Genomic DNA, 113143 nt, shown 5'->3' with positions numbered 1-113143 from the left:
GATGGCCTTTTCGGCTGGTTTTCCGCCGTCTTTGCCGCGCTCGGTCCCCTCGCCCGTGGCGTTCTGCTCTACAACATCCCGTCTGTCACCACGGTGCGGCTCTCGCTTGACCTGATCGGCCGGTTGCGGACCGCTTTTCCGGACGTGGTCGCGGGGGTCAAGGATTCCGGCGGGGACTGGGACTACAGCGAGGCGCTGCTCGGCGCCCATGGCGATCTGGTGATCCTGATCGGTGACGAGCGGCATCTGGCACGGGCGGTGCGAATTGGTGCTCAAGGCGCAATCTCCGGCATGGCCAATTTCGTTACCGGCGAAATCCGCGCCATGGCCGAAGACGGGCGCGACGATACAAGCGTCGAGCGTTTCGTGCTCGAATTGCTCAAATATCCGGTCACGCCGGCGGTGAAGGTCATGGTGGCGCGCAAGACTGGCGACGACCGCTGGCTGGCGGTTCGCCCGCCGCTGGAGCCGATCGCTTCGCAGGGGCGCCAACAGCTTGCCGAAGCCTATGACAGGTTGTTTGCCAGGGAATCAGCCTGACCGGCAAAGGGATACGCGCTGAAATGGAAGACGGCAGCGAACCGACCACCCTTAGGGAAAAAGCCTATGCCAGCTTCACGCGGCATTTGCTGGCCCGGGATCTGCTGCCCGGCCAGTTCGTATCACAGCGGGAGCTGGTAGCCTTCACCGGCCTGCCGCTCGGCGCCATTCGCGAAATCGTGCCGCGTCTCGAGGCCGAAGGGCTTCTGACGACGATCCCGCAGCGCGGCATGCAGATCGCCCACATCGACATCAGCCTGATCCGCGAGGCTTTTCAGTTCCGCCTGTTCATGGAGCGCGAAGCGGTAGCGCTGTTCACCGCCAGCGCTTCCGATGACGAACTGGCCCGCCTGCGGCGCGAACACGAGGAGATGCTGGCGCAAGCCCTTTCACAGGCGCCGACGCCGGAAATGGAAGCCAGGGCGCAGAGCATCGACTGGGCGATGCACGACACCTTCATCGATGCGCTGGGCAACGAGATCATCGCCAAGGCCTATCTGGTCAATTCGGTGAAGATCCGGCTGATCCATCAGGAGCGCTTCCGCATCGACGGGCGCGTCGTGCCGGTCATGCGTGAGCATCTTGCGGTCATCGAAGCCATGGAAAGCCGCGACCCGCAGAAGGCGGTCGAGGCGATCAGCCTGCACATCGACAAGGCGCGCCGGCTGGCGCTGCAAATCTGAGGAAGCATGAGCCGCGCCGCGGTCGCGGCGCAATCGACAACGACAGCAACCGGGAGGAAGAAATGTCGTCCAATCTGCTTAACCCAACCAGGAGGCAACTCCTCCAGGGAACCGCGGCACTTGCCGCCGCCGGCCTTGCGGGCGTTCGCCCGGGCTTTGCCGCCGGCGTCGACTGGAAGCGCTTTGCCGGCACGATGCTCGACGTCAATCTGGTCAAAAGCCCGCGCAGCGACACCCTCATAAAATACCTCGCCGAGTTCGGGGAACTGACCGGGATCAAGGTCAATGCCGAGGCGACGCCCGAGCAGCAGCAGCGCCAGAAGACGGTGATCGAACTGAGCTCCGGCAAGCCGAGCTTCGACGTCGTGCATCTGAGCTACCATGTGCAGAAGCGGCAGTTCGAAAAAGGCGGCTGGCTGGCCGACATATCAGGCTATCTCGCCGACCCAACCCTTACCGATCCGGGGCTGGTCGAAAGCGATTTCGCCGATGCCGGCATGCTGTTCGCCAAGGACGGCCAGGGTGTGCTGCGCTCGCTGCCCTTCTCGGTCGACTACTGGATCGTCTACTGGAACAAGGAGCTGTTCGAGGCCAAGGGCCTCAAATATCCCGAAACCTTCGAGCAGCTGGTGGCCGCGGCCGAGGCGCTGACCGACCCGTCGACCAACACCTACGGTTTCGTCGCCCGCGGCATCAAGAACGCCAACACGCCGGTGTGGACATCGCTCATGCTCGGCTACGACATGACGCCACTCGATGGTCAGGGAAAGCTGCGCACGACGTCGCCCGAGGCGATCGAAGCCGCCAGCCTCTACCAGCGGCTGATGACCAAATCCGCGCCTCCAGGGGTTACCGGCTTCAACTGGGCCGAAGCGCAGTCCGCCTTCCTGCAAGGCAAGATCGGCATGTGGTTCGATGGCGTCGGCTTTGCCCCGCCGATGGAAAATCCGGAAAAATCGCGGGTGGTCGGCAAGGTCGGCTATGGCGTCATGCCCAAGGGTCCCAAGGCGCACGCCGCGGGCACCTTCGGCGACGGCATCGGCGTGACGGCCGCCAGCGAGAAGAAGGAAGCCGCCTATCTGTTCTGTCAGTGGGCGGTGTCGCCGGCCATGGGCGCGCGCCTGCTGCAGGCAGGCGCCGGCGTACCGTTCCGCAAATCGGTGCTTGAAGATCCGAAGGTGCGCGAAGGCGTCACCATGCCGGCGAGCTGGCTCGATGCGGTGGTCGGTTCCGGCAATGTCAGCCGGCTGTCGCTGCCGGTCATCATCCCGGTCACCGAGTTCCGAGACATCTATGGCGTGGCGTTGACCAATTTGATCGCCGGCGCCGATCCGGCCGAGGAGCTGAAGAAGGCCACCGAGCAATTCCAGCCGGTCCTCGACAGGAGCGAGCAAGGCTGATGTCCGCCACCACCCCAGAACGCACCGGGGTGACGACGCAAGCCATCGAAGGGAGTCAGACCATCCGGCTGGCTCCCAACTACTGGCCTTTCGTCGTTCCGGCGCTCGTCGTCGTCGGCGCCGTGATCGTCTTTCCCTGGGCCTTCACGCTGTGGATGAGCGTCAACCGCTGGACGCTTGGCCAGTCGCGAAGCTTTGCCGGGATGGAGAATTACCTGCGGCTGGCTTACGACCAACGCTTCTGGGAATCGCTTCTCCATACGTTGAGCTACACCTTCCTCTCGGTCGCCGCGCCGATGCTGCTCGGCACCATCGCCGCCCTGATCTTCGACGCCAGGTTTCCGCTGCGTGGCCTGCTGCGCGGCGTCTTCGTGATGCCGATGATGGCAACGCCCGTCGCGGTGGCGCTGGTCTGGACCATGATGTTCCATCCACAACTCGGCGTGCTCAACTATCTTCTGTCGCTGGTCGGCATCCCGGCACAGGAATGGATCTTCAACGCCAACGCGGTCATCCCGTCGCTGGTTGCGGTCGAGACCTGGCAGTGGACACCGTTGGTGATGCTGATCGTGCTCGGCGGCCTGGCGTCCGTACCGCGCGAGCCGTTCGAAAGCGCCGAGATCGATGGCGCCAATGCCTGGCAGCAATTCCGCTACCTCACTTTGCCGATGATCGCGCCGTTCCTGATGATCGCGGTGATCATCCGCACCATCGACGCGCTGAAGAGTTTCGACATCATCTACGCGATGACCCAGGGCGGGCCAGGCACGGCCTCGGAAACCATCAACATCTATCTCTACAACACCGCCTTCTCCTACTACGATATCGGCTATGGCTCGGCCATGGCCGTGGTGTTCTTCATCGTCATCGTCGCCCTGTCCTTCATCCTCCTGATGTTGCGCCAGCGCTCCCAGTGGATCGGCGTGGAGGGCAAATAGATGAGTTCACGGCTGCTCAACCAGATCGGGCTGTTTTTCGCGGCTCTGGTCTTCGTCTCGCCGGCGATCCTGTTCTTCCTCTGGATGATCTCGCTGTCGTTGAAATTCGAGATCGACAACGGCGCCTACCCGCCGATCCTGATCCCTGAACATCTCGCCTGGTCGAACTATGCAAAAGTGTTCGAGGAGAACAATTTCCTGCTCTATCTCTGGAATTCGGTTCTGGTGACCGGCACGGCGACGCTGCTGGCGCTGCTGATCGGCGTGCCGGCCGGCTATGGCATCGCGCGGCTCAAGGCCGAGCGATCGGCGGTCGTCATCATGATCGCCCGCATGACGCCGGGGCTTTCCTATCTCATCCCGCTGTTCCTGCTGTTCCAATGGGTCGGCATTCTCGGCACGCTGTGGCCGCAGATCATCATCCATCTGGTGGTGACCGTGCCGATCGTGGTCTGGGTGATGATCGGCTATTTCGAGACCACGCCGATGGAACTGGAAGAGGCCGCCAACATCGACGGCGCCAGCTCCTGGCAAGTGTTCCGGCTGGTCGCTTTGCCCATCGCCAAGCCGGGCATCGTGGTCGCCTTCATCCTGTCGGTCATCTTCTCATGGAACAATTTCGTCTTCGGCGTGGTGCTCGCCAGCCGGGAAACGCGCACGCTGCCGGTCGCCGTCTACAACATGCTCTCCTACGAGCAGGTAAGTTGGGGGCCGCTCGCCGCCGCCGCCCTTGTGGTGACATTGCCGGTGCTGGTCCTGACCATGTTCGCGCAAAGGCAGATCGTTGCCGGATTGACCGCAGGCGCCGTCAAGGGCGGCTGAGAGAGCGCAGTCCGACATCACACTTTTTTCGAGGAAAACCCAATGGCATCGGTCACAATCAACAACGTGCAGAAGGCTTTCGGAACAGCCAAGATCATCCACGATGTCAGCGTCGATATCGCCGATGGCGAGTTCGTCATCCTGGTCGGCCCATCGGGCTGCGGAAAGTCGACGCTGCTGCGGATGATTGCCGGACTTGAAACGATCTCGGGCGGCAGGATCGCCATTGGCGATCGCACCGTCAACAATCTGCGGGCGCGCGACCGCAACATCGCCATGGTGTTCCAGAACTACGCGCTCTATCCGCATATGACGGTGGCCGACAATATGGGCTTTGCCTTGAAGATCAAGAAAGCCGATCCGGCCGACACCGCCAGCCGCGTCGGCAGGGCCGCCAGCATCCTGGGTCTCGACAAGCTGCTCGACCGCTATCCGCGCCAGCTCTCCGGCGGCCAGCGCCAGCGCGTCGCCATGGGCCGCGCTATCGTGCGCGACCCGCAAGTCTTCCTGTTCGACGAGCCGCTGTCCAATCTCGACGCCAAATTGCGCGTCCAGATGCGCGGCGAGATCAAGGCACTGCACCAGCGGCTGGGCACCACCACCATCTATGTCACGCATGATCAGATCGAGGCCATGACCATGGCCGACAAGATCGTCGTGCTGCATGACGGCCTCGTCGAGCAGATCGGCGCCCCGCTCGATCTTTACGACCGCCCGGCCAATCTCTTCGTTGCCGGTTTCATCGGCTCGCCGGCAATGAACTTCATTGCCGGCCACGTTGAGGAAGGCGTCTTCCGCAGCGCCGGCGGGCTGACCCTGCCGCTGCCGGAAGGCATCAACCTGGCAAAAATTCCCGCAGGCGAACTTACCTATGGCATTCGTCCCGAACATATCCGAGCAACGACTTCTCAGGGTATTGCCGGCACGATCGCGCTTCTGGAAGCCACGGGTTCGGAAATCTTCGCCAAGGTCGACTGCGCCGGCGAGGAAATCTCCTGCCTATTCCGGGAGCGGCTTGCGCTGAAGCAAGGCGCACAGATGCGGATCGAGATCGACCGCGCATGCGCTCATCTGTTCGACGCCAAGACCGGTCGGCGATTGTAGCGCAAAGGTCTGATATCCCGGCGCAAAGGTCCCAAGCGGCGGTTCGCCCTTGCCACGTGCGTTCCTTGGCAGCAATCTCGGCCCAAGGAGCCGCTATCGGTTGGATGTCGGCGTCCCAGGATTTTGCCATGACTCGCGATCAGATGCTCGCCCACCTTCGGTCCGCCGACGCCGTCGCGCGCGAGGCGACGGCACATGGGCATCATCCGTTCGGTTGCGTGCTGATCGGGCCGGACGATCGGGTGCTGATGCGGCAGGGCAATCTCGACACGGTGCGCCATGCCGAGACCGAGATCGCCCGGCGCGGCGCGGCTGCCTACGCGCCGGAGTTCCTGTGGCAATGCACGCTGGTCTCGACCTTCGAGCCATGCGCGATGTGCGCCGGCACGATGTATTGGGCCAATATCGGGCGGCTGGTCTACGGGTGCGATGAGACCAAGCTCCTGGCGCTCACCGGGGATCACGCGGAGAATCCGACGATGAGCCTCTCTTCGCGCACCGTACTCGGCTCTGGCCAGAAAAAGATCGAGGTCTTTGGCCCCTTCCCCGAGATCGCGGACGAGCTGCTCGCACCGCACCGCGATTTCTGGAAGCGCTGATGGCTTCGTGCCGGTTGGAATTTCTTATAAGCGCGATGGGATTCGAATCCATCATCCACTGACTGAAAATTCGTCAGCAACTTAACAAAATCAAGGGCTTATAGAATCAACGGTCCGAAGTCGTACGATCTTGTCGCATCGTTGCCCATGGTGAGATTTTTAGAAAGTCGCACGGACCGCGAAAAGTCGCACAGTTGATGCCTTGTTCAAGGCTAAAAAAGCTCTAAGTGGCTGATATTTAACGTTAAAGCTGTGGTGAGCGCGATGGGATTCGAACCCATGACCTACTGATTAAAAGTCAGTTGCTCTACCGGCTGAGCTACGCGCTCCCGCGGGCGCGAAAGGCTACCCTCGAAATTGCGCGGAACATAGGGAGAGTGCCTCGACCGGTCAACCGGAAAAAGAGGGTTCGCAAACACGGGCGGCTTGGCCCCTGTCGCGACACTCGCCCGCCGTGGCGTCGGTGGGAAAATAGCCAAGGAGCGCTGCCATTTCTGCCCAACAGCGGCATGCAGTCTGGGGAACAATTGTATGCGCCGCTCGTTTTTTCAGCACAGGGACGTCCGCCAAACCATCGAGGAGAAGACCAATGAACAGAATCACAACGAGCCTGCTGGCGGCCACTCTTTCGGCCACATTCGTTGCGGCGGAGACGGTGCCGGTTAACGCCCAACCGAACTATATGCCGCAATCCCAGGTCGCGGTGCCGGATGTGCAAACAGTCCAGTATCAGGAGTGGCGCAAGAACCGCTACAATCGCACCTTTTCGCGTGACCGCAATTTTTCTCGCAATCGTGGCGCCTATTGGAACGGTCATCGCGGCTATCGTGAATATCATCGCGGCTACCGCCGTCACGGCGATTATTGGTTCCCGCTTGCAGCCTTTGCCACCGGTGCGCTGATCACCGGCGCGATCATCAACAACGAAAACAACCGTGTCTATGAAGGCAACTCGCACGTTCAGTGGTGCTATGACCACTATCGCAGCTACCGTGCTTCGGACAACACGTTCCAGCCGAATTACGGCCCCCGCAGGGAGTGCCGCTCGCCTTACTGATTTGGGTGCGTGGAAGTAGTTGATAGTGCTGCATTGAAGGCCCATGCCAGAAGTGGCACGGGCCTTTCTTTTCGGTCACTCCGCCCAACTGATGCTCTTGATGATGTAGTAACGCGCATCGCCCTTCCGCGCTCGGTGAGCGATATGCTCCAAGGGCGTCGCAAATTCGAACTGCCACAGCGCTCAGTTCCCAACCAAGCACTTCCAGGTCATCGTCCGCATCCCGAGCATAAGACTGGGCCAGTTCATCGATGCTGTTCGTCTCGCCGAAGGATCGAACCAGCTTTGCGTCGATCATGACATCGTCGGGCCAGTTTGAATTTGCCCAAGCCCAGAGCCAACTTTGTGACTTGGCGCTCGTGGAACCGGCGATCTGGACCTCTGCGGTCACTTTGACGTTCCCGTCTTTGGCAAACAGAAGTCTTCTGGTCGCTATGTCATAGTCGTAGCGAGACCAGTGACCGAGGCGGAAGTCTTTCTCCAAGCGGTCATTCTTGACCTTCAGTTGTTTGATGGCTTCTTCGCGCCAAGCTGGATACCAATCGGGCTTCATTTCTCTCGTCCCAAGACCCTGATGGCTAGTTATTGCACGCTCAGCGTCCGTCGCACAGCATCGCGCCAACCCGCGAGCTTGGCTACGCGTACGGAGCCATCCATATCCGGTTGAAACCTCCGCTCCAGCGCCCAGCTTTTCGCAAACTTCTTGGCATCCGGCCACGCGCCCGCTTTAGAGCCGGCCAGCCATGCGGCACCGAGCGCGGTCGTCTCCAGAATGGTCGGACGGTCAACTGGGGCATCGAGAATGTCGGCCAGCCGCTGCATGGTCCAGTCCGACGCCACCATGCCACCGTCGACCCTGAGCACGGTCTTGGCCGACGCGCCCTTCCAGTCCTTGCGCATGGCGTCGAGCAGGTCGCGCGTTTGGTATGCGACGGATTCCAGGGCGGCGCGGGCAAACTCGGCCGGACCGGAATTGCGCGTCAGTCCAAAAATGGCGCCTCGTGCTTCGGCATCCCAGTGCGGTGCGCCGAGCCCGACGAAGGCCGGCACCAGATAGACGTTTTGCGTCGGATCAGCCTCCGCTGCCAGTTTGCCACTGTGCTCGGCCTTGCCGATCACCTTGATGCCATCGCGCAGCCATTGCACGGCCGCCCCAGCAATGAAGATCGAGCCTTCCAGCGCATAGGTGGTCTTGCCGTTCATTCTGTAGGCAATGGTGGTCAAAAGCCGGTTCTTCGAGCGCACCAGGTCGCTGCCGGTGTTGAGCAGCGCAAAGCAGCCTGTGCCGTAGGTAGACTTCATCATGCCCGGCTCAAAGCAGGCCTGGCCGATGGTCGCCGCGTGCTGGTCGCCGGCAACGCCGAGGATTCTTATCTCGGCGCCGAAGAGGTTTTTCTCCGTGATTCCATAGTCATCGGCGCAGTCTTTTACCTCGGGAAGGATTTTTGCCGGGATGTTCAGTATCGACAGCAGTTCGTCGTCCCAGGCATTTTTCTCGATGTTGTAGACCAGCGTGCGCGAAGCGTTGGTGGCATCCGTGGCGTGAACCTTGCCGCCGGTCAGACGCCAGATCAGAAAGCTGTCGATGGTGCCGGCGAGCAACTCGCCCTTCTCGGCACGACGCCGCGCCCCTTTTACCTTGTCCAGCATCCAGGCGATCTTGGTGCCGGAAAAATAAGGATCGAGCAGCAGGCCCGTCTTTTTGGTGAATGTCTTCTCGAGCCCCTGCTTCTTCAATTTCTGGCACAGAGTCGCGGTGCGCCGGTCCTGCCAGACAATGGCATTGTGGATCGGTTTGCCGGTAGCCCTGTCCCAGATGACGACGGTTTCGCGCTGGTTGGTTATGCCGAGCGCGGCCACTTCGGATGCGTTCCGGCCGGCCTTTTTCAGCGCCGCCTTCACGGTCGTCACCACGCTCGCCCAGATATCCTCGGGATCGTGCTCGACCCAGCCAGAGGCAGGATAGTGCTGGGTGAATTCCTTCTGCCCGCCGCCGGCAACCTTCATATCGCCGTCGAACAGGATCGCCCTGGTCGAAGTCGTGCCCTGGTCGATGGCAAGGATGTATCCGGTCATTCTGCCTCCCCGCTTAGTCTTTTACACAAACAAGGGAGACGGCAAGATGCCGCCTCCCCCTATTCTCATGATGCGGGCGCGAACGCCAACACCAGGTTATTTCTGCCAGCTCTTCACCAGTTCGTCGTAGTTGATGGTGATCGGCTTTTCCTTCTCGTTCTCGATCTTCAGCTGAGGAGCGAGATTGCCTTTCTTGACCGCGTCGGCGTTCCAGTAGGCGAGATCATGCTCTTCGGCCATCTTCGGGCCGATATCGCCCTGGACGCCCGACTTCTCGATGCGGCTCATGACCTTTTCCTGCTCGCCGCAGAGCGAGTCCATCGCTTCCTGCGCCGTCTTGGCACCCGACGACGCATCGCCGATCGCCTGCCACCAGAGCTGTGCCAGCTTCGGATAGTCAGGCACGTTGGTGCCGGTCGGCGACCACTGGACGCGGGCCGGCGAGCGATAGAACTCGATCAGGCCGCCGAGCTTCGGAGCCCGCTCGGTGAAGCTCTTGTCGTGGATCGTGCTTTCGCGGATGAAGGTCAGGCCGACATGGCTTTTCTTCACGTCGACGGTCTTCGAGGTGACGAACTGCGCGTAGAGCCAGGCGGCCTTGGCGCGGTCGGTCGGCGTCGACTTCATCAGCGTCCAGGAACCGACGTCCTGATAGCCGAGCTTCATGCCGTCCTTCCAGTAGACGCCATGCGGCGACGGCGCCATGCGCCATTTCGGCGTGCCATCGTCGTTCAGCACCGCCTTGGCGCCGGCATCGACCATCGAAGCGGTGAAGGCGGTGTACCAGAAGATCTGCTGGGCAACCGCACCCTGTGCCGGAACCGGGCCGGATTCGGAGAAGGTCATGCCCTGCGCTTCCGCCGGTGCATAGGCCTTCAGCCAGTCGAGATACTTCTGGATCGAGTACACGGCGGCCGGGCCGTTGGTGTCGCCGCCGCGCGCCGTGCAGGAGCCGACCGGACGCGAATTCTCGTCGACCTTGATGCCCCATTCGTCGACCGGCAGGCCGTTCGGGATGCCCTTGTCGCCATTGCCGGCCATCGACAGCCAGGCGTCGGTGAACCGCCAGCCAAGCGACGGGTCCTTCTTGCCGTAGTCCATGTGGCCATAGACCTTCTTGCCGTCGATCTCGCGGCCGGTGAAGAATTCGGCGATATCCTCATAGGCCGACCAGTTGACCGGCACGCCAAGGTCGTAGCCGTACTTGGCCTTGAAGTCCGCCTTGTTCTTCTCGTCGTTGAACCAGTCGTAACGGAACCAGTAGAGGTTCGCGAACTGCTGGTCGGGAAGCTGGTAGAGCTTCTTGTCGGGCGCGGTCGTGAACGAGGTGCCGATAAAGTCCTTCAGGTCGAGATTCGGATTGGTGACGTCCTTGCCCTCGCCCGCCATCCAGTCGGTCAGGTTGCGCACCTGCTGGTAGCGCCAGTGGGTGCCGATCAGGTCGGAATCGTTGACCCAGCCGTCATAAAGATTCTGACCGGTCTGCATCTGGGTCTGGATCTTCTCGACGACGTCGCCTTCCTGGATGACGTCATGCGTGATCTTGATGCCGGTGATGGCGGTAAAGGCCGGCGCCAGCACCTGCGATTCGTACTGGTGGGTGGCGATGGTTTCCGAAACGACCTTGATGTCCATGCCGGCGAAAGGCTTCGCGGCGTCGATGAACCATTGCATTTCGGCTTCCTGGCCGGCGCGGTCGAGCGTCGAAAGCGGACCGATTTCCTTGTCCAGGAAAGCCTTTGCCTCGTCCATCCCGGCATAGGCATTGCCTGCCCCGAGCAACAGGACAAGGGCAGTCGTTGATGTTAAAAATTGCCGTCGCATGTGTTTCCTCCACAGTTTTAAGGTTTCAAGCGCGATCTGGAGCGGCCGCCGGCACGCGGTCGCTCCAACAGTTTCCCCCTCTATACGTAGCGGAACACGCCGACGGCGTAGACCACGGAGAGAGCGAGAGCCCACCACAGGTTGGATCCGACAAGACCCAACCAAGCGAGATGGATAAAGGCGCTGCCAAGCAGCGACAGGAAAAGACGGTCGCCGCGCGTCGTCTCGAAGCGCAGCACGCCGACGCGCGGATTGCCGCCCGGCGAGGCGTATTCCCACGCCGCCATGCCGCACAGCAGCAGAAGAATGGTCCCGAAAAAGGCCGCCGTCGGCCATGTCCACGCCATCCAGGTAAGGTCGAAATTCATCGTCATACCCTCCCCAGGGCAAAGCCCTTGGCGATGTAGTTGCGGACAAACCAGATGACGAGCGCCCCTGGGATCAGCGTCAGCACGCCGGCGGCGGCCAGCAGACCCCAATCCATGCCGGCTGCCGAAACGGTGCGGGTCATGGTGGCGGCGATCGGCTTGGCGTCGGTTGTGGTCAGCGTGCGAGCGATAAGCAGTTCCACCCACGAGAACATGAAGCAGAAGAAGCAGGCGACGCCGATACCGCTGGCGATCAGCGGCATGAAGATCCTGACGAAAAAGCGCGGGAAGGAATAGCCGTCGATATAGGCGGTCTCGTCGATTTCCTTCGGCACGCCCGACATGAAGCCTTCGAGGATCCACACGGCCAGCGGCACGTTGAACAGACAGTGCGCCAACGCGACCGCAATGTGGGTGTCGATCAGACCGAAGGCCGAGTAGAGCTGGAAGAACGGCAGAGCGAACACTGCCGGCGGCGCCATGCGGTTGGTCAGCAGCCAGAAAAACAGGTGCTTGTCGCCGAGGAAGCGGTAGCGCGAGAAAGCATAGGCCGCCGGTAGCGCGGCGGCCACCGAGATCACCATGTTCATCACCACATAGGTGATCGAGTTGATGTAGCCCGAGTACCAGGACGCATCGGTGAAGATGGTGACGTAATTGGCGATCGTCGGCTGATGCGGATAGAGCGTCAGCGAGGAGACGATCTCGGCATTGGTCTTGAAGCTCATGTTGATGAGCCAGTAGATCGGCAGCAAAAGCACGATGATGTAGAGCGTCGGTACGATCCACCACCAGCGCGATTCCTCGCCGCGACGGCGCATCAGCCGCGCGATCTGGTCCTGCGACATTGCGCTGGCAAGTCCTTCGGAAGCCGTCGTTTCGCTCACTCTGTCCTGCCTCGTCGTTCTTTCGTTGGCGCCACTCATCTCAGCGCTCCGCGTCGTAGTTGGTCATCACGGTGTAAAACACCCATGACAGCAGAAGGACGATGAGGAAGTAGACCAGCGACATGGCCGCGGCCGGACCGAGGTCGAACTGGCCGAGCGCCGTCTTGACGAGGTCGATCGACAGGAACGTCGTCGAGTTGCCGGGGCCGCCGCCAGTGACGACGAAGGGCTCGGTGTAGATCATGAAGCTGTCCATGAAGCGCAGCAGCACGGCGATCAGCAGCACGCGGTTCATCTTCGGCAACTGGATGTAGCGGAACACCGCCCAGCGTGAGGCGCCGTCGATCTTGGCCGCCTGGTAGAAGGCGTCAGGTATCGAAACCAGGCCGGCATAACAGAGCAGCACGACGAGGCTGGTCCAGTGCCAGACATCCATGACGATGACGGTGACCCAGGCGTCGAAAGGATCCTGCACGTAATTGTAGTCGAAGCCGAGCGCGTTGACGTAGTAGCCGAGCAGGCCGATGTCGTTGCGCCCAAAGACCTGCCAGATGGTGCCGACGACGTTCCACGGGATCAACAGCGGCAGCGCCATCAGAACCAGGCAGACCGGCACGCCCCAGCCCTTTTTCGGCATGTTGAGCGCGATGAAGATGCCAAGCGGCACTTCGATGGCGAGGATGATGAAGGAGAAGATCAGGTTGCGGACCATCGCCTCCCAGAAGCGGCTGGAAGACAGCAGTTCCTCGAACCATTCGGTGCCGGCCCAGAAGAAGACGTTGTTGCCGAAAGTGTCCTGCACCGAATAGTTGACGACGGTCATCAGCGGGATGACAGCCGAGAACGCCACCAGCACAAGCACCGGCAGCACCAGGAACCAGGCCTTGTTGTTCCAGGTCTTTTCCATCTATGCCCCCATCTCGACGCGCCAGGAATCGGCATAGATGTTGATGCCGGCCGGGTCGAACCGCACCTTCGGTTCTGCGGGCACGGTCTCGTCCTCGCCGATGACGGCCGCAATCTCGCGGCCTTCGAGCTTGGCGCGCACCACTTTGTGGCGGCCGAGATCCTCGACCTTGCTGACCTGCACGGCCATGCCGTCGCGGCCAAGTCGGACATATTCGGGACGGATGCCAAGCTCGATGGCGCCGCCGCCTGCTTTTGGTGCACCCGGCAGTTCGATGCGCTGCGAGCCGAGCGTCGCCGTCTTGCCGTCGATGGCCACCGGCATGACGTTCATGCCGGGCGAGCCGATGAAATAGCCGACAAAGGTGTGGCGCGGCCGTTCGAACAGTTCGGCCGGCGAGCCAATCTGGACGATGCCGCCATCATACATGACCACAACCTGGTCGGCGAAGGTCAGAGCCTCGGTCTGGTCGTGTGTGACATAGACCATGGTGTAGCCGAAGCGGCGGTGGAGCTGCTTCAGCTGCGAGCGCAGCACCCACTTCATATGCGGGTCGATGACGGTCAGCGGCTCGTCGAACAGAATGGCGTTGACGTCGGAGCGCACCAGCCCGCGGCCGAGCGAAATCTTCTGCTTCTGGTCGGCGGTCAGGCCCCTCGCCTTCTTCTTCGCCCAGGACGCCAGGTCGATCATCTCCAGCGTCTCGCGCACCTTGCGGTCGACATCGGCTTCCGGCACGCCGCGGTTGCGCAGCGGGAAGGCCAGATTGTCGTAGACGGTCATGGTGTCGTAGATAACCGGGAACTGGAACACCTGTGCGATGTTGCGCTCCTGCGTCGACAGGGTGGTCACGTCCTTGCCGTTGAACAGCAACTGGCCGTGCGAGGGGTGCAGCAATCCCGAAATGATGTTGAGCAGCGTGGTCTTGCCGCAGCCGGACGGGCCGAGCAGCGCATAGGCGCCGCCGTCCTCGAAGGTGTGGTGCACTTCCCTGAGCGCAAAATCGGCATCCTTCTGCGGGTTCGGCAGGTAGGAATGCCTGACATGGTTGACGTCGATGCGTGCCATCTCTTTTCCCTCAAGCCGCCAGCTTCGGCGCGGCCATGGCGCGGCCGTGTTCGTCGAAGACCATGATGTGGCGCGGATCGATGAACACCTCGACCTCGGCGTCAGGCTCGAAGTCGCGGATGCCGTGGGTCAGCATCACCCAGCGCGCGTCGGCGAAATCGAGATGGATAAAGCTTTCCGAGCCGGTGATCTCGGTGATCGTCACCTTGGCGCGCACCGGCACCGCGGCGGCGTCGGGCCGGTCGAGCGACAGATGATGCGGCTGAAAACCGATCGTGTAGTTCGCGTCGGCAATGCCGGCGAGACCGGCCGGCACCGGCAGGTTCACGCCGCCCTCGAGCAGGAAGTCCCGGCCCTTCTTGGCGAGCACGATGGTGTTGAGCGGTGGATCGGAAAACGTCCTGGCCGTCACCAGGTCGGCCGGCTTGCGGAAGACGTCGATGGTCGGTCCGAACTGGGTGATGCGTCCTTCGGAAAGTGTCGCCGTGTTGCCGCCGAGCAGCAGCGCCTCGTGCGGCTCGGTCGTGGCATAGACGAAGATTGTGCCGGCAGCGGCGAAAATCCTCGGCAGTTCGGCGCGCAATTCCTCGCGCAATTTGTAGTCGAGATTGGCGAGCGGCTCGTCGAGCAGCACCAGGCTGGCATTCTTGACGATGGCGCGGGCCAATGCGGTGCGCTGCTGCTGGCCGCCGGACAGGCTGAGCGGCGTGCGGTCGAGATAGGGGGTCAGCTTGAGAAGTGCCGCGGCATTGCGCACTTCCTTGTCGATCTTCGCCTGGTCGGTTCCCGCCACCCTGAGCGGCGAGGCGATGTTCTCATAGACGGTCATCGCCGGATAGTTGATGAACTGTTGGTAGACCATGGCGATCTTGCGCTTCTGCACCGGCACGCCGGTGACATTCTGGCCGTCGAACCAGATCGAACCGGAGGTCGGCACATCGAGGCCGGCCATCAGCCGCATCAGGCTGGTCTTGCCGGACAGCGTCGGTCCAAGCAGCACGTTGAGCGAGCCATGCTGGAGTGTCAGCGACACGTCGCTTATATGCTCGGCCGCGCCGACCGTCTTGGTGACGTTTCTCAGTTCCAGCATGACGCCTCCTCCCAGGCCTTGCGCATCAGCTCAAACCCCTCTTCATTCGGCAGCCGCGACATGCCGCCGGCTTATGCCGCGCATGAATTCGTCAAGCGATGCCACTTGCTCGCGGCTGAGATGCAGACCGCGCTTGGTCCGGCGCCACAATACATCTTCGGCGGTGACAGCCCATTCGTTTTGAACGAGATAGCGCACCTCGGCCTCAAAAAGATCGGCGCCGAAGTTACGGCCCAGATCGGCATTCGACTTGGCCAGCCCCAACAGCATCCTTGCGCGAGTGCCGTAGAGCCGGGTTAGCCGGCGGGCCAGGCGCGCATCGAGGAACGGATAGGCGGTTTTCAGTTTCGCCACTTCGGCATCGAAACCGGTGGCCGGGAAATCGCCGCCCGGCAGCGGTGCGTTTACCGTCCACGGCTTGCCGCGCTTGCCTAGAAAACCTTCGATCTTTTCCAGCATCGATTCCGACAGCCGGCGATAGGTGGTGATCTTGCCGCCAAAGGCGTTGACGATCGGAGCAGCGCCCTCGCCGCCATCGGCCTTGAGCACATAGTCGCGTGTCGCTTCCTGCGCCTTCGAGGCGCCGTCATCATAGAGCGGGCGGACGGCCGAATAGGTCCAGACGATGTCCGAACGCTTGACCGGTTGCGCAAAATATTCGCTTGCGGCGGCGCAGAGGTAATCGATCTCGGTGTCGCTGATCTTCACGTCATGCGGATCGCCGGGATAATCCCGGTCGGTGGTGCCGATCAGCGTGAACTCATCCTCGTAGGGAATGGCGAAGATGATGCGGCCATCCTTGTTCTGGAAGAAATAGGCGCGCGGATCGTCGAACTTCTTGGCGATGACGATGTGGCTGCCCTGCACGAGGCGGACATTGTGCACGTCGTTGAGGCCGACAACGCCAGAAAGCACATGATCGACCCAGGGTCCGGCGGCATTGACCAGCAGCCGCGCCTTGACCTCCTCGGTCTCGCCAGTCTGCAGGTCCTCGATCTGGATTGTCCACAAACCGTCTTCGCGGCGCGCGCCGACCACTTTCGTGCGGGTGCGGATCGTCGCGCCGCGATCGGCGGCATCACGCGCGTTCAGCGCCACCAGCCGCGCATCGTTGACCCAGCCATCCGAGTATTCGAAGGCCTTTTTGAACAGCGGTTTCAAAGGTTTGCCGGCCGGATCCCTAGCCATGTCCAGCGTCCGGGTCGCGGGCAGCAATTTGCGGCCGCCAATGTGGTCGTAGAGGAAGAGACCGAGCCTGATCAGCCAGGCCGGACGCAGGCCCTTGGCGTAGGGCAGCACGAACCGCATCGGCCAGATGATGTGCGGTGCGTTCTTCCACAGAACCTCGCGCTCCATCAGCGCCTCGCGCACAAGGCGGAATTCATAGAATTCGAGGTAACGCAGGCCGCCATGGATCAATTTGGTCGAGCCCGAGGAGGTTCCGCTGGCAAGGTCGTTCATCTCAGCGAGAAAGACGGAAAAACCACGCCCGACCGCATCACGGGCGATACCGCAGCCATTGATGCCGCCACCTATGACGAAAATGTCACGGATCGGAGATGCGTCCACAAATTCCTCCAGCGATTTCGCATTGCACCATTTTTGGGCTTTTACGAAACCGTGTCGGAATTATTTCGAAATGATAACGAATGTCAAACGAAATATCACGACGGCGTGATACCGGTCCAAAACTGCTTAGGTAAGCGACGTCTCGATCAGTTGAACCTCGGCTTCCTGGCAGATCTTGCGGACCGACGGGATGTCGCAACGGTCGGTGATGAAGGTGTTGACCTGCGACAGATGACCGATGCGCACCGGTGCGGTTCGCTCGAATTTGGTCCGGTCGGAAACCAGGATGACATGCCTTGCATTGGCGATGATCGCCTGCGCCACCTTGACCTCGCGAAAATCGAAGTCAAGCAAGGCGCCGTCATGGTCGATGGCGGATGCGCCGATCACTGCATAATCGACCTTGAACTGCCTGATGAAGTCGACCGCCGCCTCGCCGACCACACCGCCATCGGAACCGCGCACGACCCCGCCAGCGATCACCACCTCGATCGACGGATATATCCGCATCCTATTGGCAACATTGATGTTATTGGTGATGACCATGAGTCCGTTGTGATCGAGCAGCGCCTTGCTGACCGACTCGGTCGTGGTGCCTATGTTGATGAACAGCGAGGCATTGTCGGGGATCAGCCTGGCGGCCGCCCGGCCGATCGCCTCCTTCTCGTCGGCGGCGATCTTGCGCCTTGCCTCGTACTCCATGTTCTCGATGCCGGACGGGAACAATGCGCCGCCATGGATGCGCGAAAGCAGACGTTGATCACAGAGGTCGTTGAGGTCCTTGCGTATGGTCTGTGGTGTCACATTGAAATGCGTGGCCAGATCCTCGACCAGCACGCGACCATGATCCTTGGCCATCTGGACAATTTCGGCATGGCGTGGCGACAGATACATAAGCAACCTCCCGTTTTCGTTTTTCTTGTCTATAGTCGAAAACGAAACCGATGGAAAGGCATAAGCCGGCTAATGAAATCAGCGGCCCAAGCCACGTGCGATTTCAGTAATGACGACGAAGGCCATATCGACATCGGCGGCGGTCGCCTCGAACTGGCCGACCTGGAAACGGATTGCTATCAGTCCATCGACCCTGGTCTGTGTCAGGTAGATTCGGCCATCATCGTTGATCGTATTGACCAGCCGCAGATTGTGCGCGTCCGCATCGATGCCAGACGCGGCCTCGTGCCGGAACGAGAACAGCGACAGCATCGGTTCGCTGACGATCTCGAAATCCGGTTCCTTTGCCAGCCGCGCGGCAAGCCCTTCGCTCCACGCGACATGGTTGCGGATCATCGTGCGCAGGCTTTCCAGGCCGTGAGCGCGCAGCAGGAACCACAATTTCAGCGCGCGGAACCGCCGGCCGAGCGGTACCGACCATTCGGAATAATTGATGATCCCGTCATGACCGTGTGTCTTCAGATAATCCGGCTTGATGGCCAGCGTCCTGACATGGCTTTCGGGGTCGCGTAGGAATTGGATCGAGCAGTCGAACTGGGCGCCCAGCCATTTGTGCGGATTGAAGACGACCGAATCGGCACCTTCAACGCCTGCCCAGAAATGCCGATACTCCGGACAGATCATCGCCGATCCTGCCCAGGCCGCGTCGACATGAAGATAGAGGCCATGCCGCCGCGCCACCTCGGCAACCGCCGCGATGTCGTCGGTGCCGCCGGTGCTGGTGCCGCCGACGCAAGCGATGATGCCGGCTGGCAGCATGCCGGCTTCCCGGTCGGAGACGATTGCCGCTTCGAGCGCTGCCGTATCCATCGTGCGAAAGCGGCCGCCGACAGGAATGCGCACGAGATTGTCCTCGCCGATGCCCGACACCCAGATCGCCCGGTCGATCGACGTGTGAACCTGATCGGAGGAATAGATGCGCAGCCGCGCCTGCCCTGCCAGGCCCTGTTTGTTACCTTGCCAGTCGAGCGCGCGTTCGCGCATGGTCAGCACCGCGGCAAGCGTCGCCGACGAGGCTGAATCCTGGATCACCCCGGAAAACCCTTCGGGCAGGCCGAGCGCCTGTCGCATCCAGTCAACCGTGCGCGTCTCGAGTTCGGTCGCCGCCGGCGAGGTCTGCCAAAGCATGCACTGCGCGGCCATCGCCGAAACCAGATATTCCGCCACCACCGAAACCGGCGCCGCATTGGCCGGGAAGTAGGCGAAGAAGCGCGGATGCTGCCAATGCGTCATTCCAGGCAGGATCTTCTCTTCGAAGTCGGCGAAGATCCTATCCATCGGTTCGGCGTCTTCGGGCGGCGAAGCCTCTATGCTTCTAGAAATGTCGCCCGGCTCGACCAGTGGCCGAACCGGCCGCTCGCGTAGCGTGTTGCGATAGTCGGCGCCCCAGTCGGCGGCGCGCCGCGACCATTGCCGGAAATCGTCGTTGTTCATCGTGTCCTCCCGACATGATTTCTCGCCGTCGTTCGTCACGGCTGGTCTTCAAGGTTCGATATTATTTAACATGTGAAATACATGCAACCGCCACCTAGCGAATGCAGCATGCCTTAGCCAGGAAAATCCGGCAGGCTGGCAAAAGCCGTCTTCAGCGCATTCGACCAGCCGTCCGAAATCGTGCGGTAATACTGGTCGTCCTGGGCGATCCGCTTCTTCAATCCGACCTTGAAGGCGTCCTTCTCCAGGAAGAGCAGGTCGAGCGGCAAGCCGACAGACAGGTTCGACTTCAATGTCGAATCGAACGACACCAAAAGCAGCTTCACCGTCTCGGCAAGGCTCATCGTCTTTTCGTAGGCGCGGATGATGATCGGCTTGCCGTATTTGGTCTCGCCAATCTGGAAGAACGGCGTGTCGTCGGTCGATTCGATGAAATTGCCTTCGGGATAGATCATGAACAGCCGCGGCTCGCTGCCCTTGATCTGACCGCCGAGGATGAACGAGGCATTGAAATAGGAATCTGCCTTCTCGCCAGCGGGTGACGAACTGGCGATGACCTCCTTGACCGTATCGCCGACCATCCGCACCGTCTGATACATCGACGGCGTCTCCAGAAGCGTGGCGTGACGGTCGGCAATTGCCTTGGTTCGTTCATCAAGCAGGCTGACCACGGCCTGCGTCGTCGCTAAATTGCCCGCCGACATCAAAACGATGACGCGTTCGCCCGGCTGCTCCCAGACATGCATCTTGCGGAAGGTGGAAATGGAATCCATGCCGGCATTGGTGCGCGTGTCCGACATGAACACGAGCCCGCGATCGATCTTCAGGCCGACGCAATAGGTCATGGAATCTCTTCTGGCAGCAATCTTGCGAGGATTACTGCTCCACCGTGACGGTGACCGCAAGCTGTTCTTCCGCCTGTCCCAGCCGAATTCCCGACACAGGCGTGGCGTCGCGATAGTCACGGCCCGTTGCCACCTTTACATAGCGCTCGTCGGGCGAGATGCCGTTGGCGGCATCGAAGGCAACCCAGCCGAGACCCGAAACATGCGCCTCTGCCCAGGCATGGCTTGCGGCCTGCTCAACCGTTGCATCCAGCATCAGATAGCCGCTGACATAGCGGGCTGGAAAACCCATGGCCCGCGCTGCGGCGGCAAAGATATGCGTATGATCCTGGCAGACACCGGTTTTCAGCGCCAAGGCTTCCTCGGCAGGCGTCGTCGCACTGGTGGTGCCAGGCGTGTAGATGACGCGCTCGCCGATGACAGCCATCAGCCGGTGCAGCCTTTCGATATCGGTGCCGTTGCCGACCGATGCAGCGAGTTCGCGCACACCGCTGCCGATCGCCGTCAACGGTGTTTCATGGCTGTACAGCCAGAGCGGCGTAAAACCCTGGTGCGGTCCCGAGACGCCGGCAGTGTCGCGCGTCACCACCTCGCCTGACGCTTCCACCGTGATGAAGTTGCGCTCGCCCTCGACACTCAACAGCCTTGTGTCGTTGCCGAAATGGTCGACAAAGCGAACCTCTTCGCGCGCGCCTTCGATGGCCAGCGCCCAGGACAGAACGGTCTGCGTCGATCCGCTGACCGGAAGCAGCCGCAGCCGCTGCAACAGATAGTGCACCGGCGTATCGTAACGGTATTCGGTCCGGTGGGTGATCTTCAGCCGCATGCTTCTATTCCGTTTGTGAGCATGATCTCCGGACAAACGGTTTCCGTTTGTCTGAGAAAACCGGCTCCCACTTTTCGGGACCATGCTCAATTGAACCGGTAATCTTGTGCGATTTCGTCGCCGAGCTTGGTGTTGTCGCGAATAAAATTGGCCAGGAATTCATGCAGGCCGGCGTCGAATATGTCCTTGATCGATCCGGCTCTCAACATGGCCTGCGTCTTGTCGGCCGTCGCATGGCAGGCATGGCGTTCGCCGTAATCGTCGCCGAGGAATTTTAGGTGCTCCGACAGGAAGCGATAGCAGAAAGTCAGCGAACGCGGCATGCGGACATTAAGGATCAGATAGTCGGCAATATTGGTCGGCTTGTAGTCGGCGTCGTAGACCCAGCGATAAGAGCGATGCGCCGACACTGAACGCAGGATCGATTCCCACTGGTAGTTATCGAGTGTCGAGCCGACCCAGGAGATCGACGGCAAAAGCACGTAGTATTTCACGTCGAGGATGCGCGCCGTGTTGTCGGCGCGCTCGACATAGGTGCCGAGCTGCGAGAAATCGAAGATCTCGTTGCGCAGCATGGTGCCGTAGAACGAGCCCCGGATCAGCGCCGTCTCGCGCTTGATCGCGTCGAGCACGCTGGGCAGGTCGCGCTCGTCGATCGGCCTGGACAGCATCCGCTTCAGCGACATCCAGGCTTCGTTGATGCTTTCCCAGGTCTCGCGCGTCAGCGCCGTGCGCACCATGCGGGCATTGTTGCGGGCGGTTTCGATCGACGACATCGTGCTCGACGGGTTCGACGTGTCGCGCAACAGGAAGTCGGCGACGTTCGCGGCGGTATAGTCAGAATATTTCTGGCTGAAGGTGACATCGGAACCTGCGCTAAGCAGCACCGAATTCCACTCCTCCGAAGCGCTCTGGGTGCGGGTCAGCGCCATGCGCAAGCCGGCATCGACCAGCCGAGCCATATTCTCGGCCCGTTCGATGTAGCGGTTCATCCAGTAGAGCCCATTGGCGGTGCGGCCTAGAAGCATGGGAAGGCCCTTCGGGCTAGCGAGTAGGGAATAGTAAGTAGGGAATAGTAAGCAATTGAATCTCAATGAAATATGGCATTTCCTGTCCCTCTATTTCCGCTACTGACTACTGACTATTCCCTACTCACTCGTCTCAGTCATCCAGCACCCACGTATCCTTCGTCCCGCCACCCTGCGAGGAATTGACCACCAGCGAACCCTCCTTGAGCGCGACGCGGGTCAGCCCGCCGGGCACGATCTGGATACGGTCGGAGACCAGTACGTAGGGCCTGAGATCGACATGGCGCGGCGCCAGCCCCTTTTCCGTCAGGATCGGGCATGTCGACAGGGCCAGCGTCGGCTGGGCGATGTAATTCGAGGGCTTGGCCGCCAGTTTCTTGGCAAAGGTCTCGCATTCCTTCTTGGTCGCCGCCGGCCCGACCAGCATGCCGTAGCCGCCGGAACCGTGCACTTCCTTGATCACCAGCTCGTCGATGTGTTCGAGCACGTATTTCAGGCTGTCCGGCTCCGAGCAGCGCCAGGTCGGGATGTTGCCCAGGATCGCCTTGCGGCCGGTGTAGAATTCGATGATCTCGGGCATGTAGGAATAGATCGCCTTGTCGTCGGCGATGCCGGTGCCCGGCGCATTGGCAATAGTGATATTGCCGGCGCGGTAAACATCCATGATGCCGGGTATGCCAAGTGCCGAATCTGGCCGGAACGTCAGCGGGTCGAGAAAGGAATCGTCGACGCGGCGGTAGAGCACATCGATCTGCTTGTAACCTTCGGTCGTGCGCATCGCGACATGGCCGTCGACAACGCGCAAATCCTGGCCTTCGACCAGTTGCACGCCCATCTGGTCGGCGAGGAAGGCGTGTTCGAAATAGGCGGAGTTGAAACTGCCGGGCGTCAGCACGGCAATGGTCGGTGCGCCCTTGGTGCTTTGCGGCCGCACCGCCGCCAGCGACTGGCGCAGAAGCTGCGGATAGTTTTCCACCGGCCGCACCTTGATCTTCTGGAACAGCTCGGGGAACAGCTGCATCATCGTCTCGCGGTTCTCCAGCATGTAGGAGACACCCGACGGCGTGCGTGCATTGTCCTCCAGCACGTAGAATTCGTCCTCCGAGATGCGGACGATATCGACACCGATGATGTGGGTATAGACGCCGGCGGGCGGCCTGACTCCGATCATTTCGGGCAGGAATGCTTCGTTCCTGGCGATCAGCTCCCGGGGAACGCGACCCGCGCGCAGGATTTCCTGGCGATGGTAGATGTCGTCAAGGAAGGCGTTCAGCGCCTGTACGCGCTGCTCGATGCCTTGCGTGAGGCGCCGCCATTCATTGCCTGAAATGATCCGGGGAACGATATCGAACGGAATCAGCCGCTCGGAAGCTTCCTGCTCGCCATAGACGGCGAAGGTGATGCCGGTCTTGCGGAAGACGCGTTCGGCGTCCTGCATCTTCTCGGTCAACCTGGCCGGATCCTGCTCCTTCAGCCAGCGATCATAAGCCGAATATGGTCTTCTCAATCCGGAGACTTCCGGAAGCATTTCATCGAACGCTGCCAATCGCATACTCCCCTGTGACGCCATTTCACTGGCGTCGCTGGAGAAAATCAAGCGCAATCGGTGATTTATCGGGTGCGGACGATCAGTATCTCGCGCCTGCCTAAAATTGAGGCAGCCGAAATATGACCTTGATCAGGCTTTGCCTCGTGCCCGGGCAAATGCGTCTCCTGGCTAGAAAGCGCGAAACGTGACGACGGTGAACGTGTCCTTGATGCCGGGGAGAATCTGCACCTTCTCGTTGACGAAATGGCCGACGTCTTCCTCGTCGTCGACATAGAATTTGGCGAGCAGGTCGTAATTGCCGGCGGTGGAATAGATTTCCGAGGCGATCTCGGCATCGGCAAGCGCACTGGCAACCTCATAGGATTTGCCGAGTTCGCATTTGATCTGCACGAAAAACGCCTTCATGGCTTCGTCCCGCTAAACGTCCAAGTCCTGCGGCCCTTCTGGCAGACTGGAGGCGGGCTTTCAAGCGCTGGAATCCGTACTCAGCCGGCCCGAGCCCGGGCTACGGCCTCGCGCAGCTCTGTAACCGGCATGCAGCCTGCCGTCCGATCGCTGGCGAATATTGGCAATCGCTGAAACCGCGATGCGCTGCCAAGCGTATGTTATGATGCGTCTTCACACAGCGCTATTTTTCGAGGGACGATATTTCGAGGGACTACGGAGACAGGCCATGCGCCGCGCTTTTTTCGCATTCGCAGTCGTTCCACTCATCTTCATGTCGTCGGCCTTTGCCGGCGATGCCGAAATCAAGGCAGGACAGTCTGTCATTGACGGTCAGCTGAAGGCACTCATCGCCAATGACGGCGCCAAGGCCTATAGCTTCGCCGCTCCGAATGTGAAACGAATCTTCCCGACCGTCGATGCCTTCATGAACATGGTGACCAACGGCTACCCGCCGGTGCGCAAGCCACGGACCTATTCCTTCGGCAAGGTCGAGGAGATGGCGCCGGGGTCGATCGTCCAGCAGGTGCTGATCGTCGGCCCCGACGGCAAGGACTACGAGGCTGTCTACACGCTCCAGCAACAGCCCGACGGCACGTTCCAGATCACCGGCTGCAGCCTGCGTGCGTCGAATTCGCTCAGCACCTGATAGAGAACGCTTAATAGCGCGCCCTGCCGCCCGACATATCGAACACCGCTCCAGTGTTGAACGCGCTGGCATCGGAGCATAGCCAAAGTACCAATGCCGCGACTTCATCCACAGAGCCGAGGCGCCTGAGCGGACTGGCGTTGATCATATCGTCGACGACATCGTTGCCAAGGCGCCTGATGAGCTCGGTATCGATCGGCCCCGGTGCGACGCAATTGACGCGGATATCAGTGTCGCTGACCTCGCGCGACAATGCTTTCGTGAAGGCAATGACACCCGCACTTGCCGCGGAATAGGCAGCGAGGTTCGGCAGTCCTTCCTTGCCCGCCAGCGAACCCATATTGACGATACGACCACTCCCGGCCTTGCGCATGATCGGTAGAACCTGGTGAGTGACTTCGAAAACACCCATCAGGTTGACGCCGATGATGCGTTGCCACTCTATCGGATCGAAGGCTTCGAACCCGCGATAACTGCCAAGGTAGCCTGCATTGTTGATGACGATATCGATCCGCCTGTCATTGGCTATGATCCCAGCCAAGGCGTCCTTTATCTGGTGTGCCTTGGTCACATCGACAGTCTGGCAATGGGCACCATCGAGAGGCAAGGGATCTGCATCCCATATCCAGACATCGGCACCTGACCGTATCAACTGTGTGGCAACGGCTTTGCCGATACCCCTTGAGCCGCCGGTCACGATCGCGGTCTTGCCGCCAAAGTCATACGTCACGGTCATGGCTTAACCCCCGACCGGACTCTGCGCCCGGACAATCGACCGGTCAATCGTTGTCAGGCAGACGCACACTCGTTCAAAGGGCGGGAATATCATCCCTCGCCCAGCCCTCCGTGATCTCAGCGCCGCGCGTCTCGAAGGTTCCGGTCTCGATCGCGGCGCGGATGTCCTGCATCAGCTTCTGGTAGTAGGAAAGATTGTTCCAGGTCAAAAGCATCGCACCGAGCGCCTCTTGCGAGCGCACCAGATGGTGCAGATAGGCGCGTGAATAGTCCCGCGCTGCCGGGCAGTCGCTTTCCTCGTCCAAAGGACGCGGATCGTCGGCATGGCGGGCGTTGCGCAGATTGACCTTGCCACGCCTGGTGTAGGCAAGGCCGTGCCGTCCGGCCCGTGTCGGCATCACGCAATCGAACATGTCGATGCCGCGCGCCACTGATTTCAGGATATCGTCGGGCGTGCCGACGCCCATGAGATAGCGCGGTTTGTCCTGAGGCAGTTCCGGACAGGTGATTTCGAGCATTTCGAGCATCACCGCTTGCGGTTCGCCGACGGCAAGGCCGCCGACAGCGTAGCCCTTCAGCCCCATCGCGCTCAGTGCCTGTGCCGAACGCACCCTGAGCGCTGCATTGTCGCCGCCTTGCACGATGCCGAACATCGCCTTGCCCGGCTGGTCGCCGAACGCCATCTTGCAGCGTTCGGCCCAGCGCAGCGACAACTCCATGGCACGCTCGATTTCCTTCATCTCGGCCGGCAGCGCCGTGCATTCGTCGAGCTGCATCTGGATGTCGGAATCGAGCAGTCCTTGAATCTCGATCGAGCGCTCCGGCGACATCTCGTAGGCGGCGCCGTCGATATGCGAGCGGAAGGTGACGCCCTTTTCGGTCAGCTTCCTCAGCTTCGACAGCGACATCACCTGGAAACCGCCGCTGTCGGTCAGGATCGGATACGGCCAGCGGGCGAATTCATGCAAGCCGCCGAGCCGCGCCACGCGCTCGGCGCCCGGACGCAGCATCAGATGATAGGTGTTGCCCAGGATGATGTCGGCGCCAACGCCGCGCACCTGGTCCATATACATGGTCTTGACCGTGCCGCCGGTACCGACTGGCATGAAGGCCGGGGTGCGGATTTCACCGCGCGGCATGTCGATCACACCGCGCCGCGCCTTGCCGTCAATCGCCAGAACCTTGAAGCTGAACGGCTTAGCCATTGAATTCCTTGTCGTGCACCGGGGCGTCCGGTGCCTGCTTGTCGAGCGACTGGCGATAGTGGATGCAGCCGCGCATGAACTTTGGCCAAGGCGGCACGGCGATCGACGGCTCGGTCTTCTCCGGCAGAAGGTCCCACAGATCGGGGTGATGCCAGCAAAGGTCGTGGCCAGTCGCATCGCGATGCTGGCGAATGCCGGCGCGCAGTTTTTTCACCTCCGCGATCAGCGCGTCGCGGTCAAAGGTTTGCAGATCATCGTCCATCGCTCGTCTCCGCTCGGAAAAGCAGGCTTGCGTCGCCATAGGAGTAGAATCTGTAGCGGTTCTCGATGGCGTGCGCATAGGCCGCACGCATCATATCGAGGCCGCTGAAGGCCGAAACCAGCATGAACAAGGTCGAGCGCGGCAGATGGAAGTTGGTCATCAGCATGTCGGCGGTGCGAAAACGGTAGCCGGGCGTGATAAAGATGTCGGTCGGGCCGGACCACGCAGCCAGAGTGCCGTCTTCGCGCGCTGCGCTCTCCAGCAGACGCAGCGATGTCGTGCCGACGGCGACGATGCGCCCGCCCCTCGCCTTGGCCGCATTGAGCGCGTCCGCTGTTTCCGCGCTGACCGAACCGGTCTCGGCATGCATCTTGTGGTCGGCTGTGTCATCCGCCTTCACCGGCAGGAACGTGCCGGCGCCGACATGCAAGGTGACGAAATGGCGTTCGATGCCCTTGGCATCAAGCGCTGCAAAAAGCTCCGGCGTGAAATGCAGGCCTGCCGTCGGGGCCGCGACGGCGCCTTCCTCGCGGGCATAGATGGTCTGGTAGTCGGCCCGGTCGCGTTCGTCGTCGTCACGCTTCGAGGCGATATAGGGCGGCAGCGGAATGTGGCCGACCGCATGCAGCGCCTCGTCGAGGAAAGGTCCCGACAGGTCGAAGCCAAGCAGTGCTTCGCCGCCCTCGCCTTTCTCGATCACCGTGGCGTCAAGCTGGCCGAGGAAACAGGAATTGCCGTCATGGCCGAAATGGATGCGGTCGCCGGCGGCAATGCGCTTGCCCGGCCGCATGAAGGCCAGCCAGCGGTCCGGCGCCGTGCGCATGTGCAGCGTGGCTTCGACCTGCGCCTGTGCCTCGCCGCGCCGCCTGATGCCTTTGAGCTGCGCCGGAATGACCTTGGTGTCGTTGAACACCAGCACGTCGCCAGCCTTGAGCAAGGACGGCAGGTCGCCAACCCTGCGGTCATCCAACGCTTCGCCGGGCCTGACCACGAGCATCCTGGCGCTGTCGCGCGGCTCCGCGGGGCGAAGCGCGATGCGCTCCTCCGGCAAATCGAAGTCAAAGAGATCGACGCGCATCAGTAGAGCCGGACGAGCAGCGCCCCGACCAAGAGCAGCATCGCGCCGGCGACGCGCCCGAGCGAGATTTCACGCACCGCGACGCCGAGGAAGCCGACGCGGTCGATGAGCATGCCGGCCAGCAACTGGCCGGCCACCAGAAACGCCATCAGCGCGGCGGCGCCGATGCGTGGCGTCAGGATGGTCGACAGCGTGACATAGAAGCCGCCGAGCATGCCGCCGGCGATGAACAGCCAGGGCGCCGGCGCCTTCCAGTCGAGTGAGATGCCCTGCAGCTTCACCACCGCGACGGAGATGACGCCGAGCACGATCGCCCCCGACAGGAACGAAAAAGCAGCCGCCGCGACCGGGAGACCGAGGTCGCGCGCGAGCTGGGAGTTGATCGGCGCCTGAATGGCAATGAAGGCGCCGGACAGGATGCCGAGAAGCGACCAGACGACGCCCATCATTGTCGTTGACCCTTACTTTACGTCGGCCGCGACCTTCAGCGACACGATCTTGTCGGGATCCTGCACCGGCTCGCCGCGCTTGATCTTGTCGACATTGTCCATGCCTTCGATGACCTGGCCCCAGACCGTGTACTGGCGGTTGAGGAAGGCGGCGTCGTCGAAGCAGATGAAGAACTGCGAGTTGGCCGAGTTCGGATTCTGCGAACGGGCCATCGAGCAGGTGCCGCGGCCATGGTTGGCGTTGGAGAATTCAGCCTTCAGGTCAGGCTTTTCCGAACCGCCCATGCCCGCGCGGGAGGGCGCGAAGGAAGGCTTGCTGGAATTGCCGAACTTGACGTCGCCGGTCTGCGCCATGAAGCCCTCAATGACGCGGTGGAAAACCACGCCGTCATAGGCGCCTTCGCGAGCCAGTTCCTTGATGCGGGCGACATGGCCGGGCGCAAGGTCGGGGAAAAGTTCGATGACGACCTTGCCCTTGGTCGTTTCCATGATGAGCGCGTTTTCGCGGTCCTTGATTTCGGCCATGTCAGATATCCTTTTGAGAAAACAGAGTTATTCGACAATTTTACTTGTCGGCGGCGATGCGCACCTTGATCATCTGGTCGGGGTCGGTGACCGTGCCATTGTCCGCTTCGTCGCCCTTCTTAATCTGGTCCACCAGTTCCATGCCGCTGACGACGTTGCCAACGATGGTGTACTGGCCATCGAGCGGCGGCGCCGGCGCGAACATGATGAAGAACTGCGAATTGGCGGAGTTGGGGTCCTGCGAGCGGGCCATTCCGACCACGCCGCGCGTGTAGCGCTCGGTCTGCGAGAATTCGGCCGGCAGGTCGGGCAGATCGGAACCGCCGGTGCCGACGGCCTGGGCGCTAAAACCCTTCTTGATGTTGCCGAACTTGACGTCGCCGGTCTGCGCCATGAAGCCGTCGATGACGCGGTGGAAGGCGACATTGTCATAGGCGCCCTGGCGCACCAGCTTCTTGATCTGCGCGACGTTCTTGGGCGCGAGGTCGGGCCTCAGCGCAATGGTGACGTCGCCATCCTTGAGAGTGATGATCATGGTGTTTTCCGGGTCGGCGGCGAAAGCCGAGACCGATGCGGTCACAAGACCGGCAAGCACAACGAGGAACGAGGCGAGCTTTTTCAGCTGCATATCTGTCTCCGAAGATTTTTGTGTTCATGCATGTCGTTGCCCCAAAACCGGGTTCCACTTTTGGGCGGCATGCATCATTTCTTGAATTTGGCGGTGAGCGCGCCAACGACAGCCGCCGGCACGAAGGGGCGGATGTCGCCTCCCATCGAGGCAATCTGGCGGACAAGTGTGGCGGTAATTGTGCGCACGGAAGGGCTGGCGGGCAGAAAAACCGTCTGCAGTTCAGGCGCCATGGTCTCGTTCATGCCGGCCATCTGCATCTCATAGTCGAGGTCGGTGCCGTCGCGCAGGCCGCGGATCATGATCGAGGCGCCCTGCTTCCTGGCCGCGTCGATCACCAGTCCGTCGAAAGCGACGACCTTGATGCGGGCTCCATCACGGCCGAATTCCGCCTTGGTGGCGGTCTCGATCAATTGCACCCGTTCCTCGAAGGAAAACAACGGCTGCTTGCCCGGATGGATGCCGATCGCCGCATAAACGATGTCGGCCACCGCCAGCGACGCCTTCAGCACGTCGAGATGGCCGTTGGTCAGCGGGTCGAAGGAGCCAGCATAGAGGGCGATGCGTTCAGTCATGGCTGGTGCTTCTAGCGAGCCTCTCTCGCAAAGGCAAATCCGATTGGTGCGCCGGCCGTGAACCTTTTCCGACGCATGAACGACAGATGAACACGCTGATCACGAAGCCTTCACGCAGCGTTCACTAGGTTGCACCTTAATAAGATGAAACCAAAGTCCCATCTATCCGTTGTAAGGCGCAGGAGAACACGCACATGCTGATCTACATGCTCGCCACCGCAATGACCGTCGCCATGCTGATCGCCACCGTATTTGGGCTGCATCAGGAGGCACAGCGCGTCCGTATCAAGGCAAACACCAAGCGCTTCGAGGGCTTCGGCCCGCGCAAGCCGTACCGTCACTACTAAATCAGCCTGAATTTGCTGCCGCGCCGGCCGATGAGCCGGCGTTGCCATGTCAAAAACGTGGGCTGGACTTGACCGGCTTGAGCCTATCCGCGATCAGGACGTTCGGCGGAATCCCTTCGCTTTCAAAAGATATCAATTCTGCCGGCGCGATAGTTTGTCACGAGGTCATCCAGTATTGTCGCCGTCGGAAGCGTCAGGTGCAGTTCGCAATTCTTGACGACGAGACGCTCCAGCGTCTCCAGGCGAGACCGGGCAACAGCCTCACCCTTCGCCTTGAGCGATTGAAGGATATCGCCCGGGAGATGGGCCATGATCCACGCCTGATGAGCCTCCGCCGTCCGCACGACATCTCCTCGCGAATAGGCTTCGTTCCACTCATAGCAATATGGTCGCCCTTGCGCACATGTGCCGGCCATCGCGACCGCTGCAAAAACGATAGGTGCTGTTGCTCGCATTTGCCGACTTCTACCAGACGAACAGCCTGGTTGACGTGACAATGCCCGCACCCGCGGATCTGAGCAATAATCTGAGCATCGTCCTGCGGCGAGGGATGCGGACCCCGCTGCTCATCAAGGTACTCCCATGGGGGTCCGAAACGCGCCGAGAATGGTTCCAACCGCCGCGGCCGACAGGACGAGATGCAGGAGGTTGAATGGCAGGATAAGTCCGAAATGCATCAGCACGAGGTTCGGGAAGGAAGGCGCGCCGTCCGCCGGAATCAGGAGCAGGCCGCCGGCCAGAACAACCACATATTCGAGTATGGCGACGATCGCGAAGACGATGAACATGATGGCGACGAAACGCACGCGGTTGCCGTCGAGCGCCCGCCAGCACCCGACCGGATCGAACGATCCCGTCCGGACGAAGTCGCCGACAAGGAGATAGACCCAGGCAAGGAAGAAACCGCGCCACAAGGCGTTGAAAACCCCCATCGCCGAAGTCCAGGGGGCGACATCCTCCGGTCTGAGCGGCAGGTCATGCGTAGCGAGCAGGCCGGCGACAAGCAGTTTGTGCTCGCCGGCGACCGCGAAGCCACAAAGAAGCTGGATGGCCGCCAGAAGCATCGTGACCATGAGAATCCGCCGGCTGATCTCGAAGCGCACGCCGGGAATACTGAAGCGTCTGACGCTTTCGATGCCGCGCTGCACAACGATACGGCCGTGCTCGGGCGCGCCTGCCATGCGGTCCAGAACGAACGCGAAGACCATCGCCGAGAAAGGTGCTGCAATGATCGCGGAGAGCCAGGTTTGCGGGTCGAAGCCACGCGACAGAAGCCATGTGGGCACCTGCCATGGGTCGGCGAAGAGAACTAGAGCCAACACCACCAGGCAGAGCGTCATTAGAAGGCAGGGAAACCAGGCGGCCACGAAGAGCGGCCAGGCGTTCGCACGGCAATAGTCGAACACCTTCGCAACGGCCTTTCCGATGCGCAAGACACGGCGTTTCGGCACTACGGCAGGCAACTCGTCCAGCGTTGAAATCGGCGTCAATCCCGCAGGCGACAAGACGGCATGACAATGCACCGTAAGCAACTGCCACACAAGCTCATCGCGATATGGGCGTTAGCGACGAGACAATGTGGCGCGAGACGCTCTCAGGTCGGTTCCGGGCCGAGCACGCTACAGCCTTACTCGGCACCATCCGGGTCGGCATCCGCGGTCGATGCGGACTCAGCGCCGCCCTCGACACCGTCTTCGGTTTCTTCGTCCGATTGCGGTTCCGAGATTCGTTCGACCGAAACCACCTTTTCACCTTCAGCCGTGTTGAAGATGGTCACGCCCTTGGTGGCGCGGCTGGCGAAACGGATGCCGTTGACCGGCACCCGGATGACGGTGCCGCCATCCGACACCAGCATGATCTGGTCGTCATTGCCGACCGGGAACGTCGCCACCAGCCTGCCGATCTCGGCTACCTTCGACACGTCGGTGGCACGGATGCCCTTGCCGCCGCGCCCGGTCACCCGGAAATCATAGGAAGACGAGCGCTTGCCGTAGCCATATTCGGTCACCGTCAGCACATACTGCTCGTGCGCCTTCAGCTTCTCGTAGGTCTCGTCGGAAAGCTCCGTCTCCTCGCCGACCTCTTCATTGGTCAGCGAGATGTCTTCCTCTTCACCGGCCGCAATGCCGGCGGCGAGGCGCCGTTCGGCCGCCGCGCGCTTAAGATAGGCGGCGCGCACGGCCGGCGACGCATCGACACTCTCGATCACCGACATCGAGATGATGCGGTCGGTCTCAGCCATGGTTATGCCGCGCACGCCGACAGAATTGCGGCTCTGAAAGACGCGCACGTCGCCAACCGAAAAGCGGATGCACTGGCCCGAGCTGGCGGTCAGCAGCACGTCGTCATTGTCGGTGCAGGTCTCGACGCCGAGGATCTCGTCGCCCTCCTCCTCCAGCTTCATGGCGATCTTGCCGTTGCGGTTGACCTGGACAAAGTCGGAGAGCTTGTTGCGGCGCACGGTGCCGCGCGTGGTGGCGAACATCACGTCGAGCTCGCCCCAGCTGGTCTCGTCCTCGGGCAGAGGCATGATGGTGGTGATGCGCTCGCCCTGCTCCAGCGGCAGCATGTTGATCAGCGCCTTGCCACGCGACTGCGGATTGCCGATCGGCAGCCGCCAGACCTTTTCCTTGTAGACGATGCCGCGCGAGGAGAAGAACAGCACCGGCGTGTGCGTGTTCGCCACGAACAGCCGGGTGACGAAATCCTCTTCCTTGGTCGACATGCCGGAGCGGCCCTTGCCGCCGCGGCGTTGCGCCCGGTAGAGCGACAGCGGCACGCGCTTGATGTAGCCGGAATGGCTCACCGTCACGACCATGTCTTCGCGCTGGATCAGGTCCTCGTCTTCCATGTCCGAACCGCCTTCGGAAAGCTCGGTGCGGCGCGGCGTGCCGAACTCGTCGCGCGCGGCGGCAAGCTCGTCCTTGACGATCTGCTGGACGCGCGCGCGGGACGACAAAATGTCCAGGTAATCAATGATCTCGGCGCCGATCGTGTTCAACTCGTCGGCGATCTCGTCGCGGCCGAGCGCGGTCAGGCGCTGCAGACGCAGTTCGAGGATGGCGCGCGCCTGTTCCTCGGACAGATTGTAGGTGCCGTCCTCGTTGATCCGGTGGCGCGGATCGTCGATCAACAGGATCAGCGACTCAACGTCGCCGGACGGCCAGCGCCGCTCCATCAACTGCTCGCGCGCCGTCTGCGGATCCGGCGCGGTACGGATCAGCTTGATGATTTCGTCGATGTTGGCGACGGCGATGGCGAGACCGACCAGCACATGGGCGCGGTCGCGCGCTTTGCGCAGCAGGAATTTCGTCCGCCTTGTGATCACTTCCTCGCGGAAGGCGACGAACGCCTTCAGCATATCGGTCAGGTTCATCACTTCCGGCTTGCCGCCGTTCAGTGCCACCATATTGGCGCCGAATGAGGTCTGCAGTGGCGTGAAACGATAAAGCTGGTTGAGGATGACGTCGGCAACGGCGTCGCGCTTCAGCTCGATGACGACCCGGTAGCCCTGGCGGTCGCTCTCGTCGCGAATGTCGGAAATGCCCTCGATGCGCTTGTCGCGCACCAGTTCGGCCATTTTCTCGATCATCGACGATTTGTTCACCTGATAGGGGACTTCGGTGATGATGATCGACTCGCGGTCGTTGCCGCGCTGTTCGATGTTGACCTTGCCGCGCATGACGATGGAGCCGCGGCCGGTCGAATAGGCGCTGTAGATGCCGGAACGGCCAAGCACGATGCCGCCGGTCGGGAAATCCGGTCCCGGAATGATCTCCATCAGCGCCGGCAGGTCGATCGCCGGATTGTCGATGATGGCGATCGCGCCGTTGCAGACTTCGCTGAGATTGTGCGGCGGAATGTTGGTCGCCATGCCGACGGCGATGCCGCCCGAGCCGTTGACCAGAAGATTGGGAAACCGCGCCGGCAGAACCTTCGGTTCGCTGCCGGAGGCATCATACGTGTCCTGGAAATCGACGGTGTCCTTGTCGATGTCTTCCAGAAGCTCGTGCGCCACCTTGGTCAGCCGCGCTTCCGTGTAGCGCATTGCCGCCGGCGGATCGCCGTCGATAGAGCCAAAATTACCCTGTCCGTCGATCAGCGGCACGCGCAGCGACCAGTCCTGCGCCATGCGCACCAAGGCGTCATAGATGGAAGCGTCGCCATGCGGATGGTATTTACCCATCACGTCTGCGACCGGACGCGCCGACTTCACATATTTGCGGTTCCAGTGGTAGCCGCTCTCATGGGCGGCGAAGAGAATGCGGCGATGCACCGGCTTCAGGCCGTCGCGCACATCGGGCAGCGCACGGCTGACGATCACGCTCATGGCGTAATCGAGATAGGAACGCTGCATCTCCTCGACGATGGATATCGGCTCGATGCCGGTGGGTCCGCCGTCGGCGCCGCGCGGTGTCTTCTGGTCGGTCAAATCGGATCACAATCTAATCAGGAATCACTTGGTGCTTATATAGGAAGCAAGGCTGAAACTCCAACCTTCGCTGTAGTTTTCCAGTGTCATTTTTGGTGGTAATTTCAAATGGATACCACTGATTGCGACGATATGGCCAAGGCGGTTTTCGCTGTCGCTGAGGCAAAAGCCCGCGTGGCCGCCTTTGCGAGCGCTGGGCCGATTCACAAGGCCGGAACGGCCAGTGCGCCATGGCGGGCACGATAATGACCCGGCGTCTCACCCATCACACGCCGAAACCGGCGATTGAACGTCGACAGATCGTTGAAGCCGGCCTCGAAGGCGATCGCCGAGACCGCATCGTCCGACAGGCGCAGCCGCACCGCGGCCCTGTGCAGGCGGGTCTTGAGCAGGAACTGATAGGGCGTCATGCCCGCCACCTGCCGGAAGATGCGCAGGAAATGATAAGGGCTGGTCGCCGTCTCGTCGGCGAGCGCTGAAAGCGAGACCGGTCCATCGGCGTCCAGTTCGATCCGCCGCACTGCTTCGGCAACCCGCTTCTGATCGCGGCGGCTCGGCGCGCGCCTGACATGCGTAGCTCCGGTCGCGGCAGCTAGAGCTGCACCCGCGATGCGCAGTCCAAGTTCCTCGAAGGCCTCGATGTCGACCTTCTCACGCGCGATTTCCGCCTCGGCGAGCAGTGGCGCGAGGACCGGCAAAGGCGGCAGCCGCGGCGCCTCGAAGGCCAGTTTCCTGGCGCCGGGCACGCCAGCCACGATCCGTTCCATGTAGGCCGGCCCAAAATGGAACGAGAGGCAACGGTCGCCGCTGCCATGCTCGTGCCCGCATTCGTAACATGTGCCGGGATTGCCGAGCAGGAGCGCGCCGGGTGCCAGCATCGCCGTGCCTTGTTGGGCGCGGTAGCGGAACGTGCCGCTGGTGACCGCGGCCACACAGAAATCCTGATGCGCTTCCTCGAACGGCCGGTCGCCGGCGCCGGCCGTGCAGATCACGTCCGTCAGGTGCCAACCGGCTCCGGATGCGAGACTATGCGTGGTTGTCGTCATGGTCGAAATATAGCAATTTTTCCCAAGCCCAGAACCCCGTCACCGCGTACTCTTCCCGGTCTCCTGACAAAAAGAGACCGCAGCCATGTTCGACCAATCTTCGTTTGCCGAAGCCCTGCACAGCCCCGGACCAACAGAAAGGCCTGCCGAAAAGCTGAACCTTTACGGGCGCTTCGTCGGCGCCTGGACATTCGACGCCTCGCGCCATCTCGAGGACGGCACGGTGCTGACCGGGCGTGGCGAGGTGCATTTCGGCTGGGTGCTGGAGGGCCGCGCGATCCAGGACGTCTGGATCCTGCCTGCCCGTGACGCCGGCCCCTCGCCTTCCCTGGGCACATGGACTTTTTACGGCACGACGCTGCGCGTCTATGATCCCGGGGCGGATGCCTGGCACATCTTCTGGAGCGATCCGCGCAACCAGTATTTTAGCCGCCAGCTCGGCCGTGCCGAGGGCGATACGATCGTGCAAGTGGGCGCCGACGGCACCGGCTCATCGGTGCGCTGGAGCTTTTCCCGGATCACTGAAAACTCCTTCCGCTGGCTCGGCGAGCGCTCGCACGACAATGGCGCGACATGGCGGCTGGAAGTCGAGTTCCTGGCACGCCGAATGGCAGGAACCTGATCTCACAAGATATTCTAACAATGGAGAAAAACATGTTCGACCATGTCTCGATCGGTGTCCGCGACACCGCCGCCTCCAAGCGCTTCTATGATGCCGCACTGAAGCCGCTCGGCTACAGCTGCCTCAGCCAGTCGCCGGGCTCGCTTGGTTATGGCGTCCAAGGCGTCGCGCTGTGGCTCAATGAAGCGGCGCGGCCTGTGCCGGCAGACGACAAATCCGGTCTGCATTTCTGCTTTGCCGCACCGACGCGGGCCAGCGTCGACGCCTTCCATGCTGGCGCCCTGGGCACTGGCGGCAGTGACAATGGCGCGCCGGGCCTGCGCCCCGACTATGGCGATAACTACTACGCCGCCTTTGTCGTCGACCCGGACGGCTATCGCCTCGAGGCTTATTGCGGCGCTACCGGCTGACCGGCGAAGCTCCGCAGTTTCGCAGGCACGACAGTTCCCACCGACCGGGCTTTGCTCTACCAATATGATGGTACGGGCTCGGCCCGGCGGGAGGGGTCAGAGATGCCGAGTTTCGACAGCCTGTTCAACGCTTTCGTCACCATTCTCGTGACCATCGACCCACCCGGCCTGGCGCCGCTGTTTCTTGCCGTGACGCGCGGCATGAACCGCGAGGAGCGCCAGCAGGTCTCCGTCCGCGCATCGATCATCGGCTTCCTGGTGATGGCGCTGTTTGCGGTTGCCGGCGCCTCGATCCTGTCGGTGTTCGGCATCACGCTGCCGGCTTTCCGTGTCGCCGGCGGCTTCCTGCTGTTCTTCATCGCCTTCGAAATGGTGTTCGAGCGCCGGCAGGACCGCAAGGAAAAGATCGGCGACGTCGCCATCACCAAGGACATGATCCACAACATCGCCGCCTTCCCGCTGGCGATCCCGCTGATCGCCGGCCCTGGCGCGATCTCGGCGACTGTGCTGCTCTCCGGCTCGTTTCAGGGATTTGCCGCGCAGGCGGCGCTGGTCGGCATCATTTTCGTCTGCCTCGCCATCACCTATCTGGTGTTCGTGCTGTCGGAACGCATCGACCGCATCCTCGGCCAGACCGGCCGCTCGATCCTGACCCGGCTGCTCGGCGTCATCCTGGCGGCACTGGCGGTGCAGTTCGTCGCCGACGGGATCAAGGCGCTGGTGGCGGGCTGAACGACAATCCCTACTGCCTACTGCCTACTGCCTACTGCCTACTGCCTACTGCCTACTTCGTCGCCGTATCGACCACTTCAAAATCGTGCGTAATCGTGGCGGTCTTGGCCAGCATCGCAGAGGCCGAGCAATATTTTTCGATCGAAAGCTCGATTGCCCGTTTGACCTTGTCGGGCGACAGCGCCCTGCCCTTGACGACGAAATGCATATGGATGCGGGTGAACACTTTTGGCTCGGTTTCCGCCCGATCGGCGTCGAGCTCGACGACACAGTCCTCGACCGCTTCGCGCCCCTTTTCCAGGATATGGACGACATCATAGGCCGAACAGCCGCCGGTGCCGATCAGCACCAACTCCATCGGGCTCGGCCCCGGCGTCTTGCCATCCGGTCCGTGCGCGGTTCCGAGCACGACCTTGTGACCGCTGCCGGATTCGCCAACGAAGGTGCGCTCCTCGACCCACTTTACACGTGCTTTCACTGGATGCGCCTTTCGCTAACCCCACAAGCAGCCTGTACAATAGCCTGAATGACGGCGACTGCCCGCAGTGAGCGCCCATCGCCTCAACAATGGGAGAATGCACTAGTCACACGACTTCGGCAGCAGGCAGAAGCCCAACCTCCGCAAGTAGTTTCGTAGCCTCTTCCAATCGCCCATTGTCGTTCTTCGAACCCTTGCGGCGGCGTATCTCGGCCTTCCAGTCATCGACCTTTTCGAATTCAGCTAGCCAATGAGCCGTCGCGGCGAGTTCGAGCACCGTCACGTTTTCTGTTGCTAGCCGTTTCGTGACATCCCGCAAACGATCATCCTTCAAACAGAAAAACTCTTTCCCCTCGGCACGATGCACGAACACGCTGTAGCGCGCGCCATCGGACTTTCTGTATCCGTACTCCTCGCTCACAAGTCCGAAAGCCTCCGCGTCCAGTATTGCGCTGTCGAGATCACGGGAATACGGCCCGTAGTGATGATATGAGTAGTCGAACCCGCTCTCCGCTCCAAGCTGGTCTAGAAGATAGGCGATCTTCTGCAAACGAATGCGACTGACCAAACGCCCGCCCGCCGCGCCAAGGATGTCGGCGACATAGTGCTCAGGTTCGTGCTTCATGGCGATCTCCTTCATTTGCGCGCTGCGTCGCGTTCGGTTGCATCGGCAAAATACAATCTCGTGAATTGCTTTTTCGTTTCAAGTGCTTCGATCAGCGAAGAAAGTTTGCTGATTTCGACCGGGTTGTCGCCGTCTAGAATGTGCAGTTTCTTGTGCATGCGTTCCTCGTCGCCGCCGATCTCGGCATAGATGCCGATTGCAGCTTTGTCATCCAGCATCACCGTTTCCGCCTCAATCTTGTCCGCGAACTTCTCCCTAATGCGGCGCAGACGACCGCGCTGCTTGCCGGGGTCTTCCCCAAACTCAGCCATGTCGAGCGTTTTGTACAGTTTTCGCTCTCGTAGCCGAGTCGCGATCTCCGCGACACCCGCATCTTCAGCCCGCGACATCGCATCGAGCGCGCCAAAGACAAGAGCGTCGTCGAGAGCGAGATAATTTTCAACTGTTTCGCCGCCTCTGGTAAAGAAACGAATTAGCGGGTGCGCTTCGGGCAGTCCGCTCTTCTTGATATCGGCTTTCTTGCCAGCAGCCAGTCGCGCCACCGCGCGCAGTAGCTTTCCGATCATATGCTCCACGCAACGAGTCGCTTTATGAAAATACACCTGCTGGTGAAGGGTGTAGCGGGCCAATAGGAATTGTTCAGCGGCCGGGAGCGCCTTTGCTGTAAGGCAGAAGGTTGGAACGCGGCGTGGTTCGCCGCCATCCTCATCAGGTGCATCGATTTCGATATCCGCAACACGAACATTCTCGACAAGCCAGTCGAAGTCGATGCCGCCGGCGCCGGTCCCAGTCATGAGCTTGTCGCGACGTAGATAATCGAGCCTGTCAGCATCGAAGGAACTCGAGACGATCGCGTGGTAGATGTGTTCGGGATCTTCCTTATCCAGTAATGCGGCTACCTCCTCGGTGAAGCCGGGCCGGTGGATTTCCAGCAAGGGGCGAATCTGTCCGTCTGGATTCCGAATGATATCCGCAGTCCACTTCTCATGGCGCCTTTTCACCCAGCGCGACTCCTGGACACCTTCGAAAGTATGACTGAATGGACCATGACCCAGATCATGTAGAAGCGCCGCCGCCAATGCGACCTCCGCTTTTGGCTGCTCGAATGCCTGCCCGTTTCGCCGCATCTCGCGCTCCAGGATTTCGACGAGAGTACGGGCCGTATGGAATACGCCTATGGAGTGAGCAAAACGTGTGTGTACGGCGCCGGGAAAGGTGAATTCCGATACGCCGAGCTGACGAATGCGACGAAGTCTCTGGAATTCCAGCGTATCGATCAGCGTCCAGGCAAGCATGTCGATCCGCTTGTTCTCATCGAACACGATAAGACCGTGCACCGGATCCCGTAACCGCTTTCCCATAGAATCATTCCCGCCCGGCACCACTGTATGACAATTGCGCGCGGAACTGAATCCTCAACAAATCCTTCCGAGCGCGAGCAAGAGACGATCGCCGGTTTGAAGCTCCCAATTGGCATTAGGAAGATACTGAAAACGGAATACGACCAGCTATCGTACCGGATCGCGATCCTTACGCGTTAGGTGAGCCAACGCTGTTGCGATCAGAACGGAATTTCGTCGTCCAGTTCGCGCGACGAGCCGCCGCCGCCGCCCCTCGGAGCGTTGACGCCGCTGCCGCCACGATTGAAGCCTTCGCTCGGGCTGGACTGGCCGAAATCGGAACCACGGTTGCTGCCACCGGTATAGCCGCCGACCTGGCCGCCCTCACCCTGTCCGCGTGCGTCGAGCATCTGCAGCTCACCACGGAATTTCTGCAGCACGACTTCCGTCGTGTACTTGTCGGCACCGGTCTGGTCCTGCCATTTGCGCGTCTGCAGCTGGCCCTCGACATAGACCTTCATGCCCTTCTTCAGATACTGCTCCGCCACCTTGGCGATGCCCTCATTGAAGATGACGACGTTGTGCCACTCGGTCTTTTCCTTGCGCTCGCCGGAATTTTTGTCGCGCCAGCTTTCCGACGTCGCAATGCGGATGTTGACGACCGGCTCGCCCGAATTCAGGCGACGGATTTCCGGGTCCGCGCCGAGGTTGCCGACCAAAATGACCTTGTTGACGCTACCCGCCATGATATTTCTCCGCGCTCATCCGAAACAAATTTTTGTCGCAGCACCTTACAGACTGTAGGCGTCAGCCGCTTGCCGTGGCTGCCTTTACCCACAAGGTTTTTGTTCCCTTTTCGTTCTAGAGCGCAGATGACGTTCTGTCAATGTTTGTCAGCAGGATGTAGTGTTCCGGCCGGAAATTTCCACGAAATCGGGAATGGACCGGGGGCGATCAGATGAAATTCGTCACACATGAGGACCAGCAGCGCGAACAATGGCGGGCAGGTGTGGAAACGCGCATGCATGTGTCGGCCAGCAATGGTGCGTCGCAGCTCTGCATATTCGAGCAACGGGTCGAGCCCACGGTCGGCGCCCCAACGCATTGGCATCCCGTCGAGGAGGTGCTTACCGTTATTGCCGGCAGGGCCGAGATGTGGATCGGCGATGACCACATCGTCCTGACATCGGGCCAGTCTCTCATTGTCCCCGCGAACAGGAAACACGGGTTCAAGAACGCCGGCACTGGAACGCTTCACATCCATGCCGTGCTTGCGTCGTCGATCTTCGAGGCGACGTTCGATGGACCTGCCGGAGTGGTAAGGCGCTGGCTTCCGACAATCTCGTAAAACAGCGCTTGCCAAATCAATAAGTATCGACTTATGTTTTTGTCATGATCGAAGCTGAGATTTTTCGCGCCCTGGCCGACCCGACGCGCCGCGCCGTCTTCGAGCGCCTCGCCGCCGGCGAGATGAGCGTATCGGAATTGCGCACCGGGATGACGGTATCGCAGCCGGCCGTGTCGCAGCATTTGGCCGTCCTGCGCGGCGCAGGGCTGGTGGTCGAGCGCCGCGCGGGCCGCAACGCCTTTTACCGCGCCGATCCGCAAGGGCTCGCCCCCTTGCTTTCCTGGATCGAACGCTACCGGACCTTCTGGCCGGAGCGCATCGAAAGGCTGAAGACGGTTTTGAAGGACATGGACCAGTGAAGGACATGGGACCAATGAAGGACAGGGGATCAATGGCCGACGAAAGCCATCGCGAAGTCTCTCCGGACGCGATCGAGTTCGAGTACGACCTGGTCGAACCGCCGGAAAAGGTATGGCGGGCCTTGACAGTACCGGAGCTGCTCGCCGCCTGGATGATGCCCAATGACATCAGCCCCGAGATCGGCAACCGTTTTACCTTCGCCGGGCCGGACACGCCGATCGAATGCGAAATCCTCGACGCCGAGCCCGAGAAATTGCTGCGCTATTCCTGGCGGGAGCAGCCAAGCGACGCCGCGCGGCAGGATCCGCTCGACAGTACCGTCACCTTCACGCTTGCCCGCACCGTTTCCGGGGGCACGCATCTGCGCATCGTCCATGATGGCTTTGCCCGCAAGGCTATGCCTGCCGTCGCCATGGCAGGCGCCGGCTGCCGGCTTTCGCTCGATGCAAACAGGTCACCTAAGCCAATCGCCGCAAACACGCCTCGCCTCCTGCTGCGCGCGGCCTGAAACAAACAGACGGAGAGAGACAATGAGCGGTGTTGCCAATCTGGTGCCGATGGTGATCGAGCAATCGAGCCGCGGCGAACGCGCCTTCGACATCTTTTCGCGGCTGCTGCGCGAGCGCATCATCTTCATCAATGGCGAGATCAACGACGACATCTCGGCGCTGGTCTGCGCGCAGCTTTTGTCGCTGGAATCGGACAATCCCGACAAGGAGATATCGCTCTACATCAATTCGCCGGGCGGCGTGGTGACCAGTGGCTTCGCCATCTACGACACGATGCAATATATCAGCTGCCCGGTATCGACCGTGTGCATGGGCTTTGCCGCCTCGATGGGGTCGTTCCTGCTGATGGCAGGCACGCCGGGACGTCGTATCTCGTTGCCGAACGCCACCATCCTGCTGCATCAGCCGCTGGGCGGGTTCCAGGGCCAGGCCTCCGACATCCAGCGCCATGCCGAGCGCATCGGCCAGACGAAGCGGCACATGGCCGAACTCTACGCGCAGCATTGCGGCCGCACCTATGAGGAGGTCGAACGTACGCTGGACCGCGATCACTTCATGACCGCCCGCGAGGCCCAGGCCTGGGGCATCGTCGACCACGTTTTCGACACGCGCAAGAAGGCGGCGTGAAGCCAGGGCCGGTTCGGAACCCGGCCGGTTGTCGAAGATTTGACGATGTCGGTCTGGTTCCGTCGGCGGCGCGCCACTATAGTGGACGGATGACCGACACTCATCCGCCCAGACCACTGCGCCGCGCAATCGCCGCTGTGGTCCTCGCTTTTGCCGGCCTTATGAGCGGCACGGCACTTGCCGACGACAGCTCGCCGCCGACACAGAGAGGACTGCCCGGCGTGGCCGGCGACTATCGCATCGCCAAGCCGGCCCCGGAGCCCGAACCGGACGACGCATTCCCCAGCAACGGCACGTTCAAGATCGGCGATACGGATGTCAGGATTTCCGGCAGCATCACCGTCGATGTCGGCGCCGGCGGGATCAAGCCTTCCAACCGGTAGGGCGCAATCGCCGCACGTTGACACCTGCCCCTCAGGCGTTGGCGCTGCCCTCACCTGCCCAACCAACCGCACATAAAACGGCCCCGCCGTGCTTTGCGCTACGGACGGGGCCTTTTTGGATCTCAAATCCAATTTTGCCGGGAGTGTACTGCCGGCGTTTGATTTCGGATGCACCGCGGCATTCAGCCGACGATCCGACTAGCAGTCTCTGATTTTTACGGGATATGGCAGGTCACGGTTTGTCGGGTGGCGCAGACGCTAAACCCTGGCACTTATGCCTGCCACGGCTCCAGTGACAACTGGAACCCTAGGGGACGATCCGGTGGCGTCATAGCTCCGCTCCTCTGTCCGTTGCGATTGTTGTCAACTCAAAGCACAAATCGCGAATGCCTGCGGCGTCTCGCAGGCCGCCTGTGGGCGGCGAGGCCATCGAAAGACGGCCGGCTTCGTTGACTGCTGGAGACTGCGCCCCTGAGTCCGTCGCGTCAACCATCAATAGCCGGTTACGGAAAAACGTGATCGCTGGGAGGTTACGTGCAAGTCAGTTTTTGCACAGCTTTGTCAGGAGCGTGTTCGGCCTTTGTTCTTTCCGCTTGCCCGTTCACGCGAAAGACGCTTAAACGCTTTTGTCGGGAATTGTGGCGTCTCTCGACGTGGCGGCAAAACTACCTACATAGGGGATGGCCGGGAAAACCCGCCATTCCGGGAAATTCCAGATTCTGAGGCGGCGACCGGCTATGGCCGACCATAAATATCTTTCCATTCGCGGGGCGCGCGAACACAATCTGAAGAATGTCGATCTCGACCTGCCGCGTGACAGCCTGATTGTCATGACCGGCCTGTCGGGTTCCGGCAAATCATCGCTTGCCTTCGACACGATCTATGCCGAAGGCCAGCGCCGCTACGTCGAAAGCCTGTCGGCCTACGCCCGGCAATTCCTCGAGATGATGCAGAAGCCTGACGTCGACCAGATCGACGGCCTGTCGCCTGCCATCTCCATCGAGCAGAAGACCACCTCGAAGAACCCGCGTTCGACCGTCGGCACCGTCACCGAGATCTACGACTACATGCGGCTCCTGTTTGCGCGCGTTGGCATCCCCTATTCGCCGGCCACCGGCCTGCCGATCGAGAGCCAGACGGTTTCGCAAATGGTCGACCGCGTGCTGGCGGTCGAGGAAGGCACGCGCCTGTTCATCCTCGCGCCGATGGTGCGCGGCCGCAAAGGCGAGTACCGCAAGGAATTGCTGGAACTGCAGAAGAAGGGCTTTCAGCGCGTTAAAGTCGACGGCGTCTTCTATGAGATCGCCGACGTGCCGGCGCTGGACAAAAAGTACAAGCATGACCTCGACGTCGTCGTCGACCGTATCGTCGTGCGCGGCGATCTCGCGACGCGGCTTGCCGACTCCATCGAAACCGCGCTGAAGCTGGCCGATGGGCTGGCGGTCGCCGAATTCGCCGACAAGCCGCTCGATTCCAGCCAGACCGGCGAGGATTCGGTCAACAAGTCGAAGAACGAGACGCATGAGCGCATCCTGTTCTCGGAAAAGTTTGCTTGCCCGGTCTCTGGCTTCACCATTCCGGAAATCGAACCGCGGCTGTTCTCGTTCAACAACCCGTTCGGCGCCTGCCCGACCTGCGACGGCCTCGGCAGCCAGCGCGCCATCGACGGCAACCTGATCGTGCCGGACGAAAACATCTCGTTGCGCGACGGCGCCGTCAGCCCGTGGGCCAAGTCGACCTCGCCCTACTACGCGCAGACGCTCGAAGCGCTCGGCAAGGCCTATGGCTTCAAGCTCGGCGACAAGTTCAAGGACCTGACCGAAGAGGCCAAGGAAGCCATCCTGCGCGGCACCGGCGAGCGCGAGATCACCTTCCAGTATGATGACGGCCTGCGCTCCTACAAGACCACCAAGACTTTCGAAGGCGTCATCCCCAATCTCGAGCGGCGCTGGAAAGAGACCGAATCCGCCTGGATGCGCGAGGAGATCGAGCGTTTCATGTCGGCCACGCCTTGCCCGGCCTGCAAGGGTTATCGGCTGAAGCCTGAGTCGCTGGCAGTGAAAATTGCCGGCAAGCACATCGGCGAAGTCACCGAGCTTTCCATTCGCAAGGCCGACCAGTGGTTCACCGACCTGCCGGCGTCGCTCAACGACAAGCAGAACGAGATCGCGGTGCGCGTCTTGAAGGAAATCCGCGAGCGATTGCGCTTCCTCAACGATGTCGGGCTCGATTATCTGACCCTGTCGCGCAATTCCGGCACGCTGTCGGGCGGCGAAAGCCAGCGCATCCGTCTGGCGTCGCAGATCGGCTCCGGCCTCACCGGCGTGCTCTATGTGCTGGACGAACCGTCGATCGGCCTGCACCAGCGCGACAATGCGCGCCTGCTCGACACGCTGAAGCATCTGCGCGACATCGGCAATACGGTGATCGTCGTCGAGCATGACGAGGACGCCATCCTGCATGCCGACTATGTCGTCGACATGGGGCCGGCCGCCGGCATCCACGGCGGCGAGATCATCGCCCAGGGCACGCCGCAGCAAGTCATGGCCAACCCGAATTCGATCACCGGCAAATATTTGTCGGGCGCGCTCGAAGTGGCGACGCCCGGCGTGCGCCGCGAGGCGAAGAAAAACCGGCGCCTGAAGATCGTCGGCGCGCGCGGTAACAATCTGAAGAACGTCACCGCCGAAATCCCGCTCGGCACCTTCACTGCCGTCACCGGCGTGTCGGGCGGCGGCAAGTCGACCTTCCTGATCGAGACGTTGTTCAAGGCCGCCTCGCGACGCATCATGGGCTCGCGCGAACATCCGGCCGACCATGACCGCATCGAGGGCCTCGAATTCCTCGACAAGGTCATCGACATCGACCAGTCGCCGATCGGCCGCACGCCGCGTTCGAATCCTGCCACCTATACCGGCGCCTTCACGCCGATCCGCGACTGGTTCGCCGGCCTGCCGGAGGCCAAGGCGCGCGGCTATCAGCCGGGACGCTTCTCGTTCAACGTCAAGGGCGGCCGCTGCGAGGCCTGCCAGGGCGATGGCGTCATCAAGATCGAGATGCACTTCCTGCCCGACGTCTACGTCACCTGCGACGTCTGCCACGGCAAGCGCTATAACAGGGAGACGCTCGATGTCGTGTTCAAGGGCAAGTCGATCGCCGACGTGCTCGACATGACGGTCGAGGAAGGCGTCGACTTCTTCGCCGCCGTGCCTGGCGTGCGCGACAAGCTCGAAACGCTGAAGCAGGTCGGCCTCGGCTACATCCATATCGGCCAGCAGGCGACGACGCTGTCCGGCGGCGAGGCCCAGCGCATCAAGCTCGCCAAGGAACTGTCGCGCAAGGCAACCGGCAAGACGCTCTACATCCTCGACGAGCCGACCACCGGCCTGCATTTCCACGACGTCGCCAAGCTATTGGAAGTGCTGCATGAACTGGTCGACCAGGGCAACACGGTGGTGGTCATCGAGCACAATCTCGAGGTGATCAAGACTGCCGACTGGGTGCTTGACCTCGGCCCCGAAGGCGGCGACGGCGGCGGCGAACTGGTCGCCTCCGGCACGCCGGAAGCGATCGTGGGCGAAAAGCGCAGCTACACCGGTCAGTTCCTCAAGGAGCTGCTGGAGCGACGCCCCGGAGGCAAGCGCGAAGCGGCGGAGTGAGCCGACCGGTAAGCGCCTGGAGAGCTTTTTGATGACAACCCGAAGAGCGCTTGCCGATGATCACCAAGCCGTCGTCTCGCTGACGCAAACCGCCTACGCCCCCTACACCGCGCTGTTCGGCACACCGCCGATCCCGGTCACCGAGAACTATGCGCCGCGCATCGCGCGCGGCGAGGTCTGGCTGCTGGAGAGCAGCAACCAACTTGCCGGGCTTCTCACACTGGAGCGGCATGACGACCACGCGATGATCTTTTCCGTCGCCGTCGCCCCCGGCTTTCAAGGCAAGGGCTTCGGCATTGCGCTGCTCAACCACGCGGACGAACAGGCGCGCCTGTGGGGCCTGCCCGAAGTGCGGCTTTACACCAACGCCAGGATGGAGCGGAACATTGCGCTCTATCTGGCCTATGGTTTTCACGAAACGGGTCGCCGGCCCAATCCCTACCGGCCAGGATGGGTGCTCGTCGACATGGCAAAACCGGTCCACGAGACGGCCTGATTTTTCTGAATTTGGGAGGATGACAATGAGCACATCGGGAACAATCCGCGCCGGCATGGGCGGCTGGACGTTCGAGCCCTGGGATACGTCCTTCTATCCCGACAAGCTTTCCAAGGCCAAGCAGCTGAATTACGCCACTCGGCAGGTGCCGAGCATCGAGGTCAACGGCACCTATTATTCCAGCTTCAAGGAGCCAACCTTCGTCAAGTGGGCCGGCGAGGCACCCGACGGCTTTGTCTATTCGCTGAAGGGCAACCGCTTCGTCACCAACCGGCGCGTGCTCGGCGAGGCCGGTGAATCGATGATGCGCTTCCTCGGCTCCGGCGTGGCGGCGCTCGGCGAAAAGCTCGGTCCGATCCTATGGCAGTTCGCGCCGACCAAGAAATTCGATCCGGATGATTTCGAAGCCTTCCTGAAGCTGCTGCCGGAAAAGCAGGACGGCGTTGCGCTACGCCACGCGCTCGAAGTGCGCAACGACAGTTTCATCGTGCCGGAATTTGCAGCACTTGCCCGTAAATACAAGGCGGCAATCGTCTATGCCGACCATGCCAAATATCCTGATATCGCCGACGTCACCGGCGATTTCATCTATGCCCGGCTGCAGACTGGCAGCGACGATAATCCCGACTGCTACACGCCGAAGGGCCTCGATGAATGGGCGGCGCGGGCAAAGGTCTGGGCGGAAGGCAAGGTGCCGGCCGATCTCCGACGTGCCGATCCCGCCACCGACGCACCGGTCAAGCCACGCGACGTGTTCGTCTACTTCATCACCGAGGGCAAGGTGCGCGCGCCATTCGGAGCGATAGCGCTGATGAAGCGAGTGACGGATTAAAGCAGCGAGCCTGCGGCGCCGGAACCCGCAGGGCAGGTTGACCGTTTTGCCTTACTAGCGGCGACCGGGCGAGTGCCCTCGCGTGGACGCGATAGGCTCGCTGGTCGCCGAAGACCGGTTTCCACAGATGGCCAGGCGCGCCCAACCGGCGGAACGTTGGCATTCGGGAGAACCGGGAGAAAGCGAGGAAAGATGGCGATCATCCTCATCGGGGCGTTGCTCACTATCGCCGGCGTTGTGTACATGGCGGACGCTGTTCTCAGGCGCGGGAAGCTCAGTGATCCGACGCCCGCGGCTTCGGACCGCCCGATGCCGAATCTCGCAACGTCCGGCCCGACGCTTGAGCCACGACGGCGCGGATTAGGCTTTCTCGGCCTGTCACAGAATTGGCCGGGTCTGCTGATGATGGCGATCGGCGTCATTCTGCTATTGTCGGTGGTGATCCTCTAACCCAATAACTCAAGAATTACGGCATCTTCATCGCCGTCGTAACCTTATCGATACCTCCTTGCTGCATGAATCCAGGCAGGCCAAGTCACAGATTTGGGGCAAGGACGAGGGGCATGTCGCTCGACTACACTTCACTTCTTCTGGCTGTCGGCTTTTCCGCCGCCTGCCTGAGCCTGACATTGTTCGGCATGTGGCTGACCGCCCGCTCGGAGAAATTCCTGCTGACATGGGCGATCAGCCTGGTGTTCGTGGTCGCCGATATTTTCGCCTACGACGCCTATATCGACATGCCTGGGCGCCTGCTCGGCATTGCAACCATTACCCTGCTCCTGCTCGGTTTTTCGACCATGCTGGGCGCCGCCTATCAGTTCAGAAGTGGTGGGTCACCAATTCCGCGCACGGTGCTTGGCAGCGCCATTTCGCTGACCGTGACGTTGCCTGCCATGGCTCTTGGCTATGACGGACTGGGTTTCATTTTCGAAAACGCCTTCGCTGCGTTGCTTCTGTTCGCAACAGCGCTCGAATACTGGAAAGGCCGCGACGAGGCCCCTGCCCTGACGATCGGCATCACCACACTCTATTCGGCCACGGCCATATCCTTCGCTCTGTGCGCCATGGTTCTCGTCTGGGATGAAAAGCTGGTCCTTGGACATGCGCCCAGCAACTGGGCCGAGGAACTGAGCCTCATCATCGTCATCGCCAGCATGACCGGCATCGGAGCGCTTTCCCTGGCGCTCAATCAGGGACGTCTGGCCAGGCATCACCACCGTAATGCGTTGACCGATCCGCTGACCGGCCTGCTCAACCGGCGAGCGCTGTTCGACCTGCATGGCGATATCCCGATCGGTGCTTTCACGGCGGTGGTTGTCTTCGACCTCGACAGCTTCAAGGCCATCAACGACGAATTCGGCCATGCCGCCGGCGATGAAGTGCTGAGAATGTTCGCCAGGGACCTGGCCGGCAATCTTCGCCCGGCCGACGTCGCCGCGCGCATGGGCGGCGAGGAATTCGCACTGGTGCTGAAGCGGACCTTGCCTGAAACGGTGGAGGCCACCGCCGAGACCATACGGGCAGCTTTCGCCGCACGACGCATCGAAACCGAGACGGGCTCGTTAACGTGCACGGTCAGTGCCGGATTTGCCTTCGGCACCAAGGAGGGCCTCAGCTTCGACAAGGTGCTCAGCGCCGCCGACAAGGCGCTCTACGCCGCCAAACGCGGCGGCCGCAACCGCGTCACCGCCTCTCCATTCCGGCGCGCAAGCTGACCACTCGTATCGATGCCGCAGCTACGGTCGAGATGAGCGAAGGCGGCCCTTATGCCGCCATGACGATTTCATTAAAGGTATCCAGGTCGACATAGAAGACCTTGGTGATCTCCTCGATCAGGTCGTCGTATTCGCAGCCCTGTGACCTCAAGATGTTGATGGCGGCGATGATGTCGACACGTTCGGTAAGCCGACGCTTCTGGTAGTCCTCGACGTAACGTTCCATGGCTGTCCCTTAGCCTGTGTGCCCAAACGCGTTTGAACGACAAACAGATCGCAGGAGGGAAGCTAGGAAGCCTTGCTTGCGTGGAACTTGCCGGCTGGAGCCTGCACCTTCCCTCTATCTGCAACCAACCAGACTGATACGGAAGCGGCCGACTCACAAAAGCCCTGGGAAAGACTAGCACGCAGCCCAAGGTGCGCCAGTGACGCGGATGGCTGGATCGGAGAAATATCGGACTTGCCAATGACTTGGGAACGTCAACTGAAGTCCAACGACGATTCTAGACCGTCAGGAACTTGCGGACATCCGCCCTGTCGAGATCTTTCGCCGGACCGGTATGGACGATCACGCCACGGTCCATGATGTTGACCTCGTCGGCCAACTCGCGGCAGAAATCGAGATATTGTTCGACCAAAAGCACGGCGATGCCGGCCTGGTCGCGCAGATAGCGGATGGCGCGGCCGATATCCTTGATGATCGACGGCTGGATGCCTTCGGTCGGCTCGTCGAGCACCAGCAGCTTCGGCCGCATCACCAATGCCCTGCCGATGGCGAGCTGCTGCTGCTGCCCGCCGGATAGGTCGCCGCCACGGCGGCCGAGCATCTGCTTGAGCACCGGAAACAGCTCGAACACATGCGCCGGAATGTTGCGGTCGGCCCGTTTCAGCGGCGCAAAGCCTGATTCCAGATTCTCCCGCACGGTGAGCAACGGAAAGATCTCCCTGCCCTGCGGTACGAATGCGATGCCCGACCGGGCGCGGTCATACGCCGCGCTCCGGTCGAGCGCCTTCCCCTCGAAGGCAACGCTTCCGCTCGTCAGCCGATGGTGGCCGACGATCGATCTCATCAAACTGGTCTTGCCGACGCCGTTGCGGCCGAGCACGCAGGTGATCTTGCCGGCGCCCGCCTTCAGCGACACGCCGCGTAGCGCCTGGGCGGCGCCGTAGTGCAGCGTGGCATTGGAAACTTCGAGCATGTCAGCGCCGTCTCCAGAACTTGAGAAACGACAGATCGAAGTGATGGAATTGCACCCGCCAGACCATGCTCATCTCCCCAGATAGACCTCGACGACACGCTCGTCGGCCGACACGAAATCGAGTGTGCCTTCCGAGAGCACCGAGCCCTCGTGCAGGCAGGTGACCTTGACGCCCAGCTCGCGCACGAAATGCATGTCGTGCTCGACGACGATGACCGAATGGTCGCGCGCAATGTCCTTGAGCAGTCGTGCGGTTTCCTCGGTCTCGGCGTCGGTCATGCCGGCGACCGGCTCGTCGACCAGCAGCAGCTTCGGGTCCTGCGCCAAGAGCATGCCGATCTCGAGCCACTGCTTTTGCCCATGGCTGAGATTGGCCGCCAATTCGTCGCGCTTGTCGCCGAGCCGGATGATGCCAAGGATGTCATCGATTTGCCGCGTCTCGGCGGCTGAGCGGCGGTGAAACAGCGCCGGGAAGATCGAGCGCGGACCCTTCAGCGCCAGCATCAGGTTTTCCTCGATCGTGTGGCTTTCGAAGACGGTCGGCTTCTGGAATTTGCGGCCGATGCCCATCATGGCGATCTCGGCCTCATCGTGCTTGGTGAGATCGACCTCGCCGTCGAAGAACACCTCGCCCACATCGGGCCGCGTCTTGCCGGTGACGATGTCCATCATCGTCGTCTTGCCGGCGCCGTTGGGACCGATGATGGCGCGCATCTCGCCCTTGTCCAGCACCAGCGACAAATTGTTGATGGCGCGAAAACCGTCGAAGGAGACCGAGACACCGTCGAGATAGAGGATCGTGTTCGACTTGGACATGGTCGCTCACTCCGCCGGCTGCGGGTCGGGGTTGGACGTGGACCAGTCGCCGGGCCTTGTCGCCTCGCTGCGAACGATTTTCGCTGGCGGCGCGATGTCGGCATCGGTGCCGGCTTCCTCGGCAATCGAAGCAGCCCGCAACGCCTTGGCGTTGCCGCGCCAGGAATCCCACATGCCGATGATGCCCTTGGGCAGCAAGAGCGTGACGGCGACGAACAGCCCACCCAATGCAAACAGCCAGAACTCCGGCAGCACGCCGGTGAACCAGGACTTTCCGGCATTGACCAGCAACGCGCCGATGATCGGCCCGACAATGGTGCCGCGCCCGCCCACAGCCGCCCAGATCACCACCTCGATCGAATTCGAAGGTTCGAATTCGCCCGGATTGATGATGCCGACCTGCGGCACGTAGAGTGCGCCGGCAATGCCGGCCATGACGGCAGACACCGTGAATGCGAACAGCTTGACGTTCTCCGCCCGCCAGCCAAGGAAGCGCGTGCGGCTCTCGGCATCGCGCACCGCCATCAGGAGCTTGCCGTATTTGGAACCGACGATCGCCCAGGTGATGAAGACGGCGAGAGCGAGCGTCACCGCGCTGGCGGCGAACAGCGCCGAACGCGTCGCGTCGGCCTGTACGTTGAAGCCCAGAATGTCCTTGAAATCGGTCAGGCCATTGTTGCCGCCGAAACCCATGTCGTTGCGGAAAAACGCAAGCAGCAGCGCGTAGGTCATCGCCTGGGTGATGATCGAGAGATAGACGCCGGTGACACGGCTGCGGAAGGCAAACCAGCCGAAGACGAAGGCGAGCAGGCCAGGCACTGCCAACACCATCAGCCCGGCGAACCAGAAATGGTCAAAACCATACCAGAACCACGGCAATTCCTTGTAGTTCAGGAAAACCATGAAATCAGGCAAGATCGGGTTGCCGTATACGCCGCGCGAGCCGATCTGGCGCATCAGATACATGCCCATTGCATAGCCGCCGAGCGCGAAGAAGGCGGCGTGCCCGAGCGAGAGAATGCCGCAATAGCCCCAGACCAGGTCGAGCGCCAAGGCGAGCAGCGCATAACAGAGATATTTGCCGGTCAGCGCGACGATGTAGGACGGCACGTAGAAGGCGCTGGTGGACGACACCGCAAGATTGAGCAGCGGCACGATGAGGGCCACCGCCAGCAGGATGAAGATCGTGATGGCGATGCGGCGGTCCGCACCCGCGGCAAAGAAGCGTCCAGTGATCATGCTTCCACCGCCCTGCCCTTGAGCGCGAACAGGCCGCGCGGGCGCTTCTGGATGAACAGGATGATCAGCACCAGCACGACGATCTTGCCGAGCACGGCACCGGCATAGGGCTCGAGGAACTTGTTGACGATGCCGAGCGAGAAGGCGCCGACCAGCGTGCCCCACAGATTGCCGACACCGCCGAAGACGACGACCATGAAACTGTCGATGATGTAGCCGCGGCCGAGATTGGGCGAGACATTGTCGATCTGGCTGAGCGCGACGCCGGCAATGCCGGCAATACCGGACCCCAATGCAAAGGTCAGCGCATCGACCCACGGTGTCCTGATGCCCATCGAAGCGGCCATGCGCCGGTTGGCGGTGACGGCGCGCATCTGCAGACCCCAAGGCGTGCGCTTCATCACATAGAGCAGCACGCCGAAGACGGAGAGCGCGAAGACCAGGATCCACAGGCGGTTCCAGGTGATCGCAAGTTGCCCGAGATTGAACGAGCCCGACATCCAGGAGGGATTGCCAACCTCCTGGTTGGTCGGTCCGAAGATCGAGCGCACCGCCTGCTGCAGGATCAGCGAGACGCCCCATGTCGCCAGCAGTGTTTCCAGCGGCCGGCCATAGAGGAAACGGATGACGCCGCGCTCGATGATCAAACCAACCAGAGCCGAGACGAGGAAGGCGAGCGGCAGCGCGATGACCAGCGACCAGTCGAACAGGCCGGGAAACGAAGTGCGGATCACCTGCTGGACGACGAAGGTCGTGTAGGCGCCGAGCATGACCATCTCGCCATGCGCCATGTTGATGACACCCATGACGCCGAAGGTGATGGCGAGGCCGATTGCCGCCAGCAGCAGCACCGAGCCCAGCGAAATGCCGTACCAGATGTTCTGCCCGGCATCCCAGAAGGCCAGTGTCGAATTGATGTTGGCGATCGCGGCTGTCGCCGCTTGCTTGACCGCGTCCGAGGAATTCGCCTCGACGGAAGTCAGCAGCGAAACCGCATCGCGGTCGCCCCGCGCGCCGATCAGGGCGATTGCGGCGAGCTTGTCGGCATCCGGCCGATCGGAAACCAGCACGGAGGCGGCGCGGGCCTGTTCGAGCAGAGCCTTGACGCTGGCCACGGTCTCACTGGCGATCGCCGTATCGAGTGGTTCGATGTTTGCGGCATCGGGCGTCTTGAACATGGTGTCGGCGGCGGCAGTGCGCACGGCCGGATCCTTGGCGCCGAGCGTCAGCGTGCCCAACGCGTCCCGGATGACGCGGCGCAGCGTGTTGTTGACCTTGATCTTGGTGATGTCGTCCTTGGCCGCTTCGCCCGATGCCTCGCCGCTCAACGGGTCGAAAAGCTGAACGCTATCGCCTGATTCCTTGCCGACGAAGACCAGGGAATCGGCCTTGCGGACATAGAGATTGCCGTCGGCGAGTGCCGCAAGCGGCCGTTCCACCGCCGGGTCGCCGGTGGCCGCCAGTTCGTGGACGACGGCTCCGATCTCGGAAAAGCCCTTGGCCGTGGCGAATTTGGCGATGATGCCGCGCAGATCGGTCTCGCCGGCGCCCGATGACGACAGCGTCGCCAGCAGGAACAACAGCATCAAACCAATCGTGCGAAACAGGTTCATCGGTTTCCGGTAACCCTTGAGGGTTGAAGTGGCGTCCGGACGGCGGAGGAAGCCGTCCGGACGCGCGCGGTCTGACTAGGTCAGCCCTGGGAGGATCAGTTCGTACCCTTGCCGCCGCACTTGCCGGTGGCGACATTGAAATTGCCGCAGGACAGAGGCGCGCGCCAATCGGAGATCAGGTCCTTGGAGTCAGGCAGATAGTCGGACCATTCGTCGCCCATCACCAGGCCTGGCGTGCGCGAGACCGTCTCGAACTGGCCGTCGGCCTGGATTTCGCCGATCAGCACCGGCTTGGTGATGTGATGGTTCGGCATCATCGTCGAATAACCGCCGGTCAGGTTCGGCACCGACACGCCGACCATGGCGTCGATGACCTTGTCCGGATCGGTGGTGCCGGCCTTCTCGACCGCCTTCACCCACATGTTGAAGCCGATATAATGGGCTTCCATCGGGTCGTTGGTGGTGCGCTTGTCATTCTTGATGAACTTGTGCCAGTCGGCGATGAACTTCTTGTTCTCCGGCGTATCGATGCTCTCGAAATAGTTCCAGGCGGCGAGATGGCCGACCAGCGGCGCGGTGTCGAGGCCGGCAAGCTCTTCCTCGCCGACCGAGAAGGCCATGACCGGGATGTCCTCGGCCTTGATGCCCTGGTTGCCGAGTTCCTTGTAGAACGGCACGTTGGCGTCGCCGTTGACGGTCGAGACGACGGCGGTCTTCTTGCCGGCCGAACCGAACTTCTTGATTGCCGAAACCTCTGTCTGCCAATCGGCGAAGCCGAACGGCGTGTAGTTGACCATGATGTCTTCGGCAGCCACGCCCTTGGCCTTCAGATAGGCCTCGAGGATCTTGTTGGTGGTGCGCGGATAGACGTAGTCGGTGCCTTCGAGCACCCAGCGCTTCACCGAGCCGCCATCCTCGCTCATCAGATAGTCGACCGCCGGGATGGCCTGCTGGTTCGGCGCAGCACCCGTGTAGAACACGTTGCGCTCGCTTTCCTCGCCCTCATACTGGACGGGGTAAAACAGGATGTTGTCGAGCTCGGAGAACACCGGCAGCACCGATTTGCGCGACACCGAGGTCCAGCAGCCGAACACCGCCGCGACCTTGTCCTTGGAGATCAGTTCGCGCGCCTTTTCGGCGAATAGCGGCCAGTTGGAAGCAGGATCGACGACCACCGCCTCGAGCTTCTTGCCGAGCAGGCCGCCCTTGGCGTTCTGCTCATCGATGAGCATCAGCATAGCGTCCTTCAGTGTCGTCTCCGAAATCGCCATGGTCCCCGACAGCGAATGGAGAATGCCAACTTTGATCGTGTCGTCGGCAGCCCTGGCGGGTGCCGAGGTCAACAGGCCGGCGGCAACCACGCTCGCCGAGAACATTTTTGTTATTTTCGAGAAATTGCCCCTCATATTACACACTCCCAAGCTGGTTGATTGCACCGCAACACTACAATGCAACCCCCATGCCAATCGCTTTGGCGGAGCCGAAGGGACACGAATAATTTAGAGATATCAGCGCCTTGGAATATGGAGCTTACAAAACAAAGAGAGCCGGCCTGAAACCGATTGAGAGAAATTTGCGCAGCGTAGGGCACTATTGCCTAATTTTCGCTCATTTTTGGCCGGTGCCTAGATTTTGATCTCAACAAGCGTGCCGCGGGCACCGATGTTGCGGCACGGTGCAGAAATAGGGCAAGCTCGCTCCATAAACGGGCGACGTCATGGTTTCAGGCATTTCACGCATTTTCATCGGCATTCTGCTTCTGGCGGCGGCAACCGGGGCCGCGCGAGCCGACTTCAGCGACGGTAAGATGCCAGACGGAAGCTATCACTGCGAGGTCTACCTGCTCGGTATGTTCCTCAGCCTCGGCGACATCACCATCAAGGGGAATGTCTACAGCGGCCCGGTCTACACCGGCATCGGCACCGCACGGCAGGGCTACAACTATCAGATGGATGCCAACGGCGTGATCTCGTGGCTGGGGCCATTGGGCGGCTATACCGCCGGCGGCAATTCGCTGTCGCTGACCCAGGCAACACTGGACAGTGGGACCGCGCCCTCCTTCGACATCGTCATGAAGCAGCCAGATGGCGCCTTCACCGCCTCGACCTGCACCAAGGGAAGCAGCCAGTAGGTCCATTCCCTGGGCAATCGCCGCCGCCTCAGCCTCATGTCATCTGGATGTTGCCGAAACTGGATAGGCAGCGGTGCGCCGTCACCATCCACCCTGAGAGGCAGACACCATGGCCAACGCACCGTCTTCATCCTCCCCTGTCATTCGCGACGTCATCGCCGAGCGCGTCTCGCGCCGGGCTCTCCTGAAAGGCAGCCTTGCATCCGGCGCGCTGATTGCCGGCGGCAGCTTTGTCGGCTCGTTGTTTGCCGGCGAAACACATGCCGCGGCAGCGCTTTCCACACTCGGTTTTCCCGAACTGAAGCGCGTCTACGACAAGACCCATGCGGCCGCCGAGGGGTACGAGACCACGATCGTGGCGCGCTGGGGCGACCCGCTTGTCGCCGGGCTGCCGGATTTCGATGGCAACAAGGTCGCCGCCGAAGAGCAGGAAAAGCGCTTTGGTTACAATTGCGACTACATCGCCTTCCTGCCGCTGCCGAAAGGCACCGTGAATTCCGACCACGGCCTGCTTTGCGTCAACAACGAGTACATTTCGCCCAACGTCATGTTTCCCGGCATGACCGAGGATGACGCCGGCAAGACGATGAGCAAGGAACAGGTCGACCTCGGCATGGCCGCCATGGGCCATTCGATCGTCGAGGTGCAGTTGAAGGACGGCAAGTGGGGCATCGTCGAAGACAGCCCGCTCAACCGCCGCATCACGGCAAACACCGAGATGACCGTTTCCGGCCCCGTTGCCGGCCATCCACTGATGAAAACATCTGCCGACGCGACCGGCACGAAGGTGCTCGGCACCAGCTACAATTGCAGCGGCGGCTTCACTCCCTGGGGCACCGTGCTGACGTGTGAGGAAGGCGTTTCCGACCTGTTCGGCGGCGACCCGAAGAAGGCGCCGACATCAGACATTCTCGACCGCTACGGCTTTGACGGTTCCGACATCTACGGCCGCGGCCGCTTCCATGATCGCTTCAATCTCGACAAGGAGCCGAATGAGGCCAACCGGTTCGATTGGGTGGTCGAGATCGACCCCTATGATCCGGCCTCGAAGCCGGTCAAGCGCACCGCCCTTGGCCGCATGTCGCACGAAGCATCCACGGTCGTCCTCAACAAGGACGGCCGCGTCGTCGTCTACATGGGCGACGACGACTATTTCGAATACATGTACCGCTTCGTCTCGAACAAGGCCTACGATCCGGCCAAACCGGCCTCCGGCAACAGCCTGCTGGATGACGGCGTGCTTTCGGTCGCCCGCTACGACGCCGACGGCTCCATGACCTGGCTGCCGCTGGTTCACGGCCAGGGCAAGCTCACCGCCGAGAACGGCTTTGCCGACCAGGCGGAAGTGCTGCTGAAGACACGGCTGGCGGCGGATGCGCTGGGCGCGACGCCGATGGACCGGCCCGAGGACATCGAGACCAATCCTGTGACCGGCCGCGTCTATGCGGTGATGACCAAGAACAAGAAGCGCGACCAGTCGAAGGTCAATCCGGCCAACACGCGTCCGGAAAACCTCTGGGGCCACATTGTTGAGCTGATCCCGCCCGGCGGACGCGGCGCGGACGCCGACCACACGGCCGACAAATATACCTGGGATCTGTTCGTGCTGTGCGGCAACCCGAAGGACGCCAAAGTCGGTGCCACCTTCCACCCGGACACGTCAGACAATGGCTGGTTCGTCTGCCCCGACAACATCACCTTCGATCCGGCCGGCCGGCTCTGGGTGGCGACCGACGGCGCCAATGATTTCGACCTGCCGGACGGCGTCTATGGCGTCGACACGGAAGGTCCGGCGCGCGGCCTGCCGAAACTGCTGTTCACCTGCCCGCATGGCGCGGAGGCGACCGGCCCCTGCTTCACGCCGGACGGCACGACCTTGTTCCTATCGGTCCAACACCCGGCCGAAGACGCCGAGACGCTCGACAAGGTCCAGACGCTGTGGCCAGACTTCAGGGATGGCCAGTTGCCGCGCCCTTCCGTGGTCGCTATCCGCCGCAGGGACGGGCAGCCGGTCGGCGCCTAGCCCCAGACAAAAAGGCGGAACGCATGGTACGCGTTCCGCCTGACGGTCTCGTCCGACGATGTGACAGCCGTGCGCAAGGAACTGACCCAGTAGACCCGTACTCTAGCTCTCGGCCGCGACAGCGAGCGCCAGCCGGCTCATGTCGGTGAACAGCGCCTGGCGCTCGGAATAGTCGGTCTGTTCACCGGTCTCGATGTTGTCGACCACGACGCACATCGACAGCGCACGCGCCCCGAAATGCTCTGATATGCGATAGAGCGCGCTGGTTTCCATATCCACGGCCAGGGCGCCGGCCGCCTGCGCATCGGCAAAACGGACGCGCCCTTCCGGATGATAGAAGATATCGCTGCATACCGTCAGGCCGGCGCTGTGGTCGATGCCGAATTCCACCGCCTTGGCCAGCGCCGATGCGAGGAGCGCCGGATCCGGGCCGGCGGGTCCATAAAGGCCGAAAACCTGACCGCTCTGGGCGCTTTCCGCCTGTGCCGATTGCGAGATGACAAGGCTGCGCAGTTTTGCCTTTGCGGTCAGGCTGCCGCAGGTGCCAGTACGGATCAACGTCCGGACGCCATAATGGTCCAGCAATTCATGCGCATAGATCAGAAACGACGAGACGCCGATGCCCGTCGCCTGAATGCTGATGGGTTTGCCGCCAAACAGCCCGGTGAAGCCAAGCGCGCCACGTCGGCGATTGATGCAGCGCGGCGCTTCCAGGAATGTTTGCGCCATCCATTCGGCGCGCTGCGGATCACCTGGCAGCAACACCGTGTCGGCGTAGGCACCCTCGTCTGCTTCGTTGTGTGGCGTCAACCGCTGCTCCCCCGAGCCGGCCTGTCGTTTCACCCGCAATCATGGCGGTGTCACGGCGTTGTGCAAGGAAGAACATCAGGAGTTTCTAAGATTCCAGCACATCCTTGACGATCGTCGCCAGTTGCTTGAGCGAGAACGGCTTCGGCAGGAAGCCGAAATGCGCATCCGCCGGCAGGTTTCTGGCGAACGCGTCTTCGGCATAGCCGGACACGAAGACGAATTTGATGTCCGGCTGGCGCTTGCGCAACTCACCAAGCAGCGTCGGACCGTCCATTTCCGGCATCACCACATCCGAAACCACGATGTCGACCTTGCCGCCCAGCGCCTCGAACACTTCCAGCGCCTCGACGCCCGACGATGCCTCGTGCACGGTGTAGCCGCGCGAGGTCAGCGCCCGCATGCCGCCCATGCGCACGGCGTCCTCGTCCTCGACGAGCAGCACCGTGGCCGAGCCCGACAGATCCTTGGCCGCATCTGCGACCTTTGCCGGCGCCGCTGGCACATCGTCGGGCTCGCCTGCTTTTTTCGCTTCCGCGATATGACGCGGCAGGAAGATGCGGAAAGTCGAGCCTTTGCCGACTTCGGAATCGCAGAAGATGAAGCCGCCGGTCTGCTTGATGATGCCGTAGACCATCGACAGGCCAAGGCCGGTGCCCTTGCCGACTTCCTTGGTGGTGAAGAAGGGCTCGAAAATCTTCTTCAGCACCTCCGGCGCGATACCGCTGCCGGTGTCCTCGACTTCGACCACCACATAGTCCGCCGGGGCGAGCTCGCGATAGGAAAAGGCCTTGCACTCCTCGGCCGTCACATTGCGGGTGCGCACGGTGAGATCGCCGCCTGCCGGCATCGCGTCGCGCGCGTTGACCGCAAGATTGACCACCACCTGTTCGAACTGCCCGATATCGACCTTGACCGGCCACAAATCGCGGCCATGGTCGACCTTCAGCTTGATGTCGTTGCCGACAAGGCGGGCAAGCAGCATCCTGAGATCAGCGAGCACGTCGGTCAGGTTGAGCACTTCCGGCCGCAGCGTCTGCTTGCGCGAGAAGGCCAGAAGCTGCCGCACCAGCGAAGCCGCCCGGTTGGCGTTCTGCTTGATGTTCATGATGTCGGGGAAGGACGGGTCCGACGGGCGGTGGTTGGTCAACAAAAGGTCGGACGCCATGATGATGGCGGTTAGCACGTTGTTGAAATCATGCGCGATGCCGCCGGCAAGCTGGCCGACCGCCTGCATCTTCTGGCTTTGCGCCATCTGCCCTTCGAGCGCTTTCTGTTCCGTCGTCTCGACGGCGTAGACGATGGCCGACTCTTCGGCACCCTCGCCGCCGGTACCATCGGCGACCGCGTTGACGTAGAAACGGATGTGCCGGTCGTCATTGCCGGGCAAAAGCGTGTCGATCGGCTCGATGTCGGCCTGCCGCTGCTGCGCTTTCTCGAAGGCAGCCGCGAAAGCCGGCCGGTCGCGTTCATGGATCACCGTGTCGAGCCTTACACGGCGATCGACGGCGTCGCGGTCGACGACGGACGAAAACAGCGACAGGAACGGCGCATTGGTGCGCAGGATACGCCCGTTATGGTCGACGCCGGCTATCGCCATCGGCGTCGAGTTGAAGAAGCGGGTGAAGCGCACCTCCGAAGCCCGCAAATCGGCCGAGGCGTCCTCGCCTTGCGTGCGGTTGAGCACGATCGTGCGCGTCGGCCCGTTGAGGCCTTCGCGGCTGGCCGAAACGCGATGCATGAAGCGCACCGGCAGCGCCTCGCCAGTCATCGTCGTCAAATCGAGGTCGATGACCGCGTTGCGTGTCGTACCGGGGTCGGCCTTGACCGAGCGGACCAGCGCCATGCCGTCGCCGGCCACGATTTCGGCCAGGGAGACGGCACCGGGCGTGAAGCTGGTGAGGTCGATGCCCAGCCATTCGGCGAGCGTGGCGTTGACGTAGGTGACACGGCCTTCCTGGTCGGCCGAAAAGAAACCGGCCGGCGCATGATCGAGGTGATCGATCGCCTTCTGCAGATCGAGGAAGAAACGTTCCTGTTCGGCCCGCTCCTGCGAGATGTCGGCAAGCTGCCACGCCAGCATCGGCAACCGCTGGCCCGGAACGTTGAAGGCGCGGGCGCGCGCCCGGTACCAGCGGGCGCCGGGCTCGGCGCCGGGCCGAATGGACTGCGCGAGCCGAAACTCGCCGTCGCCCGGTTGGCCGTCGCGCAGACCGGACGCCAGGCGATAGATCGTCACAGAGGCTTCGGGGACATCCGAGAGCAACCCCTCGACCGTCTTCAGGTCGGCCGCGGACGATGCTCCGGTCATATCGGCATAGGCGCGATTGGCGTAGACGACGCGGCCCTTGGTGTCGGTGACAAGAAGGCCCTGCGACATCGAATCGACGAAGGATTTCGACAGTTCGTCGCCTGTCGAGCGTGGCGTGACCTGCACGAAGCCGATCGCCGTGGCGAACAGGAAACCGACGCCGATCATCGCCAGCACGCCGAGCATACCGAGCAGGAAAGGATCGCCGAGGCGCTCGCGGAAAAGGCCGAAGACGATCGCCGCTCCCGTCAAAACGACGATGAAAATGATGAGCCGGGTGACAGCGCCCGGTCGCGTATTCTGATCGACGATCGGTACCGGATAGAAATCGCCGCGCGCTTCCTTGGCCATGTGCCCCCTGCTCGTGAATTCCGGTGTTCCGACACCCGCCCCTAGCGGGTTGAATCACATTCTCCTAGTCCGGAAAAGGCCTGGGCGGCAAATGTCGGATAAAAATGACGTCTTATGGCCTTTGGAGTTTTTCAAGCTGTTCACCAGCGTGAAACGCAACTTGCGGTGGCCTGCCGCAACGGTCTAGTGTCTCGTCACTTCCAAGGGCAATCAGGGGAAACCAATGCAATGGCTCGATAGCGTGGCGGGTCCCGGTTATGCCGCAGCACTGTTGTGGACGTTTGCAGCGCTTGTCCTGCTGGTCATCGTTCTCATCATCGTCAAGCTCGTGCGCAATCTGACGTTTGGAACCTTCGTCGCCGGCGGCAGGAACCGCAAGACGCGGCTGGCCGTCATGGATGCCACCGCCGTCGACAGCCATCGTCGGCTGGTGCTGATACGCCGCGACGACATTGAGCACCTGCTTTTGATCGGCGGCCCGACCGATGTCGTTGTGGAACGCGACATCCGGCTTTCGGCGCTACGCCGTCCCGCGCTGACCGGAGATGGCGGATTGCAGCCGGTTCCGGCCGCCGCGGCCCCGGCGGCAAGGCCGCGTCCGCCGCAGCCCGCTCCACCGCCGACGAGACAGGCGCCCGCTCCGCAGCCGGTGAACACGGCGCCGCCAGCTCGTCCGCGCCCAACACCGCCAGCGCCGGCACCCGCGCCGAGGCCGGCGACGCAAAGCTACCAGCCGACCAATGTGACGCCGCTGCCCGCCTACGGCTCCGCCAACGCCAATGTCGTTCGGCATGCGCCACCACCGCCGCCAAGACAGGACAGCATCGACGACACGCTGATGAGGGAACTCGAAGTGTCGCTCGACCAGCCGCGTTCGAGCGGCCCGGCGGCCAAGCCGGCGCCGCAGTCGCTCGACGATGAAATGACCAAGCTTCTCGGTGAACTCTCCAGCCAAAAGAGATGAGCGGCGGCGGACGCCGCGTCCATGAAAATGGCCGGAGAACCGGCCATTTCAAAATCAACATTGCCGATGATGGCCTGCGCCGGCGGTTTTGACCTCAGTCGTCGCGGTAGACTTTTTCGCGGCGCTCGTGCCGCTCCTGCGCTTCGATCGACAACGTCGCGATCGGACGCGCATCGAGCCGCTTCAAAGCGATCGGCTCGCCGGTCTCCTCGCAATAGCCGTAAGTGCCTTCGTCGATGCGCTGCAGGGCGGAATCGATCTTTGCAATGAGCTTGCGCTGACGGTCTCTGGCCCTGAGTTCGATGGCGCGATCGGTTTCCGAAGAGGCGCGATCGGCCAGATCGGGGTGGTTGGCGTTTTCTTGTTGCAGGATTTCCAGTGTTTCGCGCGCTTCGCGCAATATGTCATTCTTCCAAGTGACGAGCTTTGAGCGGAAGTAGGATTTCTGCCGCTCGTTCATGAACGGCTCGTCTTCGGAGGGTACGTAATCGGCGGTAACGATGTCGTTCATTCGACTCACCCAAACTGCCCCAAATTTGGCGCCTATATATTCGTCGCCCGACGCCTGCACAAGCGCAATCGGCTGCTGTTTCACGCAATTGTCAATGTGCACTGGCGCGCGCCTTGCGGCAGCGAATGGTCGTTTTCATACCAAACTACGCTGCGGCACTTTGGATCCATCCATCATGCTTTCCGAACATCGACCATGATCTTCAGGCGGATGCACAAGCGCCTTTTGCGCACCGCGGCACGGGTGATTCGCGGCTTCGAAGAACGCAGGGCCATTGTGCGCAACGCATTCTCGTGGCTAATCCTGGAAGGCTTTGGCGTTCGGAGGTTGGGTGAGCAAGCTTTATCTGTTGCGACATGCAAAGGCTGGCTGGGCACTGCCCGGTATGCGCGATTTCGATCGCCCGCTCGATGCATCCGGCCGCGCCGACGCCGAAATAATGGGCGCCGCCATGCGCTCCCGCCGCTATGTTCCGGATCTGACGCTGTGCTCCAATGCCAAACGCGCCAAGGAGACGCTGGAAGGTCTGGCCGGCCAGACCGACACCGGCAGGGTCCTGTTTTTCGACACGCTCTACAGCGCGGACGCAGCAGTTTATCTTCACCTCATCCAGGACAATGGCGGGGCGGGTTCGTTGCTGGTCATCGGCCACAACCCGATGACGGAAGACCTCACCATGGCGGTTTCGGGCGATGGCAACGAGACGGCGCGAGCGACGCTCAACCATGGGTTCCCGACCGCGGGCCTTGCGGTCGTCCGCTTTGAAGGCGATCTTGCCAAGGCTGCCCAAGGCACCGGCTATCTCGAGGCGTTCCTGACGCCGGCCGATCTCTGAAGCCATTTCAAAGCCTGGTTGCAGAGCCTATATCGGACGAACCGAAGCCCGAGAGAGCATATTTTGGCATCATCGCTGACCACCTTCACCGACGAGGCGAGGATTGCCCTCGACACGCTGTCGGGACGCGCCACCGGGCTTTTTTCCCCATCGCTGCGCCTCGGCGTGACCGGATTGTCCCGCGCCGGCAAGACGGTGTTCATATCGGCCCTTGTCCACAATTTGATCCATGGCGGCCGCCTGCCGCTGTTCGAGGCGCGGAAATCGGGGCGCATCGCCCGCGCCTTCCTCGAGCAGCAGCCGGACGACGCCGTGCCGCGCTTCCAGTACGAGGATCACATCGCCGCCCTGGTCAACGACCGCGCCTGGCCCGATTCGACGCGCGCCATTTCCGAATTGCGGCTGACCATCGAATACGAATCGGCCTCCGGCTGGAGCCGCATGTTCTCCTCGGGCAGGCTGTCGGTCGATATCGTCGATTATCCCGGCGAGTGGCTGCTCGATCTGCCGCTGCTCGGCAAATCCTTCGCCGATTTTTCGCACGAAGCCTTCGAAATGGCGGTTCTGCCGGTGCGCGAGGACCTATCGCAGGCCTGGCGGGCACTGTCGGCCGGGATCGACCCGAACTCCGATGCCGACGAGATAATTGCGCGCCGCCTGGCCGAGAGCTTCGCCGCCTATCTCAAGGCCTGCAAGCTCGACGAGCGGGCGCTTTCCACCTTGCCGCCTGGCCGCTTCCTGATGCCGGGCGATCTCGAAGGCTCACCGGCACTCACCTTCGCGCCCTTGGCTGGGGTCGGCGACAAGCGTCCGCGCGCAGGGTCGCTGCACGCCATGATGGACAGGCGCTACGAGGCCTACAAGACGCATGTCGTCAAACCGTTCTTCCGCGAACACATCACCCGCCTCGATCGCCAGATCGTGCTGATAGACGCCATGCAGGCGCTGAACGCCGGCCCCGACGCCATGGCCGACCTGGAGCGCGCTGTGACCGAGATCCTCGGCTGTTTTCGTCCCGGCCGGGGCAGCTTCCTCACCGACCTGTTCTCGCGGCGCATCGACCGCATCCTGGTTGCCGCAACCAAGGCCGACCACCTGCATCACGAAAGCCATGACCGTCTGCAGGCGATCGTGCGGCGGCTTGCCGACCGCGCCGTGGCACGGGCGAATTTCACCGGCGCCGATGTCGATGTGGTCGCCATGGCGGCGGTGCGCGCGACACGCGAAGGCGCCGTCAAGCAGGGTCGAGAGACGTTGCCGGTCATTATCGGCACGCCGATCGCCGGCGAGAGGATCAACGGCGAAACCTTTGATGGAAAGACGGAAACAGCTATATTTCCCGGCGACTTACCGGAAAAAATTGATGCGGTTTTCGATATTTCGGGAGCCAATCACAAGCAGGACTCCGCGGATCCGGCAATCCGCTTCGTCCGTTTCCGTCCGCCAAAGCTCGAACGCACGGCCGAAGGCGTCACGCTGTCGCTGCCGCATATCAGGCTCGACCGTGCCTTGCAGTTCCTGATTGGAGATCATCTGGCATGACCGCGCCCCGCAAGCCGGCGGCATTCCGCATCGAGCCGGAAGCCACATCGAGACAAGCACCTCCAGAATCGCGCCCCCAGGCCGGCGCCTCCCGCGCGCAGGCCGATGCCCAGCGCAAACCGCGCGCGATGAAGACCGATGTCGCGATGGTCATCCCGGCGGAAGTCGATGTCTTCGACGAGCCCGACATCATTGCCGCGCAGCCGCCACCGGCCGTCGCGCCCAGGAAACGCTCGCTGCTCGGCAGCATCTTCTTCGGCGCCTTTGGCGTGCTGGTTTCGCTGGCTGTCGGCCTGTGGACCGACCAGCTCATACGCGACCTCTTTGCGCGCGCCGAATGGCTGGGTTGGCTGGCCGCCTGCATGGCCGCCATCGCCGTGCTGGCGCTTGTGGTGATCCTGATTCGCGAATTCCTGGCGATCGCCCGCCTCGCCGAGGTCGAAAAACTGCAAAAACGGGCACTCGATGCGATCGCACGCGACGATCCGAAGGCCGCACGATCGGTCGTCGACGAATTGTCGGCCTTCGTCGCGGCCAAGCCCGAGACCGCTGCCGGCCGGCGTGCGCTGGCCGAACTGCGCGGCGAAATCATCGACGGCGGCAATCTGGTGCGCCTGGCCGAGGCCGAAATTCTCGGACCCCTCGATGCCAGGGCCAAGGTGATGATACTCGAGGCCGCCAAACGCGTCTCGCTGGTGACGGCGGTCAGCCCGCGTGCTCTGGTTGATGTCGCCTATGTCGTGTTCGAGGCCGGGCGGCTCATTCGCCGCCTGTCGGAACTTTACGGCGGACGGCCGGGAACGCTGGGGTTTTTCCGCCTGGCGCGCAGCGTGCTGGCGCATCTGGCGGTCACCGGCTCGATCGCGATCGGCGACAGTTTCGTCCAGCAGATCGTCGGCCACGGCCTGGCGGCGCGCCTTTCGGCCAAGCTCGGCGAAGGCGTCGTCAACGGCATGATGACGGCGCGCATCGGCATCGCCGCGATGGAGACGGCGCGCCCCCTGCCCTTCAGCGCCGCGAAGCGTCCCGGACTGGGCGATTTCCTCTCCGCGCTGACATCGTTTGCAACCAGGAAAGATGGTGAAACAACCCCGTCCGGCAAGTGAGCCGGCTGGAGCGTTTCGGACCTTCGGAATTGTTACCGAACTGCTCTGCGGCAGCCTCGTAGTGACGAAGCATTAACCAATCTTGTTCATGGTCAGACGGGTTCCAAACAGCCTCTTTGTTGCCGGGTGTCGTCGATGAAAAGCGTATTTCTCTCCAGCGTCTTGCCCCTGGCGACCGTGATCACAGCTCTTGTCGGCATTGCCGGAGCTGCCTCCGCGGCGGAACCGGACAAGCAATTCTTCCAGTCGGCCGAAGGCAAATGGATCGGTCCGGGTGAAATCGTCGCCGGCAAGTACAAGGGCACCAAATTCAACTGCAGTTTTACCGGCTCGACGCCCGACGGCAAGGTCGGCATGTCGCTCGACGGTGGCTGCCGGGTCGGCATGTTCACCCAGCAGATGTCGGCCAAGATCGAGCGCAAGGGCCGCGAGGGCTACAAGGGCAGCTTCATGGGTGGCGCGACTGGTTCCGGCCTCGACATCATCGGCGGCAATGTCGTCGATGCCCGCAAGGTGGTCTTCACCATCAACCGCAACCAGCTGCGCGGCGTCATGCAGGCCCGCATCCCCGACGACAATTCGATGACCGTGACCATTGCCGTGCGCGTCGACGACCAGTTGGTACCGGTGATCGGCATGAGCCTGAAGCGCGTCGATGCCGTCGAAGTCGGCTCCATCGCCCCGAACTGAACAATTCATAGAAAAAGGCGGCGACCCAACGGTCGCCGCCTCGTTTGAACCTATCGAATCAGGCGCTTAGCCCCTGATCTCAAATCAGGGCATTAACCCTTGATCGCGGCCGTCACTTCGTCATAGGCCTTGCAGGCGTCGGCCAACGTCGTGGCGCCCTGATATTTGGTTGTCACCGCCTGGACCTTAGCGGTCAGATCAGCCGCCTTGGACGGGTCCTTGGTGATCGCTTCCTGCAGCGCGGTAGCCATCTCCTGCGCCTTCTTGGTCGCGATCTCCGCCGTGCACTCGGGCGCCTTCGAGCAAGCCGAACCGGCAAGCACCGCCAGGCCGACGGCAACAAACAAAAACTTCTTCATGTCAGTCATCTCCTCAAAAAGGCAGAACTTGATCGTCGCTGCCTTCCAACGGCCGAAGCCGAGCGTCCCTTAGCCGCCGATTGCGGCAAAAGGCAACGCGCGCGCCGCATAAACTTGTGTAACGCGGCTGCAACATCGCGGCGGCCCGAATTCAGGCCGCCGACGTCAGATGAAGGAAAGCTAGCTGCGAGGCTGTAGCAGCGCCAGTACAGCCGTCGCCGCGGCAAGGACAGCGGTAAGGGTCAAAGGCCCCGTAGCGCCATAGGTGTCCACGACATAACCGCCGACAACCGCGCCGACGGTGATAGCAACCTGGAAGGAAGTGACCATTAGGCTGCCCGCTGCTTCCAGCGCATCAGGCGCCGCGCGGGACATATTGGTCGGCAACACCACCGGCGCCATGCCGAAGGCGAAGCCCCACAGCGTAACAAAGCCGAAGGCAACGCCGATTTGCGCGCCCCAAAGCACCAAAGCGAGTGCCGCAAACGCCATCAACGCGGCGGTAACTGCGAGGGCCATGTGGATGTTGGTGTCGGCCAAGCGGCCACCGGCAATATTGCCGATCACAGCGGCGATGCCGAACCCGAGCAGCGCCAGGGCAATCGGTCCGGTTGTGAGGAGCGTCACGTGTTCGAGGAAGGGGCGCACATAGACCGAGCCGGCAAAATGCCCGGTCATCAGCAAAACAATGGCAAGCATGCCGAGTTGGATGCCACGCCGCCGTGTCAGCCGAAATACGTCTGCAAGGCTGTTGCTTGCCGCTGCAGGCAAGGTCGGCAGGCTGAGAAACTGCAGCAGCATGGCAAGCGCGGCCAGCCCCGCTGTCATGGCCATGGCACTGCGCCATCCCAGCCAGTCACTGATCAACGCACCCATCGACGGCGCGGCAATGGTGGCGAGCGAGACGCCGAGGGTGACGATCGCCATGCCCCGACCTGTCGCATTGGCGCCAACCAGCCTCGCCACGACGGCAACCGAAAGTGCCCAGAAAGCGCTGAGAGCGATCCCCAGCCCGGCCCGGCCCAGCAACAACAGCCAGAAATTGGGCGCCAACGCCGCAAGAATATTGGAACCGACCGCCAAGGCCATGAGGCCAACCAGCACCGCCTTGCGGTTCAAGCGGCCGATGAGAACATTGCTCAACATGGCCGTCACGGCGCCAACGGAAGCCGTGGCGGTGACGACCTGTCCGGCCGTTCCCTCGCTAATGCTGAGATCGCGCGCCATTGGCGTCAGCAGACCTGCCGGCAAGAACTCGGCCGACACCAGGGCAAAGCTGGTGGCCGCCAATGAAAGGACCGCAAACCAGGTGGCCGCGCTCCACGCGGCTGGTGCATCGGCATCAAGGCCAATCGCGGCGTCTTCAAGCTGTAATGTTGTGTCAGTCACGGAAAGATCTCCAAAGTTTGGAGGTCTTAAATAGGCGAGTCCTCTCGGATGATATGTATCTTAGAATCCGAAATTCATATCCATTCGTCCGGGAATTGTGCGACGCACAACGCCTGGCGAGACATTGGTGATGCGCTTGAACGCGCGCGCGAAGGATGCCTCGGAATCATAGCCCAAACGGGTAGCGACTTCGGCAACCGACAAGCCGTTTTGCCCCAACAATTCGCGAGCAAGCTGCATGCGCAGGCGGGCGAGATAGTGTGCGGCACCCTCCCCCAATACCGCGCTGAAACGCTCGGCGAAAATCGAACGCGATTGGCCCGCCACGCCGGCCAGGCTTCCCAGCGTCCAGTTGTGGCCGGGGTCGCGGTGCATGGCTGCCAGAGCGCGGCCTATATGGGGGTCGCGGATGGCTGCGAGCCAACCGGTGGTCGAAGCGCCATTGCAGTTGACCCAGCAGCGGATGAGCCGGGCCGTCAGCAAGTCCGCCATACGTGACAGAATCGTGGCGCTGCCCATCTGGGGGTTTGCGGCCTCCACCGTCATGGCCGCCAGCAAAGGACCGACGACCGGGTCATTGCCGGCCACGTCGCAACCCTTGATGACAGGCGGCATCAACGTGATCAATGGGTTGAGCGCACAGGAGCCCAGAGCCATGGAGCCGCAGAAAAGGGTGCTCGTCGCGCCCGTTCCTTGCCGTACCACTTCGCAGACGTTGCCCCCCAACTTGATCACCTGGCAACCTTCGAGCGAGCCCCCTTCAACGTCCGGCGCGCTCGCCAGCCGATGGCCGATGCCTTGCGGCAGCAGCACCAGATCGCCATCGCGCAACTCCTGCCAGCCTTGTGCTTCGGTGTGAATCCAGCACGGACCCTGGCCGACAAAGTGAAACCGAAGCAGCTGTTGTTGCGGAAAGTCTATGCTCCATGGGTGCCGGAGCTCGCAGCGGCCATAGTTGACACCACTCAAGCGAAAGTCTTGCAGAACTTCGCTGAGCGCATCCATCGGGATATGTGGCGTCGAAGACGGCCGGGACGAATAGTCAGGCATACACCTTATATAGATGCCGAACGTCCGGCAGGCAAGCGGGGACCGTTGTTCCACCAGGTGAATCGCTGCAACGGCACCCTACCCTTCCCGGCAGATTTCTCGCCTTGCCTCCCGCTCCAACTGCATGCAAGGAGTGCTGCGAGACACAGGGACAAGAGGCATGGCGGCGGAAGCATCGGGCAGTGATCTGGTTCAGGTGGTGGCGCTGCTTGCTGCCGGTGTCGTCGCCGTTCCGATCTTCAAGCGCATGGGCCTCGGCTCGATCCTCGGCTATCTGGCCGCCGGTGTGGTGATCGGCCCGTTCGGCCTCGGCGTCTTTTCCGAATCGGAAGCCATTCTTCATGTCGCCGAACTCGGCGTGGTGATGTTCCTGTTCATCATCGGGCTGGAAATGCAGCCGTCGCGGCTGTGGAGCCTGCGCCGCGAGATCTTCGGCCTCGGCGCGCTGCAGGTCGGCGTCTGCGCGCTGCTGCTGACCGGTGTCGGCGTGGCGGGAGGGTTTCCGATCGCGCAATCCTTCGTAGCCGGCGCCGGCTTCGTGCTGACTTCGACGGCGATCGTCATGCAACTTCTCGAGGAACGCGGCGAAATCGCCGCACCGAAAGGCCAGCGCATCGTATCGGTCCTGCTGCTTGAGGATCTGGCCATCGTGCCGTTGCTGGCCCTGATCGCGTTCCTGGCGCCCGGTGGAGCCGACACCAGCCTGTCGGAGCGGCTGACCGAGGTCGGCATCGGCCTCGCCGCGATCGTCGGCCTGGTGGTGGCCGGCCGGTATCTGCTCAATCCGTTCTTTCGCATCCTGGCGGATGCCCGCGCCCGCGAGGTGATGACGGCGGCGGCGCTCCTGGTGGTTCTAGGGTCCGCACTCGCCATGCAGCTCAGCGGCCTGTCGATGGCGATGGGGGCCTTCCTGGCTGGCGTGCTTTTGTCGGAATCGACCTTCCGCCATCAGCTCGAAGCCGACATCGAGCCGTTCCGCGGCATCCTGCTCGGCCTGTTCTTCCTTGCTGTCGGCATGTCGCTCGACCTGCATGTGGTGGCCGCGAACTGGCGGCTGATTGCCATCTATGTCGTCGCCTACATGGTGATGAAGGCGTTCGGCATCTACATCGTCGCCCGCATCCTGAAGTCGGGCCATCGCGAAGCATTGGAGCGCGCGGTCTTCATGGCGCAAGGCGGCGAATTCGCCTTTGTCCTTTACTCGGCGGCAGCGGCGGTCGGCATCATCGACGGCAACGCCAACGCGACGCTGACGGCGATCGTCATCATCTCCATGGTGCTGACCCCGCTTGCGATCGTCGCGCTGCGCTATCTGACACCGCGCGACGAGCAGTCGCTCGACGGCGTCGACGTCGCCGATGGCCTGACCGGCAGCGTGCTGATCATCGGTTTCGGCCGCTTCGGCCAGATCGCCAGCCAGCCGCTGTTGCTGCGCGGCATCGACGTCTCGATCATCGACAATGAGGTGGAGATGATCCAGGCGGCGGCCGATTTCGGCTTCAAGGTCTACTATGGCGACGGCACGCGGCTCGACATCCTGCATGCCGCCGGCGCCGGCCGGGCGCGCGCCGTGCTGATCTGCGTCGACAAGGCCGATGCCGCCGTTCGCATCGCCCAGCTGATCAAGGCCGAATTCCCGTTGCTCACGGTGTTGGCGCGGGCTTTCGACCGCGGCACCGCGCTGCAGCTCATTCGCGCCGGCGTCGACTACCAACTGCGCGAAACCTTCGAATCGGCGCTGGTCTTTGGTGGTTCCGCCCTGGAATCGCTCGGTGTCGATCCGGAAGACGTGGCTGAGGTGATCGACGATGTGCGGCGCCGTGACACCGCCCGTTTCGAAACGCAGCTCGCCGAAGGCGTCCGCGCCGGACAGCGCTTCCTGAAGGGCAATATCGGCACACCCATCCCGACACCGCTGTCCACGCCGCGCCGCGCCGGCCAAGCGCTCAACGAAGAGACCGCCGGCGTCCTGCACAAATCCGAACCCGCGGATTGAACAAGGAATTAGGCATGGAATTGGACAGCAGAGCCCTGTCGGTCACCAAATTCTGGCGCGATGCCGGCGAGGATGCCTGGTTCGAAAAGAGCGATGTATTCGATGCCGAGTTCCGCGACCGCTTTCTCGACCTGCACCACGCCGCCGCGCGGCGTGAATGCGACGATTGGCTGGAACATGCCGAAGGCGCGCTGGCGCTGATGATCCTGCTCGACCAGTTTCCGCGGAACTGTTTTCGCGGCACCGGCCACATGTACGCGACCGACCCGCTCGCAAGATATTTTGCCACAAAGGCGATCGCGGCCGGCCATGATCTGACGCTCGAGGAAGAACTCCGCGTCTTCCTCTATCTGCCGTACGAGCATTCGGAACTGCTGGCCGACCAACACATATCGGTCGAGCTGACACAGGCCAGGGCCGAGCCCTACTTGAAATACGCTGTCGAACATCGCGATATCATTCAGAATTTCGGCCGTTTTCCGCACCGAAACCGGATGCTTGGCCGCGAGACCACAGCGCAGGAACAGGCGTTCCTGGATGGCGGCGGATTCTCGGGCTAAAGACCCCGCTGCCGCCCCGCTCCAAGGTGTGTTGAGATTCAGGTCAGGCCGAGTCGAAAACGGTGGGTTCCGAGAACCGGAGCGGAGCGTACATTTGGGTACGTGAGCTCAGTTCTACTGCGTCGACGCAGTAGAACGGGGAAGCGCAGGTATCAGCCGTTTGCAGGCCGGCATCACCTGAATATCAACGCACCTAGGCCAGCCACCATTCCCGGCCGGATGACAGCCGCTCGATGCCAGAGCTGTCCACGGCGACCAGCCGGTCGGTGATGCTGCGACCATCGACAATCAGGCCGGGCGCGATCTCGGCCAGCGGCGCCAGCACGAAGGCGCGCTCCAGCATGCGTGGATGCGGCACTTCCAGCCCGGTTTCATGGATGACGCGGTCGCCGAACACCAGAATGTCGATATCAATCAGCCGCGGCCCCCAGCGTTCCTCGCGCACCCGCTTCAGCTTTCGTTCGGCATCGAGGCAAAGATCGAGCAAGGCGCGCGGTGCAAGCCCGGTGGAAATTTCGGCGGCGGCATTGAGAAAATCCGGCTGATCGAGCTTGCCCCAGGGCGGCGTGCGATAGAGCGAAGAGACGCCGGTGACGCGCGTGTCCGCGTCCGCATCCAGCATGCGCAGCGCCGCGCCCATGGATTTCGCCGGATCGCCAAGATTGCCGCCAAGGCTGAGATAAACGGTACTATTCGGGCCAGACAACGGTCACCTCGACATAATCGAGCACTCCGGGCACCGGTGCGTTCGGTTTGCGCACCGTGATCTCGGCTTTCTTTATCTGCGGAAAACGCGCCGTCAGCGCACGCGCCACTTCAAGCGCCAGGGACTCGATCAGAAAACGGCGCTGCCCGGTGATGATCTTTTCGATCACGGTGAATGCAGTGCCGTAGTGGACTGTATCCTCGATCGAATCCTCGGCAAGCGCCCGGCCTGGATCAACGGTGAGAGCGGCATCGACATAGAAGCGCTGGCCGAGCCTTTCCTCCTCGTCCAGCACGCCGTGCCGAGCAAAGAAAGCGCAGTTCTTCATGCGGATGACATACATCGCTCAGTTTCTCGTCCGGTCCGTCTGACGCGCCAGCATAGCATCCGCGAGCGCCAATGCGTCCACGTTGAATGCGACATCGTGGACGCGAAACAGATCGGCGCCCTTGAGCCGCAAAATGACGCTGGTCGCCGCCGTTCCAACACCTCTGTCGCCCGCATCACGGCCGGTGACCGCGCCGATGAAGCGTTTTCGCGACGTGCCAGCCATCAGCGGCAAGCCGAGTGCATGCAACTCCGAAAACCGAGCCATCAGGTCGAGATTTTCCTCCGCCGTCTCCTTGGCGAAGCCGAAACCGGGATCGAGCACGATATGATCGTCGTCAATGCCGTTCTGGCGGGCGATTTCCAGCGATTTTCGCAGGAACGCCAACTGATCGGCAATCACGTCCGGCAGCTTCTGGCGATCCCGCCCGGTATGCATGATGACCAGCCCGGCGCCGGTATCGGCGGCGACACGCGCAATATCGGTCTCGCGCTGCAAGCCCCAGACATCGTTGACGATATGCGCGCCGGCGGCAACCGCAAGCCGGGCCGTGTCGGCACGATAGGTGTCGACCGAAATCAGCACTTCGCTGGCGCTCGCCAGCGCTTCGATCACCGGCAGGATGCGGGCCTGTTCCTGGCTGGCCGATACCGCGGCAGCACCTGGGCGGGTCGATTCGCCGCCGACATCGACGACCAGTGCCCCTTCCCCAACGATGCGCCGTGCCTGGGCCAGCGCCTTGTCGGGGGCCTCGAAAAGACCGCCGTCGGAAAAACTGTCGGGGGTGACATTGAGGATGCCGACGACCACGGCCTTGTCGCCAAGGTCGAGATAGCGCCCATGCGCCAACTGCCATCGCCTGACCGTCATTGCTTATCAACCATGGAGTTCATCAACCATGTGTGATCTCTAGTGGATCAATTCCGTTGCGCCGGCAACGGCCGTAAAGCAAGGTGGCCGAAGAGGCAACATGATGAAACGATCCATGCCTGGCATGAAACAATCCTTGGCTTGCGCGCTGCTGCTCGCAGTGGCCCCGCTCCCGGCGGGTGCGGCCAATCTCGTCAAGACATACAGCTATTTCGCCATCGGCGGCAGTACGCTCGACGACATCGAGGCACAGCTTTCCAAACGCGGACCGGAGGTGAAAAGCACCGGTATGCGACACCCTGGAGCCACGCAGATGGCCTTCACCACCCGTGTCAGCTATGCGCGGACGTCGAGTTCCTGCCGGATCGCCGACGCTGTGGTGACCGTCAAAGTGAAGGTGATCCTTCCCGAGTGGCGCCGTCCGCGCAAGGCGGACGCCGATGTCAGGCTGTTCTGGAACACGCTGTCGGCCGACATCAAACGTCATGAGGAGCGCCACGTCGAGATCGCCAAGAATCATGGCCGCGAGCTCGAAGAGGCGCTGAAAGCCACCTACCCGCAAAGGGACTGCGACGCCGCCAAGGCCAAGGCCGCCGCAATCACCGCGGCCGTTCTGGCCAAACACGATCGCGCCCAGCTTCAGTTCGACCGTGTCGAAAGCGTCAATTTCGAAAGCCGCATCCTGCGGCTGCTGCATTACCGCATGGAGCGCATCGGGAACGGCCAACTGCCGCCGGCCTGAACGCGCTCGAACTGGCGAAAGCCAAATTCGCCGAAGCATGGTGCCAGCTTCGAAAAACTTTCGAGCCCCTGTCGAAATCGGCCTATATGGAACGACAACATATGTCAGGCTCGCCGGGCGCGCGGGCTAAAAACGCCAATGCGATCAAGACGGTCAAGAACCGGAACGGCTGAATAGCGCCGGCGGGTCGCAAGCCTACGGATGAACGATCATGGACCAGACTGTCGATAGTCAGACGGTGGTGAAGACCGACGCGCCTCTCAGCGAGAGCGAAAAGAATGCCATCATCGGCGGCGTACTCTTGTCGATGCTTCTGGCCGCGCTTGACCAGACCATCGTCGCGCCGGCGATGCCGACGATGGCGCGCCTGCTGGGCCATGCCGAATATCTGCCCTGGATCGTGACCGGTTACCTGTTGACCGCCACCGCGATGGCGCCGCTCTATGGCAAGATATCGGACGTTTATGGCCGCCGGCCAACGATTTACGCGGCAATCCTCATCTTTCTTGTCGGATCCCTTGTCAGCGCCATGGCGCCCAACATGCTGGTTCTGATCGTCGGCCGTGCGATCCAGGGCGCCGGTGGCGGCGGCCTGTTTGCGCTGGCGCAGACCGTGATCGGTGATCTCGTGCCGCCTCGCGAGCGTGCGCGCTACTCGGCCTGGATCGCAGGAACCTGGGCGGTCGCCAGCATCGCAGGCCCTCTTCTGGGCGGCACCTTCGCCGAACATCTCCACTGGTCCTTGATCTTCTGGATCAACATCCCGCTAGGTCTCGTCGCCATGGCGATCATCAACAAGCCGCTGAGAAAGCTGCCGATCGCGGCGAAACACCATCGCATCGATGGCCTCGGCGCGTTGCTGCTCGTCGCGGCCACCGCCTTGCTGTTGCTGGCGTTGAACTGGGGTGGCAGCGAATATCCGTGGCTGTCACGCGAAATCCTGGGGCTGCTCGCCTGTTCGGCGGTCATCTGGAGCGCCTTTGCGTTGCGGCTGATGCGCGCGGCCGAACCATTGATCTCGCTGGAAGTGCTTGGCAACCCCATCGTCCTTGCCGGCACGTTGTCATTGTTCCTGCTGCAGGCCGCCAATATCGGGCTCGTGGTCTACCTGCCGGTCTATTTGCAGTCCATCCTCGGGCTTTCGGCCAGTGGGTCGGGAACCGCCATGCTTGGGCTCATGCTCGGTACTGTCGCCGGCGCGACAATCAGCGGCCGCACGATCCAGCGTTTCGTTCACTACAAGCGGATCGCGATGGTCGGGATGACGTTCGCTATCCTGTGCCTCGGCGTGCTCAGCCTGGTGGCGGGGCATACTTCGTTGCTGATCGTCGAGATCCTGACGACCTGCATCGGCCTGGGCAGCGGCACGACATTTCCGGTTGCCACCGTGGCGGTTCAAAATGCCGTCGACCAGGCCCATCTCGGCGTCGCCACCGGCGTGCTGATCTTCCTTCGCTCTTTGGGCAGCGCGCTCGGCGTCGCCATTCTTGGTGCGGTCGCGCTCGGCTATGGCCTGCCGCTGGCCGGAGAAGGCATCCAGGCGGCGAGCACCGCCGTCGAGGTCCAGGCATTCGTCATGATCTTCTTCACCGCGGTCGCGATGCTGGTCATGGCGCTCGTCGCGCTCGTGCTGATGCCGGAAAAGCCGCTGCGCGGCCGTCCCGAGGCTCCGGTGCTGGCCGACTGACAAAAGACGCAAAGCGCGCCGGCTGCATTCGATTCAAAGCGACGCGCTTCAGGACGCTTCCACCACGCCGAGCTTCTTCTGCAGGCTGGTCGACGAGGTCGTGTACTGGAACACGATGCGCTCGCCGGGGCTGATAATGCGCTTGGCCGCCTGCGCCATCAGCGCCACCTCGTGGAAACCCGACAGGATCAGCTTGAGCTTGCCCGGATACCAGTTGATGTCGCCGACCGCGAAGATGCCCGGCACCGATGTCTGGAACTTCTCGGTGTCGACCGGAATGAGGTTCTCGTGAAGATTGAGCCCCCACTCCGCGATCGGCCCGAGCTTCATGGTCAGGCCGAAGAACGGCAGCATGCGCGTACAAGGCACCTCGACATTGCCATCCGGCCCCTTGATGGTGGCCGATGACAGCTGGCCGTCGGCGCCGGTCAATCCGGTCACCTGCCCGACCTGGAATTCGAGCTGCTTCATCTCCTGCATGGCATACATCTTGTTGACGCTGTCGGGCGCGGCACGGAACTCGGGCCGCCGGTGCACCAGTGTCACGCTCTTTGCCACCGGCTGCAGGTTGAGCGTCCAGTCGAGCGCGGAGTCGCCGCCGCCGACAATAACCAGGTCGTGGCCGCGAAAATCCTCCATCCGGCGCACCGAATAGAAGACGCTCTTGCCTTCATAAGGCTCGATGCCAGGGATCGGCGGGCGCTTGGGTTGGAAGGAGCCGCCGCCGGCGGCAATCACCACCACCTTGGCCTCGAACACCTCATTTTCATCCGTGATGACGCGAAAACTGCCGTCCTCCAGTTTTTCCAGGCTGGAAACCATGCGGTTGTAAGTGAAGTCAGGTTTGAACGGTGCGATCTGCTCGAGCAATTTGTCGACCAGCCCCTGCGCCGAGATCGAAGGCCAGCCGGGAATGTCGTAGATCGGCTTTTCCGGATAGAGTTCCGCGCACTGGCCGCCGGGCCGGTCGAGAATGTCGATCAGGTGGCACTTCATGTCGAACAGGCCGAGTTCGAACACGGCAAACAGGCCGATTGGCCCTGCCCCGACAATAAGCACGTCTGTCCTGATGATGTCGGTCATGCCTGTGCCTCGCTGCGAAACAGCAGGACACTGCATGACCATTGCTCCGCTGCCAAGCCGCAGCGGTAAAAATCAGTTGGCAAAGATCCTGCGCTTATCCCTGGCGGGCCGGCACACGGACAACCAGGCCGTCAAGCGCATCGCGTACCTTGATCTGGCATGACAGCCGCGAGTTCGGCTGGACGTCGTAGGCGAAGTCCAGCATGTCCTCCTCCATCGCTTCAGGCTCGCCGACTTCAGCCGTCCATGCTTCATCGACATAGACGTGACAGGTCGCGCAGGCGCAGGCACCGCCGCATTCCGCCTCGATCCCGGGCACGGCGTTGCGGATCGCGTTCTCCATGACCGTAGAGCCGTTCTCGGCGTCCATGTCGAAATGTGTGCCGTCATGGGCGATGAAAGTCAGCTTGGTCATTTGTCACCTGAAGGGAGTTCCAGCCGAGATAATCACTCCGGCGAGCAAGTCAACTGCCGTGCGAAAGCGCCGCTCGGTGACGTTTTTCCACAAACTGGGTTCAGCGTCGGATTCAGCGACTGATGGCGGCGATGAAATCGCGCACTTCGTCGATCAGAGTGCCAAGCCGCTTGAGCGTCTGGCTGTCTTCCGGCTGGCGCTCGATCTCGGTGACGCAATCGGCAATGGCGAAGGCACCCACGCCGCGTGCCGAGCCCTTCAGGCCATGGGCGAGCAGAAGCCGGTCCTTGATATCGGCGTCGACTATTCTGTCGCGCACCGACAGCGCCTGTTGTACAAACAGCGCCAGCACCTCTTGCTCGAGGCTGCGGTCGCCCATCGTCTGGCGGGCAAGGTGTGCCAAATCGACCGGCCGTGACCGCCTTGGTCCGGATACGTCGCCCCCGGGCATTGAGAAGGCAATGCCGCTTTCGCCACGCATGAACTCGAACTCCGTTTTCTTCGATCGCCCGAAAACCTAGGCGATTCCAATGGACAACGGGTTAATGAATGGCCGGGAAAAATGTCACCAAAACGGCGCCGAAATCACGGCTCCGTTAACCTTATATTTAAAGTTTTACGTATCTCGCGGAATGCATGTTTTCTTTACCCCCCTGTGTCATTACGATACGAGGGGTCCATTTTCAGCCTCCTGCGCGTGGTAAGACAAACAGAATTATAAGCCCGCGGCAGCTAGTACAGGGTAGCGAAGGCATGGCAAAGAAACCAACGACGAGAACTCTCGACAACGACGTGGCCAGGGAACTGGAAAAGGCGCTCGATTTCGACCTCAGCAACGATGTCGGCAGCGGCGACCTCGACATCGCGGCTTCGATGGAGGATCTCGAAGCGCAGATATCCCAGGCCGCCGACGAGTTGGCGCGCGAGGGACGCAATCACAAATCGGAGCCCGTGGTCGATCAGAGCCAGGCCGCGAAACCCGCGCCAAAGGCCAAGCCTGCCGAGTTGCGCCCCGTGGAGACACGCAATGGCGCCCAGCCCGCGGGTTTCGCGCCGGCAAATGACGATCGGCAAAAGGACTACAAGACGCTCCTGCACAGCCTCAACAGGCGTGCTTCGAACACCATTTACTGGGTCGTTGCCTTCGTTTCGCTCGCCTGGTTTGCCGGCGCCGGCGGATTGGCCAATCTCCTTTTCGGACCGAGCATCTGGAGTATTCGTACGATCGACCAGTTCCTTGCCCGTCCGGAGCTGATCGGCCTCGCCGTCGCGGCGATCGTGCCCGTCATCCTGTTCTGGGCCTTCGCGGCCATGATTCGCCGCGCCCAGGAAATGCGCATCGCCGCCCAGTCGATGACCGAAGTGGCCTTCCGCCTGACCGAGCCGGAAAACCTTGCCCAGGATCGCGTCATGATGATCGGCCAGGCCGTTCGTCGCGAGGTTGCGGCCATGGGCGAAGGTATCGAACGCACGCTTGCCCGCGCCGTCGAGCTGGAAACGCTGGTCCACAGCGAAGTCAACCAGATCGAACGCTCCTATTCCGAGAATGAATCCCGCATCCGTTCGCTGGTCGACGGGCTCGGCTCCGAACGCGAAGCCGTCGTCAGCCATGCCGAGCGCGTCCGCGCCTCGATCACCGGCGCGCACGAGACGCTGAAGGATGAGATCGGCGCCGCCTCCGACATCATCCGCGACTCGATCCTCAATGCGTCGACCAAACTGTCGATGACCATCAACAATTCCGGCGACACGCTCATCGACCGCATCAATGAAAGCTCGATGTCGATCTTCGATTCGGTGGAAGGCCGGCTCGATTCGATCACCGACCGCCTGTCGACCTCGGGCGAGGCCTTCGCCAGCCTTCTCGACACCCGCATTGCCAAGCTCACGGACACCACGGACGGCCTGACGCGGTCGTTGACCGATCTGCTCGACGATCGCACCACCGGCATGGTGTCCCTGCTTGGCGGCGCCGCGCGGACCCTCAATTCCGAATTCGAGGCCAGCCTCAACGGCATCGAGCGGACGCTCGCCGAACGCGGCCAGGCGCTGATCAGTGAGTTCCAGACCCGCGCCGAGGCGCTCGACACCGGAACGCAGAAGCTCAATGCGGCACTCGAGGCCCGCGCCCGCCAGATCAACGAAACGCTGGTCGAGCGCGCCCGCGAAATCGCGCACACCTTTGCCGAGAGCAAGGACACGCTGTCGGCGATGATCGATCAGGGCAAGACCCAGATCGGCGCCGACATGGCCGACATCGTCACCTCGACCTCCTCCATGCTCGAAGCCCGTGCCAGCGACTTCGCCGGGCGCATGGAAGCCGCCCGCCATGTCGTCTCGCGTTCGTTCGACAGCGATATCCAGCGGCTCGCCGACGCCCGCGTCGGCATCGAGGAAGCCGTCGAGAACCACAGCAGAAAACTGTCCGAAAGCCGCGAGCGCATGGCCGAGGCCATGCAGGCCGATCTGGCGAAATTCGCCGAGAGCCGCGCCGGCATCGATGCGGCGGTGACCAACCAGGTGCAGAAACTGGCCGATGGCCGCAGCCTGATCTCGCGTGCCCTCGAAGAGGATCTGCGCAAGGTCAATGAATCGCGGGCGGCCATCGATGCGTCGCTCGGCAGCCATCTCGAAAGGCTGGAAGAAGGCCGCAACAGGCTCTCCACTGCCTTGAATGAAGACTCAGGGAAACTGGTACAAGCCCGTACGATCATTGATGAAATGGTTGCCGGACATGTTGGAAAACTTGCCGAGGGCCGCAACATCCTGTCGCGCGCCTTGGAAGCAGACCTCGGCAAACTGTCCGACAGCCGCGCCGACATCGACGGTCTGGTAGCCGGTCAGGTGGAAAAGATCGCCGAGGGCCGCGCCGTGCTCGCCAAGGCGCTGGAAAACGACATTATCGGCATCAAGAACCTCATCGAGACCCATTCCACCAAGCTAGCGGAAGACCGCACGCAGCTTTCCCATTCGCTCGACAGCGACCTGTCCGGCATACGCAACCTGATCGAAGGCCATTCGGGACGGCTGGCCGAAGATCGCAGCCTGCTGTCACAGACGCTTGAAGCCGACCTTGCCAAGCTGGCCGAGAGCCGCTCGAGCATCGACGGCCTCGTCGCTGGCCAGGTCGAGAAGCTGGCCGAAGGCCGCGACATTCTCAAGCGCGCGCTGGAATCCGATCTGAACACGATCAAGGGCGTCATATCGAGCCAGTCGGAAAAGCTGGCCGAGGATCGCGGGCAACTTTCGCGGGTCCTGGAAGCCGACCTGCAGAATGTGAACAGCGTCATCGCCGACCACATGAACAAGCTGGTTCAGGACCGCTCGACGCTGTCCAAGGCCCTCGAGGACGACCTCGCCAAGCTGGCCGACAGCCGTTCCAGCATCGACGGGCTGGTTGCCGGTCAGGTCGAGAAGCTGGCGGAAGGCCGCGACATCCTGCGGCGTGCCCTGGAAGCCGACCTCAATGCGATCAAGAACACCGTTGCCGACCAGTCGCAGAAGCTGGTCGATGACCGTGCACAGTTCGCACGGGCGCTCGAGGCTGACCTCGAAAGCGTCAACGGCCTCGTCAACAACCATTCCGAGAGGCTTGCCCAGGACCGTTCGACGCTGTCGAAGGCGCTCGAGGCCGACCTCGAAAACGTCGGTGGCCTCGTCAACAGCCACGCGGAAAGGCTTGTCCAGGAGCGCTCGACCCTGTCGAAGGCGCTTGAAGACGATCTGGCCAAGCTGGCCGAGAGCCGCTCCAGCATCGACGGGCTGGTCGCCGGCCAGGTGGAGAAACTGGCCGAGGGTCGCGACATTCTCAAACGCGCCCTCGAGGCGGATTTGCAGAAGCTGACCGAAAGCCGCGGCGATATCGACAACGTCGTCGCCGGGCATGTCGGGAAGCTGGCCGAAGGCCGCGACATGCTGACCCGCGCCCTGGAAGACGATCTCGGCAGGCTGGCCGAGACCCGCAGGGATGTCGACCGCTCGCTGTCGGGCCACATCGACCAGATCGCTGCAAGAAGCAGCGATATCTCTGCTTCTATCGCTGCAGATGTCGAGAAGATCGAGCAGGCGTTCGGCCGGCAGACCGGCATCATCGAGGAGCGCGCAGGCACCATGGAACGTGCACTCTCGACAGGCGTCGACAATGTCCGCGCCGTGCTCGAGAAGAGCGCTGTGTTTGTCGCCGGCGCCCTGCGCGAAAAGGTGCTGGAAGTCACCAGCACCCTGCATGAGCAGGCCGGTGCCGCGTTCAGTGACGCCGACCGCAAGATCGCCGAGCGCGCCGAACAGACTTCCGCCGCCCTGCTGGCGCGAGCCGAAGACATCGCCCGCACCTTCGAGGATGCCGATCGCCGCCTCCATGCCCGCGCTGAAGATACGTCGAACGCCTTGCTTGCCCGTGCGGACGATACGTCCAGCTCGCTGCTGGCCCGCGCCCATGAAACCGCCGATCAGCTGGCCGCTCGTGCAAGCCAGATTGCCGGCACGTTCGAAGTGGCCGACCAGAAGCTCGCCGCCCGCGCCCAGGAAACCGCCGATCAACTGACCGCCCGTGCCAGCGAGATTGCCGGCACCTTCGATGCGGCCGACCAGAAGCTGGTCGCCCGCGCCATCGAGACGGCCCAGTCGCTCGCCGCTCGCGCCGGCGACATCCTGCGCAACTTCGAAAGCGCCGACCAGCGGCTCGGCATGCGTATCGGCGAATCGGCCGAAGCGCTCGCCGCCCGTGCATCGGACCTTGGCCGCATCTTCGATGACGCCGACCGGCAATTGGTCTCACGCATCGCCGAAGGTTCGGAAGCGCTGTCGAGCCGCGCCTCGGAAATCGGCCGCATCTTCGACGATGCCGATCAGCGTCTGGTATCGCGTGTCGCCAGCAGCACCACCACGATCGGCGAGCATGCCGAAACCATCGTCGGTGCCTTTGCCGATACCGAGCAAAGGGTCGCCGAACGCGCAAGGCGGACCGGCCAGGAAATGGCCGTGCATGCCCGCGAAATCGAGCAGGCGCTTGCCGGCGCCGACGAGCGGCTTGCATCGAGCGCGGCGGCCGCGGCCGCGCGCGTCGAAGAGCAGGTCTCAGGCGTCGAGAACCGCCTCGCCAACACGGCCGAGACGATGGGCCGGAAGCTCAACGAGCAGGTGTCGAATGCCGAGGCGCAACTCGTCTCGCGCGCCAATGTCATCGCCGAGACCTTCACCGCGGTTGGCCAGCATATCGGTCAGAGCACCAACGACGCCGCCAAGACGATCGGCGCCAACACCCGCGAACTCAACACCATGCTCGCGGCACGTTCGGCCGAAATGTCGAAAATCCTCGACGAAACCGCACGGCCTTTGGTCGAGCGCTTCGCCCAGGGCGGCTCGGAATTGCAAAAGAGCATGGAAGAGGTCACCGAGCGCGCCACCGAGAAGCTGCGCAGCGAGAATGCCGCACTTGTCGACGCGCTCGCCAACCGCACCGCCGAGACCTTGTCGGCGGTCGAGGGAGCCCGCTCGTCGCTGTCCGACAGCGTCGCCGACCTCATTGGCCGCATGACCAAGTCCAGTTCGCAGCTCGGTCAGCTGATCGACCAGGCAGCGGTCAATCTCGGCCAGGTCGATGAACGCCTGAGCGGCAGCACGCAAAGCTTCGCCGCCACCACGGAGAAAGCCGCGCAGACCTTCGCCAGCTCGGCGCGATTGGTCGATTCGAACACGACAAGGCTGACGGAACTGTCATCGTCCACCTTGCGTGAGGTCGCGTCGATCGCCACCAAGTTCGACGAGCACAGCCGCCTGCTGTCCAGCGCTTCGGACTTGTTGAGCTCGGCCCAGAGCAATCTCGAGCACACGCTCGAACGGCAGTCGTCGCTCGAGGACCTCGCCGTTGGCCTGGTCAAGAAGTCGGAAGATCTCGAAAGGGTCATGCGCTCGTTCGAAAATCTCGTCGGCCAGACGCTGCAGAACGCCGAAGGCAAGACGATGGAATCGGCCGACAAGATCCGCAACGCCATCACCGACGTCGTCGATTCGGCAACCAAGCGCTTCGCCGATGCGACCGAGGAGATGCGACGCACCGCGGGTTCGATCAAGAGCGAACTCGACCTCACCCGCGCCGAGCTCAAGAAGGGCGTCATCGAGATGCCGGAAGAGGCAAAGGAATCGACCTCGGCCATCCGCCGCGCCGTTTCCGAGCAGATCAACGCCCTGAAGGAGCTTTCGGACATCGTTGCGAAGTCCGGCCGCGGCGGCGATGGGTCCGAGCCACGCAACCTGCGCCCGGCGCCGCAAGCGCCGGCCGCACGCGCCGCCGAGCCGCAGCGTCGCGCGCCGGCACCGCAGCCGGAGCTGCGCACACCTCAGGCGCCGTTGGGCGGCCCTGCGTTGCGCGGCACGCTCGACATGGAGCGTCCAGCCGAGGCGGCACCGCGCCAGCGCGGTGACGCCAACGCCCGCACGCCACAAGGCGGCTGGGTGCGTGATCTCCTGAGCGGAGCATCGCGAGAAGAGGACGCCAGGCCGGCAACGCCCGCGGAAACACCGCGCGCGGCCCCTGCCCAGCGCTCGCCCCTGCATGTCGTGGAATCGCTGAACTCGCTCTCCGTCGACATCGCGCGGGCCATCGACCACGAGGCTTCGATCGAGTTGTGGAATCGCTACCGGCGCGGCGAGCGTGACGTGTTCACGCGGCGACTCTACACGCTGAAGGGCCAGCAGACGTTCGACGAGATCCGTCGCAAGTATCAGGCGGAGGCCGAGTTCCGCGCCGCCGTCGACCGCTACTGCGACGATTTCGAGAAGCTGCTCAAGGATGTCTCGCGCAACGACCGCGACAACATCATGGCGCAGACCTACCTGACGTCCGATACCGGCAAGGTCTACACCATGCTGGCCCACGCCAGCGGCCGCCTGCAGTAAGGCAGGAATTGAACAGGCGGGGCCAAAATCCCGCCTGTGACTACCTAAACCCGCGGCACGCGCTGAACCTGCCCGCAACAAGTTTTGCGAGCCGATGGACGCGTTCGGGAATCGGCCCAAAGTCGATTCTCGACGGCACTAAAATCCACCGACAGTACCACTGCCCGGACGCTCAAAGGGTGTGATCGTGAAAACGGCAATCATATTCGACTGCGAGTTTCTTTGTCTTGAGGGCTCGCAACGCAGATTCTGGTGCGCGGCCCACGATCCCGACCCGGTGATCGCGCAGATCGGCGCCGTCAGGCTTGGACTCGAGGACGATTTTCCACTGCTCGGTACACACAAGGCCTATATCAGACCGGTTGACCGGTTTGGTCAGAGATACGCCCTCGACCCGTTCTTCACCAAGCTGACCGGCATCACCGAGCAAGACCTGGAGGCCGAAGGGGTCACCCCTGAGGGAAGCCCTCGCCGACGTCGATCGCTTTTCCGGTGGCGCGCGGTTCTGGTCCTGGGGCAAGGACGAATTGAACATGATCGCCATCAGTTGCTATGTCGCGGGCATTCAACCTTCGATCCAGGCCACCCGGTTTGACAACGCCGTCAAGCTGCTGATCGCGGCTGGAATGCCGATCGAGGACCTAGCGAAAACGCCGAGCAACAAGCTCGCGGATGGCGTCGAGCACCCGCCATTGCAGGGGCACGACGCGCTCGATGACGCGCTGTCCGTGACCTACACCCTGCAGCACCTGATAAAGACTGGAAAGCTCCGGCCGGGCACCTTCGACCGCTTGTAGGTGGGTGAGCTAGGATTCCGGCGCGCCTCGCGCTCAGATCACCGAGGTCGTCCAGCGCACGATCTGCCCGGCGGCATCGCCGAACGCCTTGTCGAGCGCACTGACATAACCAGGATTGCCGCTGCCCGAAACGGGCGCGGATGCGGTGAAGCTCTTGGAGGCGCGAACCTCGCCATTGCGGTCGTTGAGAATACGCACGAACAAATCGACCTCGGCATGTTCGCCACCGTCGACGCGCACTTCGAAGGACCGGACCTCGACAATCACCTGGTAATCGATCGCCAGGCCCTCGCCCGGCTTGCCGACGCCGGCGAAGCTGCCCGAACGCTGGAAGGTCTCGGCCAGCCGCGCCTGCACGATCAGCGGCAGCCGGTCGGCCCATTGGGCGCCCTTGAGATACTGGATCGAGCGGTCCGATGGCTTGATGACGATGTTCTGGCTGTCCAGCGCCTTGAGCGCCGACGGCTGCGCGATCAGGATCTGGCGACGGCTGTGGCCACGCACGTCGACCGACGGCGCCGACAATTCGAACGTATCGAGCGGCGCCGGCTTGGCGCCCAACGCCGCGCAGCCGGCCAGCGTCAGGGCAAGCAGTGCCACAGCCGATGTCACCCAGCCCGTTTTAACCCACACAGATTTCACGCGCGATCCCCGTTGTCCCCGGAGCGTAAGATCAACCCGCTTTCGCGGCTCATGTTTCTGGGGCGCGCCGATGCCGAAGTCAACGCCGCGCCCTGCCGTCAAACTGACGGACCTCTCCTTCGCCGCCCGTCAGGATGCGCTGCGGATTGCGGCTGAGATCGGTTACCGCCTCCTCGATGCGGCTGATCGAACGGCGGCTGTCCTGCACCAGCGCCTCGACATTCGACAGCCCCTGGCCCGAGAAGCGCGTCAGATTGTCGGTGATGACGCCAAGCCGGGCATTCAGCGTGTCGGCGACCTGCTTGAACGACTTCAGCGTCGCCCTGGCATCCGCCATCACGCCATCGGCCTGCCCGGAACCGAGCAAGTGATCGACCCGGGCGAGGATGCCATCGACCCGCACCGAGGCGTCGTTGAGCCGTTGCGCGAGTTGTTTGGCGTCCTTGATCGTCTGGTCGATATCGTCGGCCCGGTTGGCGAACTTGTGGGTCACCTCCGCGATGTCGGCGGCGGCCTTGTCGGCGCTCTCGCTGGCCTTCTGGATGTTGGCGAGTGCGGAGCGCACCTGTGCGGGATCGATACCGTCGAGCACGCCGTCGACCTTGGCCAGCGTGCCTTGCGTCCGCTTGGCGAAATCGTTGACCGACCCAACCGCGGTATCGACGTTCTTGATCACACCGTCGAGCTGCTTCGACGTCTCCTTGAGGTTACCGGTCACCGCATCGACATTGGCGACGATGCTCTTGATCTTGTCCTTGTCGACGGCGTTGAGAAGGCCTTCGGCGGCCTTCAGCGTGCCGTCGAGCTTGCCGGAAACGCCTTTCAGCTCATCAGCCAACGTGCTGGCGGCGGACAGGAACTTGTCGATGCCGTCCGAATTCCTGGCCAGCGCATCGGAGAACGTCTGCACGTTCTGCACGGTCTGCGTCAGCGGCCCGCGAACGTCCTTGGTGAAGCCTTCGAGTTCCGTCAGCACCTTGTCGGCGCGGGTGAAGATGTTTTGGGCTGTCTGCAAGAGGTTGGTCACCGCGGAGGGGTTGGCGACGATCTCGGCGACCTTGCCTTCCTTTTCCGCCTGGTCGAGGAGTTTTACCTCCTTGGGGTCGGCGCCCTTGAGCTCGATGTTGGCCTGTCCGGTGAGACCGGCAAGACCGATATCGGCTTGCGTCGACTTGGTGATCGGCGTCAGGCGATCGATCTCGGTGTCGGCAATAGCGACTGTCGGGTTGTCGACGTCGATATAGACGCGCCTGACATCACCGACCTTAACGCCGTTGAACAGCACGAAACTGCCGCGGCCAAGCCCGGACGCCGAGCCTGGAATGCGCACGCGCAGCACCGTCGTCTCGCCCTTGTCGCCGATCGCCGCCGTCCAGTAGACGAAGGCAAACGCCGCCAGGATCGCGGCCAGCGTGAAAATGCCGACAATGACGTAATTGGCTCTGGTTTCCATTGTCCCACTTATGGCTATGCGCGCGCTGCAAGATCAAGTTGCCGGGCGCGTTTTCCGCGGAAATAGGATTTTACCCACGGCTCCTCACTCTTCAGCATGTCGTCGATGGTGCCTTCGACCAGCACTTTTTTCTTGCCAAGCACAGCCACCCGGTCGCAAGCGGTGAAAAGCGTGTCGAGGTCGTGCGTCACCATATAGACGGTCAGGTCCATCGTATCGCGCAGCTTGACGACCAGCTCGTCGAACTCCGCCGCGCTGATCGGATCGAGGCCCGATGTCGGCTCGTCGAGGAAGACGATGTCGGGGTCGAGCGCCAGCGCCCGGGCCAGCGCGGCGCGCTTGATCATGCCGCCGGACAGTTCGGACGGGAATTTCTGCGCCGCGTCCGGCGGCAGCCCGACCAGCTCGACCTTGAGCATCGCCAGTTCGTCCATCAGCTTTCGCGGCAGGTCGAGATACTCGCGCATCGGCACCTGGACGTTTTCCAGCACCGTCAGCGCCGAAAACAGGGCGCCATGCTGGAACAGCACGCCAAGCCGCATGTCGATGCGCAAACGCTCGGCATCGCCGGCCTTCTCGATATCGACGCCGAACAGCTTGATCGTGCCCGATTGCTTGCGTGTCAGGCCGAGAATGGTGCGCAGCAAAACGGACTTGCCGGCGCCCGAGGCACCGACAAAGCCGAGAATCTCGCCGCGCCTTATGTCGAGCGACAGCTTGTCGAGGATAAGCTTGTCGGCGAAGGACACGCTGATGTCATGCGCGGAAAGCACGATGTCGCCCTCGCCCGTGTCGTGCGCCAGTGCACTTTCCTTTTTCCGGTTTCGCAGCTTCATCTCAGAACTCGATCGCTGCGTAGAACATGGCAAAAAGTCCGTCGAGGATGATGACGACGAAGATCGACTTCACCACCGACGCGGTGACATGCTGCCCGAGCGATTCGGCGCTGCCGCCGACCTTCATGCCTTCGACCGAGGCAATCGTGCCGATGATCATGGCCATGAACGGCGCCTTGATCAGGCCGGCAAAGATGGTGCTGAGATCGATGGCGACGCGCAACCGGTCGATGAAGGCGGCGGGCGGGATGTCGGAATAGAGCCAGGCAGCCAGTATGCCGCCGCCGAGCGCCGCGAAATTGGCGATGATGGTCAGGCACGGCAAGGCGATGACCAGCGCCACCAGCCGCGGAAACACCAGGACGCCGATCGGGTTGAGCCCGATAACCTTCAGTGCGTCGACCTCCTCGCGCATCTTCATCGAACCGATCTCGGCGGTGATAGCACTGCCGGAGCGGCCGGCGATCATGATCGCCGTCATCAGCACGCCAAGCTCGCGCAGGATCAGCACGCCGACCAGGTCGACGACGAAGATATCGGCGCCGAAATAGCTGAGCTGATAGGCACCTTGCTGGGCAACGATGGCGCCGACGATCGCCGACATCAGCACCACCACCGGAATGGCGCCGACGCCCATGCGGTCGATCTGGTTGAAGATCGCCGCAGGGTTGACGGCATGGCCACGGCCGAGCTTCATCTGCGCGCCGCGGATGGTGGCGCCGAGGATGTTCATCGAGGCAAGGAAGTCGTCGCGCATCTCGTAGACGCGCCGTCCGACCGCCTCCAGCGCGCGGATGACGATATTGGGCGCGCCGGCGGCGCCAGATTCGGGTTCGCGCCGCACGGCCTCGCCAACCGCGTCGAGCAGGATCGAAGCGATCTCGCTCTGGCCTTGCAACTGGATCTCGACGCCCTTCTTCTCGAAGGCGCTGACCAGCCGGTCGATCAACCAGGCGCCGGCGGTGTCCATCTTCTCGATTTTGGAAAGATCGAGCGCCAAAGTCTTGAAACCGCTTCGCTTCTCGATCTTGCGCATCTTAGCATCGATCAGCGCGACGGTCCGTGTCGTCCAGGTTCCCGAGAAGGCGCAGCCGAGAACGCCGTCCTCCTCGCCGATCGCCACGCGCGGTTCGTGGTCAGCCTCCCCTGCGGTCGTGCCGCTTGCGTCGCGCTTGCCGATGGTCAACATGGCGTCCTGTTTAGCCTGACGGGTCTGACCTGTCGATTTGCCGACAACGCTTGTCGCATAGCAGGAGCAGAAAAATATGGCGCGTGTCATTTCGGTCGAGGCCGAGCGTTTTCCAATCGCCGGAACCTTCACCATCTCGCGCGGTTCCAAGACCGAAGCCGAAGTGATCTCCTGCACGATCAGCGAGGGTGGCCACGCCGGCCGTGGCGAGTGCGTTCCCTACAAGCGCTATGGCGAGACCATGGACGGCGTGCGCGAGGCGATCGAGGCCATGCGCGACCGGATCGCCGGCGGCATCAACCGCAGCGCCTTGCTTGACGCTATGCCGGCCGGAGCCGCCCGCAACGCCGTCGACTGTGCCTTATGGGATCTCGAAGCCAAGTTGAGCGGCAGACCGGTGGCATCCAGCGTTTGTGCCGCTTCACCGCGGCCGCTCGAAACCGCCTACACGCTGTCGCTGGGCGAGCCGGAGGCAATGGCGGCGCAAGCCCGCGCCAACGCGGCGCGGCCGCTGCTCAAGGTCAAGATCGGCGGCGATAACGACATCGCCCGCATCCGCGCCGTCAGGCAAGCAGCGCCTGACAGCCGCATCATCCTCGACGCCAACGAGGGCTGGAGCGACGACAACATCGTTGCGAACCTCGCCTTTGCCGCCGAGCAAGGCATCGCACTGATCGAACAGCCGCTGCCGGCCGGCCACGACGAAATCCTGCGCCATATCGCGCATCCCGTGCCGATCTGCGCCGATGAAAGCGTGCACGAGGCTGAGAATCTCGAAGCGCTTGTCGGCCTCTACGACGCCGTCAACATCAAGCTCGACAAGTCGGGCGGGCTGACGGCGGCATTGGTGCTGCGCGATCGTGCCCGCGAACTGGGGTTCGGCGTGATGGTCGGCTGCATGGTCGGCACGTCGCTGGCCATGGCGCCGGCTGTGCTGCTCGCCCAGGATGCCGATTTCGTCGACCTCGACGGTCCCCTGCTGCTTGCCCGCGACCGCGTGCCCGGCCTTGTCTACCAGGGATCGCTGGTGTCACCGCCGGATAGGGCGCTCTGGGGCTGAGCGCGCCGCAATCCCGATCAGCACCAGTCCGATCAAGGCGATCGGGATCATGGCAAAGAAGCCGTCGACGCCGAAGCGGTCGTAGAGCGGGCCGGATGCCAGCGTCACCACCGCCATGAAGAAGCCGTTGGAGAAATAGGCGATGCCTTGCGCGGCACCGGTCCGCTCCTCGGAGACCGTTTCGCCGATCATCTTCTGCAGGCCGATCAGCACCAACGCCACCGAGACCGAGTGCAGAGACTGGACACCGAAGAAGCCGGGAATGCCGAGGCCGAGCGGCCAGACCAGCGGAAAGGCGATCCAACGCACGATCGAGCCGATCCCCGCCATCACCATGATCGACACGACGGAGAACCGGTCGAAAAAGCGGGTGAACATCATGAACATGCAGACCTCCGACACCACGCCCCAGGCCCATAAGAGGCCGACAACCGAATCGCTGATGCCGATCGATTTCCAGTAGATGGAGACGAAGCCGTAGAGGAATGCGTGGCTGGCCGTGATGACGCCGACGCCGATGGAGAAATACAGGAAATATGGGTTGAGAAGCTTCGGTGCCGAATGCTGGATGTCGGTGGCCGATAGCGGTGAGGCACGCCGCGGTCGGCCAAGACGGGGTGCCGCCAGACCGGCGGCAAGGGCTGCGACAAACGCCACGAGAATGATAACCGGAACGGCCCGCGAGCCTGTTGCCGACAGAATGAAGCCGCCGGCGACATTGGCGCAGAGATAAGAGATCGAGCCCCATTTGCGCATGCTGGTATAGTTCGACCCGAAGCGGCGCACACCCGAGAGCGCCAGCGAATCGGCAATCGGCGAATGCGGCGTCCAGACAATGGTCAGCACCAGCGATACCGCCAGCACCATGACATAGGTCGGCGTGAGGAAATAACCTGCCGACAAAAGCAGCGACGCAGCCGCCAGCGCGACATAGACATCGGCTCGGTCCCTGGCCCGGTCGGCCAGTGCGGTCAACAGCGGCGTCGTCACCACGCGCAGGAACATCGGCGCAGCCAGAATGACGGCGATCTGCTCGGCGTGAAAACCCTCGCCCTGCAGCCACAGCGGAAAATAAGGCACGTGTGTTCCGAGCGGCACGAACAGCGTGGCGAAGATCAGGCTCATGCGCAGTTCGAAACGGCGCGGCTTGACGAGTTGTTCGGGCGAAAGCGGCGGCAGGGACATGAATCGATCCAATCACGCTGCACTCGGCCGGACGGCAACGCGTATCGATCCCTTAACATGGGCGAAAACCGGGCGGAACCGGTTGGACTAATCGATTGATCCCTGGGCCGAAACGAACTTCGGCCTATGCCGCCTGCCCTACCCGGTCTTCGATGAGCAATGGGATAAAAGGCTCGTCCGGCGCCGCGGGCAGCACCTGCGCCCAGGTCAGGATTTCCATGCGGCCGTCGAAATGCTCGACCACCGCCGTGCAGCTTTCCACCCAGTCGCCGGTGTTGATGTACTGGACATCGCCAAAATTCTCGATGACGGCATGATGGATGTGGCCGCAAATGACGCCATCGACATGCGAACGGCGCGCCTCTTCGGCAAGCATGGTCTGGAACGAGCCAATGAAGTTCACCGCCTTCTTGACGTTGACCTTGGCCCAGGAGGAGAACGACCAATATGGAAGGCCGAGCAGTTGGCGCAACCGCGTCACCACGCGATTGACCAGCATCGCCGCGTCATAGGCGTGGTCGCCGAGATAGGCGAGCCAGCGCGCATTGTGGACGACGGTGTCGAACTGGTCGCCATGGATGACGAGCAGCCGCTTGCCATCGGCGGTCTCATGGATGGCGCGGTCGGCGACGACGATACCGCCGAAATGCACACCCTGGAACTGGCGGGCGAACTCGTCATGGTTGCCGGCGATGTAGGTGATGTTGGCGCCCTTTCGCGCCTTGCGCAGCAGTTTCTGCACGACATCATTGTGGCTTTGCGGCCAGTGCCAGCTCCGCCGCAACCGCCAGCCGTCGACGATATCACCGACCAGATAGATGATATCGGCATCGTGATATCGAAGGAAATCGATCAGGAATTCCGCCTTGGCCGCCTTCGAGCCCAAATGGACGTCGGAGATGAACATGCTGCGGAAGGTGCGGGGCTCTTGGCCGGACATCGCGATTTCACCGTTGCTTTCGCGCAGGCTATGCCCCGATTCATGCAACAACCGTATGACGGTTGCGATTGGTCCAGCCGAAGGACTAGCTTGCCGCCGACTTACAAGGAGAAAAACATCATGGATCTCGGTATCAGGGGAAAGAAGGCCATCGTCTGCGCTTCGAGCAAAGGCCTGGGGCGCGGTTGCGCCATGGCGCTGGCCGAGGCCGGCTGCGACATCGTCGTCAACGGGCGCAATGCGGAGCTGGTGGCGAAAACCGCCGCGGAGTTGCGCCAGCGCTATGGCGTCACGGTGACGGAAATCGTTGGCGACGTCTCCAGGCCCGAGGTGCAGAAGGCGCTGCTCGCCGCCTGTCCCGAGCCGGACATCCTCGTCAACAACAATGGCGGTCCGCCGCTTCGCGATTTCCGTACGCTCGATCGCGAAAAGATCCTCGAAGGCGTCACCCAGAACATGGTGACGCCGATCGAACTGGTTCAGGCCGTCCTCGACGGCATGGCGGCGCGCGGCTTCGGCCGCATAGTCAACATCACCTCGTTGTCGGTCTATGTGCCCATTCCTGGCCTCGACCTGTCGTCCGGCGCGCGAGCCGGCCTGACCTCGTTCCTTGCCGGCGTGGCCAGAACGGTTGCCGACCGCAACGTGACCATCAACAGCCTTCTGCCAGGCAAGCTCGACACCGACCGTCTGCGCGGCCCGCATGAAGCCGGCACCGTCGAGGACCCTGAGGCAGCAGCCGCGCGCAAGACGCGCATCAGCGCCGATGTTCCGGCCAAGCGGCTCGGCACGCCGGAGGAATTCGGCCAGATCTGCGCCTTCCTGTGCTCGGTCCATGCCGGTTATCTGACCGGGCAGAACATACCGGTCGATGGCGGTCTCTACGTCAGCGCTTTTTGACCGACGGGCCTGCCAGACGACAGGACTCATTTGTCATGAAATTAGCGTAAGATTTTGATAGATCACGATCTTTGACGCGTCGCCGCGTAAAGCTGCCGGCGCGTCAATTAGCGTCGCGAAAACACGCGGCTGCATGCTAAAAGGGAATCTCCACGCAAATTTCGAGGGAGCGGCCGCATGGAAGGCGAGACCAAAAAGACGGCACGTTCGGATCTCGACGAAGCCGCCCTCTACTTCCACAAGCACCCAAGGCCCGGAAAGCTCGAAATCCAGGCGACCAAGCCACTCGGCAACCAGCGCGACCTCGCGCTCGCCTATTCGCCTGGTGTCGCCGCCCCTTGCCTGGAAATCCGCGACGATCCGGCGACCGCCGCCGACTACACCGCGCGCGCCAATCTGGTTGGTGTCGTCTCCAACGGGTCGGCGGTGCTCGGCCTCGGCAATATCGGCCCGCTGGCCTCCAAACCGGTCATGGAAGGCAAGGCTGTCCTGTTCAAGAAGTTCGCCGGCATCGACGTCTTCGACATCGAGATCGACGCGCCCGGCATCGAGCGCATGGTCGAGACGATCTCGGCGCTGGAGCCGACCTTCGGCGGCATCAACCTGGAGGACATCAAGGCACCTGAGTGCTTCGAGGTCGAGGAACGGCTGAAGGCCCGCATGGGCATACCGGTGTTTCACGACGACCAGCACGGCACCGCCATCATCGTCGCCGCCGCCGTGCTCAACGGGCTGGAATTCGCCGGCAAGACCATATCGGACATCAAGATCGTCACCTCAGGTGCCGGCGCCGCCGCCCTTGCCTGCCTCAACCTGCTGGTCTCGCTCGGCGCCAAGGTCGAAAACATCTGGGTCACTGATCGTTTCGGCGTTGCCTACAAGGGCCGCACCGACGAGATGGACCGCTGGAAAGACCCCTATGTGAAGGACACCGATGCACGCACGCTGGCCGATGTGATCTCAGGCGCCGATGTCTTCCTTGGCCTCTCGGCGGCAGGCGTGCTGAAGCCGGAACTGCTCCAACACATGGCACCAAAACCGCTGATCCTGGCGCTGGCCAACCCCAATCCCGAGATCATGCCGGAAACCGCCCGTGCGGCGCGTCCCGATGCGATGATCTGCACCGGTAGGTCCGATTTTCCCAATCAGGTCAACAACGTACTGTGCTTTCCTTACATTTTTCGCGGCGCGCTCGACTGCGGCGCCAGCGCCATCAATGAAGAGATGAAGATGGCGGCGGTGCGGGCAATCGCGGCGCTCGCACGCGAGGAACCTTCGGACGTCGCCGCCCGCGCCTATTCCGGCGAGACCCCGATCTTCGGCCCCGAGTTCCTGATCCCCTCGCCCTTCGATCCGCGCCTGATCCTGCGCATCGCGCCGGCGGTCGCCAAGGCTGCCTGCGACACTGGCGTCGCGACAAGGCCGATCACCGACTTCCCCGCCTATATCGACAAGTTGAACCGCTTCGTCTTCCGCTCCGGCCTGGTGATGAAGCCGGTGTTCTCGTCCGCCAAGGCGTCGACCGCCAAGCGCGTCATCTATGCCGACGGCGAGGACGAGCGCGTGCTGCGCGCCGCCCAGGTGGTGCTCGAGGAAGGCATCGCCGAGCCGATCCTGATCGGCCGCCCGCACGTCATCGAAGTGCGCCTGAAGCGCTACGGTCTGCGCATCAAGCCCGGCGTCGATTTCGGCCTGATCAATCCCGAAGACGATCCGCGCTACCGCCACTATGTCGACCTGCTGATCGAGCTCGCTGGCCGGCGCGGCGTGACGACGGAGGCTGCGCGCACGATGGTGCGCACCGACAACACGGTGATCGCGGCCCTGGCGCTGAAACGCGGCGATGCCGATGCCATGGTCTGCGGCCTCGAAGGCCGCTTCGAGCGGCATCTGCGCAATGTCACCTTGATCATCGGCCCACGCACCGGCGTCAAGGACCGCGATCTGTCGACGCTCTCGATGCTGATCTCGCAGCGCGGCATCATCTTCCTCACCGACACGCACGTCTCCGTCGACCCGACGGCGGAAGAAATCGCCGAGATGACGGTGCTGGCGGCGGAAGAAATCCAGCGCTTCGGCATCGAGCCGAAGGCAGCGCTGCTCTCGCATTCCGATTTCGGCTCGCGCGATTCGCCGAGTGCGCTGAAGATGCGGCAAGCGGCGGCGATCCTGGCGCGCATCGCCCCAGAACTGGAGTGCGATGGCGAGATGCATGCCGATTCCGCTCTGTCGGAGCATCTGCGTCAGCGCGTCTATCCGCATTCGCGGCTGAAGGGTGAAGCCAATCTGCTGGTGTTCCCCAACCTCGATTCGGCAAACATCACGCTAACCGCGCTCCGAACCATGATGGACGCGCTGCATGTCGGGCCGATCCTACTCGGCACCGACATGCCGGCGCACATCTTGACGCCGTCGGTCACCTCGCGTGGCGTCGTCAACATGACGGCGCTTGCCGTGGTCGAAGCCGCCCACAAGGCACAGGCGGTCGTCAATCTGGGCTGAACACGGATTTCGCGGTAAACTGCAGTTAACCGCGAACACGGTAGCCTCGCGGGCCAAAAGGCGGGTTTGGGCAGGCGGAGTTTGGCGATGGCAAGCGGAGGGTGGAAGCAGGCGCATGCTGCCGTGCTGCTCGGCCTCTTGTTGTCCGGAACCTGGGGGATAACCGAACCACAGGCCGCCTCGCGGGTCTGCCGCCAGTTGGAAGCCGATCTTGCCGCGGCCTCACGCGGCGGCGGTGGCGGTCCGGCGCTGATCCGGAAATACGATTCCGCAATTGCCAGGCAGAATGAGCAGATTTCGAAAGCCCGCAGCCAGGCGAGCCGGGCCGGCTGCGGCTTTTCGCTGTTTGGCCGCAACCTCAATCAATGCGCCGGGCTTAACGCCACCATCGACCGCATGAATGCCAATCTCGATGCGCTGCAAAGCAAACGCGAGCGGCTTGCCGGCGGCGGCTCACGCCGTGACCGCGGACGCATACTAGCGGCGCTTGACGCCAATGGCTGCCGCGACGACACCGTTGCGCCTCGGCGCGCACCCTTGCAGGAAGCGAACCGCGACGGCGGCAGCGCCAATCTGTTCGACCAGCTTTTTGGCGGCAACAGCCAGCAACTCGACACGCCGGACACCCTCGACCAGCCTGACGATCCCGGCGAGGAGCGCAGCGTCCGTGGGGTGCTCAACCAGCCCGGCGTGCCGGACTTCCCGAGCGTCGGCGGTGAATTCCATACCTCCTGTGTGCGCACCTGCGACGGCTACTTCTTCCCGATGTCGAACTCGGCCTCGGCAGGCGATTTCGAGCGCGACCAGAAGAATTGCGAGTCGAGCTGCCCCGGCACCGAGATGCAGGTTTTCTACTCGCGCGGCATGGACGACGATTCGGCCTCGATGACGTCATCCGTCACCGGCCGGCCTTACAGCGAATTGCCGACCGCCTATCTCTACAAGCGGCCCGACATGTCGCGTCCGCCGGCCTGCGGCTGCAACGCCGCCGCGCAGGGCTTTCAGATCATCGCCGGCAATCCGCCAAATCCGGAGCAATCGCAGCCCGAAACGGATTCGGGACCGTTCGTTCCAGTGCCAGCTTCCAAGCCCGATCCGGGTGCCGATCCGGAAACTCTGGCCAATCTGGCGGGTGGGCTCGATCGCGAGGCGATCAAGCGGCTTTCCGCCAAGCCGGTGACGTCCCCGGTGTCCGCGCTGCCGCCGGAACAGCGCAAGGTCAGGGTCGTCGGGCCAACGTTCCTTCCCGACCCATCAGCGGCAATAGATCTGCAAGCTCCGGCCCCGAAGGCAGTCCGGTAAGGGCTGTTCGCAGCGGCATGAACAACGCCTTGCCCTTGCGGCCTGTCGCTTCCCTGATCTTGCCCGTCCAGTCTTTCCAGACCGTCGCGGTCCAGGGTTCCTCCGGCAGCAGGTCGAAGGCCTGGTGAAGAAAATCGCGGTCGTCGTCGGAAAATTCCGGCCTCTCCTGCGGTCCTTCGCGCAGAATACGCCACCAGCTGACCGCATCGGCCAGCCTGTCGAGATTGCCGCGCACCGCCAGCCAGAACGGTTCGGCCTGCTCGCCCGAGATGCCGAGCACGATCAGCCGGTCTTGTGCCTCGGTGAACGGCATGTGGTGCAGCAGCGACCGGTTGAGAACGAACAGTTCGTCCGGGTCGAATTTGGCAGCGGATTTCGATGTCGCCGCAGGATCGAAGCGTTCGGCGAGTTCGCCCATCGTCGGCACCGCCACGACATTCTCCGAGGTGCCGACCAGCACGGCCAGCGAGGCGACGGCCATCGGCTCGATGCCGTTCTCGCGCAAGCTTTCGATGGAGAGCGCGCCGGTGCGCTTCGACAGTCCCTCGCCCGACGCCGTGGTCAGCAGGTTGTGGTGGCCGAACACTGGCGGCTCGGCAGCCAGCGCCTGGAACAGGGCGATCTGCACGCCGGTGTTGGTGACGTGGTCGTCGCCGCGGATGACATGGCTGACCCCCATCTCGATGTCGTCGACGACAGAGGGCAGCGTGTAAAGATAGGTGCCGTCCTCGCGTATCAGGACCGGATCGGAAAGCGAGGCGAGATCAACGGTTTCCTCGCCGCGCACCATGTCGTTCCAGTGGACCTCGGTCCGTTCGGGCTGTTGCGGATCGTCTGAGAAATTGGGAAGGAGAAAACGCCAGTGCGGCCGGCGGCCATCGGTCTGGTACTCGGCGATCTGCTCTTGCGTCAGCGTCAGCGCCTCACGGCCGTAGACTGGCGGCAGGCCGCGCGTGCGGCGCACCTTGCGCCTGAGATCGAGCTCCTCCGGCGTTTCGTAGCAGGCATAGAGAACGCCTGCCGTCTTCAGCCTCTCGACCGCCGCGTGGTAGATCTCGAAGCGCCGCGACTGGTATTCGGTGGCGTCGGGAAAGATGCCGAGCCAATGCAGGTCGTAGAGGATGGCGTCGGAAAATTCCTGCTTCGAGCGGGCAATGTCGGTGTCGTCGAAGCGCTGGATGAAGCGGCCCTTGTTGTTCATGGCAAACAGCCAGTTGAACAGAGCGGTACGCGCATTGCCGATATGAATGCGGCCGGTCGGCGACGGGGCGAAACGAACGGTAACTGTCATGAGCGGGGCGTACCGGATGCTTTTGCGATTGACAAGACGCGCCCCCACGCTGCCCGGCAGACATAGAACATGGCGGCTGGAATGAAAAGACCGGGCGGTGGACGCCTCAGAGGACTCCGAACTCAGGTTAACAAAGGCCTCGTGCAGCCAGTTCGGCGGCGTTGGCAGCTTTAGGAATTTTTTCTTGACTCCCTGCCGTCAGCTATGGTATATATTTGCCTATGGTGCTGATTTGCGCCAGTGACCCGCCGCACCGGCGGGTTTTTCGTTTGATGCTCCGTCAGCCAACGCGCCGGCGGGGACTCCGAAGGAACCCGGTAACCGAGTTCGTAGCGGTTGAAGGCGATCAGCGACCGAAATCATCGGAACTGAGACGGGTCCAGCGGTCGCCCATCAATCCACCGATAAAGATGTCGCCGGAACGGACCGCTTCCGTGACCTCGGCGATTCGCGAGCGGACCATCGTCCCCCCGGCATAGCGGAAGAAGACATTCTTGTAGCCAAAGAGTTGAGGTATGAATCTGGTCTGCGTCTGTCCGGTGATGCCCACGCAGCCCATCTCCCACGCGGCGGCGACAAGCGCATCCAGCGTCGCGCCCCAGTGCGACCCGGACGCCTGAATTTGCAACAGGTTCGCCATGTCGCCGGCTTGGCCATAGAAGGCGTAACAACCGAGCATTTTGCCTGTTTCATCGTAGGTCCCACCGAAATGAAGGGGGCCGTCGGCCCGCTTCTCGGCCGCCAGCGCGAGCAACCTTGGCAGCTCCCCATCCTTCCAGCTCGGCCGAAGGGAGTAACCAGACAGGAGGGTCGGCAGTTTCTCGGCAAATTGCACGGCATCGATCGGCTCACGGTGGATCCGATGCGACGATGACAACTGAACCGAGGGTTCGAACCTTTTTTTCGCAAGAGCATCGAACGCTCTCGCGCATGGATCGAGTACCAGGTGAGGCAGGCCGGGCCATTTACGGTGCAGTGCGGCGGCGGCCATCGCCGCCGGCCGGAAAACATATGTCCATCCCAGACAATGCACCGGCAGGAGTTGATACTTCATCGGGCGCGCGAAGGCCAAAGATGTCCGGTTGGCCGAATCGGTCAGCTGCAGATCGAATTCACCTTGATGCAAGGCACGCAGCAATTGCGGTCCGGCCGAACCGTCATCGGTGCCGGGATCGGCCATGAGCGGCCCGATGATCGCCGCATTCAATGCCGCTCCGTTGAGCTCGTAGCGGGCTTTCAGGACACCGAGGAACCCGCCCAGACGACCCTGCCGGTTGATCTGGACAAGAGCGTTGCTTTCACCGGACTGGCCGGCAGGGTCGAGATAGATCTTTCTCATATACGCGGCCGTCTCGGCGATCGCGCGATCGAGGATATGACGCCGCCGCCGGCGAAACTTCGTCAGGAAGAGTGCGGCCACACGCTCGAGATCTTCTGCAGCGAGCGGCCGAACCGAGCCGTGCTGAGAGTCCAGCACTGAAGGCGCGGCCACCTTTTCCTCGGCATTTGCAGAAAGATGCATCGTGAAGAACGCCCATGGGTTGCCTCCATCGGATATATATCAACCAATGGTAGAAACAACGTATCTCGGTCAGTATGATGAACAGAGGTCTCAAAACTTAGTATCCGGAACAGGACCTCACAGGCAAATTTTGGTCGGCCAGCATACGGGACCTCGGATGCCCCACGCCGCCGATGGGCAGGTTCGGCTGCGCCCTGCGATTGCGTGCCCTGCTCCAGCTCGCTGGGCTGACAGCGCCGGGCTGAGGCGGCCTCCGGCCGAAGTCGGAGGCCGCCTCAGGGTCAGCCGACAAGTCCCTTGGTCAGTTCCAGCGCCTGGCGTTCGAACAGGCGGCGGTAGATGCCGCCCTTCAGCCGGATCAGTTCGTCATGCGATCCTTCCTCGACGATGTTGCCGCGATCGAAAACCAGCAGCCTGTCGAGCGCCCGCACCGTCGAAAGCCGGTGCGCGATGACCAGCGTGGTGCGGCCGACCATCAGCCGCTCCATCGCCTGCTGGATCAGCACCTCGGATTCCGAATCGAGGCTCGATGTCGCCTCGTCGAGGATCAGGATGCGCGCATCGGCAAGGAAGGCGCGCGCGATCGCCACGCGCTGCCGCTCGCCGCCCGATAGTTTCACGCCGCGCTCGCCGACCAATGTGCCGTAGCCCTTCGGCAGGTTGGTGATGAAATCGTGCGCGCTCGCCAGCTTCGCGGCATGCTCGATCTCATCTTGCGTCGCACTCGGCTTGGCATAGGCGATGTTTTCGGCCAGCGACCGGTGGAACAGGATCGGCTCCTGCTGGACGATGGCGATCTGCCCGCGCAGCGACGCCTGCGCCACCTGGGAGATGTCTTGGCCGTCGACCAGGATTTTCCCCGCATTCACGTCATAGAGCCGCTGGATGAGCTTGACGAACGTCGTCTTGCCCGAACCCGAATGGCCGACCAGCCCAACACGTTCACCAGGCGCGATATCGACCGAAAAGTCGCGGTAAAGCGCTGATCGATGATTGCCATAGTGGAAAGTGACGTTGTCGAAGCGGATAGCCCCTTCGGTGATCCGGATCGGCTTGGAGCCGGGCCGGTCCTCGATGCCGAGCGGTTCGGACTGGAAGTCGACCAGTTCCTCCATATCGTTGATCGAGCGCTGCAGATTGCGGATATGCGTGCCGATGTCCCTGAGATAGCCCTGCAGCACGAAGAACGAAGTCAGCACGAAGGCGACGTCGCCCGCGCTCGCCTGCCCCCACGACCACAGCATCAGCGCCAGCCCGATCACCGCCGCGCGCATGACCAGCAGCAAGGCCCCTTGCGTGGTGCCGTTGATGGTGCCGCGCACCCAGGTGCGCCGCGTGCGCGCACGCCATTTGGCGACGACCCTGGCCAGGCGGCGCTCTTCGCGCTCCTCGGCGCCAAAGCCCTTGACCACGGCGTTGCAGCTCACCGCGTCGGCCAGCGAGCCGCCGAGGCGCGTGTCCCAGGTGTTGGCGAGCCTTGCTGCTGGTGCGACATAGCCAAGCGACAGCATCGCCGTCACCATGATGAACAGCACCGAGCCGGCAGCAACCACCGCGCCCATCAGCGGCCAGAACCAGCCGAGCAGCAGCGTCGAGCCGACCAGCATGACGACGGACGGCAACAGCGCGATGAGGATCGTGTCGTTGAGCAGGTCGAGCGCCCACATGCCGCGCGTCACCTTGCGCACCGTCGAGCCGGCAAAGCTGTTGGCATGCCAGTCGGTGGAAAAGCGCTGGACGCGGTGGAAGGCGTCGGCGGCGATGTCAGCCATCATCTTCAGCGTCAGTTCGACGATGCCCATGAAGGCAAGATTGCGCAAGACAACGCCGGTCAGCGCCAGCGCCATCAGCATCGAAAACGCCGTCATCGCGGCATTCCAGGCAATCGCGTCCGCGCCGGCGCTGCTGGCGACGGCGTCGACCAGCCGGCCGGAATAGAGCGGCGTCAACACGTCGGCCAGCGTCGACAGCAGGAAGCCGCCCATGATGAGCGAAAGCCGCCACGGCTGGCGCTGCCAGTGAGTGAACGTGAAACCAAGAACGCTGCGAAAGGCGCTCGCGCGCAAATCGATCTTGAAACGAGCCATGATGTCATTCGGGCGCAAACGAGCCCGATCCCAGGTAGGTCGAAAATTGAAGAAGCCGCGCAAAGCGGAGTGGCATATTTGGCGTCTCGCCCATAGTCGGGCGGCGACCGGCATCGGCATAAGCCTTTGCTCGATCCGGCATCGGCACGAAGGGCAAACCTTCGCGGAGCGCCGGATGAGACCTAGGCTTCGCGGCCTCGCATTACCATGTGAAATACTGCCATTCGGACCTCCCGCAAGACAATTGCGGAGGTGTCCTTATAGAGACGCCCCGATGCATCGCCAAGACGAGTTCACGCCAAAAGTGTATCTGGTCCAACCACTGCGATTATTTTGCAACAACGGGGCAAGCCGCGCGCCTCATTCAGGAATGCGATCCAAGCGCATGTAGCGGCCATCGGTCGATGGCTTGAACCCAAGCTTTTCATACATGCCATGGGCGTCGCTGGTCGACAGGCTCCAGTGGAAAACAGTCGTGACTTCAGGATGGTCGATCAGGGCCTGTACAAGCCGGCTGCCTATGCCCTGCCCGCGATTCTCCGGCCAGATGATGATATCGGCGAGATAGGCAAACACCGTGCGGTCCGTGATCGCCCGCCCGAAGCCGACTTGCTTGCCATCTATGTAAGCGCCGACGCAAAGCGAATTGGCAAAAGCGCGGCGATGGGCTTCATCACTGCGCCCGGCGCCCCAATAGCTCGATATCAACAGGTCGGATGTCGCCCGGAAATCGATCCGTGACAGGTCGAAGCTGATTTCACAGTCGGGCATGGCTACCCTCGCCTGCGGCATGGCGCGAGCTTTCGGTCAGGAAACAGTGTCTAGCCGATCCCTGAAACGATTGGTGATGGGATAGCGGCGGTCGCGGCCAAAATTCTTCCTGGTGATCTTAACGCCGGGTGCTGCCTGCCGGCGCTTGTATTCGGCGATGTAGAGCAGGTGCTCGATGCGCGTTACCGTCGCCCGGTCATGGCCGCGCGCAACGATGTCGTCGACGCCCATTTCATTCTCGACCAGGCATTCGAGGATATCGTCCAGCACCGGATAGGGCGGCAGCGAATCCTGGTCGGTCTGGTTCTCGCGCAATTCCGCCGACGGCGCCTTGTCGATGATGTTCTTCGGGATCACCTCGCCCGAGGGTCCCAGCGCGCCCGGCGGCACGTGGCTGTTGCGCCAGCGCGACAGCGCGTAGACCTGCATCTTGTAAAGATCCTTGATCGGATTGAAGCCGCCATTCATGTCGCCATAGAGTGTGGCATAGCCGACCGACATCTCGCTCTTGTTGCCGGTGGTGACCACCATCGAGCCGAACTTGTTGGAGATCGCCATCAGGATGGTGCCGCGTGCGCGGCTCTGCAAATTCTCTTCGGTGATGCCTTCCTTGGTGCCTTCGAACATCTGCGTCAGCGTATGCAGAAAGCCTTCGACCGGTTCGAAGATCGGCACGATGTCATAGCGGCAGCCGAGTGCACGGGCGCAATCCTCGGCGTCCTTCAGCGAGTCCTTCGAGGTGTAGCGGTAGGGCATCATCACCGCCCGCAGCCGCTCCTCGCCGAGCGCATCGACGGCCAGGGCCGCGCAGATCGCCGAATCGATGCCGCCGGACAGACCAAGCACGACGTTCTTGAAACCGTTCTTGTTGACGTAGTCACGCAGGCCCAGCATGCAGGCGCGGTAGTCGGCCTCCTCCCGGTCCGGGATCTTCGACATCGGCCCTTCGGAACAAATCCAGCCTTCGCCTTGACGCTTCCAGGTGGTGACGTCGACCGCTTCCTCGAACTGGCTCATCTGGAAGGCAAGCGTCTTGTCGGCGCCAATGGCAAACGACGCGCCGTCGAAGATCAGCTCGTCCTGTCCGCCAAGCTGGTTGGCATAGATCATTGGCAGTCCGCACTCGATGACCTGGCGGATGACGACCTGGTGGCGGACATCGATCTTGGTGCGATAGTAGGGCGAGCCGTTCGGCACCAGCAGGATTTCCGCGCCGCTTTCGGCCAGCGATTCGCAGATGTCGACTTCGCCCCAGATGTCCTCGCAGATCGGAACCCCGATCCGCACACCGCGGAAATTGACCGGCCCTTGGATCTCGGGTCCGGCCTGGAAGACGCGCTTCTCGTCGAACTCGCCGTAATTGGGCAGATCGAGCTTGTAACGTTCGGCGATGATCTTGCCGTCGTCCGCGAAGATGATCGAATTGTGCGTGCCGCTCTTGCGCTTCAGCGGCGTGCCGATGATGACGCCCGGACCGCCATCGGCGGTATCGGCGGCGAAATCCTGTGCCGCCTTCTCGCAGGCTTTCAGGAACGCCGGCTTCAGCACCAGGTCCTCCGGCGGATAGCCGGCGAGGAATAGCTCGGTGTAGAGCACGAGATCGGCGCCCTGGCGGGCGGCATCCGCCCTCGCCTCGCGCGCCTTGGCGAGATTGCCTGATATGTCACCAACGGTCGGATTGAGCTGGGCGACGGCGATGCGCAGGATGTCGAGCTTCTTGGTCATGCCTGCTGACTTAGCGCGGCAAAATTGCCCGGGCAATGGCGTTCGTTTGGACCAATTCGGACCGATCGATATCGATCGTGTCCCAGACTGAACGACATGTCCTACCCGATCGATGGATATGGCCAGACGACCGGTCTCAGTCGTCGCCCATATATTCGCGCAACGCTTGCGGCGAATGGTTCTCGCCGATCGACATCGCCAGGATGCGCGAGATATGGCGTCGCGGCAGACGTGTCTCCGCTGCCCATTGATTGATTTGCCTCTGTATCTTGTCCAAGTCCTTCTTCGACGTCGGGCTTTCGGTGATGTCGAGGCCAGCGTCGCGCAGCGCGGCGGCCATATCGCCCGAGATGACGAACGCATCCCAACCCAGCCAGCGCAGGAAATACTGGCCCGTGTTGCCGCCGAGCCGGCTGCCATGCTTGCCCAGCCAGGCCATCAGCCCGACCTGGTCATCATCAGGCCATTCGGCGAGGAACCTGCCGAAGCCGCCATGTTCTTTCGACACGCGCTCGACGAAGGCAGCGTTGTCGCGCACGGATTTGATCTTCTGCGGATTGCGCACGATGCGCTGGTCGGTCGTCAGCTCGTGCCAGAAATCATCGGGCTGGAACAGCAGCCGCTTCGGCTCGAAGTGCAGAAACGCCTCCTCGAAGCCAGGCCATTTCTGTTCGATGACGCGCCAGACGAAACCGGCGGCAAAGACCCGCTCGGCCATAACAGAGAGAATGCGATCGTCCGCGATGTCGGCCACGGCGGCATTGTCGGGCGCCGGGCCGAGCAGCGACGTCAATTCCTCCTCGCCGCCTTTGCGTTTTGCAGCGCGTGCGCGAATTTTCTTGAAATCGGCCATTGGTCCCTCGGCATCTGGAATCAATCTAACACTTCCCGTGTGAGCCGGCAGCCTCTACCTCTTGTGGCAGCCAAGACCCTGGAGACAGCCATGAACAAGACGATCGACGATCTGGCGAACCGCTGGCTCAAGCGACGGCCGGACGGCCTCAGCCAGCTCGAAAGCCGAGTGCTGCAATCGACTCTCGAACGCACCACCATCTCGCGCGACACCAACAAGGCCGTCGCCTTCCATCAGACGTTCGGTGACCGGCTTGCCGACACGATCGCCCGCATCGGCGGCTCATGGTCCTTCATCCTGACCTTCATCGGCTTTCTGATCCTGTGGACATCAGGCAATGTCTGGCTGCTGTCGCGTGACGCCTTCGACCCCTACCCGTTCATCTTCCTCAATCTCGTCCTGTCGATGATCGCCGCCTTGCAGGCGCCGGTGATCATGATGGCGCAGAACCGCCAGACCGAGCGCGACCGCATCGACGCCGCCCACGACTACGAGGTCAATCTGAAGGCCGAGATCGAGATCATGGCGCTGCATGAAAAGCTGGATGAACTGCGCCACGGCCAGATCCTCGGCATGCGCGACGAGATCGTGCGGCTGGCCGAGATGGTCAAGCGGATCGACGACAGGCTGTCGCAGCAGCAGTCGCCTTCATGACCGACGCGATCCACCATTTCATCGAACAATACGGTCTGCTTGCCGTTTTTATCGGCTGCATCGCGGAGGGTGAAAGTGCCGCCATCCTTGGCGGCTTCTTCGCCCACCAGCATGTCTTCGTGCTGTGGCACGCCGTCCTCGCAGCCGCGCTGGGCGCCTTCGTCGGCGACACCTTCTTCTTCATCCTTGGACGGCGTTTTGCCGACCATCCCTATGTCATCAGATTGCGCAAGCGGCCAGGTTTCCGCCGCGCCTTTCATTTGCTCAACACACATCCCGACATTTTCGTGCTGTCGAACCGCTATATCTACGGCATGCGCCTGGTCGGCGGCATCGCGGCCGGCCTTTCCAACATCGCGGCGCCGCGCTTCGTCATCCTCAACGCGCTTTCATCGGCGATCTGGGCGGTGCTGTTCGGCACCATCGGTTATGTCTTTGGCCTGGGAGCCGAACATTTCATCGGCCAGGCTTTTATGCGCCACGAGCGGTTGCTGGTCGGGCTTGGCATCGGCCTGACGGTTGCCGTGCTTGCATGGCTCGTCGCCCGTCACATCGCCAGGAAGGAAGGCGCCAGGGAGAGCTGATCGTCAATCGACGCCGAGCGCCTGATCCCCCCGATCGAGGATCAGCGGGATGATCAGGTCTTCCTCGTCGGCAAGGTGCCTTGTCAGCATGGCGATCAGGCGGCTGTTTTCGTCGGCATAGGCGTCGGCGGCGAAGCGCTGTCTGTCCTCACTCTCCTGAAGCGTCTTGATGAAGGCATTGGCCGCCTCGGCATTGCGCTCCAGGCCTTCATGGATGGTGTGATGGTCGGCATCGAGGATATCGAAGCCGCGCTTCAAACGGGGCTCGGCCTTGGCGAAGACGGGGAAATATTGATAGTCCTCGACATTGTGGTGACCGTCGAGATTGCCGAGAAAATGGTTGAGGCGCGGCGCGAACCAGCGTGCGAAGTCGGGCGCCGTCAGCCTGCCCTCGCGATAGTCGCCAATACCGTTGGTCAACATGCCGCCAAGTTCGCGGAACATGTCGTGCCGCTGCAGCCACATATTGGCGATGCCATGGATGTTGGCATGGTCCTGCCAGTTTTCACGCGGATATTTCTCAGTCAGCCAGCGGAGATCATCCGGCAGGCTCTTGCGATCGAGAAGCAGAAAGTTGGCGGCCTCGGTCATGACAGTCTCCTTTGGTGACTGCCATGTAGTGATTGAAGCGTCAGATCGGTAGGCCGGTGATCCGCTCGATGATCGCGATGCCCCAGACGCCGGCGACGATGAGCACCGAAATCAGCACAGCCAGCGAACCGCAGTCCTTGGCGAGTTGTATGTCGACATTGAACTCGCGGCTGAAGGCATCGCATGCCGCCTCGATGCCGGTGTTCAGCACTTCGACCATGATCAAGAGCAGCACCGCACCGATCAGCAAGGCATAGCCGCGCCATGAGATCGAAACGAACCAGCCGAGCGGCAAGGCCAGTGCGAGCAGCATCAGCTCCTGCTGGAATGCCTTCTCGCTGACGGCCAGTTTGCGAAACGCCCGTACCGAATTGAAATAAGCGTCGATCAGCCGCTGCATGCCAAACCCTTTCCGAATCACCGGCACGGGATAATGCAATGGCTGGCCAGATCAATGGAATAAGGCGACTTGTCCAAGATTCATTCCGCGACTGGGATGGACGGCGTCGACTTTTCAAACTGCGGCAGCCCGTCGTCGATCGAGTAATAGTCGCCCTTGTCGCCGACAAAGATATGGCATTCACCCTCGAGACTTGTCGGCCTGTCGAACGATCCGGCCATGACCGAAATGTAGTCCTGGTCTCGCGGCTTCCAGAACAGCACCGACCCGCATGCCTTGCAAAAACCACGCCTGGCAAAGGCAGACGCTTCGAACCAGGTGATGCTTTCCGTGCCTTCGATCACGATGTCGGCGTTGGCAACATTGGTCGCGGCATAGAAATGTCCGCTCTGCTTGCGGCATTGCGAGCAATGACAATAGACGACGCCACGCAGCGCTCCGTGCGTTTTGAAGCGAACCGCTCCGCACAGACACGATCCCGTGTGATTGTCGCTCATTTCGACCTCCTTGAGGAAAACTCTGCCTGGCATCAGCATCGTTGTCAGGATTCCAGCTTTGCGACGATCACACGCAAGCAAATGCGACATGTACTGGCGTGGCGAATCCGAAATTCAGTTTCATTTTCAAGAGCGCAATGCGCGAATTTCGGATTCAAAGCCGCCAAATCGGCGTCGTTTTCGATTGTTGGTGCGCAAATTTAAGCTTTTACAGCCGCAGGTAGAGAAAAACTGCGGGATCTCTGCAAATTAAGGAAACTTTAGCGCTGGCGCATTTATGGTCACGGCAAGCGAAGGTCATGGGTGGGGACGCGGCCTTCGCAAGTTGTTCTTGACTGTCTGTCGCATTCCCCAGGTCGGCGACAAAGGGAACCCGAGAATCTGTGGCGGGATCCGAGGGGAAGAATCAAAATGCAGCCGGCAGCTCTCCCGACCGAACGAAGCACCGACATCGCAGCCAGCGTTGTTGCCACAATGCGCCAGCTGGGCGTGCTCAGCATGCCGCGCAACTACGAGATTTTCTACGAGGCACTGCGCGGCACCAATCGCGAGCTCAGCCTCGCCGTCGTTTCGCTGAGCAGCCGGCCGACGCAGGATGAACTGGATCAGATCGGGCGCACTTTCTTTGCCCACAACCATGGTCCGGGCATCGTCGAGCATGCCAGGGACGTCATTGCCAGGGAACTCGAGGAGGTTGCTTCGCTGCTGCGGAGCGAGCGCAGCCACATCGAGAAATACGGCAGGATCCTCGATGAGACATCGAGCGGCCTCAGCGGCCGCAGCCTTCTGTCTCAGGATCTTTTGCAGAAGATCGCCAACGCCATGGCGACTGCCACCAATTCGACGATCGATCACGGCAGGCAGGTAGCCTCGACGCTCAGTGACAAGACAGCCGAACTCGAGAGCGTCAAGGCGAAGCTCGAGGAATACAAGCGGCTGGCCGACACCGATCCCTTGACCCAGATCTGGAATCGCCGCGCCTTCGACAAGGAAATCACCAGGATCTACAACAGCAACAGGGGTATCCTGTTCAACGCCCTGGTCCTTGCGGACATCGACCGCTTTAAGGACATCAACGACCGCTATGGCCACCCGGTCGGCGACAAGATCATCCAGAGCATCGCCGACATCTTCCAGACCAGCATTCGCGGCGACATGTTCGTCGCCCGCACTGGCGGCGAGGAGTTCGCGCTGATCATCGAGGGCGCCAGCGAGGACGCCACCTACGAGGTCGCCGAACGCATTCGCGCGCTGATCGAGCAGACGCCGTTCACCAGCAGCCAGACCGGCACCAATTACGGCACCGTCACCGTTTCGATGGGTATCTGCATGGCGTCGGAGGCCGAGGGGCCGGAGGATCTCTACACCAAGGCCGACCGGGCGCTCTATCGCTCCAAGGTCAGCGGCCGCAACCGCGTCACCAGGCACTCGACGATGGCTGGCCGGGCCGGCAAGAGCTGGCTGCTCTACAAGAAGGACTAAGCTTCCCTCCATCGCTTCTGCGGATTGTTTCACATCCGCCCCTTTCCATATGAATTTTTGTGGCCTATATTTTCCACAGAAACAGGAAGGCATCGCGATGCGACCTCAAACCGTTGCCAAGACAGCCGAGAATGCAGTCCTGACCAAGGCAACGCTGCGCGCCGCCGATCTGCTCGACATCACAGCCAGGATGCTGGCCTCGGTGATCGGCGTTTCGGAGGCCACGGTTTCGCGCATGCGCAGGGACGAATTCCTGCTCGAGCGCGGCACCAAGCCATTCGAGCTCGCCGTGCTGTTCGTCAGGCTGTTCCGCTCGCTCGACGCCATTGTCGGCGGCGACGCGGCTGTCGCGCGGGCATGGCTGAAAAACGCCAACACGGCGTTCGACGCCGCTCCGCTCGAAAAAATTGCCACCATCACCGGGCTTGTCGATGTCATCGCCTATCTGGACTCGCGACGCGCTCTCGTCTGAGACCGTCGGCATTGACGGCAAATACTGGCGCATGGTCGAGGCACAGCACCATGTCTCGACGCTGAAAGTCGTCGACACGCTCGACGAGCAGGCGCTGCTGGAAGACCTGATCGAGGAAACCAAGCCGCAGATCCCGCTCGAATGCCGCCACCTCCACTATCTCCTGGCGACGCCTTTCCGCTACGGCTCCGTCTATCCGTATGGTTCGCGCTTCCGTCGCGCCGGCAGGACCAAGGGCGTCTACTATGCGGCCGAGACCATGATGACCGCGGTGGCCGAAATGGCCTTCTACCGGCTGCTGTTCTTTGCCGAGTCGCCCAAAACACCCTGGCCGAGCGACGCCGCCGAATACACGGCCTTTGCCGCCGCGATCAAATCCGCCGGGGCGATCGATCTCACCCGGCCGCCGCTCGATCGTGACGCCGCGGCATGGACGCATCCGACCGACTATGCGGCCTGCCAGGCCATTGCCGATACTGCCCGCGAGGCCGGGCTGGAAGCGATCCGCTACCGCTCGGCGCGTGACCTCAAAGGCACCAACATCGCCCTGCTGACCTGCCGCGGCTTTGCCAAGGCCAAGCCGATGGAGCCGCAGACCTGGCGCATCCGACTTGGCGCCTTCGGCGTGCAGGCAATCTGCGAATTTCCGGAAAAGCGGATTGAGTTTTCGAGGACCGCCTTTGCCGATCCCCGTCTCATCGGCCTGTGCTGGGATCGCGGACATTGAGCAGCTGAAAATGAAAAAGCGCCGGATTTCTCCAGCGCTTTTTTCGTCAACCGTTCAGGTCGAAATCAAGCTCAGCCGTTGACGGCCTGCTTGTGCTGCACCGGGTGGCTCTTCTTGAGCAGATCGGACACCAGGAAGGCCAGTTCGATCGCCTGGTCGGCATTAAGGCGCGGATCGCAATGGGTGTGGTAGCGGTCCTGCAACTCCTCGGCGGTGATCGCGCGCGCGCCACCGGTGCATTCGGTGACGTTCTTGCCGGTCATTTCGACATGGATGCCGCCCGGATGCGTGCCCTCGGCACGATGCACCTCGAAGAAGGTCTGCACTTCCTTGAGAATGCGGTCGAACGGCCGCGTCTTGTAGCCGGCGGCCTCGATGGTGT

Annotated in this window: 109 protein-coding genes, 1 tRNA gene and 2 pseudogenes (2 of these 112 only partly in view); 45 read left to right on the top strand and 67 right to left on the bottom strand. The window is 62.2% G+C overall.

Annotation, left to right across the window (positions count from 1 at the left end):
• From ACSQ3L_RS19145 to ACSQ3L_RS19115, 7 genes are all read left to right on the top strand, one after another.
• Nucleotides 1-540, top strand: partial view of a dihydrodipicolinate synthase family protein gene (locus tag ACSQ3L_RS19145; protein ID WP_436161365.1) — the 3' portion only. It extends 345 nt beyond the left edge of the window; 540 of the gene's 885 nt are visible here — the last part of the coding sequence; its start codon lies off the left edge, out of view; the stop codon is at nt 538-540.
• 23 nt (nt 541-563) lie between these two features.
• Nucleotides 564-1223, top strand: coding sequence for a GntR family transcriptional regulator (locus ACSQ3L_RS19140; protein WP_064995846.1), 660 nt, complete (start codon nt 564-566; stop codon nt 1221-1223).
• 62 nt (nt 1224-1285) lie between these two features.
• Nucleotides 1286-2623 carry an ABC transporter substrate-binding protein gene (locus ACSQ3L_RS19135; protein ID WP_436161364.1) on the top strand — a complete coding sequence of 446 codons (1338 nt, stop codon included), beginning with the start codon at nt 1286-1288 and terminating at the stop codon, nt 2621-2623.
• Nucleotides 2623-3561 (top strand): carbohydrate ABC transporter permease, encoded by a 939-nt coding sequence (locus ACSQ3L_RS19130; RefSeq protein ID WP_436161363.1) that lies wholly within the window; start codon nt 2623-2625, stop codon nt 3559-3561. Before ACSQ3L_RS19135 ends, ACSQ3L_RS19130 begins: the two co-directional genes overlap by 1 nt.
• Nucleotides 3562-4383: a carbohydrate ABC transporter permease gene (locus ACSQ3L_RS19125; RefSeq protein WP_056587473.1), complete on the top strand. Its 822-nt coding sequence runs from the start codon at nt 3562-3564 to the stop codon at nt 4381-4383.
• Nucleotides 4384-4425: 42 nt separating this feature from the next.
• Nucleotides 4426-5487, top strand: coding sequence for an ABC transporter ATP-binding protein (locus ACSQ3L_RS19120; RefSeq protein ID WP_436161362.1), 1062 nt, complete (start codon nt 4426-4428; stop codon nt 5485-5487).
• 128 nt (nt 5488-5615) lie between these two features.
• On the top strand, nt 5616-6086 hold the full coding sequence (locus ACSQ3L_RS19115) for a nucleoside deaminase (RefSeq protein WP_436161361.1): 471 nt from the start codon (nt 5616-5618) through the stop codon (nt 6084-6086).
• A 253-nt stretch (nt 6087-6339) separates the two neighbouring features.
• Here the strand turns inward: ACSQ3L_RS19115 and ACSQ3L_RS19110 are convergent.
• A tRNA-Lys gene (locus tag ACSQ3L_RS19110) sits at nt 6340-6415 on the bottom strand.
• 260 nt (nt 6416-6675) lie between these two features.
• On the opposite strand from ACSQ3L_RS19110, the gene ACSQ3L_RS19105 reads away from it, so the two are divergent.
• Complete coding sequence (locus tag ACSQ3L_RS19105; protein ID WP_436161360.1) at nt 6676-7143, top strand: BA14K family protein; 468 nt, start codon at nt 6676-6678, stop codon at nt 7141-7143.
• A 166-nt stretch (nt 7144-7309) separates the two neighbouring features.
• Here ACSQ3L_RS19105 and ACSQ3L_RS19100 read toward each other — a convergent pair.
• The 16 genes and pseudogenes from ACSQ3L_RS19100 to ACSQ3L_RS19025 form a co-directional block, all read right to left on the bottom strand.
• A pseudogene (locus ACSQ3L_RS19100) lies at nt 7310-7696 on the bottom strand (DUF6882 domain-containing protein); the annotation flags it as partial.
• Nucleotides 7697-7725: 29 nt separating this feature from the next.
• On the bottom strand, nt 7726-9219 hold the full coding sequence (glpK, locus tag ACSQ3L_RS19095) for a glycerol kinase GlpK (RefSeq protein WP_436161359.1): 1494 nt from the start codon (nt 9217-9219) through the stop codon (nt 7726-7728).
• Nucleotides 9220-9315: 96 nt separating this feature from the next.
• Nucleotides 9316-11043, bottom strand: coding sequence for an ABC transporter substrate-binding protein (locus tag ACSQ3L_RS19090; protein ID WP_436161358.1), 1728 nt, complete (start codon nt 11041-11043; stop codon nt 9316-9318).
• An 80-nt stretch (nt 11044-11123) separates the two neighbouring features.
• Entirely contained in the window at nt 11124-11411 is a 288-nt protein-coding gene (locus ACSQ3L_RS19085) for a DUF2160 domain-containing protein (RefSeq protein ID WP_127258932.1), read from the bottom strand.
• 2 nt (nt 11412-11413) lie between these two features.
• Nucleotides 11414-12337 (bottom strand): carbohydrate ABC transporter permease, encoded by a 924-nt coding sequence (locus ACSQ3L_RS19080; RefSeq protein WP_436161357.1) that lies wholly within the window; start codon nt 12335-12337, stop codon nt 11414-11416.
• 1 nt (nt 12338) lies between these two features.
• Nucleotides 12339-13205 carry a carbohydrate ABC transporter permease gene (locus ACSQ3L_RS19075; RefSeq protein ID WP_436161356.1) on the bottom strand — a complete coding sequence of 289 codons (867 nt, stop codon included), beginning with the start codon at nt 13203-13205 and terminating at the stop codon, nt 12339-12341.
• Nucleotides 13206-14273, bottom strand: coding sequence for an ABC transporter ATP-binding protein (locus ACSQ3L_RS19070; RefSeq protein WP_436161355.1), 1068 nt, complete (start codon nt 14271-14273; stop codon nt 13206-13208). It abuts the gene before it with no gap.
• A gap of 10 nt (nt 14274-14283) precedes the next feature.
• Nucleotides 14284-15363: an ABC transporter ATP-binding protein gene (locus tag ACSQ3L_RS19065; RefSeq protein WP_436161354.1), complete on the bottom strand. Its 1080-nt coding sequence runs from the start codon at nt 15361-15363 to the stop codon at nt 14284-14286.
• Nucleotides 15364-15405: 42 nt separating this feature from the next.
• On the bottom strand, nt 15406-16932 hold the full coding sequence (gene glpD, locus ACSQ3L_RS19060) for a glycerol-3-phosphate dehydrogenase (protein ID WP_436161353.1): 1527 nt from the start codon (nt 16930-16932) through the stop codon (nt 15406-15408).
• Nucleotides 16933-17058: 126 nt separating this feature from the next.
• Nucleotides 17059-17826 (bottom strand): DeoR/GlpR family DNA-binding transcription regulator, encoded by a 768-nt coding sequence (locus ACSQ3L_RS19055; RefSeq protein WP_436161352.1) that lies wholly within the window; start codon nt 17824-17826, stop codon nt 17059-17061.
• 78 nt (nt 17827-17904) lie between these two features.
• Complete coding sequence (locus tag ACSQ3L_RS19050) at nt 17905-19320, bottom strand: pyridoxal phosphate-dependent decarboxylase family protein (protein ID WP_436161351.1); 1416 nt, start codon at nt 19318-19320, stop codon at nt 17905-17907.
• A 113-nt stretch (nt 19321-19433) separates the two neighbouring features.
• Complete coding sequence (locus ACSQ3L_RS19045; RefSeq protein WP_436161350.1) at nt 19434-20165, bottom strand: peptidase; 732 nt, start codon at nt 20163-20165, stop codon at nt 19434-19436.
• A gap of 31 nt (nt 20166-20196) precedes the next feature.
• Complete coding sequence (locus ACSQ3L_RS19040) at nt 20197-20991, bottom strand: transglutaminase family protein (protein WP_436161349.1); 795 nt, start codon at nt 20989-20991, stop codon at nt 20197-20199.
• An 86-nt stretch (nt 20992-21077) separates the two neighbouring features.
• On the bottom strand, nt 21078-22019 hold the full coding sequence (locus ACSQ3L_RS19035) for an alpha-E domain-containing protein (RefSeq protein ID WP_436161348.1): 942 nt from the start codon (nt 22017-22019) through the stop codon (nt 21078-21080).
• Nucleotides 22020-22152: 133 nt separating this feature from the next.
• Nucleotides 22153-23565: a circularly permuted type 2 ATP-grasp protein gene (locus ACSQ3L_RS19030; protein ID WP_024503502.1), complete on the bottom strand. Its 1413-nt coding sequence runs from the start codon at nt 23563-23565 to the stop codon at nt 22153-22155.
• A 171-nt stretch (nt 23566-23736) separates the two neighbouring features.
• Entirely contained in the window at nt 23737-23973 is a 237-nt protein-coding gene (locus ACSQ3L_RS19025) for an Lrp/AsnC family transcriptional regulator (protein ID WP_010909609.1), read from the bottom strand.
• A gap of 268 nt (nt 23974-24241) precedes the next feature.
• Between ACSQ3L_RS19025 and ACSQ3L_RS19020 the strand changes: the two genes are divergently transcribed.
• Nucleotides 24242-24661: a DUF4864 domain-containing protein gene (locus tag ACSQ3L_RS19020; RefSeq protein WP_436161347.1), complete on the top strand. Its 420-nt coding sequence runs from the start codon at nt 24242-24244 to the stop codon at nt 24659-24661.
• Between the two features lie 10 nt (nt 24662-24671).
• Here the strand turns inward: ACSQ3L_RS19020 and ACSQ3L_RS19015 are convergent, their stop codons facing one another.
• The 8 genes from ACSQ3L_RS19015 to coaD form a co-directional block, all read right to left on the bottom strand.
• The gene (locus tag ACSQ3L_RS19015) at nt 24672-25397 is read right to left on the bottom strand and encodes an SDR family NAD(P)-dependent oxidoreductase (RefSeq protein WP_436161346.1); all 726 of its coding nucleotides are present in this window, start codon (nt 25395-25397) and stop codon (nt 24672-24674) included.
• Between the two features lie 73 nt (nt 25398-25470).
• Entirely contained in the window at nt 25471-26601 is a 1131-nt protein-coding gene (gene tgt / locus ACSQ3L_RS19010; RefSeq protein ID WP_436161345.1) for a tRNA guanosine(34) transglycosylase Tgt, read from the bottom strand.
• Nucleotides 26594-26863 (bottom strand): hypothetical protein, encoded by a 270-nt coding sequence (locus ACSQ3L_RS19005; RefSeq protein WP_436161344.1) that lies wholly within the window; start codon nt 26861-26863, stop codon nt 26594-26596. Before ACSQ3L_RS19005 ends, tgt begins: the two co-directional genes overlap by 8 nt.
• Nucleotides 26853-27941: a tRNA preQ1(34) S-adenosylmethionine ribosyltransferase-isomerase QueA gene (queA, locus tag ACSQ3L_RS19000; RefSeq protein WP_436161343.1), complete on the bottom strand. Its 1089-nt coding sequence runs from the start codon at nt 27939-27941 to the stop codon at nt 26853-26855. The genes ACSQ3L_RS19005 and queA overlap by 11 nt, the downstream gene beginning before the upstream one ends.
• Nucleotides 27941-28390 (bottom strand): DMT family transporter, encoded by a 450-nt coding sequence (locus ACSQ3L_RS18995; protein WP_436161342.1) that lies wholly within the window; start codon nt 28388-28390, stop codon nt 27941-27943. The genes queA and ACSQ3L_RS18995 overlap by 1 nt, the downstream gene beginning before the upstream one ends.
• A gap of 12 nt (nt 28391-28402) precedes the next feature.
• Complete coding sequence (locus ACSQ3L_RS18990; RefSeq protein ID WP_015317720.1) at nt 28403-28915, bottom strand: peptidylprolyl isomerase; 513 nt, start codon at nt 28913-28915, stop codon at nt 28403-28405.
• Nucleotides 28916-28955: 40 nt separating this feature from the next.
• Nucleotides 28956-29450 carry a peptidylprolyl isomerase gene (locus ACSQ3L_RS18985; protein WP_436163480.1) on the bottom strand — a complete coding sequence of 165 codons (495 nt, stop codon included), beginning with the start codon at nt 29448-29450 and terminating at the stop codon, nt 28956-28958.
• Between the two features lie 167 nt (nt 29451-29617).
• A complete protein-coding gene (gene coaD, locus ACSQ3L_RS18980) occupies nt 29618-30118 on the bottom strand; it encodes a pantetheine-phosphate adenylyltransferase (protein WP_352627848.1) in 501 nt (166 codons plus the stop codon).
• A 194-nt stretch (nt 30119-30312) separates the two neighbouring features.
• Here coaD and ACSQ3L_RS18975 point away from each other — a divergent pair, with 194 nt between their 5' ends.
• Nucleotides 30313-30465 (top strand): hypothetical protein, encoded by a 153-nt coding sequence (locus tag ACSQ3L_RS18975; protein ID WP_135900409.1) that lies wholly within the window; start codon nt 30313-30315, stop codon nt 30463-30465.
• Nucleotides 30466-30587: 122 nt separating this feature from the next.
• Here ACSQ3L_RS18975 and ACSQ3L_RS18970 read toward each other — a convergent pair whose 3' ends face one another.
• The 4 genes from ACSQ3L_RS18970 to ACSQ3L_RS18955 form a co-directional block, all read right to left on the bottom strand.
• Nucleotides 30588-30920 carry a hypothetical protein gene (locus ACSQ3L_RS18970; protein ID WP_436161341.1) on the bottom strand — a complete coding sequence of 111 codons (333 nt, stop codon included), beginning with the start codon at nt 30918-30920 and terminating at the stop codon, nt 30588-30590.
• Between the two features lie 114 nt (nt 30921-31034).
• The gene (locus tag ACSQ3L_RS18965) at nt 31035-31898 is read right to left on the bottom strand and encodes a hypothetical protein (RefSeq protein WP_436161340.1); all 864 of its coding nucleotides are present in this window, start codon (nt 31896-31898) and stop codon (nt 31035-31037) included.
• Between the two features lie 194 nt (nt 31899-32092).
• Nucleotides 32093-34897: a DNA gyrase subunit A gene (gene gyrA / locus ACSQ3L_RS18960; RefSeq protein ID WP_436161339.1), complete on the bottom strand. Its 2805-nt coding sequence runs from the start codon at nt 34895-34897 to the stop codon at nt 32093-32095.
• A gap of 203 nt (nt 34898-35100) precedes the next feature.
• Complete coding sequence (locus ACSQ3L_RS18955) at nt 35101-35943, bottom strand: helix-turn-helix transcriptional regulator (RefSeq protein WP_436161338.1); 843 nt, start codon at nt 35941-35943, stop codon at nt 35101-35103.
• 85 nt (nt 35944-36028) lie between these two features.
• Between ACSQ3L_RS18955 and ACSQ3L_RS18950 the strand changes: the two genes are divergently transcribed.
• The 3 genes from ACSQ3L_RS18950 to ACSQ3L_RS18940 all read left to right on the top strand — a co-directional run bounded on the left by ACSQ3L_RS18950 (nt 36029) and on the right by ACSQ3L_RS18940 (nt 37707).
• A complete protein-coding gene (locus tag ACSQ3L_RS18950) occupies nt 36029-36565 on the top strand; it encodes a hypothetical protein (RefSeq protein WP_436161337.1) in 537 nt (178 codons plus the stop codon).
• Nucleotides 36566-36597: 32 nt separating this feature from the next.
• The gene (locus ACSQ3L_RS18945) at nt 36598-36975 is read left to right on the top strand and encodes a VOC family protein (RefSeq protein ID WP_436161336.1); all 378 of its coding nucleotides are present in this window, start codon (nt 36598-36600) and stop codon (nt 36973-36975) included.
• Nucleotides 36976-37077: 102 nt separating this feature from the next.
• On the top strand, nt 37078-37707 hold the full coding sequence (locus ACSQ3L_RS18940) for a MarC family protein (protein WP_436161335.1): 630 nt from the start codon (nt 37078-37080) through the stop codon (nt 37705-37707).
• Nucleotides 37708-37759: 52 nt separating this feature from the next.
• Here the strand turns inward: ACSQ3L_RS18940 and ACSQ3L_RS18935 are convergent, their stop codons facing one another.
• The 4 genes from ACSQ3L_RS18935 to ACSQ3L_RS18920 form a co-directional block, all read right to left on the bottom strand.
• Nucleotides 37760-38185 carry an OsmC family protein gene (locus tag ACSQ3L_RS18935; protein ID WP_436161334.1) on the bottom strand — a complete coding sequence of 142 codons (426 nt, stop codon included), beginning with the start codon at nt 38183-38185 and terminating at the stop codon, nt 37760-37762.
• A 106-nt stretch (nt 38186-38291) separates the two neighbouring features.
• Entirely contained in the window at nt 38292-38810 is a 519-nt protein-coding gene (locus tag ACSQ3L_RS18930; protein WP_436161333.1) for a hypothetical protein, read from the bottom strand.
• Between the two features lie 11 nt (nt 38811-38821).
• Complete coding sequence (locus ACSQ3L_RS18925) at nt 38822-40171, bottom strand: HD domain-containing protein (RefSeq protein ID WP_436161332.1); 1350 nt, start codon at nt 40169-40171, stop codon at nt 38822-38824.
• A 200-nt stretch (nt 40172-40371) separates the two neighbouring features.
• Nucleotides 40372-40896 carry a single-stranded DNA-binding protein gene (locus ACSQ3L_RS18920; RefSeq protein ID WP_436161331.1) on the bottom strand — a complete coding sequence of 175 codons (525 nt, stop codon included), beginning with the start codon at nt 40894-40896 and terminating at the stop codon, nt 40372-40374.
• A 212-nt stretch (nt 40897-41108) separates the two neighbouring features.
• On the opposite strand from ACSQ3L_RS18920, the gene ACSQ3L_RS18915 reads away from it, so the two are divergent.
• The 10 genes from ACSQ3L_RS18915 to ACSQ3L_RS18870 all read left to right on the top strand — a co-directional run bounded on the left by ACSQ3L_RS18915 (nt 41109) and on the right by ACSQ3L_RS18870 (nt 50079).
• Entirely contained in the window at nt 41109-41498 is a 390-nt protein-coding gene (locus ACSQ3L_RS18915; RefSeq protein WP_436161330.1) for a cupin domain-containing protein, read from the top strand.
• Nucleotides 41499-41542: 44 nt separating this feature from the next.
• Nucleotides 41543-41857, top strand: coding sequence for an ArsR/SmtB family transcription factor (locus ACSQ3L_RS18910; protein ID WP_183451925.1), 315 nt, complete (start codon nt 41543-41545; stop codon nt 41855-41857).
• Between the two features lie 32 nt (nt 41858-41889).
• Nucleotides 41890-42366: an SRPBCC family protein gene (locus tag ACSQ3L_RS18905; RefSeq protein WP_436161329.1), complete on the top strand. Its 477-nt coding sequence runs from the start codon at nt 41890-41892 to the stop codon at nt 42364-42366.
• 22 nt (nt 42367-42388) lie between these two features.
• Complete coding sequence (locus ACSQ3L_RS18900) at nt 42389-42994, top strand: ATP-dependent Clp protease proteolytic subunit (protein ID WP_436161328.1); 606 nt, start codon at nt 42389-42391, stop codon at nt 42992-42994.
• 89 nt (nt 42995-43083) lie between these two features.
• Nucleotides 43084-43377 (top strand): hypothetical protein, encoded by a 294-nt coding sequence (locus ACSQ3L_RS18895; RefSeq protein WP_436161327.1) that lies wholly within the window; start codon nt 43084-43086, stop codon nt 43375-43377.
• 737 nt (nt 43378-44114) lie between these two features.
• Nucleotides 44115-47036, top strand: coding sequence for an excinuclease ABC subunit UvrA (uvrA, locus tag ACSQ3L_RS18890; protein ID WP_436161326.1), 2922 nt, complete (start codon nt 44115-44117; stop codon nt 47034-47036).
• 31 nt (nt 47037-47067) lie between these two features.
• Nucleotides 47068-47532 (top strand): GNAT family N-acetyltransferase, encoded by a 465-nt coding sequence (locus ACSQ3L_RS18885; protein ID WP_436161325.1) that lies wholly within the window; start codon nt 47068-47070, stop codon nt 47530-47532.
• Between the two features lie 25 nt (nt 47533-47557).
• Complete coding sequence (locus ACSQ3L_RS18880; RefSeq protein WP_436161324.1) at nt 47558-48364, top strand: DUF72 domain-containing protein; 807 nt, start codon at nt 47558-47560, stop codon at nt 48362-48364.
• A gap of 192 nt (nt 48365-48556) precedes the next feature.
• A complete protein-coding gene (locus ACSQ3L_RS18875; RefSeq protein WP_436161323.1) occupies nt 48557-48814 on the top strand; it encodes a hypothetical protein in 258 nt (85 codons plus the stop codon).
• Nucleotides 48815-48927: 113 nt separating this feature from the next.
• Complete coding sequence (locus ACSQ3L_RS18870; RefSeq protein WP_436161322.1) at nt 48928-50079, top strand: GGDEF domain-containing protein; 1152 nt, start codon at nt 48928-48930, stop codon at nt 50077-50079.
• Nucleotides 50080-50128: 49 nt separating this feature from the next.
• Here the strand turns inward: ACSQ3L_RS18870 and ACSQ3L_RS18865 are convergent, their stop codons facing one another.
• The 6 genes from ACSQ3L_RS18865 to urtA all read right to left on the bottom strand — a co-directional run bounded on the left by ACSQ3L_RS18865 (nt 50129) and on the right by urtA (nt 56352).
• Nucleotides 50129-50305: a hypothetical protein gene (locus ACSQ3L_RS18865; RefSeq protein ID WP_010909636.1), complete on the bottom strand. Its 177-nt coding sequence runs from the start codon at nt 50303-50305 to the stop codon at nt 50129-50131.
• Between the two features lie 277 nt (nt 50306-50582).
• On the bottom strand, nt 50583-51278 hold the full coding sequence (gene urtE, locus ACSQ3L_RS18860) for an urea ABC transporter ATP-binding subunit UrtE (RefSeq protein WP_436161321.1): 696 nt from the start codon (nt 51276-51278) through the stop codon (nt 50583-50585).
• 69 nt (nt 51279-51347) lie between these two features.
• Nucleotides 51348-52094, bottom strand: a complete 747-nt coding sequence (urtD, locus tag ACSQ3L_RS18855; protein ID WP_436161320.1) for an urea ABC transporter ATP-binding protein UrtD — start codon at nt 52092-52094, stop codon at nt 51348-51350.
• Between the two features lie 6 nt (nt 52095-52100).
• Nucleotides 52101-53333 (bottom strand): urea ABC transporter permease subunit UrtC, encoded by a 1233-nt coding sequence (gene urtC / locus ACSQ3L_RS18850; RefSeq protein WP_436161319.1) that lies wholly within the window; start codon nt 53331-53333, stop codon nt 52101-52103.
• Nucleotides 53330-54946: an urea ABC transporter permease subunit UrtB gene (urtB, locus tag ACSQ3L_RS18845; RefSeq protein WP_436161318.1), complete on the bottom strand. Its 1617-nt coding sequence runs from the start codon at nt 54944-54946 to the stop codon at nt 53330-53332. Before urtB ends, urtC begins: the two co-directional genes overlap by 4 nt.
• A 95-nt stretch (nt 54947-55041) precedes the next feature.
• Nucleotides 55042-56352, bottom strand: a complete 1311-nt coding sequence (gene urtA / locus ACSQ3L_RS18840) for an urea ABC transporter substrate-binding protein (RefSeq protein ID WP_436161317.1) — start codon at nt 56350-56352, stop codon at nt 55042-55044.
• 311 nt (nt 56353-56663) lie between these two features.
• Here urtA and ACSQ3L_RS18835 point away from each other — a divergent pair, with 311 nt between their 5' ends.
• Both ACSQ3L_RS18835 and ACSQ3L_RS18830 read left to right on the top strand, forming a co-directional pair.
• Nucleotides 56664-57077, top strand: coding sequence for a hypothetical protein (locus ACSQ3L_RS18835; protein ID WP_436161316.1), 414 nt, complete (start codon nt 56664-56666; stop codon nt 57075-57077).
• Nucleotides 57078-57186: 109 nt separating this feature from the next.
• Nucleotides 57187-59100 (top strand): PhoX family protein, encoded by a 1914-nt coding sequence (locus ACSQ3L_RS18830; RefSeq protein ID WP_436161315.1) that lies wholly within the window; start codon nt 57187-57189, stop codon nt 59098-59100.
• A 102-nt stretch (nt 59101-59202) separates the two neighbouring features.
• Here ACSQ3L_RS18830 and ACSQ3L_RS18825 read toward each other — a convergent pair whose 3' ends face one another.
• Nucleotides 59203-59910 carry a phosphorylase family protein gene (locus tag ACSQ3L_RS18825; RefSeq protein WP_436161314.1) on the bottom strand — a complete coding sequence of 236 codons (708 nt, stop codon included), beginning with the start codon at nt 59908-59910 and terminating at the stop codon, nt 59203-59205.
• Nucleotides 59911-59995: 85 nt separating this feature from the next.
• Nucleotides 59996-62569 carry a cell cycle histidine kinase CckA gene (gene cckA / locus ACSQ3L_RS18820; protein ID WP_436161313.1) on the bottom strand — a complete coding sequence of 858 codons (2574 nt, stop codon included), beginning with the start codon at nt 62567-62569 and terminating at the stop codon, nt 59996-59998.
• A gap of 223 nt (nt 62570-62792) precedes the next feature.
• Between cckA and ACSQ3L_RS18815 the strand changes: the two genes are divergently transcribed.
• Entirely contained in the window at nt 62793-63533 is a 741-nt protein-coding gene (locus ACSQ3L_RS18815; RefSeq protein ID WP_436161312.1) for a hypothetical protein, read from the top strand.
• A 94-nt stretch (nt 63534-63627) separates the two neighbouring features.
• Here ACSQ3L_RS18815 and dksA read toward each other — a convergent pair whose 3' ends face one another.
• Nucleotides 63628-64044 carry an RNA polymerase-binding protein DksA gene (gene dksA / locus ACSQ3L_RS18810; RefSeq protein WP_013531862.1) on the bottom strand — a complete coding sequence of 139 codons (417 nt, stop codon included), beginning with the start codon at nt 64042-64044 and terminating at the stop codon, nt 63628-63630.
• Nucleotides 64045-64375: 331 nt separating this feature from the next.
• Here dksA and ACSQ3L_RS18805 point away from each other — a divergent pair, with 331 nt between their 5' ends.
• The 4 genes from ACSQ3L_RS18805 to ACSQ3L_RS18790 all read left to right on the top strand — a co-directional run bounded on the left by ACSQ3L_RS18805 (nt 64376) and on the right by ACSQ3L_RS18790 (nt 68217).
• Nucleotides 64376-64879, top strand: a complete 504-nt coding sequence (locus ACSQ3L_RS18805; protein ID WP_436161311.1) for a SixA phosphatase family protein — start codon at nt 64376-64378, stop codon at nt 64877-64879.
• A 63-nt stretch (nt 64880-64942) separates the two neighbouring features.
• Complete coding sequence (locus tag ACSQ3L_RS18800; protein ID WP_436161310.1) at nt 64943-66421, top strand: YcjX family protein; 1479 nt, start codon at nt 64943-64945, stop codon at nt 66419-66421.
• A complete protein-coding gene (locus ACSQ3L_RS18795; RefSeq protein ID WP_436161309.1) occupies nt 66418-67527 on the top strand; it encodes a YcjF family protein in 1110 nt (369 codons plus the stop codon). Before ACSQ3L_RS18800 ends, ACSQ3L_RS18795 begins: the two co-directional genes overlap by 4 nt.
• Before the next feature lie 135 nt (nt 67528-67662).
• Nucleotides 67663-68217, top strand: a complete 555-nt coding sequence (locus ACSQ3L_RS18790) for a hypothetical protein (RefSeq protein WP_436161308.1) — start codon at nt 67663-67665, stop codon at nt 68215-68217.
• A 92-nt stretch (nt 68218-68309) separates the two neighbouring features.
• Here ACSQ3L_RS18790 and ACSQ3L_RS18785 read toward each other — a convergent pair whose 3' ends face one another.
• The 3 genes from ACSQ3L_RS18785 to ACSQ3L_RS18775 all read right to left on the bottom strand — a co-directional run bounded on the left by ACSQ3L_RS18785 (nt 68310) and on the right by ACSQ3L_RS18775 (nt 71015).
• Nucleotides 68310-68576, bottom strand: coding sequence for a hypothetical protein (locus ACSQ3L_RS18785; RefSeq protein ID WP_436161307.1), 267 nt, complete (start codon nt 68574-68576; stop codon nt 68310-68312).
• 180 nt (nt 68577-68756) lie between these two features.
• Nucleotides 68757-69965, bottom strand: a complete 1209-nt coding sequence (locus tag ACSQ3L_RS18780) for an MFS transporter (RefSeq protein WP_436161306.1) — start codon at nt 69963-69965, stop codon at nt 68757-68759.
• A gap of 60 nt (nt 69966-70025) precedes the next feature.
• Nucleotides 70026-71015: an AraC family transcriptional regulator gene (locus ACSQ3L_RS18775; protein WP_436161305.1), complete on the bottom strand. Its 990-nt coding sequence runs from the start codon at nt 71013-71015 to the stop codon at nt 70026-70028.
• Nucleotides 71016-71175: 160 nt separating this feature from the next.
• On the opposite strand from ACSQ3L_RS18775, the gene ACSQ3L_RS18770 reads away from it, so the two are divergent.
• Both ACSQ3L_RS18770 and ACSQ3L_RS18765 read left to right on the top strand, forming a co-directional pair.
• The gene (locus tag ACSQ3L_RS18770; RefSeq protein ID WP_436161304.1) at nt 71176-73011 is read left to right on the top strand and encodes a monovalent cation:proton antiporter-2 (CPA2) family protein; all 1836 of its coding nucleotides are present in this window, start codon (nt 71176-71178) and stop codon (nt 73009-73011) included.
• A 14-nt stretch (nt 73012-73025) separates the two neighbouring features.
• Nucleotides 73026-73571: a DUF924 family protein gene (locus ACSQ3L_RS18765; protein ID WP_436161303.1), complete on the top strand. Its 546-nt coding sequence runs from the start codon at nt 73026-73028 to the stop codon at nt 73569-73571.
• A gap of 193 nt (nt 73572-73764) precedes the next feature.
• On the opposite strand, the gene folK is transcribed toward ACSQ3L_RS18765, so the two are convergent.
• Genes folK through folP form a run of 3 tightly spaced genes read right to left on the bottom strand, consistent with a single transcriptional unit; the run spans nt 73765 to nt 75475 of the window.
• A complete protein-coding gene (gene folK, locus ACSQ3L_RS18760; protein ID WP_292179212.1) occupies nt 73765-74277 on the bottom strand; it encodes a 2-amino-4-hydroxy-6-hydroxymethyldihydropteridine diphosphokinase in 513 nt (170 codons plus the stop codon).
• Nucleotides 74261-74620: a dihydroneopterin aldolase gene (gene folB, locus ACSQ3L_RS18755; protein WP_436161302.1), complete on the bottom strand. Its 360-nt coding sequence runs from the start codon at nt 74618-74620 to the stop codon at nt 74261-74263. The genes folK and folB overlap by 17 nt, the downstream gene beginning before the upstream one ends.
• A gap of 3 nt (nt 74621-74623) precedes the next feature.
• The gene (gene folP, locus ACSQ3L_RS18750) at nt 74624-75475 is read right to left on the bottom strand and encodes a dihydropteroate synthase (RefSeq protein ID WP_436161301.1); all 852 of its coding nucleotides are present in this window, start codon (nt 75473-75475) and stop codon (nt 74624-74626) included.
• A gap of 124 nt (nt 75476-75599) precedes the next feature.
• Between folP and ACSQ3L_RS18745 the strand changes: the two genes are divergently transcribed.
• Both ACSQ3L_RS18745 and ACSQ3L_RS18740 read left to right on the top strand, forming a co-directional pair.
• Nucleotides 75600-76217 (top strand): DUF922 domain-containing Zn-dependent protease, encoded by a 618-nt coding sequence (locus ACSQ3L_RS18745; RefSeq protein WP_436163479.1) that lies wholly within the window; start codon nt 75600-75602, stop codon nt 76215-76217.
• Nucleotides 76218-76428: 211 nt separating this feature from the next.
• A complete protein-coding gene (locus tag ACSQ3L_RS18740; protein ID WP_436161300.1) occupies nt 76429-77904 on the top strand; it encodes an MDR family MFS transporter in 1476 nt (491 codons plus the stop codon).
• Between the two features lie 48 nt (nt 77905-77952).
• Here ACSQ3L_RS18740 and ACSQ3L_RS18735 read toward each other — a convergent pair whose 3' ends face one another.
• The 3 genes from ACSQ3L_RS18735 to ACSQ3L_RS18725 all read right to left on the bottom strand — a co-directional run bounded on the left by ACSQ3L_RS18735 (nt 77953) and on the right by ACSQ3L_RS18725 (nt 79883).
• The gene (locus ACSQ3L_RS18735; protein WP_436161299.1) at nt 77953-78987 is read right to left on the bottom strand and encodes an NAD(P)/FAD-dependent oxidoreductase; all 1035 of its coding nucleotides are present in this window, start codon (nt 78985-78987) and stop codon (nt 77953-77955) included.
• Nucleotides 78988-79081: 94 nt separating this feature from the next.
• Nucleotides 79082-79402, bottom strand: a complete 321-nt coding sequence (locus ACSQ3L_RS18730; protein WP_013531878.1) for a 2Fe-2S iron-sulfur cluster-binding protein — start codon at nt 79400-79402, stop codon at nt 79082-79084.
• 112 nt (nt 79403-79514) lie between these two features.
• On the bottom strand, nt 79515-79883 hold the full coding sequence (locus tag ACSQ3L_RS18725; RefSeq protein WP_292644125.1) for an Hpt domain-containing protein: 369 nt from the start codon (nt 79881-79883) through the stop codon (nt 79515-79517).
• 272 nt (nt 79884-80155) lie between these two features.
• On the opposite strand from ACSQ3L_RS18725, the gene ACSQ3L_RS18720 reads away from it, so the two are divergent.
• Nucleotides 80156-86299, top strand: a complete 6144-nt coding sequence (locus ACSQ3L_RS18720; protein WP_436161298.1) for a kinesin — start codon at nt 80156-80158, stop codon at nt 86297-86299.
• 187 nt (nt 86300-86486) lie between these two features.
• A pseudogene (locus ACSQ3L_RS18715) lies at nt 86487-87096 on the top strand (3'-5' exonuclease).
• Between the two features lie 33 nt (nt 87097-87129).
• Here the strand turns inward: ACSQ3L_RS18715 and ACSQ3L_RS18710 are convergent.
• The 4 genes from ACSQ3L_RS18710 to ACSQ3L_RS18695 form a co-directional block, all read right to left on the bottom strand.
• Complete coding sequence (locus ACSQ3L_RS18710; protein WP_436161297.1) at nt 87130-87738, bottom strand: ABC-type transport auxiliary lipoprotein family protein; 609 nt, start codon at nt 87736-87738, stop codon at nt 87130-87132.
• Nucleotides 87739-87817: 79 nt separating this feature from the next.
• On the bottom strand, nt 87818-89191 hold the full coding sequence (locus ACSQ3L_RS18705; protein ID WP_436161296.1) for an MlaD family protein: 1374 nt from the start codon (nt 89189-89191) through the stop codon (nt 87818-87820).
• A 14-nt stretch (nt 89192-89205) separates the two neighbouring features.
• Nucleotides 89206-90027 (bottom strand): ABC transporter ATP-binding protein, encoded by an 822-nt coding sequence (locus ACSQ3L_RS18700; RefSeq protein ID WP_436161295.1) that lies wholly within the window; start codon nt 90025-90027, stop codon nt 89206-89208.
• A gap of 1 nt (nt 90028) precedes the next feature.
• On the bottom strand, nt 90029-91216 hold the full coding sequence (locus tag ACSQ3L_RS18695; protein WP_436161294.1) for an MlaE family lipid ABC transporter permease subunit: 1188 nt from the start codon (nt 91214-91216) through the stop codon (nt 90029-90031).
• Between the two features lie 76 nt (nt 91217-91292).
• Between ACSQ3L_RS18695 and dgcA the strand changes: the two genes are divergently transcribed.
• Entirely contained in the window at nt 91293-92276 is a 984-nt protein-coding gene (dgcA, locus tag ACSQ3L_RS18690) for an N-acetyl-D-Glu racemase DgcA (protein ID WP_436161293.1), read from the top strand.
• Here the strand turns inward: dgcA and ACSQ3L_RS18685 are convergent.
• Both ACSQ3L_RS18685 and ACSQ3L_RS18680 read right to left on the bottom strand, forming a co-directional pair.
• On the bottom strand, nt 92247-93461 hold the full coding sequence (locus ACSQ3L_RS18685) for an MFS transporter (protein WP_436161292.1): 1215 nt from the start codon (nt 93459-93461) through the stop codon (nt 92247-92249). The two genes, dgcA and ACSQ3L_RS18685, sit on opposite strands and share 30 nt — an antisense overlap.
• Nucleotides 93462-93585: 124 nt before the next feature.
• Entirely contained in the window at nt 93586-94401 is an 816-nt protein-coding gene (locus tag ACSQ3L_RS18680) for a UDP-2,3-diacylglucosamine diphosphatase (RefSeq protein WP_436161291.1), read from the bottom strand.
• A 120-nt stretch (nt 94402-94521) separates the two neighbouring features.
• On the opposite strand from ACSQ3L_RS18680, the gene ACSQ3L_RS18675 reads away from it, so the two are divergent.
• The 3 genes from ACSQ3L_RS18675 (at nt 94522) to ACSQ3L_RS18665 (ending at nt 99105) form a co-directional block, all read left to right on the top strand.
• Nucleotides 94522-95301, top strand: a complete 780-nt coding sequence (locus ACSQ3L_RS18675) for an SDR family oxidoreductase (RefSeq protein WP_436161290.1) — start codon at nt 94522-94524, stop codon at nt 95299-95301.
• A 177-nt stretch (nt 95302-95478) separates the two neighbouring features.
• Complete coding sequence (locus ACSQ3L_RS18670; RefSeq protein ID WP_436161289.1) at nt 95479-97803, top strand: NADP-dependent malic enzyme; 2325 nt, start codon at nt 95479-95481, stop codon at nt 97801-97803.
• A gap of 87 nt (nt 97804-97890) precedes the next feature.
• Nucleotides 97891-99105, top strand: a complete 1215-nt coding sequence (locus tag ACSQ3L_RS18665; RefSeq protein ID WP_436161288.1) for a DUF2865 domain-containing protein — start codon at nt 97891-97893, stop codon at nt 99103-99105.
• Here the strand turns inward: ACSQ3L_RS18665 and gltX are convergent.
• From gltX to ACSQ3L_RS18635, 6 genes are all read right to left on the bottom strand, one after another.
• Nucleotides 99023-100396, bottom strand: coding sequence for a glutamate--tRNA ligase (gene gltX, locus ACSQ3L_RS18660; protein ID WP_436161287.1), 1374 nt, complete (start codon nt 100394-100396; stop codon nt 99023-99025). The genes ACSQ3L_RS18665 and gltX overlap by 83 nt on opposite strands.
• Nucleotides 100397-100742: 346 nt before the next feature.
• Nucleotides 100743-101918: a hypothetical protein gene (locus ACSQ3L_RS18655; protein WP_436161286.1), complete on the bottom strand. Its 1176-nt coding sequence runs from the start codon at nt 101916-101918 to the stop codon at nt 100743-100745.
• A gap of 281 nt (nt 101919-102199) precedes the next feature.
• Entirely contained in the window at nt 102200-104005 is a 1806-nt protein-coding gene (locus ACSQ3L_RS18650; RefSeq protein WP_436161285.1) for an ABC transporter ATP-binding protein, read from the bottom strand.
• Between the two features lie 360 nt (nt 104006-104365).
• Nucleotides 104366-104776 (bottom strand): GNAT family N-acetyltransferase, encoded by a 411-nt coding sequence (locus tag ACSQ3L_RS18645; RefSeq protein WP_436163478.1) that lies wholly within the window; start codon nt 104774-104776, stop codon nt 104366-104368.
• Between the two features lie 36 nt (nt 104777-104812).
• A complete protein-coding gene (locus ACSQ3L_RS18640; RefSeq protein WP_436161284.1) occupies nt 104813-106501 on the bottom strand; it encodes an NAD+ synthase in 1689 nt (562 codons plus the stop codon).
• A gap of 136 nt (nt 106502-106637) precedes the next feature.
• A complete protein-coding gene (locus ACSQ3L_RS18635; RefSeq protein WP_436161283.1) occupies nt 106638-107354 on the bottom strand; it encodes a DNA-3-methyladenine glycosylase I in 717 nt (238 codons plus the stop codon).
• Between the two features lie 90 nt (nt 107355-107444).
• Between ACSQ3L_RS18635 and ACSQ3L_RS18630 the strand changes: the two genes are divergently transcribed.
• Nucleotides 107445-108008 (top strand): DUF1003 domain-containing protein, encoded by a 564-nt coding sequence (locus ACSQ3L_RS18630; RefSeq protein ID WP_436161282.1) that lies wholly within the window; start codon nt 107445-107447, stop codon nt 108006-108008.
• Nucleotides 108005-108592, top strand: coding sequence for a DedA family protein (locus ACSQ3L_RS18625; protein ID WP_436161281.1), 588 nt, complete (start codon nt 108005-108007; stop codon nt 108590-108592). Before ACSQ3L_RS18630 ends, ACSQ3L_RS18625 begins: the two co-directional genes overlap by 4 nt.
• Before the next feature lie 3 nt (nt 108593-108595).
• On the opposite strand, the gene ACSQ3L_RS18620 is transcribed toward ACSQ3L_RS18625, so the two are convergent.
• The 3 genes from ACSQ3L_RS18620 to ACSQ3L_RS18610 all read right to left on the bottom strand — a co-directional run bounded on the left by ACSQ3L_RS18620 (nt 108596) and on the right by ACSQ3L_RS18610 (nt 110080).
• Nucleotides 108596-109183, bottom strand: a complete 588-nt coding sequence (locus tag ACSQ3L_RS18620; protein ID WP_436161280.1) for a hemerythrin domain-containing protein — start codon at nt 109181-109183, stop codon at nt 108596-108598.
• A 40-nt stretch (nt 109184-109223) separates the two neighbouring features.
• Nucleotides 109224-109583 (bottom strand): diacylglycerol kinase, encoded by a 360-nt coding sequence (locus ACSQ3L_RS18615; RefSeq protein ID WP_109669321.1) that lies wholly within the window; start codon nt 109581-109583, stop codon nt 109224-109226.
• Nucleotides 109584-109663: 80 nt separating this feature from the next.
• Nucleotides 109664-110080, bottom strand: coding sequence for a GFA family protein (locus ACSQ3L_RS18610; RefSeq protein WP_436161279.1), 417 nt, complete (start codon nt 110078-110080; stop codon nt 109664-109666).
• A 411-nt stretch (nt 110081-110491) separates the two neighbouring features.
• Between ACSQ3L_RS18610 and ACSQ3L_RS18605 the strand changes: the two genes are divergently transcribed.
• From ACSQ3L_RS18605 to ACSQ3L_RS18595, 3 genes are all read left to right on the top strand, one after another.
• The gene (locus ACSQ3L_RS18605) at nt 110492-111562 is read left to right on the top strand and encodes a diguanylate cyclase domain-containing protein (protein WP_436161278.1); all 1071 of its coding nucleotides are present in this window, start codon (nt 110492-110494) and stop codon (nt 111560-111562) included.
• 97 nt (nt 111563-111659) lie between these two features.
• Nucleotides 111660-112034 carry an MbcA/ParS/Xre antitoxin family protein gene (locus tag ACSQ3L_RS18600; RefSeq protein WP_436161277.1) on the top strand — a complete coding sequence of 125 codons (375 nt, stop codon included), beginning with the start codon at nt 111660-111662 and terminating at the stop codon, nt 112032-112034.
• Nucleotides 111994-112761 carry an RES family NAD+ phosphorylase gene (locus ACSQ3L_RS18595; protein WP_436161276.1) on the top strand — a complete coding sequence of 256 codons (768 nt, stop codon included), beginning with the start codon at nt 111994-111996 and terminating at the stop codon, nt 112759-112761. Before ACSQ3L_RS18600 ends, ACSQ3L_RS18595 begins: the two co-directional genes overlap by 41 nt.
• 71 nt (nt 112762-112832) lie before the next feature.
• On the opposite strand, the gene ACSQ3L_RS18590 is transcribed toward ACSQ3L_RS18595, so the two are convergent.
• Nucleotides 112833-113143 carry the 3' end of a class II 3-deoxy-7-phosphoheptulonate synthase gene (locus tag ACSQ3L_RS18590; protein ID WP_436161275.1) on the bottom strand. 1063 nt of this gene lie beyond the right edge of the window, so only the last 311 of its 1374 coding nucleotides appear in the window; its start codon lies off the right edge, out of view — the gene reads right to left on this strand; it ends in the stop codon at nt 112833-112835.

The sequence above is a fragment of the Mesorhizobium sp. LjRoot246 genome (genome assembly GCF_964254115.1).
Lineage (GTDB): Bacteria > Pseudomonadota > Alphaproteobacteria > Rhizobiales > Rhizobiaceae > Mesorhizobium.
Note: the sequence above shows the minus strand (reverse complement) of the source record. Positions and strands in the feature narration are given on the sequence as shown.

Coding starts and splice junctions, on each gene's coding strand:
- ACSQ3L_RS19140 (WP_064995846.1), top strand. CDS start 564: ATGGAAGACGGCAGCGAACCGACCACCCTTAGGGAAAAAGCCTATGCC.
- ACSQ3L_RS19135 (WP_436161364.1), top strand. CDS start 1,286: ATGTCGTCCAATCTGCTTAACCCAACCAGGAGGCAACTCCTCCAGGGA.
- ACSQ3L_RS19130 (WP_436161363.1), top strand. CDS start 2,623: ATGTCCGCCACCACCCCAGAACGCACCGGGGTGACGACGCAAGCCATC.
- ACSQ3L_RS19125 (WP_056587473.1), top strand. CDS start 3,562: ATGAGTTCACGGCTGCTCAACCAGATCGGGCTGTTTTTCGCGGCTCTG.
- ACSQ3L_RS19120 (WP_436161362.1), top strand. CDS start 4,426: ATGGCATCGGTCACAATCAACAACGTGCAGAAGGCTTTCGGAACAGCC.
- ACSQ3L_RS19115 (WP_436161361.1), top strand. CDS start 5,616: ATGACTCGCGATCAGATGCTCGCCCACCTTCGGTCCGCCGACGCCGTC.
- ACSQ3L_RS19105 (WP_436161360.1), top strand. CDS start 6,676: ATGAACAGAATCACAACGAGCCTGCTGGCGGCCACTCTTTCGGCCACA.
- glpK (WP_436161359.1), bottom strand. CDS start 9,219: ATGACCGGATACATCCTTGCCATCGACCAGGGCACGACTTCGACCAGG.
- ACSQ3L_RS19090 (WP_436161358.1), bottom strand. CDS start 11,043: ATGCGACGGCAATTTTTAACATCAACGACTGCCCTTGTCCTGTTGCTC.
- ACSQ3L_RS19085 (WP_127258932.1), bottom strand. CDS start 11,411: ATGAATTTCGACCTTACCTGGATGGCGTGGACATGGCCGACGGCGGCC.
- ACSQ3L_RS19080 (WP_436161357.1), bottom strand. CDS start 12,337: ATGAGTGGCGCCAACGAAAGAACGACGAGGCAGGACAGAGTGAGCGAA.
- ACSQ3L_RS19075 (WP_436161356.1), bottom strand. CDS start 13,205: ATGGAAAAGACCTGGAACAACAAGGCCTGGTTCCTGGTGCTGCCGGTG.
- ACSQ3L_RS19070 (WP_436161355.1), bottom strand. CDS start 14,273: ATGGCACGCATCGACGTCAACCATGTCAGGCATTCCTACCTGCCGAAC.
- ACSQ3L_RS19065 (WP_436161354.1), bottom strand. CDS start 15,363: ATGCTGGAACTGAGAAACGTCACCAAGACGGTCGGCGCGGCCGAGCAT.
- ACSQ3L_RS19055 (WP_436161352.1), bottom strand. CDS start 17,826: ATGTATCTGTCGCCACGCCATGCCGAAATTGTCCAGATGGCCAAGGAT.
- ACSQ3L_RS19050 (WP_436161351.1), bottom strand. CDS start 19,320: ATGAACAACGACGATTTCCGGCAATGGTCGCGGCGCGCCGCCGACTGG.
- ACSQ3L_RS19045 (WP_436161350.1), bottom strand. CDS start 20,165: ATGACCTATTGCGTCGGCCTGAAGATCGATCGCGGGCTCGTGTTCATG.
- ACSQ3L_RS19040 (WP_436161349.1), bottom strand. CDS start 20,991: ATGCGGCTGAAGATCACCCACCGGACCGAATACCGTTACGATACGCCG.
- ACSQ3L_RS19035 (WP_436161348.1), bottom strand. CDS start 22,019: ATGCTTCTAGGCCGCACCGCCAATGGGCTCTACTGGATGAACCGCTAC.
- ACSQ3L_RS19025 (WP_010909609.1), bottom strand. CDS start 23,973: ATGAAGGCGTTTTTCGTGCAGATCAAATGCGAACTCGGCAAATCCTAT.
- ACSQ3L_RS19020 (WP_436161347.1), top strand. CDS start 24,242: ATGCGCCGCGCTTTTTTCGCATTCGCAGTCGTTCCACTCATCTTCATG.
- ACSQ3L_RS19015 (WP_436161346.1), bottom strand. CDS start 25,397: ATGACCGTGACGTATGACTTTGGCGGCAAGACCGCGATCGTGACCGGC.
- tgt (WP_436161345.1), bottom strand. CDS start 26,601: ATGGCTAAGCCGTTCAGCTTCAAGGTTCTGGCGATTGACGGCAAGGCG.
- ACSQ3L_RS19005 (WP_436161344.1), bottom strand. CDS start 26,863: ATGGACGATGATCTGCAAACCTTTGACCGCGACGCGCTGATCGCGGAG.
- queA (WP_436161343.1), bottom strand. CDS start 27,941: ATGCGCGTCGATCTCTTTGACTTCGATTTGCCGGAGGAGCGCATCGCG.
- ACSQ3L_RS18995 (WP_436161342.1), bottom strand. CDS start 28,390: ATGATGGGCGTCGTCTGGTCGCTTCTCGGCATCCTGTCCGGCGCCTTC.
- ACSQ3L_RS18990 (WP_015317720.1), bottom strand. CDS start 28,915: ATGGCCGAAATCAAGGACCGCGAAAACGCGCTCATCATGGAAACGACC.
- ACSQ3L_RS18985 (WP_436163480.1), bottom strand. CDS start 29,450: ATGATCATCACTCTCAAGGATGGCGACGTCACCATTGCGCTGAGGCCC.
- coaD (WP_352627848.1), bottom strand. CDS start 30,118: ATGACTGAACGCATCGCCCTCTATGCTGGCTCCTTCGACCCGCTGACC.
- ACSQ3L_RS18975 (WP_135900409.1), top strand. CDS start 30,313: ATGCTGATCTACATGCTCGCCACCGCAATGACCGTCGCCATGCTGATC.
- ACSQ3L_RS18970 (WP_436161341.1), bottom strand. CDS start 30,920: ATGCGAGCAACAGCACCTATCGTTTTTGCAGCGGTCGCGATGGCCGGC.
- ACSQ3L_RS18955 (WP_436161338.1), bottom strand. CDS start 35,943: ATGACGACAACCACGCATAGTCTCGCATCCGGAGCCGGTTGGCACCTG.
- ACSQ3L_RS18950 (WP_436161337.1), top strand. CDS start 36,029: ATGTTCGACCAATCTTCGTTTGCCGAAGCCCTGCACAGCCCCGGACCA.
- ACSQ3L_RS18945 (WP_436161336.1), top strand. CDS start 36,598: ATGTTCGACCATGTCTCGATCGGTGTCCGCGACACCGCCGCCTCCAAG.
- ACSQ3L_RS18940 (WP_436161335.1), top strand. CDS start 37,078: ATGCCGAGTTTCGACAGCCTGTTCAACGCTTTCGTCACCATTCTCGTG.
- ACSQ3L_RS18930 (WP_436161333.1), bottom strand. CDS start 38,810: ATGAAGCACGAACCTGAGCACTATGTCGCCGACATCCTTGGCGCGGCG.
- ACSQ3L_RS18925 (WP_436161332.1), bottom strand. CDS start 40,171: ATGGGAAAGCGGTTACGGGATCCGGTGCACGGTCTTATCGTGTTCGAT.
- ACSQ3L_RS18920 (WP_436161331.1), bottom strand. CDS start 40,896: ATGGCGGGTAGCGTCAACAAGGTCATTTTGGTCGGCAACCTCGGCGCG.
- ACSQ3L_RS18915 (WP_436161330.1), top strand. CDS start 41,109: ATGAAATTCGTCACACATGAGGACCAGCAGCGCGAACAATGGCGGGCA.
- ACSQ3L_RS18910 (WP_183451925.1), top strand. CDS start 41,543: ATGATCGAAGCTGAGATTTTTCGCGCCCTGGCCGACCCGACGCGCCGC.
- ACSQ3L_RS18905 (WP_436161329.1), top strand. CDS start 41,890: ATGGCCGACGAAAGCCATCGCGAAGTCTCTCCGGACGCGATCGAGTTC.
- ACSQ3L_RS18900 (WP_436161328.1), top strand. CDS start 42,389: ATGAGCGGTGTTGCCAATCTGGTGCCGATGGTGATCGAGCAATCGAGC.
- ACSQ3L_RS18895 (WP_436161327.1), top strand. CDS start 43,084: ATGACCGACACTCATCCGCCCAGACCACTGCGCCGCGCAATCGCCGCT.
- uvrA (WP_436161326.1), top strand. CDS start 44,115: ATGGCCGACCATAAATATCTTTCCATTCGCGGGGCGCGCGAACACAAT.
- ACSQ3L_RS18885 (WP_436161325.1), top strand. CDS start 47,068: ATGACAACCCGAAGAGCGCTTGCCGATGATCACCAAGCCGTCGTCTCG.
- ACSQ3L_RS18880 (WP_436161324.1), top strand. CDS start 47,558: ATGAGCACATCGGGAACAATCCGCGCCGGCATGGGCGGCTGGACGTTC.
- ACSQ3L_RS18875 (WP_436161323.1), top strand. CDS start 48,557: ATGGCGATCATCCTCATCGGGGCGTTGCTCACTATCGCCGGCGTTGTG.
- ACSQ3L_RS18870 (WP_436161322.1), top strand. CDS start 48,928: ATGTCGCTCGACTACACTTCACTTCTTCTGGCTGTCGGCTTTTCCGCC.
- ACSQ3L_RS18865 (WP_010909636.1), bottom strand. CDS start 50,305: ATGGAACGTTACGTCGAGGACTACCAGAAGCGTCGGCTTACCGAACGT.
- urtE (WP_436161321.1), bottom strand. CDS start 51,278: ATGCTCGAAGTTTCCAATGCCACGCTGCACTACGGCGCCGCCCAGGCG.
- urtD (WP_436161320.1), bottom strand. CDS start 52,094: ATGTCCAAGTCGAACACGATCCTCTATCTCGACGGTGTCTCGGTCTCC.
- urtC (WP_436161319.1), bottom strand. CDS start 53,333: ATGATCACTGGACGCTTCTTTGCCGCGGGTGCGGACCGCCGCATCGCC.
- urtB (WP_436161318.1), bottom strand. CDS start 54,946: ATGAACCTGTTTCGCACGATTGGTTTGATGCTGTTGTTCCTGCTGGCG.
- urtA (WP_436161317.1), bottom strand. CDS start 56,352: ATGAGGGGCAATTTCTCGAAAATAACAAAAATGTTCTCGGCGAGCGTG.
- ACSQ3L_RS18835 (WP_436161316.1), top strand. CDS start 56,664: ATGGTTTCAGGCATTTCACGCATTTTCATCGGCATTCTGCTTCTGGCG.
- ACSQ3L_RS18830 (WP_436161315.1), top strand. CDS start 57,187: ATGGCCAACGCACCGTCTTCATCCTCCCCTGTCATTCGCGACGTCATC.
- cckA (WP_436161313.1), bottom strand. CDS start 62,569: ATGGCCAAGGAAGCGCGCGGCGATTTCTATCCGGTACCGATCGTCGAT.
- ACSQ3L_RS18815 (WP_436161312.1), top strand. CDS start 62,793: ATGCAATGGCTCGATAGCGTGGCGGGTCCCGGTTATGCCGCAGCACTG.
- dksA (WP_013531862.1), bottom strand. CDS start 64,044: ATGAACGACATCGTTACCGCCGATTACGTACCCTCCGAAGACGAGCCG.
- ACSQ3L_RS18795 (WP_436161309.1), top strand. CDS start 66,418: ATGACCGCGCCCCGCAAGCCGGCGGCATTCCGCATCGAGCCGGAAGCC.
- ACSQ3L_RS18790 (WP_436161308.1), top strand. CDS start 67,663: ATGAAAAGCGTATTTCTCTCCAGCGTCTTGCCCCTGGCGACCGTGATC.
- ACSQ3L_RS18785 (WP_436161307.1), bottom strand. CDS start 68,576: ATGAAGAAGTTTTTGTTTGTTGCCGTCGGCCTGGCGGTGCTTGCCGGT.
- ACSQ3L_RS18775 (WP_436161305.1), bottom strand. CDS start 71,015: ATGCCTGACTATTCGTCCCGGCCGTCTTCGACGCCACATATCCCGATG.
- ACSQ3L_RS18770 (WP_436161304.1), top strand. CDS start 71,176: ATGGCGGCGGAAGCATCGGGCAGTGATCTGGTTCAGGTGGTGGCGCTG.
- ACSQ3L_RS18765 (WP_436161303.1), top strand. CDS start 73,026: ATGGAATTGGACAGCAGAGCCCTGTCGGTCACCAAATTCTGGCGCGAT.
- folB (WP_436161302.1), bottom strand. CDS start 74,620: ATGTATGTCATCCGCATGAAGAACTGCGCTTTCTTTGCTCGGCACGGC.
- folP (WP_436161301.1), bottom strand. CDS start 75,475: ATGACGGTCAGGCGATGGCAGTTGGCGCATGGGCGCTATCTCGACCTT.
- ACSQ3L_RS18745 (WP_436163479.1), top strand. CDS start 75,600: ATGAAACAATCCTTGGCTTGCGCGCTGCTGCTCGCAGTGGCCCCGCTC.
- ACSQ3L_RS18740 (WP_436161300.1), top strand. CDS start 76,429: ATGGACCAGACTGTCGATAGTCAGACGGTGGTGAAGACCGACGCGCCT.
- ACSQ3L_RS18735 (WP_436161299.1), bottom strand. CDS start 78,987: ATGACCGACATCATCAGGACAGACGTGCTTATTGTCGGGGCAGGGCCA.
- ACSQ3L_RS18730 (WP_013531878.1), bottom strand. CDS start 79,402: ATGACCAAGCTGACTTTCATCGCCCATGACGGCACACATTTCGACATG.
- ACSQ3L_RS18725 (WP_292644125.1), bottom strand. CDS start 79,883: ATGCGTGGCGAAAGCGGCATTGCCTTCTCAATGCCCGGGGGCGACGTA.
- ACSQ3L_RS18720 (WP_436161298.1), top strand. CDS start 80,156: ATGGCAAAGAAACCAACGACGAGAACTCTCGACAACGACGTGGCCAGG.
- ACSQ3L_RS18705 (WP_436161296.1), bottom strand. CDS start 89,191: ATGGAAACCAGAGCCAATTACGTCATTGTCGGCATTTTCACGCTGGCC.
- ACSQ3L_RS18700 (WP_436161295.1), bottom strand. CDS start 90,027: ATGAAGCTGCGAAACCGGAAAAAGGAAAGTGCACTGGCGCACGACACG.
- ACSQ3L_RS18695 (WP_436161294.1), bottom strand. CDS start 91,216: ATGTTGACCATCGGCAAGCGCGACGCAAGCGGCACGACCGCAGGGGAG.
- dgcA (WP_436161293.1), top strand. CDS start 91,293: ATGGCGCGTGTCATTTCGGTCGAGGCCGAGCGTTTTCCAATCGCCGGA.
- ACSQ3L_RS18685 (WP_436161292.1), bottom strand. CDS start 93,461: ATGTCCCTGCCGCCGCTTTCGCCCGAACAACTCGTCAAGCCGCGCCGT.
- ACSQ3L_RS18680 (WP_436161291.1), bottom strand. CDS start 94,401: ATGTCCGGCCAAGAGCCCCGCACCTTCCGCAGCATGTTCATCTCCGAC.
- ACSQ3L_RS18675 (WP_436161290.1), top strand. CDS start 94,522: ATGGATCTCGGTATCAGGGGAAAGAAGGCCATCGTCTGCGCTTCGAGC.
- ACSQ3L_RS18670 (WP_436161289.1), top strand. CDS start 95,479: ATGGAAGGCGAGACCAAAAAGACGGCACGTTCGGATCTCGACGAAGCC.
- ACSQ3L_RS18665 (WP_436161288.1), top strand. CDS start 97,891: ATGGCAAGCGGAGGGTGGAAGCAGGCGCATGCTGCCGTGCTGCTCGGC.
- gltX (WP_436161287.1), bottom strand. CDS start 100,396: ATGACAGTTACCGTTCGTTTCGCCCCGTCGCCGACCGGCCGCATTCAT.
- ACSQ3L_RS18655 (WP_436161286.1), bottom strand. CDS start 101,918: ATGCATCTTTCTGCAAATGCCGAGGAAAAGGTGGCCGCGCCTTCAGTG.
- ACSQ3L_RS18650 (WP_436161285.1), bottom strand. CDS start 104,005: ATGGCTCGTTTCAAGATCGATTTGCGCGCGAGCGCCTTTCGCAGCGTT.
- ACSQ3L_RS18645 (WP_436163478.1), bottom strand. CDS start 104,776: ATGCCCGACTGTGAAATCAGCTTCGACCTGTCACGGATCGATTTCCGG.
- ACSQ3L_RS18640 (WP_436161284.1), bottom strand. CDS start 106,501: ATGACCAAGAAGCTCGACATCCTGCGCATCGCCGTCGCCCAGCTCAAT.
- ACSQ3L_RS18635 (WP_436161283.1), bottom strand. CDS start 107,354: ATGGCCGATTTCAAGAAAATTCGCGCACGCGCTGCAAAACGCAAAGGC.
- ACSQ3L_RS18630 (WP_436161282.1), top strand. CDS start 107,445: ATGAACAAGACGATCGACGATCTGGCGAACCGCTGGCTCAAGCGACGG.
- ACSQ3L_RS18625 (WP_436161281.1), top strand. CDS start 108,005: ATGACCGACGCGATCCACCATTTCATCGAACAATACGGTCTGCTTGCC.
- ACSQ3L_RS18620 (WP_436161280.1), bottom strand. CDS start 109,183: ATGACCGAGGCCGCCAACTTTCTGCTTCTCGATCGCAAGAGCCTGCCG.
- ACSQ3L_RS18615 (WP_109669321.1), bottom strand. CDS start 109,583: ATGCAGCGGCTGATCGACGCTTATTTCAATTCGGTACGGGCGTTTCGC.
- ACSQ3L_RS18610 (WP_436161279.1), bottom strand. CDS start 110,080: ATGAGCGACAATCACACGGGATCGTGTCTGTGCGGAGCGGTTCGCTTC.
- ACSQ3L_RS18605 (WP_436161278.1), top strand. CDS start 110,492: ATGCAGCCGGCAGCTCTCCCGACCGAACGAAGCACCGACATCGCAGCC.
- ACSQ3L_RS18600 (WP_436161277.1), top strand. CDS start 111,660: ATGCGACCTCAAACCGTTGCCAAGACAGCCGAGAATGCAGTCCTGACC.
- ACSQ3L_RS18595 (WP_436161276.1), top strand. CDS start 111,994: ATGTCATCGCCTATCTGGACTCGCGACGCGCTCTCGTCTGAGACCGTC.